Annotated in this window: 114 protein-coding genes (2 of these 114 running past the window's edge); 77 read left to right on the forward strand and 37 right to left on the reverse strand. The window is 34.0% G+C overall.

From position 1 onward, the window contains the following. The 5 genes from BLQ19_RS08290 to BLQ19_RS08310 form a co-directional block, all read left to right on the forward strand. Positions 1-370, forward strand: the end of a protein-coding gene (locus tag BLQ19_RS08290; RefSeq protein WP_074538022.1) for a DMT family transporter. Its footprint begins 539 nt before the window's first position; the window shows 370 of its 909 coding nt (coding positions 540-909); its start codon lies beyond the left edge, outside the window; the stop codon is at positions 368-370. Between the two features lie 181 nt (positions 371-551). Then, entirely contained in the window at positions 552-2,408 is a 1,857-nt protein-coding gene (locus BLQ19_RS08295) for a DNA topoisomerase IV subunit B (protein WP_024481263.1), read from the forward strand. Between the two features lie 31 nt (positions 2,409-2,439). Continuing rightward, complete coding sequence (locus BLQ19_RS08300; protein WP_074538023.1) at positions 2,440-5,106, forward strand: DNA gyrase/topoisomerase IV subunit A; 2,667 nt, start codon at positions 2,440-2,442, stop codon at positions 5,104-5,106. An 11-nt stretch (positions 5,107-5,117) separates the two neighbouring features. Further along, positions 5,118-5,543 carry a large conductance mechanosensitive channel protein MscL gene (mscL, locus tag BLQ19_RS08305; protein ID WP_024481261.1) on the forward strand — a complete coding sequence of 142 codons (426 nt, stop codon included), beginning with the start codon at positions 5,118-5,120 and terminating at the stop codon, positions 5,541-5,543. 76 nt (positions 5,544-5,619) lie between these two features. Then, on the forward strand, positions 5,620-6,579 hold the full coding sequence (locus tag BLQ19_RS08310) for a sterol desaturase family protein (RefSeq protein ID WP_074538024.1): 960 nt from the start codon (positions 5,620-5,622) through the stop codon (positions 6,577-6,579). Positions 6,580-7,439: 860 nt separating this feature from the next. Here BLQ19_RS08310 and BLQ19_RS08320 read toward each other — a convergent pair. Together BLQ19_RS08320 and BLQ19_RS08325 are read right to left on the reverse strand one after the other, a co-directional pair. Continuing rightward, the gene (locus BLQ19_RS08320) at positions 7,440-7,799 is read right to left on the reverse strand and encodes a hypothetical protein (protein ID WP_024481258.1); all 360 of its coding nucleotides are present in this window, start codon (positions 7,797-7,799) and stop codon (positions 7,440-7,442) included. A 61-nt stretch (positions 7,800-7,860) separates the two neighbouring features. Next, positions 7,861-8,319, reverse strand: a complete 459-nt coding sequence (locus tag BLQ19_RS08325) for a helix-turn-helix domain-containing protein (protein ID WP_024481257.1) — start codon at positions 8,317-8,319, stop codon at positions 7,861-7,863. Between the two features lie 295 nt (positions 8,320-8,614). On the opposite strand from BLQ19_RS08325, the gene BLQ19_RS08330 reads away from it, so the two are divergent. The 3 genes from BLQ19_RS08330 (at position 8,615) to BLQ19_RS08340 (ending at position 10,907) form a co-directional block, all read left to right on the forward strand. Next, the gene (locus BLQ19_RS08330) at positions 8,615-9,721 is read left to right on the forward strand and encodes a M14 family metallopeptidase (RefSeq protein ID WP_074538025.1); all 1,107 of its coding nucleotides are present in this window, start codon (positions 8,615-8,617) and stop codon (positions 9,719-9,721) included. Between the two features lie 118 nt (positions 9,722-9,839). Then, positions 9,840-10,319: an Lrp/AsnC family transcriptional regulator gene (locus BLQ19_RS08335; RefSeq protein WP_013552876.1), complete on the forward strand. Its 480-nt coding sequence runs from the start codon at positions 9,840-9,842 to the stop codon at positions 10,317-10,319. Positions 10,320-10,391: 72 nt separating this feature from the next. Continuing rightward, complete coding sequence (locus BLQ19_RS08340; protein ID WP_025615535.1) at positions 10,392-10,907, forward strand: DinB family protein; 516 nt, start codon at positions 10,392-10,394, stop codon at positions 10,905-10,907. On the opposite strand, the gene BLQ19_RS08345 is transcribed toward BLQ19_RS08340, so the two are convergent. Both BLQ19_RS08345 and aroB read right to left on the reverse strand, forming a co-directional pair. Next, positions 10,904-11,236, reverse strand: a complete 333-nt coding sequence (locus tag BLQ19_RS08345; RefSeq protein ID WP_074538026.1) for a hypothetical protein — start codon at positions 11,234-11,236, stop codon at positions 10,904-10,906. The two genes, BLQ19_RS08340 and BLQ19_RS08345, sit on opposite strands and share 4 nt — an antisense overlap. A gap of 97 nt (positions 11,237-11,333) precedes the next feature. Then, entirely contained in the window at positions 11,334-12,395 is a 1,062-nt protein-coding gene (aroB, locus tag BLQ19_RS08350) for a 3-dehydroquinate synthase (protein ID WP_074538027.1), read from the reverse strand. 164 nt (positions 12,396-12,559) lie between these two features. Between aroB and BLQ19_RS08355 the strand changes: the two genes are divergently transcribed. Then, a complete protein-coding gene (locus BLQ19_RS08355) occupies positions 12,560-13,726 on the forward strand; it encodes a proline dehydrogenase family protein (protein ID WP_074538028.1) in 1,167 nt (388 codons plus the stop codon). Positions 13,727-13,734: 8 nt separating this feature from the next. On the opposite strand, the gene BLQ19_RS08360 is transcribed toward BLQ19_RS08355, so the two are convergent. From BLQ19_RS08360 to tsaE, 5 genes are all read right to left on the reverse strand, one after another. Further along, the gene (locus BLQ19_RS08360) at positions 13,735-14,115 is read right to left on the reverse strand and encodes a hypothetical protein (RefSeq protein ID WP_074538029.1); all 381 of its coding nucleotides are present in this window, start codon (positions 14,113-14,115) and stop codon (positions 13,735-13,737) included. Positions 14,116-14,124: 9 nt separating this feature from the next. After that, entirely contained in the window at positions 14,125-15,324 is a 1,200-nt protein-coding gene (locus BLQ19_RS08365) for an alanine dehydrogenase (protein ID WP_025615531.1), read from the reverse strand. 72 nt (positions 15,325-15,396) lie between these two features. Beyond that, positions 15,397-15,930: a hypothetical protein gene (locus tag BLQ19_RS08370; RefSeq protein WP_029445179.1), complete on the reverse strand. Its 534-nt coding sequence runs from the start codon at positions 15,928-15,930 to the stop codon at positions 15,397-15,399. Positions 15,931-16,038: 108 nt separating this feature from the next. After that, positions 16,039-16,197 carry a peptidase m28 gene (locus tag BLQ19_RS08375; protein WP_074538030.1) on the reverse strand — a complete coding sequence of 53 codons (159 nt, stop codon included), beginning with the start codon at positions 16,195-16,197 and terminating at the stop codon, positions 16,039-16,041. 218 nt (positions 16,198-16,415) lie between these two features. Further along, on the reverse strand, positions 16,416-16,829 hold the full coding sequence (gene tsaE / locus BLQ19_RS08380) for a tRNA (adenosine(37)-N6)-threonylcarbamoyltransferase complex ATPase subunit type 1 TsaE (protein ID WP_074538031.1): 414 nt from the start codon (positions 16,827-16,829) through the stop codon (positions 16,416-16,418). 58 nt (positions 16,830-16,887) lie between these two features. Here tsaE and BLQ19_RS08385 point away from each other — a divergent pair, with 58 nt between their 5' ends. The 4 genes from BLQ19_RS08385 to BLQ19_RS08400 all read left to right on the forward strand — a co-directional run bounded on the left by BLQ19_RS08385 (position 16,888) and on the right by BLQ19_RS08400 (position 21,878). Beyond that, entirely contained in the window at positions 16,888-18,111 is a 1,224-nt protein-coding gene (locus BLQ19_RS08385; RefSeq protein ID WP_074538032.1) for a hypothetical protein, read from the forward strand. Positions 18,112-18,589: 478 nt separating this feature from the next. Then, positions 18,590-19,363 carry a hypothetical protein gene (locus BLQ19_RS08390; protein ID WP_139150222.1) on the forward strand — a complete coding sequence of 258 codons (774 nt, stop codon included), beginning with the start codon at positions 18,590-18,592 and terminating at the stop codon, positions 19,361-19,363. 26 nt (positions 19,364-19,389) lie between these two features. Further along, positions 19,390-20,607, forward strand: a complete 1,218-nt coding sequence (locus tag BLQ19_RS08395; RefSeq protein ID WP_139150223.1) for a hypothetical protein — start codon at positions 19,390-19,392, stop codon at positions 20,605-20,607. A gap of 455 nt (positions 20,608-21,062) precedes the next feature. Continuing rightward, entirely contained in the window at positions 21,063-21,878 is an 816-nt protein-coding gene (locus BLQ19_RS08400) for a hypothetical protein (RefSeq protein WP_139150224.1), read from the forward strand. Between the two features lie 7 nt (positions 21,879-21,885). Here the strand turns inward: BLQ19_RS08400 and BLQ19_RS08405 are convergent, their stop codons facing one another. Both BLQ19_RS08405 and porX read right to left on the reverse strand, forming a co-directional pair. Beyond that, positions 21,886-22,239: a hypothetical protein gene (locus BLQ19_RS08405; RefSeq protein ID WP_306413725.1), complete on the reverse strand. Its 354-nt coding sequence runs from the start codon at positions 22,237-22,239 to the stop codon at positions 21,886-21,888. A 213-nt stretch (positions 22,240-22,452) separates the two neighbouring features. Then, a complete protein-coding gene (porX, locus tag BLQ19_RS08410) occupies positions 22,453-23,997 on the reverse strand; it encodes a T9SS response regulator signal transducer PorX (RefSeq protein WP_074538036.1) in 1,545 nt (514 codons plus the stop codon). Between the two features lie 111 nt (positions 23,998-24,108). Here porX and BLQ19_RS08415 point away from each other — a divergent pair, with 111 nt between their 5' ends. The 21 genes from BLQ19_RS08415 (at position 24,109) to BLQ19_RS08515 (ending at position 44,721) form a co-directional block, all read left to right on the forward strand. Then, complete coding sequence (locus BLQ19_RS08415) at positions 24,109-25,338, forward strand: HD domain-containing protein (RefSeq protein ID WP_074538037.1); 1,230 nt, start codon at positions 24,109-24,111, stop codon at positions 25,336-25,338. A 23-nt stretch (positions 25,339-25,361) separates the two neighbouring features. Then, positions 25,362-26,390, forward strand: a complete 1,029-nt coding sequence (gene lpxD / locus BLQ19_RS08420; protein ID WP_074538038.1) for a UDP-3-O-(3-hydroxymyristoyl)glucosamine N-acyltransferase — start codon at positions 25,362-25,364, stop codon at positions 26,388-26,390. Continuing rightward, positions 26,380-27,771 carry a bifunctional UDP-3-O-[3-hydroxymyristoyl] N-acetylglucosamine deacetylase/3-hydroxyacyl-ACP dehydratase gene (locus BLQ19_RS08425; protein WP_025615520.1) on the forward strand — a complete coding sequence of 464 codons (1,392 nt, stop codon included), beginning with the start codon at positions 26,380-26,382 and terminating at the stop codon, positions 27,769-27,771. Before lpxD (BLQ19_RS08420) ends, BLQ19_RS08425 begins: the two co-directional genes overlap by 11 nt. Before the next feature lies 1 nt (position 27,772). Beyond that, entirely contained in the window at positions 27,773-28,558 is a 786-nt protein-coding gene (lpxA, locus tag BLQ19_RS08430) for an acyl-ACP--UDP-N-acetylglucosamine O-acyltransferase (protein ID WP_024481237.1), read from the forward strand. Positions 28,559-28,650: 92 nt separating this feature from the next. Next, on the forward strand, positions 28,651-29,217 hold the full coding sequence (gene efp, locus BLQ19_RS08435; protein WP_074538039.1) for an elongation factor P: 567 nt from the start codon (positions 28,651-28,653) through the stop codon (positions 29,215-29,217). 24 nt (positions 29,218-29,241) lie between these two features. Next, positions 29,242-30,165, forward strand: coding sequence for a UDP-3-O-(3-hydroxymyristoyl)glucosamine N-acyltransferase (locus tag BLQ19_RS08440; protein ID WP_024481235.1), 924 nt, complete (start codon positions 29,242-29,244; stop codon positions 30,163-30,165). An 84-nt stretch (positions 30,166-30,249) separates the two neighbouring features. After that, a complete protein-coding gene (sucD, locus tag BLQ19_RS08445; protein ID WP_024481234.1) occupies positions 30,250-31,122 on the forward strand; it encodes a succinate--CoA ligase subunit alpha in 873 nt (290 codons plus the stop codon). A gap of 143 nt (positions 31,123-31,265) precedes the next feature. Continuing rightward, positions 31,266-32,015, forward strand: coding sequence for a 3-oxoacyl-[acyl-carrier-protein] reductase (gene fabG, locus BLQ19_RS08450; protein WP_024481233.1), 750 nt, complete (start codon positions 31,266-31,268; stop codon positions 32,013-32,015). Positions 32,016-32,029: 14 nt separating this feature from the next. Then, positions 32,030-34,042 (forward strand): hypothetical protein, encoded by a 2,013-nt coding sequence (locus BLQ19_RS08455; RefSeq protein ID WP_074538040.1) that lies wholly within the window; start codon positions 32,030-32,032, stop codon positions 34,040-34,042. A 13-nt stretch (positions 34,043-34,055) separates the two neighbouring features. Next, the gene (locus BLQ19_RS08460) at positions 34,056-34,871 is read left to right on the forward strand and encodes a prohibitin family protein (protein ID WP_024481231.1); all 816 of its coding nucleotides are present in this window, start codon (positions 34,056-34,058) and stop codon (positions 34,869-34,871) included. A gap of 250 nt (positions 34,872-35,121) precedes the next feature. Continuing rightward, entirely contained in the window at positions 35,122-35,979 is an 858-nt protein-coding gene (hisG, locus tag BLQ19_RS08465; protein WP_074538041.1) for an ATP phosphoribosyltransferase, read from the forward strand. Between the two features lie 9 nt (positions 35,980-35,988). Continuing rightward, entirely contained in the window at positions 35,989-36,426 is a 438-nt protein-coding gene (locus BLQ19_RS08470) for a GNAT family N-acetyltransferase (RefSeq protein WP_074538042.1), read from the forward strand. 8 nt (positions 36,427-36,434) lie between these two features. Further along, positions 36,435-37,724, forward strand: a complete 1,290-nt coding sequence (hisD, locus tag BLQ19_RS08475) for a histidinol dehydrogenase (RefSeq protein ID WP_074538201.1) — start codon at positions 36,435-36,437, stop codon at positions 37,722-37,724. Continuing rightward, positions 37,717-38,763, forward strand: a complete 1,047-nt coding sequence (gene hisC / locus BLQ19_RS08480) for a histidinol-phosphate transaminase (protein ID WP_024481227.1) — start codon at positions 37,717-37,719, stop codon at positions 38,761-38,763. The genes hisD and hisC overlap by 8 nt, the downstream gene beginning before the upstream one ends. Positions 38,764-38,765: 2 nt before the next feature. Further along, positions 38,766-39,899 (forward strand): bifunctional histidinol-phosphatase/imidazoleglycerol-phosphate dehydratase HisB, encoded by a 1,134-nt coding sequence (gene hisB / locus BLQ19_RS08485; protein ID WP_074538043.1) that lies wholly within the window; start codon positions 38,766-38,768, stop codon positions 39,897-39,899. 10 nt (positions 39,900-39,909) lie between these two features. Further along, positions 39,910-40,494, forward strand: coding sequence for an imidazole glycerol phosphate synthase subunit HisH (gene hisH, locus BLQ19_RS08490; RefSeq protein WP_025615514.1), 585 nt, complete (start codon positions 39,910-39,912; stop codon positions 40,492-40,494). A gap of 62 nt (positions 40,495-40,556) precedes the next feature. Further along, a complete protein-coding gene (locus BLQ19_RS08495; RefSeq protein ID WP_254788293.1) occupies positions 40,557-40,868 on the forward strand; it encodes a four helix bundle protein in 312 nt (103 codons plus the stop codon). A gap of 26 nt (positions 40,869-40,894) precedes the next feature. Beyond that, positions 40,895-41,638: a 1-(5-phosphoribosyl)-5-[(5-phosphoribosylamino)methylideneamino]imidazole-4-carboxamide isomerase gene (gene hisA / locus BLQ19_RS08500; protein WP_029445195.1), complete on the forward strand. Its 744-nt coding sequence runs from the start codon at positions 40,895-40,897 to the stop codon at positions 41,636-41,638. 5 nt (positions 41,639-41,643) lie between these two features. Further along, entirely contained in the window at positions 41,644-42,399 is a 756-nt protein-coding gene (gene hisF, locus BLQ19_RS08505; RefSeq protein WP_074538044.1) for an imidazole glycerol phosphate synthase subunit HisF, read from the forward strand. A gap of 5 nt (positions 42,400-42,404) precedes the next feature. Continuing rightward, entirely contained in the window at positions 42,405-43,001 is a 597-nt protein-coding gene (gene hisIE, locus BLQ19_RS08510) for a bifunctional phosphoribosyl-AMP cyclohydrolase/phosphoribosyl-ATP diphosphatase HisIE (protein ID WP_024481222.1), read from the forward strand. Between the two features lie 313 nt (positions 43,002-43,314). Continuing rightward, on the forward strand, positions 43,315-44,721 hold the full coding sequence (locus BLQ19_RS08515) for a glycosyltransferase family 2 protein (RefSeq protein WP_025615511.1): 1,407 nt from the start codon (positions 43,315-43,317) through the stop codon (positions 44,719-44,721). A gap of 60 nt (positions 44,722-44,781) precedes the next feature. Here the strand turns inward: BLQ19_RS08515 and BLQ19_RS08520 are convergent, their stop codons facing one another. The 4 genes from BLQ19_RS08520 to BLQ19_RS08535 all read right to left on the reverse strand — a co-directional run bounded on the left by BLQ19_RS08520 (position 44,782) and on the right by BLQ19_RS08535 (position 47,977). Beyond that, positions 44,782-45,702, reverse strand: coding sequence for a YeiH family protein (locus BLQ19_RS08520; RefSeq protein ID WP_024481220.1), 921 nt, complete (start codon positions 45,700-45,702; stop codon positions 44,782-44,784). 73 nt (positions 45,703-45,775) lie between these two features. Beyond that, positions 45,776-46,660 (reverse strand): LysR substrate-binding domain-containing protein, encoded by an 885-nt coding sequence (locus BLQ19_RS08525; protein ID WP_024481219.1) that lies wholly within the window; start codon positions 46,658-46,660, stop codon positions 45,776-45,778. A gap of 74 nt (positions 46,661-46,734) precedes the next feature. Continuing rightward, positions 46,735-47,115: a hypothetical protein gene (locus BLQ19_RS08530; RefSeq protein ID WP_024481218.1), complete on the reverse strand. Its 381-nt coding sequence runs from the start codon at positions 47,113-47,115 to the stop codon at positions 46,735-46,737. A 58-nt stretch (positions 47,116-47,173) separates the two neighbouring features. Next, positions 47,174-47,977, reverse strand: coding sequence for a DUF1853 family protein (locus tag BLQ19_RS08535; RefSeq protein WP_074538045.1), 804 nt, complete (start codon positions 47,975-47,977; stop codon positions 47,174-47,176). Between the two features lie 77 nt (positions 47,978-48,054). On the opposite strand from BLQ19_RS08535, the gene BLQ19_RS08540 reads away from it, so the two are divergent. Both BLQ19_RS08540 and BLQ19_RS08545 read left to right on the forward strand, forming a co-directional pair. Then, complete coding sequence (locus BLQ19_RS08540; RefSeq protein WP_074538046.1) at positions 48,055-49,206, forward strand: vWA domain-containing protein; 1,152 nt, start codon at positions 48,055-48,057, stop codon at positions 49,204-49,206. Positions 49,207-49,254: 48 nt separating this feature from the next. Next, on the forward strand, positions 49,255-50,724 hold the full coding sequence (locus BLQ19_RS08545) for a MoxR family ATPase (RefSeq protein ID WP_074538047.1): 1,470 nt from the start codon (positions 49,255-49,257) through the stop codon (positions 50,722-50,724). 88 nt (positions 50,725-50,812) lie between these two features. Here the strand turns inward: BLQ19_RS08545 and BLQ19_RS08550 are convergent, their stop codons facing one another. From BLQ19_RS08550 to BLQ19_RS08560, 3 genes are all read right to left on the reverse strand, one after another. Continuing rightward, positions 50,813-52,309, reverse strand: a complete 1,497-nt coding sequence (locus BLQ19_RS08550) for a sensor histidine kinase (RefSeq protein WP_074538048.1) — start codon at positions 52,307-52,309, stop codon at positions 50,813-50,815. Next, the gene (locus BLQ19_RS08555) at positions 52,306-53,004 is read right to left on the reverse strand and encodes a response regulator (protein ID WP_074538049.1); all 699 of its coding nucleotides are present in this window, start codon (positions 53,002-53,004) and stop codon (positions 52,306-52,308) included. The genes BLQ19_RS08550 and BLQ19_RS08555 overlap by 4 nt, the downstream gene beginning before the upstream one ends. A 218-nt stretch (positions 53,005-53,222) precedes the next feature. Further along, positions 53,223-53,696, reverse strand: a complete 474-nt coding sequence (locus BLQ19_RS08560; RefSeq protein WP_074538050.1) for a hypothetical protein — start codon at positions 53,694-53,696, stop codon at positions 53,223-53,225. 233 nt (positions 53,697-53,929) lie between these two features. On the opposite strand from BLQ19_RS08560, the gene BLQ19_RS08565 reads away from it, so the two are divergent. The 4 genes from BLQ19_RS08565 to corA all read left to right on the forward strand — a co-directional run bounded on the left by BLQ19_RS08565 (position 53,930) and on the right by corA (position 58,787). Continuing rightward, a complete protein-coding gene (locus BLQ19_RS08565; protein ID WP_074538051.1) occupies positions 53,930-55,264 on the forward strand; it encodes a M16 family metallopeptidase in 1,335 nt (444 codons plus the stop codon). Positions 55,265-55,298: 34 nt separating this feature from the next. Beyond that, positions 55,299-56,690 (forward strand): M16 family metallopeptidase, encoded by a 1,392-nt coding sequence (locus BLQ19_RS08570; RefSeq protein ID WP_254788294.1) that lies wholly within the window; start codon positions 55,299-55,301, stop codon positions 56,688-56,690. A 184-nt stretch (positions 56,691-56,874) separates the two neighbouring features. Then, positions 56,875-57,669: a tRNA pseudouridine(38-40) synthase TruA gene (gene truA / locus BLQ19_RS08575; RefSeq protein ID WP_074538052.1), complete on the forward strand. Its 795-nt coding sequence runs from the start codon at positions 56,875-56,877 to the stop codon at positions 57,667-57,669. Positions 57,670-57,701: 32 nt separating this feature from the next. Beyond that, positions 57,702-58,787, forward strand: coding sequence for a magnesium/cobalt transporter CorA (gene corA / locus BLQ19_RS08580; RefSeq protein WP_074538053.1), 1,086 nt, complete (start codon positions 57,702-57,704; stop codon positions 58,785-58,787). A gap of 5 nt (positions 58,788-58,792) precedes the next feature. On the opposite strand, the gene cysM is transcribed toward corA, so the two are convergent. Then, positions 58,793-59,680: a cysteine synthase CysM gene (cysM, locus tag BLQ19_RS08585; RefSeq protein WP_074538054.1), complete on the reverse strand. Its 888-nt coding sequence runs from the start codon at positions 59,678-59,680 to the stop codon at positions 58,793-58,795. Further along, entirely contained in the window at positions 59,670-60,464 is a 795-nt protein-coding gene (gene epsC, locus BLQ19_RS08590) for a serine O-acetyltransferase EpsC (RefSeq protein ID WP_025615499.1), read from the reverse strand. The genes cysM and epsC overlap by 11 nt, the downstream gene beginning before the upstream one ends. 96 nt (positions 60,465-60,560) lie before the next feature. On the opposite strand from epsC, the gene BLQ19_RS08595 reads away from it, so the two are divergent. Then, the gene (locus tag BLQ19_RS08595) at positions 60,561-61,241 is read left to right on the forward strand and encodes a DUF2461 domain-containing protein (RefSeq protein ID WP_074538055.1); all 681 of its coding nucleotides are present in this window, start codon (positions 60,561-60,563) and stop codon (positions 61,239-61,241) included. Here the strand turns inward: BLQ19_RS08595 and BLQ19_RS08600 are convergent. Then, positions 61,233-61,640: a hypothetical protein gene (locus BLQ19_RS08600; protein WP_025615497.1), complete on the reverse strand. Its 408-nt coding sequence runs from the start codon at positions 61,638-61,640 to the stop codon at positions 61,233-61,235. The two genes, BLQ19_RS08595 and BLQ19_RS08600, sit on opposite strands and share 9 nt — an antisense overlap. Positions 61,641-61,891: 251 nt before the next feature. Here BLQ19_RS08600 and BLQ19_RS08605 point away from each other — a divergent pair, with 251 nt between their 5' ends. The 7 genes from BLQ19_RS08605 to BLQ19_RS08635 all read left to right on the forward strand — a co-directional run bounded on the left by BLQ19_RS08605 (position 61,892) and on the right by BLQ19_RS08635 (position 71,939). After that, positions 61,892-62,287, forward strand: coding sequence for an acyl-CoA thioesterase (locus BLQ19_RS08605; protein ID WP_024481203.1), 396 nt, complete (start codon positions 61,892-61,894; stop codon positions 62,285-62,287). A gap of 413 nt (positions 62,288-62,700) precedes the next feature. Beyond that, positions 62,701-64,476 (forward strand): ATP-binding protein, encoded by a 1,776-nt coding sequence (locus tag BLQ19_RS08610; RefSeq protein ID WP_074538056.1) that lies wholly within the window; start codon positions 62,701-62,703, stop codon positions 64,474-64,476. Position 64,477: 1 nt separating this feature from the next. Further along, a complete protein-coding gene (locus tag BLQ19_RS08615; RefSeq protein WP_074538057.1) occupies positions 64,478-64,849 on the forward strand; it encodes a response regulator in 372 nt (123 codons plus the stop codon). A 15-nt stretch (positions 64,850-64,864) separates the two neighbouring features. Continuing rightward, positions 64,865-66,892, forward strand: a complete 2,028-nt coding sequence (locus tag BLQ19_RS08620) for a HEAT repeat domain-containing protein (RefSeq protein ID WP_139150225.1) — start codon at positions 64,865-64,867, stop codon at positions 66,890-66,892. Continuing rightward, positions 66,885-68,315, forward strand: a complete 1,431-nt coding sequence (locus BLQ19_RS08625) for a glycosyltransferase family 2 protein (protein WP_074538059.1) — start codon at positions 66,885-66,887, stop codon at positions 68,313-68,315. The genes BLQ19_RS08620 and BLQ19_RS08625 overlap by 8 nt, the downstream gene beginning before the upstream one ends. A gap of 2 nt (positions 68,316-68,317) precedes the next feature. Beyond that, positions 68,318-70,708, forward strand: a complete 2,391-nt coding sequence (locus tag BLQ19_RS08630; protein ID WP_074538060.1) for a sulfatase-like hydrolase/transferase — start codon at positions 68,318-68,320, stop codon at positions 70,706-70,708. Positions 70,709-70,730: 22 nt separating this feature from the next. Beyond that, positions 70,731-71,939, forward strand: a complete 1,209-nt coding sequence (locus BLQ19_RS08635) for a YaiO family outer membrane beta-barrel protein (protein WP_254788296.1) — start codon at positions 70,731-70,733, stop codon at positions 71,937-71,939. Between the two features lie 416 nt (positions 71,940-72,355). On the opposite strand, the gene BLQ19_RS08640 is transcribed toward BLQ19_RS08635, so the two are convergent. Further along, positions 72,356-73,219 (reverse strand): sigma-70 family RNA polymerase sigma factor, encoded by an 864-nt coding sequence (locus BLQ19_RS08640; protein ID WP_024481196.1) that lies wholly within the window; start codon positions 73,217-73,219, stop codon positions 72,356-72,358. A gap of 145 nt (positions 73,220-73,364) precedes the next feature. Between BLQ19_RS08640 and BLQ19_RS08645 the strand changes: the two genes are divergently transcribed. The 5 genes from BLQ19_RS08645 to BLQ19_RS08665 all read left to right on the forward strand — a co-directional run bounded on the left by BLQ19_RS08645 (position 73,365) and on the right by BLQ19_RS08665 (position 78,589). Continuing rightward, positions 73,365-73,877, forward strand: a complete 513-nt coding sequence (locus BLQ19_RS08645) for a DUF6155 family protein (RefSeq protein WP_074538061.1) — start codon at positions 73,365-73,367, stop codon at positions 73,875-73,877. Between the two features lie 120 nt (positions 73,878-73,997). Beyond that, entirely contained in the window at positions 73,998-75,509 is a 1,512-nt protein-coding gene (locus BLQ19_RS08650; protein WP_025615489.1) for a DEAD/DEAH box helicase, read from the forward strand. Between the two features lie 9 nt (positions 75,510-75,518). After that, positions 75,519-76,748, forward strand: coding sequence for a glycosyltransferase (locus tag BLQ19_RS08655; protein WP_074538062.1), 1,230 nt, complete (start codon positions 75,519-75,521; stop codon positions 76,746-76,748). 125 nt (positions 76,749-76,873) lie between these two features. Next, a complete protein-coding gene (locus tag BLQ19_RS08660; protein ID WP_175444418.1) occupies positions 76,874-77,716 on the forward strand; it encodes a 1,4-dihydroxy-2-naphthoyl-CoA synthase in 843 nt (280 codons plus the stop codon). Positions 77,717-77,974: 258 nt separating this feature from the next. Beyond that, positions 77,975-78,589, forward strand: coding sequence for a DEAD/DEAH box helicase (locus tag BLQ19_RS08665; protein WP_074538063.1), 615 nt, complete (start codon positions 77,975-77,977; stop codon positions 78,587-78,589). Between the two features lie 214 nt (positions 78,590-78,803). On the opposite strand, the gene BLQ19_RS08670 is transcribed toward BLQ19_RS08665, so the two are convergent. After that, positions 78,804-80,132, reverse strand: coding sequence for a serine hydrolase domain-containing protein (locus tag BLQ19_RS08670; protein ID WP_074538064.1), 1,329 nt, complete (start codon positions 80,130-80,132; stop codon positions 78,804-78,806). A 237-nt stretch (positions 80,133-80,369) separates the two neighbouring features. Here BLQ19_RS08670 and BLQ19_RS08675 point away from each other — a divergent pair, with 237 nt between their 5' ends. From BLQ19_RS08675 to BLQ19_RS08685, 3 genes are read left to right on the forward strand one after another with little or no spacing between them, the layout of a single operon-like run. Next, positions 80,370-80,816, forward strand: coding sequence for a 3D domain-containing protein (locus tag BLQ19_RS08675; protein ID WP_310733901.1), 447 nt, complete (start codon positions 80,370-80,372; stop codon positions 80,814-80,816). 35 nt (positions 80,817-80,851) lie between these two features. Beyond that, positions 80,852-81,511 carry a peptidoglycan recognition protein family protein gene (locus BLQ19_RS08680; RefSeq protein ID WP_074538065.1) on the forward strand — a complete coding sequence of 220 codons (660 nt, stop codon included), beginning with the start codon at positions 80,852-80,854 and terminating at the stop codon, positions 81,509-81,511. A 4-nt stretch (positions 81,512-81,515) separates the two neighbouring features. Then, positions 81,516-83,024 carry a M14 family zinc carboxypeptidase gene (locus tag BLQ19_RS08685; RefSeq protein ID WP_074538066.1) on the forward strand — a complete coding sequence of 503 codons (1,509 nt, stop codon included), beginning with the start codon at positions 81,516-81,518 and terminating at the stop codon, positions 83,022-83,024. Between the two features lies 1 nt (position 83,025). On the opposite strand, the gene BLQ19_RS21235 is transcribed toward BLQ19_RS08685, so the two are convergent. The 3 genes from BLQ19_RS21235 to BLQ19_RS08695 form a co-directional block, all read right to left on the reverse strand. Further along, positions 83,026-83,202: a hypothetical protein gene (locus tag BLQ19_RS21235; RefSeq protein ID WP_175444419.1), complete on the reverse strand. Its 177-nt coding sequence runs from the start codon at positions 83,200-83,202 to the stop codon at positions 83,026-83,028. A 173-nt stretch (positions 83,203-83,375) separates the two neighbouring features. After that, the gene (locus BLQ19_RS08690; protein WP_074538067.1) at positions 83,376-84,203 is read right to left on the reverse strand and encodes an OmpA/MotB family protein; all 828 of its coding nucleotides are present in this window, start codon (positions 84,201-84,203) and stop codon (positions 83,376-83,378) included. Between the two features lie 143 nt (positions 84,204-84,346). Further along, a complete protein-coding gene (locus BLQ19_RS08695; protein WP_074538068.1) occupies positions 84,347-85,438 on the reverse strand; it encodes a vWA domain-containing protein in 1,092 nt (363 codons plus the stop codon). A 302-nt stretch (positions 85,439-85,740) separates the two neighbouring features. Between BLQ19_RS08695 and BLQ19_RS08700 the strand changes: the two genes are divergently transcribed. Both BLQ19_RS08700 and BLQ19_RS08705 read left to right on the forward strand, forming a co-directional pair. Beyond that, positions 85,741-86,751: an XdhC family protein gene (locus BLQ19_RS08700; RefSeq protein WP_074538069.1), complete on the forward strand. Its 1,011-nt coding sequence runs from the start codon at positions 85,741-85,743 to the stop codon at positions 86,749-86,751. Further along, a complete protein-coding gene (locus tag BLQ19_RS08705; protein ID WP_074538070.1) occupies positions 86,751-87,347 on the forward strand; it encodes a nucleotidyltransferase family protein in 597 nt (198 codons plus the stop codon). The genes BLQ19_RS08700 and BLQ19_RS08705 overlap by 1 nt, the downstream gene beginning before the upstream one ends. A 5-nt stretch (positions 87,348-87,352) precedes the next feature. On the opposite strand, the gene BLQ19_RS21240 is transcribed toward BLQ19_RS08705, so the two are convergent. Further along, positions 87,353-87,496 (reverse strand): hypothetical protein, encoded by a 144-nt coding sequence (locus BLQ19_RS21240; RefSeq protein ID WP_175444420.1) that lies wholly within the window; start codon positions 87,494-87,496, stop codon positions 87,353-87,355. A 416-nt stretch (positions 87,497-87,912) separates the two neighbouring features. On the opposite strand from BLQ19_RS21240, the gene BLQ19_RS08710 reads away from it, so the two are divergent. Then, on the forward strand, positions 87,913-88,356 hold the full coding sequence (locus tag BLQ19_RS08710; RefSeq protein ID WP_024481182.1) for a cold-shock protein: 444 nt from the start codon (positions 87,913-87,915) through the stop codon (positions 88,354-88,356). Between the two features lie 53 nt (positions 88,357-88,409). Here the strand turns inward: BLQ19_RS08710 and recQ are convergent, their stop codons facing one another. Both recQ and rlmF read right to left on the reverse strand, forming a co-directional pair. Further along, positions 88,410-90,518, reverse strand: coding sequence for a DNA helicase RecQ (gene recQ / locus BLQ19_RS08715; protein WP_024481181.1), 2,109 nt, complete (start codon positions 90,516-90,518; stop codon positions 88,410-88,412). A gap of 65 nt (positions 90,519-90,583) precedes the next feature. Continuing rightward, positions 90,584-91,435 carry a 23S rRNA (adenine(1618)-N(6))-methyltransferase RlmF gene (rlmF, locus tag BLQ19_RS08720; protein WP_074538071.1) on the reverse strand — a complete coding sequence of 284 codons (852 nt, stop codon included), beginning with the start codon at positions 91,433-91,435 and terminating at the stop codon, positions 90,584-90,586. Positions 91,436-91,529: 94 nt separating this feature from the next. Here rlmF and BLQ19_RS08725 point away from each other — a divergent pair, with 94 nt between their 5' ends. The 3 genes from BLQ19_RS08725 to BLQ19_RS08735 all read left to right on the forward strand — a co-directional run bounded on the left by BLQ19_RS08725 (position 91,530) and on the right by BLQ19_RS08735 (position 95,597). Next, the gene (locus BLQ19_RS08725; RefSeq protein WP_074538072.1) at positions 91,530-92,879 is read left to right on the forward strand and encodes a DEAD/DEAH box helicase; all 1,350 of its coding nucleotides are present in this window, start codon (positions 91,530-91,532) and stop codon (positions 92,877-92,879) included. Positions 92,880-92,924: 45 nt separating this feature from the next. After that, positions 92,925-93,920, forward strand: a complete 996-nt coding sequence (gene lpxD / locus BLQ19_RS08730; RefSeq protein ID WP_074538073.1) for a UDP-3-O-(3-hydroxymyristoyl)glucosamine N-acyltransferase — start codon at positions 92,925-92,927, stop codon at positions 93,918-93,920. A 123-nt stretch (positions 93,921-94,043) separates the two neighbouring features. After that, positions 94,044-95,597 (forward strand): DEAD/DEAH box helicase, encoded by a 1,554-nt coding sequence (locus tag BLQ19_RS08735; RefSeq protein WP_029445225.1) that lies wholly within the window; start codon positions 94,044-94,046, stop codon positions 95,595-95,597. A 76-nt stretch (positions 95,598-95,673) separates the two neighbouring features. Here BLQ19_RS08735 and BLQ19_RS08740 read toward each other — a convergent pair whose 3' ends face one another. Further along, entirely contained in the window at positions 95,674-96,357 is a 684-nt protein-coding gene (locus BLQ19_RS08740; protein WP_025615475.1) for a LytR/AlgR family response regulator transcription factor, read from the reverse strand. After that, positions 96,357-97,388, reverse strand: coding sequence for a sensor histidine kinase (locus BLQ19_RS08745; protein ID WP_074538074.1), 1,032 nt, complete (start codon positions 97,386-97,388; stop codon positions 96,357-96,359). The genes BLQ19_RS08740 and BLQ19_RS08745 overlap by 1 nt, the downstream gene beginning before the upstream one ends. Positions 97,389-97,579: 191 nt before the next feature. Here BLQ19_RS08745 and BLQ19_RS08750 point away from each other — a divergent pair, with 191 nt between their 5' ends. From BLQ19_RS08750 to BLQ19_RS21780, 10 genes are all read left to right on the forward strand, one after another. Continuing rightward, positions 97,580-97,855, forward strand: coding sequence for a CREC-EF hand family protein (locus BLQ19_RS08750; RefSeq protein ID WP_029445228.1), 276 nt, complete (start codon positions 97,580-97,582; stop codon positions 97,853-97,855). A gap of 31 nt (positions 97,856-97,886) precedes the next feature. Beyond that, positions 97,887-98,660: a YHYH protein gene (locus tag BLQ19_RS08755; RefSeq protein ID WP_074538075.1), complete on the forward strand. Its 774-nt coding sequence runs from the start codon at positions 97,887-97,889 to the stop codon at positions 98,658-98,660. 20 nt (positions 98,661-98,680) lie between these two features. Beyond that, positions 98,681-99,319 carry a toxin-antitoxin system YwqK family antitoxin gene (locus BLQ19_RS08760; protein ID WP_074538076.1) on the forward strand — a complete coding sequence of 213 codons (639 nt, stop codon included), beginning with the start codon at positions 98,681-98,683 and terminating at the stop codon, positions 99,317-99,319. A gap of 4 nt (positions 99,320-99,323) precedes the next feature. Further along, positions 99,324-99,995, forward strand: coding sequence for an SCO family protein (locus BLQ19_RS08765; RefSeq protein WP_074538077.1), 672 nt, complete (start codon positions 99,324-99,326; stop codon positions 99,993-99,995). A gap of 206 nt (positions 99,996-100,201) precedes the next feature. Continuing rightward, a complete protein-coding gene (locus tag BLQ19_RS08770) occupies positions 100,202-100,630 on the forward strand; it encodes an FKBP-type peptidyl-prolyl cis-trans isomerase (protein ID WP_024481170.1) in 429 nt (142 codons plus the stop codon). Positions 100,631-100,882: 252 nt separating this feature from the next. Then, complete coding sequence (locus BLQ19_RS08775) at positions 100,883-101,740, forward strand: DUF4382 domain-containing protein (protein WP_074538078.1); 858 nt, start codon at positions 100,883-100,885, stop codon at positions 101,738-101,740. A gap of 410 nt (positions 101,741-102,150) precedes the next feature. Next, positions 102,151-102,600, forward strand: coding sequence for a KTSC domain-containing protein (locus BLQ19_RS08780; RefSeq protein ID WP_024481168.1), 450 nt, complete (start codon positions 102,151-102,153; stop codon positions 102,598-102,600). 208 nt (positions 102,601-102,808) lie between these two features. Beyond that, the gene (locus BLQ19_RS08785; protein ID WP_074538079.1) at positions 102,809-103,756 is read left to right on the forward strand and encodes an EamA family transporter; all 948 of its coding nucleotides are present in this window, start codon (positions 102,809-102,811) and stop codon (positions 103,754-103,756) included. A gap of 22 nt (positions 103,757-103,778) precedes the next feature. Then, positions 103,779-104,015, forward strand: a complete 237-nt coding sequence (locus tag BLQ19_RS21775) for a 3-keto-alpha-glucoside-1,2-lyase-like domain-containing protein (RefSeq protein ID WP_367888692.1) — start codon at positions 103,779-103,781, stop codon at positions 104,013-104,015. A gap of 7 nt (positions 104,016-104,022) precedes the next feature. Further along, the gene (locus tag BLQ19_RS21780) at positions 104,023-104,469 is read left to right on the forward strand and encodes a 3-keto-disaccharide hydrolase (RefSeq protein ID WP_367888693.1); all 447 of its coding nucleotides are present in this window, start codon (positions 104,023-104,025) and stop codon (positions 104,467-104,469) included. A 3-nt stretch (positions 104,470-104,472) separates the two neighbouring features. Here BLQ19_RS21780 and BLQ19_RS08795 read toward each other — a convergent pair whose 3' ends face one another. Continuing rightward, complete coding sequence (locus tag BLQ19_RS08795; RefSeq protein WP_074538080.1) at positions 104,473-105,051, reverse strand: pseudouridine synthase; 579 nt, start codon at positions 105,049-105,051, stop codon at positions 104,473-104,475. A gap of 106 nt (positions 105,052-105,157) precedes the next feature. Here BLQ19_RS08795 and BLQ19_RS08800 point away from each other — a divergent pair, with 106 nt between their 5' ends. Further along, complete coding sequence (locus BLQ19_RS08800) at positions 105,158-106,267, forward strand: alkene reductase (protein ID WP_074538081.1); 1,110 nt, start codon at positions 105,158-105,160, stop codon at positions 106,265-106,267. 78 nt (positions 106,268-106,345) lie between these two features. Here BLQ19_RS08800 and BLQ19_RS08805 read toward each other — a convergent pair whose 3' ends face one another. The 5 genes from BLQ19_RS08805 to BLQ19_RS08825 are packed head-to-tail and all read right to left on the reverse strand — an operon-like array spanning position 106,346 to position 110,610. After that, positions 106,346-107,152, reverse strand: coding sequence for a type 1 glutamine amidotransferase domain-containing protein (locus BLQ19_RS08805; protein WP_175444421.1), 807 nt, complete (start codon positions 107,150-107,152; stop codon positions 106,346-106,348). Between the two features lie 9 nt (positions 107,153-107,161). Further along, entirely contained in the window at positions 107,162-108,322 is a 1,161-nt protein-coding gene (locus BLQ19_RS08810; RefSeq protein WP_074538082.1) for an iron-containing alcohol dehydrogenase, read from the reverse strand. 32 nt (positions 108,323-108,354) lie between these two features. Beyond that, positions 108,355-109,353, reverse strand: a complete 999-nt coding sequence (locus tag BLQ19_RS08815) for an NADP-dependent oxidoreductase (protein ID WP_074538083.1) — start codon at positions 109,351-109,353, stop codon at positions 108,355-108,357. 10 nt (positions 109,354-109,363) lie between these two features. Then, positions 109,364-109,996: an NAD(P)H-dependent oxidoreductase gene (locus tag BLQ19_RS08820; protein WP_074538084.1), complete on the reverse strand. Its 633-nt coding sequence runs from the start codon at positions 109,994-109,996 to the stop codon at positions 109,364-109,366. A 35-nt stretch (positions 109,997-110,031) separates the two neighbouring features. Then, entirely contained in the window at positions 110,032-110,610 is a 579-nt protein-coding gene (locus BLQ19_RS08825; RefSeq protein WP_024481159.1) for a TetR/AcrR family transcriptional regulator, read from the reverse strand. Between the two features lie 208 nt (positions 110,611-110,818). Here BLQ19_RS08825 and BLQ19_RS08830 point away from each other — a divergent pair, with 208 nt between their 5' ends. From BLQ19_RS08830 to egtB, 4 genes are all read left to right on the forward strand, one after another. Next, on the forward strand, positions 110,819-111,640 hold the full coding sequence (locus BLQ19_RS08830) for a helix-turn-helix domain-containing protein (protein WP_074538085.1): 822 nt from the start codon (positions 110,819-110,821) through the stop codon (positions 111,638-111,640). 83 nt (positions 111,641-111,723) lie between these two features. Further along, positions 111,724-113,457, forward strand: a complete 1,734-nt coding sequence (locus BLQ19_RS08835) for an outer membrane beta-barrel protein (RefSeq protein ID WP_254788298.1) — start codon at positions 111,724-111,726, stop codon at positions 113,455-113,457. Further along, on the forward strand, positions 113,454-114,236 hold the full coding sequence (locus BLQ19_RS21535) for an outer membrane beta-barrel protein (protein WP_254788301.1): 783 nt from the start codon (positions 113,454-113,456) through the stop codon (positions 114,234-114,236). The genes BLQ19_RS08835 and BLQ19_RS21535 overlap by 4 nt, the downstream gene beginning before the upstream one ends. A 195-nt stretch (positions 114,237-114,431) precedes the next feature. After that, positions 114,432-115,343, forward strand: the 5' portion of a protein-coding gene (egtB, locus tag BLQ19_RS08840; RefSeq protein ID WP_074538086.1) for an ergothioneine biosynthesis protein EgtB. The gene runs 246 nt beyond the window's last position; only the first 912 of its 1,158 coding nucleotides appear in the window; it begins with the start codon at positions 114,432-114,434; its stop codon lies beyond the right edge, outside the window.

Here is a 115,343-nt window from a genome sequence, read left to right on the forward strand (position 1 = left end):
GTTAATTCCAAAATTTGGAGCGCTTCAGTTTACCTCTTATGCCATGATTGTTTCAACTACAATTGTGGTGTTCCATTTTTTGATAGCAGGAAATTATACTCTTTTTGAGTATCCTAAAGAAGTGTATTATTTAGGGCTTTCAATGGCTATTTTTTGCACCTTGATACCTTCGTTTTTAGTTTCGGCCGCAATTGATAGGCTAGGGGCGTCAACGTTTTCTATGTTCGGTAGTTTGGGACCGGTAGCTACAATTTTGCTGGCATTTGCTTTTTTAGATGAACGAGTTACATTCTTGCAGGCAATAGGGATGTGTATCGTTCTTTTTGGTGTAACTTTGGTAGCAATCCAAAAACGTAAAAAAATAAAGTAGTCCAAAATTGTCTACTTTAGAAAACTATGAGGTAAAACCTTTAAAAAATAGTTGAATGATCATGAAATTTTAGCATTATCAGCAAAAAGTATTTTGCTATTGTTGATTACTTTCGTTTCAGGATGTTTCATCTTTCAATTACACTTGTTATATTAGCAACACTTTCGAAGAAATCCCAAACATGTCAGAAAATACACAATACACAGAAGATAATATCCGTTCACTCGATTGGAAAGAACATATTCGTATGCGTCCTGGTATGTATATTGGAAAGCTAGGAGATGGTTCTTCTGCAGATGATGGTATTTATATTTTACTTAAAGAAGTTGTAGATAATTGTATTGATGAATTTGTAATGGGCTCTGGTAGAACCATTGATATTACTATAAAAGATAATTTAGTATCTGTCCGGGATTACGGTCGTGGTATTCCATTGGGTAAAGTTGTAGATGTTGTGTCTAAAATGAATACCGGTGGTAAGTATGATTCTCGAGCATTTAAAAAATCGGTAGGATTAAATGGGGTAGGTACTAAAGCAGTAAATGCGCTTTCTACCTTTTTTAAAGTAGAGTCCTCAAGGGATAGTCAATTAAAGACGGCAGAATTTCATCAAGGAAATTTAGTTCAAGAAGAAGGTCCAAATGACACTTCAAAAAGAAAAGGAACCAAAGTATCTTTTATTCCTGATGAAATTATTTTCAAAAAATATAAGTACAGGAATGAGTATATAGAACGTATGCTTAAAAACTATGTGTATCTAAATCCTGGATTAACGATAGTTTTTAATGGTGAAAAGTTTCACTCCGAAAATGGATTGAAGGACCTTTTGGAGGATAATAACAATATGGAAGACATGTTGTATCCTATTATCCATTTAAAAGGTGATGACATAGAAGTGGCTATTACACATAGTAAAACACAATATAGTGAAGAGTATCATTCCTTTGTAAACGGGCAGCATACAACGCAGGGGGGTACCCATCAATCGGCATTTAGAGAAGCAATTGCGAAGACTATTCGTGACTTTTATGGCAAAAGTTATGATGCTTCAGATATCCGAAAGTCTATTGTTTCGGCGATTGCTATTAAAGTAATGGAGCCTGTCTTTGAAAGTCAGACTAAAACTAAGTTGGGTTCTACTGATATGGGGGGTGAATTTCCTACCGTAAGAACCTATATAAATGATTTTATAGGAACCAAATTAGATAACTATTTACATAAGAATCCTGATACGGCAGAAAAGCTACAGCGTAAAATTATGCAGGCAGAGAAAGAGCGTAAAGATCTTTCGGGGATTCGAAAATTAGCTAGAGATAGAGCTAAGAAGTCTAATTTGCACAATAAAAAGTTGCGTGATTGTCGTGTACACTTAGGTGATATTAAAAATACGCGTTATTTAGAAAGTACATTATTTATCACGGAGGGAGATTCTGCATCAGGATCAATAACAAAATCCAGAGACGTAAATACACAAGCAGTATTTAGTCTTAGAGGTAAGCCTTTGAACTCATACGGCATGAGTAAAAAAATTGTGTATGAGAATGAAGAGTTCAATTTATTGCAAGCGGCATTAAATATTGAAGATTCGATGGAGGATTTGAGATACAACAAAATTGTAATAGCAACAGATGCCGATGTTGATGGTATGCACATTCGTTTGCTGTTAATTACATTCTTCCTGCAGTTCTTCCCTGAATTGATAAAAGAGAATCACCTTTATATTTTACAAACCCCATTATTTAGAGTTAGAAATAAGAAGCAAACATTTTATTGCTACAGTCCAGAGGAGAAAAAAGCAGCAATGGAAGCATTGTCTGGCAAACCAGAAATTACCCGATTTAAGGGATTGGGTGAAATTTCTCCAGATGAATTCAAACACTTTATTGGTGAGGATATTCGTTTAGAACCTGTAATGTTAGATAAGACCATGTCTATAGAGTCCCTACTGGAGTTTTATATGGGTAAAAATACACCAGACCGCCAAAAATTTATTATAGAAAATCTTAAAGTAGAGTTAGACCTTATTGAGGATAACTAATTATAAACCAAAATAATACGATTCTTTCTGCATGGAAGAGAATGAAGAGCTTAACGAAGAACATTTAGAGCCTCAAGATCATCAAGAGAACAGTCAAGATTCCCTAACTAAAGTTACAGGAATGTATAAAGATTGGTTCTTAGATTATGCTTCTTATGTAATTTTAGAGCGTGCAGTGCCAGCAATTGAAGATGGTTTTAAGCCAGTTCAAAGGCGTATTATGCATGCCTTAAAAGAATTAGATGACGGCCGTTATAATAAAGTAGCAAATGTGGTAGGGCACACGATGCAGTATCACCCACATGGTGATGCTAGTATTGCAGATGCTATGGTGCAAATTGGACAAAAAGATTTGTTGATAGATACTCAAGGTAACTGGGGTAATATTTTAACAGGAGATAGTGCGGCGGCATCTCGTTATATTGAAGCACGATTATCAAAATTTGCCTTGGAAGTTGTTTTTAGCCCTAAGATTACTGAATGGCAATCTTCCTATGACGGTCGTAAAAAAGAGCCTACTAATTTACCCGTTAAGTTTCCCTTGCTATTAGCGCAAGGTGCAGAGGGTATTGCTGTTGGCTTGTCTACCAAAGTATTGCCGCATAACTTTATAGAATTGATAGATTCGTCTATTAAACATTTAAAAGGTCAGAAATTTACTATTTACCCAGACTTTCCAACATCGGGAATTATAGATGTTAGTAATTATAATGATGGTATAAGAGGTGGTAAGATACGGGTTAGAGCAAAAATTTCTCAATTAGACAAAAGTACGCTGGTTATTAATGAGATACCTTATGGTACTAATACCTCTTCTTTAATAGATTCTATCTTAAAAGCTAATGAAAAGGGCAAAATAAAGATTCGTAAAATTGAAGATAATACTGCTGCAGATGTAGAAATTCTAATTCATTTACCTTCTGGCTTGTCACCAGATAAAACCATAGATGCCTTATATGCTTTTACAGCATGTGAATCTTCAATATCTCCTTTAGGGTGTATTATTGAAGATAATAAGCCTTTGTTTATTGGGGTTACAGAAATGTTGCAGCGTTCTACGGATTATACGGTAGAATTGCTAAGAGCAGAGCTAGAGGTGCAACTAAGAGAACTTGAGGAGCAGTGGCACTTTGCTTCTTTAGAGCGAATTTTTATAGAAAACCGAATTTACCGCGATATAGAGGAGCAGGAAACTTGGGAAGGTGTTATTAAGGCTATTGATGATGGTTTAAAACCACATATAAAGCATTTAAAACGTGCTGTTACCGAAGAAGATATTGCGCGTTTAACGGAAATTAGAATAAAACGTATTTCTAAATTTGATATTGATAAAGCGCAGCAGCTTATAGATAGTTTAGAAGAAAGAATTGCTGAAGTAAAAAATAATTTGGAGCATATTATTGAATTTGCTATTGATTATTTCAAAAACTTAAAAACAAAATACGGTAAGGATAGAGAACGTAAGTCGGAAATTAGAATTTTTGACGATATAGAAGCTACTAAGGTGGTGATTAGAAATACGAAGCTGTACGTTAATCGAGAAGAAGGTTTTATAGGAACTTCTTTGAAGCGTGATGAGTATGTGGCGGAGTGTAGTGATATTGACGATATCATTGTTATGACTAAAGCAGGAGAGATGATGATCACAAAGGTTGATTCTAAGACCTTTGTAGGTAAAAATATCATTCATGCTGCTATATTTAAGAAAAAAGATAAGCGCACCATTTACAATATGGTGTATAAGGATGGTAAAGGTGGTCCTAGTTATATTAAAAGATTTTATGTGACGGGTGTTACGCGTGATAAAATGTATGACTTAACAAATGGCAGTGCCAACTCTGATGTGTTGTACTTTTCTGAAAATCCTAATGGAGAAGCAGAGGTGATTTCGGTATTATTACGCCAAGCGGGTAGTATTAAGAAATTAAAGTGGGATATAGATTTTGCTGATGTACTAATAAAAGGTAGGGCATCAAAAGGAAATATTGTTACAAAATACCCTGTAAAGCGTATTGAGTTGAAAGAGAAAGGTGTTTCTACATTGAAACCACGTAAAATTTGGTTTGATGATGTGGTAAGACGTTTAAATGTTGATGGCAGGGGTGAACTTTTAGGAGAGTTTAGGGGAGAAGATAGACTTCTTGTAGTAACTCAAAAAGGATATGTGAAAACCTTTTTGCCGGAAATGACGACGCACTTTGATGAGGACATGATTGTTTTAGAGAAGTGGATTCCCAATAAGCCTTTATCTTCTATTTATTATGAAGGTGAAAAAGACCGGTATTACATCAAGCGTTTCTTGGTCGAAAATGAAAATAAGGACGAATTGTTTATTTCTGAACATCCAAAATCTGTTTTAGAAATTGTTTCTACAGATTGGCGTCCGGTATTTGAAATTGAGTTTTCAAAACCTAGAGGCAAGGAACAAAAACCGAATCAAACTATTGATGTAGAAGATTTTATAGCGGTTAAGGGAATAAAAGCTTTAGGTAATCAGGTAACTGCAGAAAAGATAAAGAATGTAGATGCGTTAGAGCCTTTAGAGTATAGTAGTCCTGAGGCTCCTGAAGAAAAGGAATCTAAACTGATTGATGGAAATTCTGAAGAAGGACAAACGGATTCTGATGCACAGGTGTCAAAATCTAATGATGATACGGATAAAGAGGGTGATTCCAATTCTCAAGCAACCTTATTTTAAAACCGATTATTTTGAAGAAGTTTTTTCAAGAGTTTAAAAGTTTTGCTATTAAAGGTAATTTAATAGATATTGCTGTTGGGGTTATCATAGGAGCCGCTTTTAATAACGTGGTTAATGTGCTGGTGAAAAAGATTTTAATGCCACCGCTTTCATTGTTAACAGAAGGGGTTAACCTTCATGAGAAGAAGTATGTTTTAAGGCAGGCTACTGAGGTAAGTGCAGAAGTAGCAATTGGTTATGGGGAGTTGGTAGAAGTGTTAATTGACTTTGTAATTGTTGCATTTACCATTTTTGTTGTGGTAAAGGGGTTTAATAGATTTAAAACTAAAGCCCAGGATCCTAAAAATAAAAACGTAGAAACACCTCGGGAAATAGAACTTTTATCGAATCTGGAAAAGCTTATGCAGGAACAAAATGAGCTGCTAAAGAAAAAGTAATTCGGTAAATTAAAATGTTAAACAAAGTGTGCATTCACTAGGAATAGTGGTATTTTTGAAAAATTAAAATTTTTAAATGGAATTAACGAATCCTTTAGTGTACGGTGCGCCGTGCTTTATTATCTTTATTTTATTAGAACTTACGTATAGCAAAAACCATGATGAGCTTCATGATTTATATGATTGGAAAGACCTTTTTGCAAGTGGTTTTATGGGTGTTGGTTCCGCTATTCTGGCGGCACTTCTAAAAGTTGTTTCGGCGATTGTAATTTTTACCTATGTGTTTGAGTTGTTTAATCCAGAGGTAAATGGTAAAAACATAAATATTCTTGGATATGAGTCGTTCAAGTATGTTTGGTATGTATGGTTGCTTTGTCAATTAGCAGATGATTTTACGTATTATTGGTTTCATAGAGCTAATCATGAGATAAGAATACTGTGGGCAGCTCATATTGTTCACCATTCTTCAGATAACTTTAACTTGGGTACTGCGGTTCGTAATGGTTGGTTTACACTTTTATATAAGCCATTATTTTATATGTGGATGCCAGCAATTGGTTTTAGGCCAGAAATGGTAGTTTTTTGTTTAGGGATAGAAGCGTTATGGCAATTTCAGCTTCATACAGTTTTGCTTCCGAAACTTGGTATTTTTGAAAAATTTATGAATACGCATACAATGCATCAAGTGCATCATGCACAGAATGTGGAGTATTTAGATAAAAACCACGGTGGGTTTTTAAATATTTTTGATAGAATGTTTGGTACATGGTTGCCTTTAGATGATAGTATTGACGTTAAATACGGTGTTATTCATGCACCTAGTTCTAACAATCCAATTGTTATTCTTACACATGAGTTTAAGGATATTTGGACAGATATGAAGAAATCTCCAAAATTATCGCATAAGCTTATGTATATATTTGGCCCTCCAGGTTGGAGTCACGATGGAAGTACATTAACAGTTAAACAGCAACAGCGCTTGTTTAAGGACCATGAGCGTAAAAATCCAGAGGTTGCTTACAGTCGGCCTAATTAAGTAGTTTTAAGTATAAAATATAAAAAACTTACACGGTATCGTGTAAGTTTTTTTTTATTCAATGATGAATGATTTTTTTAAATAGCTTAATTAAATATGCTACCAATATGATTTTAAGACTTCTATTGGTGGAGTTTGTTATGAAAGATGCTTGGATAGCTTTGGAGGATATGAAAATTCCGTCTGAAAGTCTTGGCGTCTTTAGGTCCCTTTCTTATAATTCAATTTTAGGACTAGAAGTCCAAATGTCATTTTTAGTGTTGTAGCTAAAAATTTGAATGCCTCTGTCTTTATGAGTTTTGATTTTTCATAAATCACTATTAATAAAAGTTATATAACACAAATCACCTTCCGTATCTTACCATTGTCAATAAAAAAATAACGGTACGGGCTCTTGGTGGACTGAGGTTATGTTAGATTCTTCGTTCTCTAAACGAAAATCATAGGGTTTTATGAGTTTTTCAGAGCATAGGTAGTATATTGGTTAATGAAAGTCAAATCCAGCCTTATTTGAGCTAAAAAGCACCTCTAAGCTTCTTTTATTACGTATTGAAGGTAGGGCTCATAGTTTAATGGTATTGCATCCTTAATTGAAATGGCGGCAATAAAAGTGTGGATGGTAAAAGTGATTACCAAAACCTATCTTTTAATAATCGATAACGTATACATATTTGTTCACGGTTTTAGTGAAAGCCTTACTGAGTTAAATGCGACTGAGCATTTGATTACATTAACTTCATGTAGCTTTTGAATCGTAATTAAAAAGTGAAAAAATTAGCTACACGCTTCATGTGCAAGTGATTAATTAATTGAAGGCTTTACTTTTAGTGTTGGAGAACTAATACGTGAAAATATAATAATTAGTTCCTTACCGCAGTCCCTTTAGATTTCTGGCTTTTGCCCACAATACCATATTCGAATAAATAGGAGTTTTTAGTGGTAGAAAGTATTTTGTAATGAATGGGAGTTTTTTGATCACTTGGGTTTAAAATAAACTCACAATCATTCAACCATCTAACAGTGGCGGTGTCTACTTTGTTGTCATACCGTTCAATGCTGTAGGCATCAGTTCTTGTAAATGAGCTGACCTTTTTCTCTCCGTTTACAGTGTATTCAAAAGTGAAGTCGCCTGTTTTAAATGATTTGCAATCGCGTTCTGGCTGGTAGCAAGCGCTTAAAACGATACATAAGACTAGGCCTAATAAAATTCGTGTTCCCATAGGTGCAAATTAAAGAAATTTTGTTGGGATGTACTAGGGTAGCTATGACTTAAAACGTGTGTTAAAGCTGATAGGCTTCAAAACTTCCATCGTCATAAAATAAAATAACTTTTTCAATCACTTTTTTTCCATCTCGTTTTTTTTCAACTAGCTTTTCTTTGAATTCTAAAGGGAGTTGTGGTGGTGTAACTGGGGCTTGAGTTTTTTCAGGAGTGGTCTTTTTGACCTCAGGAATGGGAGCTGGAGGAGGTGTGATTTGGGGGGCTGAAGGTGGTGGAAGTTGCTTTTCGGGTTTATGAGGAAATGTGCCTTTTCCGTTTAATAGCCAGTAAAGGTTTACTTCAGGATAAGCATTTACAACTTTCATAACAAATTCCAGACTAGGCTTGTTTCGGCCCGAAAGCAAGTGAGATATACTAGAGCGTTGTACGGAAACTTTGTCAGCAAAAACCGCAGCGGATAAGCTATAGTATTCCAGTATTTTTTCTAGTCTTTTTATGAATTCCTCCGAGTTTACCATTGTAAACAAAATTTATGTGATGTTACAAATGTTACAAAGGTAAACAAATGCTATTTTCACGGGTTTATGAATCTATTTTTTGAATAAACACTTGATATAATACAATTTAATATGCTGAAATACGGATACATAACGTATAAACATTGTATTTCGCTATATGACACTCTTTTTTAAGTTACAATTGTATTATTTACAGTGCAAATATAGTAAAATACTGTATAGAAATGTAAATTACGTAGTATACAATTGTAAATTATTAAGGTGTTACTTTTGTATCAAACTAGTTGTGAATTTTATGATAGATTTAAGAACATTACATGCCACTTTTAAGGAGGAGTCTATTCAAGGAAGGTATGTTACAAATGATATGTTATTTCCTTTTCTAGATGGCTTAAGTGACTTATTTGAAGTTGCAGTAATCGGAGAATCTGTATTGGGCAAGCAGATAAAATCTGTAACTTTTGGAACGGGTAAATTTAAAATTTTGATGTGGTCTCAAATGCATGGGAATGAGTCTACCACCACAAAAGCTGTATTGGACTTTTTTAACCTTATAGACTCTAATTCAGAGATAGCAAAAAACCTTTTGGCATCTTGTACTTTCAAAATCATACCTATTCTTAATCCTGATGGTGCAACTGCTTACACGCGAATTAATGCTAATGAGGTAGATTTGAACAGAGATGCCCAAGATAGATCTCAGCCAGAAAGCAAAGTCCTTAGAAATGCTTATGAATCATTTCAGCCCGACTATTGTTTTAATCTTCATGATCAACGTACCATATTTAATGTTGGAGTAACCTCCAAACCTGCTACAGTTTCATTTTTAGCACCCTCTCATGATGAAGAACGGAGTATATCTGCCTCTAGAGGTGTAAGCATGCAATTGATAGTGGCAATGAATAAGGAGCTTCAGAAATACATACCTGGCCAAGTGGGTAGGTATGATGATGGTTTTAATGCTAACTGTGTAGGAGATACGTTTCAAATGCTTAATAGACCTACTATATTGTTTGAGTCGGGTCACTTTCCTAGCGATTATGAGAGGGAAGAAACGAGAAAATACATTTTCTGCGCTATTGTTAAAGGGTGTCAGGTTATTGCAAATCAGGATATTGCCTCTTATTCCCAAAAAGAATATTTCGAGATACCAGAAAATGGTAAATTATTTTATGATATTCTTATTAAAAATGCCGATTTTGTAAATAAAAGCTTACAAATAGGAACAGATATTGGTATTTTGTTTAAAGAGACTCTCAAATCTGGTGCATTGACATTTGTTCCATTTGTTGAAATAACGGGAAATTTGAGCAATTTTTACGGTCATAAAACCTATAATTGCTTGAATAATAAGGATATAGATGCTTTAAAGAGGCAAAAAGAAATTTTTAATCTAATTTAAAAAAAAATGAATTTTTTTTTTTAATACTACTAAAACATTACGTTTTTGTTAAAATTATATAAGATTTATTGAATTTAATTTCTTTATTCGTTACTTTTGCCTCAAATTATAGTATAGAATGGGAAAAGTTAAGTTAGACGAAATAGACCACCAGATTCTGGATATGTTAATTGACAATACCAGAACTCCTTTTACAGATATCGCAAAGAAACTTTTGATTTCAGCGGGTACGGTTCACGTACGTGTTAAGAAAATGGAAGAAGCAGGTATCATCAAAGGTTCATCATTGACATTAGATTATGTTAAACTTGGATATGCTTTTATAGCATATGTGGGTATCTTCTTAGAGAAAACGCATCAAACAAAATTTGTATTAGAGCGTTTGAATCAGATACCAAATGTAACGGTAGCACATATTACTACAGGTAAATTCAATATTTTCTGTAAAATTAGAGCTAAAGATACGAATCATGCAAAAAACATCATTTTTAAAATTGATGATATTGATGGTATTAGCCGTACAGAAACAATGATTTCTTTAGAAGAAAGCATTAATGATAAGAAAAGGTTGATGCATACCATTTTCAACGAAATGTAATCACATCAAAACAAATAATCAAGCAAAATCCCATTGGAATTATTTTCATTGGGATTTTTTTAATTTATAGCTATGAAAACATCAGAATTACAGATAGAAGACTACAATCCCTATTATCAAACGTATATAAATGCTTTAGGCGAAGTTTCTCTAAGGGAAGAATTGGCTAATGGATTATTAAAATTTGAAGAATTTGTGAGTTACATTCCTCATGAAAAGCTTAATTATGCATATGCTGAAGGAAAATGGACCTTAGCAGAGGCGCTTTTGCATATTATTGATACCGAACGTGTATTTCAATACAGGGCTTTATGTTTTTCTAGGAATGATAAAGCTTCTTTTCCTGGTTTTGATCAAGATGATTACGTGGTGGCAGCTAATGCAAGTAAAAGAACTAAAGAGAGCTTACTGGAAGAGTTTGTAGCTGTTCGCACATCGAGTATTGCTTTATTCAATTCTTTCTCGGAGGCCGACTTGCACAAGCGGGGGGTTGCAAGTGAATCGCCTATGAGTGTTGGTGCAGTTGGTTTTATTTTGTCTGGACATTTAAACCATCATAAAAGAATTATAGAGGAGCGGTACCTTTAATCAAGACCTTCTTCTGATTCATATTCATTTTCAAAAGCATGCTCTTGAATTTCAGTTTCAGAATCATCATTAGTTTCATTTTTAGGTACAACCGATAATTCCTTTTCAATGGTGTCATCAAAGTTGGCAATGAAATTGGAAAGACTTTTACTAATTTTTACTAAATAGATGATGTCTTGAGTTTTTACCTCTACAGCTTCTATTAATTCGCCCTGCATGTTTTTGAATCCTATAATGTCAGAATCACCGTATCCGTGAGGATAACTTTCAATTAGTAATGCGGCAACTTCATGGTTTAATTTCTTGTAATCTACAATTTTACGTAACATAGTTTGGTTGGTTTTTGATTATATACCTAAACTATACAATTTTATTTCTTGTAGTAACTAAGAGTTGTAGAATACTGTTTTTTAGTAGGTGTAATGCTTAATCTTTGTAGTAAGCAAAAGATTCTTCTAGTAATTCTTGTGCTACTTTTACATCTATTTCTGGTGTTCCAATGGCATTTAGGAGTACAAAATTGATATTCCCATGAGAATTCTTTTTGTCGAACTTTAATAATTTTAAAATAGCCTCAATATCTTCAGTATTAAAGCTTACTTTAGGATAATTACTTAAAAAAGTAGCTTTTATGTCCGCTAATTCCTCTTTGGGTAAACCCGTAAGCTTGTGTGATATGTAGCCTTCTAGAATCATTCCAATAGCAATAGCTTCACCATGTAAAAGTAAATCATATGTAGGGTGATCTAGATAGTAAGATTCTACTGCGTGCCCTAAGGTGTGTCCGTAGTTTAGTATTTTACGGATGTTTTGCTCCGTTGGATCCTGAAGAACAACTTCATTTTTAATGGTTACAGAATGGTATATCAGTTGGTCGATAGCTTCTAAAGAATCTAAAGCTTTTAACTCATTCCAATAGTTTTTATCTTTGATTAAACCGTGTTTAAGCATTTCTGCAAATCCGCTTTGCATTTGACGTTTTTCTAGGGTCCGTAGAAAACTAGAAACAACTAAAACCATTTCTGGTTGATTAATTACGCCCACTTGGTTTTTTAAGGAGCCTAAATCTACACCCGTTTTTCCGCCTACGGAAGCGTCAACCATAGCTAAAAGGGTCGTAGGAACATTAATAAAATCGATACCACGCTTAAATGTTGATGCAACAAATCCTCCAAGATCTGTAACAACACCACCTCCAACATTAATCATTAAACTTTTTCTATCAGCGTCCAATTCAGAGAGAACTTCCCAAACTTGTGTGCATGTAGCAATATTTTTATTTATTTCACCAGCTTCTATTTCTATTACTTCAAAATTATAATCGCCATGAATTTCAGACATGAAAGGAGCTAAGCAACAATTATGAGTGTTTTCATCCACCAAAATAAAAATCTTTGAGTAGTTAGCTTTGCTCAAATGTTCATTTAGTAGTGTGTATGCATTTTTATTAAAATGTACAGCGTAAGAAGATGAAGTTATAGAAGTCATTAGTGTGTTTTTTGTTTGGTAACCTAATATTAAATAGCTTTTAGTTCAAATCTACTACTTTAGAAAGGACTGTGAATTTAAAAGCACTACAAAATAAAGACTATTTTTAGTTCTAAGAATACATTTGGAGTAGTTATATTTGATTCGTTAATAAATTATTAGAAATGAAATCTATTTTTGAGAATACTGCAACAGCTTTTGCACTGAAAACGGACGCAGAGTTAGAAAGAGCTTATTTTTTGTTCAAGATGATAGCAAATGAACCTCTTGTTCGTATTGGTACGGCCATGACAAATTTCGCAATCAAAGCTAAATTGCCAGTAGAAGGTTTAATACGTGCTACCGTTTTTGACCATTTTTGTGGAGGCATAAGTGAAAAGGATTGTTTACCTGTTGTAGATAAATTATTTACAAAAGGCGTGAGTTCTGTTTTGGATTATTCGGTAGAAGGAAAAGATACGGAAGATCCTTTGGATGAAGCTTTAGAAATGATTTTGAAAGTTTTAGATTTCGTAAAAGAAAAAGAAGCAATTCCGTTTGCAGTTTTTAAACCAACAGGGTACGGTAGATTTTCATTGTTTCAAAAAAAGACAGAAGGAATACCATTTACGGCAGAAGAGCAAAGTGAATGGGATAGAGTAGTAGCGCGTTTTGAGAAAACCTGTCAAAAGGCTTATGACTTAGATGTTGCTTTGTTGATAGATGGGGAGGAAAGTTGGATGCAAGACGCAGCAGATGAACTTGCAGAAGAAATGATGCGCAAATACAATAAGGAAAAAGTTGTCGTGTATAATACTTTGCAACTATACCGTTGGGATCGTTTAGATTATTTAAAGGCATTGCAACAAAGGGCTGCACAAGACGGATTCAAAATAGGAATGAAGGTGGTTCGTGGCGCATACATGGAAAAGGAAAATGAAAGAGCCTTAGAAAAAGGTTACCCTTCTCCAATTTGTGGTTCTAAAGCAGCAACCGATACTAATTATGATACTGTTGTTGCGTATATGTTAGAAAATTTAGATACCATGTCTATCTATATGGGAACTCATAATGAGGAGAGTTGCTATAAAATGTTAGATTTAATGAACCATAAAAACTTAGCACCTAATAATCCTAGTATTTGGTTCGGTCAGTTGTATGGTATGAGTGATCATATTTCATTTAATCTTGCTGCGAGTGGTTTTAATGTTTCTAAATATTTGCCTTTCGGACCTGTAAGAGATGTTATGCCATACTTAATTAGAAGAGCAGAGGAAAATACCTCAGTGGCTGGGCAAACCAGTCGCGAATTAAATTTACTTAAAATAGAACGTAAACGTAGAAAAATATAAGCACTCGCTTATTTAATAGTTTCTATAACAATTTTAGTGGGGCAATTGGTAACCGTTAATGTTTTCATTGCGCCACTATTTTGTTCATGCTCTATGGTGTAGGTTTTGCAAGGAGTAGATTTTGTATCGCTGTGTTCAAAATCGACTTCACCATCGGTAAAGAAAGATTTTATTTGAATAGAATCTATCTCACCTGCTTGTACCATTCTAGTTACTTCATCTGAATATGAGTACGATTTTGACCGAAGATCTTTAAGAACTCGGCAGTTAGGAAAATAGCAAAATTCGGTACCTGTTTCTTTAGCTTTATTTTTAAGAAATATCGTTAAGAACACTAAACCAATAGATAGGCCAAATATAAAGAAGCCTAATCGTTTTAAAAATGACATACAGTAGAATTAAAAAATAAGAAAATTAATATCGTTGTAAGAAAGGTCAAACCATTCGCCAACAGTTTTATTGGTAAGTATTCCTCTGTAAAAATAGAGTCCGTTTCTCAGGCCTTTATCAAATCTAAGCGCATTTTCTACCCCGCCATCTTCTCCAATCTTTAATAAATAAGGCGTAAATATATTGCTAATAGATATAGATGCTGTTTTAGGATAACGAGAGGGGATATTTGGTACCGCATAATGCACTACGCCAAATTTTTCTAGAATAGGTTTGTCGTGACTGGTAACTTCACTTGTTTCAAAGCAACCACCCATATCTATGCTCACATCAATAATCACAGCCCCTTTTTTCATATTTTCAACCATAGTTTGTGAGACTACAACTGGGGCTCTATCTTTTCCGCGAGTAGCACCAATAGCAACATCACAACGTTTTAAAGCCTTGAGTAAGTTTTTTGGTTGAATGGTAGACGTGTAAACGGTTTGTTTTAAATGTGATTGTATATTTCTAAGTTTGGTAATAGAATTATCAAAGATTTTAACATTTGCGCCCAAGCCAATTGCAGACCGTGCAGCAAATTCTCCAACCGTGCCGGCGCCTATGATAACCACCTCTACGGGAGGAACACCGCTTATGTTACCAAACATAAGTCCGTTGCCATTATTGGTGTTAGACATTATTTCTGATGCGATGAGGACGGATGAAATCCCAGCAATTTCACTTAAAGAACGTACCGCAGGATATTTGCCGTCATCATCCATGATATACTCAAAAGCAATTGCTGTTAAGCGCTTTTTAGCAAGTGTTTCAAAATACTTTTTAGATTGTGTTTTTATTTGGAGCGCAGAAATTATAGTGGTTTGCGGGTTCATTAATTCCAACTCCGCAAGGGTAGGTGGCTCTACTTTTAATAAGATAGAGCAGCCAAATACTTTTTTGGTATCTCTCGTAATTTCGGCACCTGCATTGGTGTATTCTACGTCTGTAAAATTGGCTCCTTTGCCGGCACCTGCTTCTAGCAAAACACGGTGTCCGTTTGCAGTAATAGCATTTACGGCATCAGGAGTTAAACAAATACGTTTTTCTTGATATTGATTTTCTTTAGGAATTCCAATGAAGAGTTCTCCTTTTTGGCGTAATACTTCAAGGGTTTCTTCTTGTGGAAGTAACTGTTGTTTGCTAAAGGGCGACGTAGGTTTATCCATTTGCTGTAAATATAAAAATTAGTCAATGAAAATTGACAAATTGATACTACTAAAATAATAGTAAAAGCAAATTTACAACTTTTTACCCTTTAGGTCTTGTTCTTTTTGCAAGCGTTCTCGTTCCTTGTATTCTTTAAGTTCTGCATCAATAGCATCTAAATCTATACCATGCACATGTTTATCAAATAACTTAACGCGGATAAAATATACAATGGGTATGATTACCATACAGACGCCCAATAAATACAGAAGTTCGTTTTCGTCAACTTTGCTTGAAGAACTACCATAAAGACCTATAAAAAGTTGAAAGGCATACATGGCTATTGGTATTAGTATGGCGTGATACCACCAATTTTTACAGGTTATAAACCAAATAACTAATAAATATAAAGGAACAAACTTACCTAGATAATAATAGATAGCAATATAGATTTTATTGTAGCCATTTTTTGTGAAATTTATACCAAAAAAATTCCATGTTTCTAATTCAGAGCTATTGGGTATATATTTATAGGAGTAAAATATAAGCACAGAAAGAGAGATGAGTAGAGCAAGTGAACCTTCAATCAGTAACTTCTTTCTAATTCGCGCCTTATCGTTATTCATTTTAAAAAACTTTATATAACTAACTAAAAACGCAATATAATATTGTACTTAAAAAGCAACTTATTTTAGAATAAGTTGCTTTTTAATATAGAAATCTTTGTTTAAAATTTAATTCTTATTTTTTTCATCAGGAATTGGTATTTCAGTTCGATCGATAGAACTTCTCTCATATAATTTATCATCATCACTTGAATTTGTAGAAGTACAAGAAGATAATGCGAATAATGCGATTACTGCGATTGCTAGGAGGGATTTTTTTGTGTTCATCGTTAAATAATTTTAGTTGGTTTTTATTTGATTTTGATACAAACGTAAGAAAATATTTACATTAATTACTTTCTCACAATGTTAAATTAAGCATTTTAACATTAAAAACCTACATATTGTCGATAAATTTTTTTTTTAACAGAATAAACATAATAAAACCGCGGGTTAAGCGTTGCAATTATTTTTTAAAACTTTTCATAATAATATACTTAAAGGTATTAAGATGGGATTTTAAGGATTCTGGTAGTGGTATCCCGTATAGAAATGGATAGGTGAGTAGCATCCTCAGGAATTAGACTTCCAATTTTATCTGGCCATTCCATAAAAACCCAATGATTAGAGTACAAGTAATCTTCCACGCCAAAATCTAAGGCCTCAGATTCATCATTTAATCTATAAAAATCAAAATGATAGGCTAACGTATTGTTTTGAGCATCATTATATTCATTCACAATTCCAAAAGTAGGACTACTTGCTTCGCCTTGTCCGCCAAGTTCTTTTACAATAGCCTTTATTAAGGTAGTTTTACCAGCTCCCATTTCACCATGAAAGCATATCTTTTTAGAAGGCGAGTGGTTGATAATTAACTTGGCTATTTCTTTAATTTCTTTTTGCTTATATTCCTTTTCCATATCATATTTTTATAACATACAATTTTAAGGTATATATTTATGGCAAAAAAGTTCCCTATTGAAAATTATACCTAAGAAATTATTAAAGCTGAATTTACTTTTGGCTATTATAGTGTTTTGTTTGCCTTTTATAATGTATGCTTACTTGTTAATTCCAGAAATTAAGGTAGTTAACTTTTTGTTTTTTTCTTATGAATTACAAAATTTTGAAAATGCTCATTTATTCATTTTTTTTCTTTTCGGGAAATTTTACATTATTCTCTTTTTATCAATTTGGTTTCTTACTATAATAGATTGGTGGAGGTATTTTATATTTCCTGCAATCGTTTTAGTTTCTCTTCAGGCTTATGCTACTTTGGAAAGTGTTTTGGGGGTAGATAAAAATCATGTTTCTATTGGGGTGGGTATTGGAGTTCTCTACGTAATAATATTACAATTATTACATCGTACTTTAAAAATTTATAGAGCCAACACTATTCACCTGTTAACTTTTGATATTATCAAATTAATATCAAGCTATTCCAGTGAAAAAAAGTTAATTATTTTAAAACAAAAGCTTATTGATGATCAGAATTCTAAAAACGCAAGAGAGAATCAAAACAATAGGTTGAATCATAAAATAAAAACATTACAGTCATATTTGGCACATAACGGCAAGTTGGTTTATAAGTATTTTGCAAAGAGCTTAGATATTAAGATGGAATATTTAATTGTTTTTTTGTTACTTCTTGCGCCATTTATTTTAAAGAGTTACATTTTTATCCCAAAAATAGAGGATAGTGTATTAAGGATTGGTTCTTTTCAATATGATACACATTTTAATAGTTTATATATTTTTTTTTACTTTTTTAGCATTAAGTTCTTTCATATTTTCATGCTTAGTATATGGTTTTTTACAACTAAAACAATTTTGAAATATGGTATATTTTTTAATATTATAATAGCAATTTTTCAAATGTTTCAAGTTCTTAATAATAAAACATCTAAACTAGATGAAAATGAACTATGGACTGCGTTACCAATTATGATTCCAATTTTATTAACGTTTCTATTATTGCATAGATTGATAAAGTACAAGAATAGAAATGAGGTTTTAAATGAGGAGATAGAGCAAGAGATTCAGCAAGTAATTTCAGAACTTAATTCGTTAGACACTCTTGAAAATAAGCTTGTCCAGGAACTGCAACTTTTAAGAGAAAATAAACATGCATTGGTTAAAAAAGATTATTTGGAACAATTGAAAATTATAAAAGCTAAATTGCAAACTAGTAATTTTAATTAATTTTATTATACATAACTCATTTCTGAATTTGAAAATTATACCTAAGAAATTATTAAAGCTGAACTTACTTTTGGCTATTATAGTATTTTGCTTGCCTTTTTTACTATATCTATACTTACTGTTTCCAAGAACTACTGCCTTAGATTTTTGGTTTTTCACCTATGAAATCCAAAATTTTAAAAATGCAGAATACCTAACTTATTTTATTTTTGGGCATTTGTATGTAATTGTATTTGTTAGTATTTGGTTTCTAACAATATCAAATTGGTGGAGGTGTTTAATACTTCCAACAATCATTTATTTTGTATTTCAATTAAATCAAATTATTGTCCAAGAATTAGAGGTTGAACAGAACATTAATTTTGTGGGCTGTGGCTTAGGTGTTTGTTATAGTATTTTATTGCACCTTGTATATAGGAGATCTAAAATATTTAAAGTCACGTTTATTCAACTATTGTCCTATGATATATTAAAATTATTGAAAACTAATTTCAAACAGAAAAGAATATTTGATATTAAGAGCCGATTGTTCACTGATAAAGCAGCTAAAACAACTTCCATATACGAGAAAAATAGTCTTATTGAAGAAGTTAGGAAATTAGAAATGCATCTATTATACAATAATAAATTACCATTGTTTAAACATGGAAATAAATCAAACGGTAAAGCAGGTTATTTTATAGCTGTTCTATTGGTTTTAGCTCCTTGTATGCTATATATCTATAATTTTATTCCTGATGATCTTGATGGAATTTTGCGATTAGGAACATTTCATTACAACACAGGGTTTACGCATGTAAAACTCTTTGGGTATTATTTTTATACTAAACTCTTCTATATAGTACTTTTGGCTACCTGGTTTTACACCACTAACAATATTATGAAGTGGGGTATATTTATAAACCTAATTGTTGTGGTATTTCAAATGTTTACAATTTTAGATAATTCTAATACTAAATTAGATGAGCATGAGTTATTAACATCATTGCCCATAATGATTCCTGTAATACTGACTTTTATATTGTTAAACCAAATTATAAAATATAAGAGTAAGAACGATGTTTTAAATGAAGATATAGAAGAAGAGGTTCAAGAGGTACTAACACAACTTACTGTTTTGGGAAATAATGAGCATGGATTAATCAAAGAATTATTACTTCTCAGAAATGACAAGAATACTCTAGACAAAGAAGATTACTTTAGTCAGTTGAAAGCTTTAGAATCTAAACTTCAAAATAGCCTTGTTAATTAAATCAGTTTTTAAACTCTAATTTTATTTTGAAAGTTCCTCAAAGAAGACATCTTAAACTGAACCTAATATGGGCGATTCTAGTATTTTGTTTGCCGTTACTGTTGTATGTTTATTTATTATTTCCAGAAGTAAAAGTATTTAATGTTTGGAATTTTACATGGGAGACAATAGAATACATTAATATATCTAATTTAATGTATTATATTTTTGTACCAGTTTATGTATTATGCTATTTAAGTATTTGGTTTTTAGCTATAACAGATAATTGGTGTTATATGATCTTACCAAATATAATTTATTTTTGGTATCAAATTGTGGTAGCTGTTTCTAATGAGTTTGCAATAAGTTCTATTATATATGAATTAAGTATTTTACTAGGAATTTTTTACTGTCTATTCCTATATTTTTTTAAAGGTAGAATTAAATTGTCTTCATTACAGAACATAAGTCCGCAATCCTTTGATATAATAAAAATTCTTAATCACAGTATTAAGGAAAAGAGCGTTTTTAGTAATATGAGTGTTTTTAAAAAGCAGGAAAATATTGAAAGGAGTATAGGTATTAAAAATTTACATGAAAGGATAAAGCATTTAGAAACATTATTAAGCAATACTATTAAAGCCCCTTTTTTTCAAGGGGTAATTATAGTAAATAAAAAGAGCAATTTCATTATAGGGACAATATTGTTAGTTGCTCCTTTTCTACTCTTTTTGTATAAATGGATTCCTTCTAATTCTAAAACTATTGATTTGTACATATTTTCTTATGAAACAAACTTTCCTAATGCAAAAATTTTCATGTACTTTTTTATGAATAAATTATATAATTTAATTTTACTCTCAGTTTGGTTTTTCACAACTAAGGGTATTCTTAAATACGGTATTTTTTTCAATATTATTATGGTCGTATTTCAAATTACTAAAGGTTTAAATAATACGGAATCTAAAGTCGATGAGAGTGAGTTAATTACTGCGCTTCCTATCATGATACCAATTTTATTAACCTTTCTGCTGCTACATAGGATCATTAAATATAAAAGTAAGAATGATATTTTAAACGAAGAAATAGAGGAGGAGATTCGGAAGGTCTTAACTGCTATAAATACTATGGAGGAAGATGAAAATAGCTTAGTAGCAGAATTAATTTCATTACGAGAGAATCAATCAAATCTTTCTAAAGCAGCGTATCAGCAAGAACTTTTAAGAATTAAAGCTGCTATTGAACGAAAAATAGCTACAGATTAACTTTTAAACATACCAGTAGCCTTAATTCTACGTACATATAATAAAGTATAGAATCCTTACGTATGAATTTATATTTTAAAAAGAAGGTAGCTTTCCAAATTATTGTTACTTTTTTTATTTTATTGCTTTGCATTTTCATGTATGCTTATCTTTTTTTTAAAGATATGGCCGTATGGAAAACACCTTTTTTTGAAATTACGCCTGTTTTTTTTGATACTATAGTATACAGTATTTGGCATTATTTTTCCAAAATTCATCTAGCCCTATTAGCTTCTTTTATTTTTTTGACAACGATTGATAAGTGGAAATACGCCTTGATAGTATTTATTTTTATTGGTTATTATCAAGTTTATGGTGCGTTTAATGTAGTTGGTTACGGTGTAATTCTGTCGGAAATATTACCTTTTGTAGTATTTCCTCTACATTTGATATTGCTTTTCTATATTGATAAAAAAATGAAGAAGTACAGAATAGCAGCTGCAAACATTACACAGATTAATATCTTAAAAGAATTACTTAGTTTACAGGATTACAAAGCTAAAAATGAGACTATTGAAAGCAAGATTAACAAGGAAGATATAACCTTTAAAACTATTTTTTCTTTAGACCGACGGTTAAAAGAATTGCAGACTTTGTCTCATGACATTACAACTAGGTATACCATATATATGGCTACTGCAAATACGAAAAATGTATTTCTCTTTTTTTTAGTTTTATTGCTGCCGCTACTTACGTTCTCTTATAAATGGGTTCCTGTTACCTTAAATGAAGTTTCTTTAATTAATTTAAAATTAAAAATTCCAGAGGGTGATTTTCAGACCTATGTTTGGCTAATAAGTTTTAAGCTTACCATATTTGTATTGCTTTTTATATGGTTTATAACCTCCAAACAACTTTGGAGATATGCTGTATTAATTCATTTAAGTGTAGTGGCTATTCAGCTTTATCAAGTGATTATAGGTAGTGAAACCATATTTGACGAAGTCGAAATTTTTAAGGCGATACCGGTGATATTTCCTTTGCTTGTATTGATCTTCTTTTTGGTAAAGTGGATCAATTACAAAACTAGGGCAGAGTATCTTAATGAAGTGGTGAATGAAAAAATGAATGCAATTTTGGAGCTCATTGAAAAAAGTCAGTTGGGGGGAACTAAATTAATCCTCCAATTTCAGGATTTAAAATCCGAAAAGGAATCAATGAAAGAGGAGGATTATTTTGAACGATTAAATGAGCTTAAGAAAGCCATTGAAAGTCAAGGCGTAATTTTATAGATGACATTTAATTCTTGTCTTCCATAGCATTAATTTCGTCAGTTACATCTTTTAAAAGACTACGTAACTCTCTCTCTTGACGCTCTCTAATCTTGCGCTCAATAATTTGCTCAATTTCCGACTGTTTTTCCTTCGGTAATTGGTTAAAATTTAAAGAATTTGCATCAGATTTTAACATCTCTCCTTCGCCGGTTATTAACCAAACTAAGTTTAAATTAGGGTAAGTAGCGACTATATTCTCTATAACGTCACTTCCTATTGAGGCATTGTTCTTTAGCATTCTTAACGTGTAACCATTACTTGCACCTATGGAAAGGTCAAATTGTCGGGCACTCATACCTGCATGTTTGATGAACTGCATCAATCGATCTACTGTTTTGAACATAACTATTGTTTTTAGTTGAAACTATAGTAAATATAGGTATTATTCGTTAAACTGTGATGCATTATTCCCCATTTATTAGATGAAATGCACTCTTTTCGTGTGTTTTACACAAATCGGTAGGAAATAAGCTGTGAAATTATGTAGAATAGGTTCTATTCTAGTGTTTTAAATTCATTAAATCAACAAAATTTACCTCGGTTCTAGGACTATAAATGGGATGATCATCTCTTCTAATGAAACACCTCCATGTTGGTATGTATTTCTATAATAACTTACATAATGATTGTAGTTATTTGGATATGCAAAAAAGGAATCGTTTTTTGCGAAAATAAATGAGCTACTCATATTAATGGTAGGCAAAAATATATCACTAGGTTTTGTGGCTTCATACACTTCTTTTTTCTCGTAAGACAAACTACGCCCAGTTTTGTATCTTAAATTTAAACTCGTGTCTTTGTCGCCAACTACCTTTGAGGGCTGCTTCACATTTATTGTTCCGTGGTCTGTAGTGATAATCAGCTTTTGACCCATAGTTTGTGCTTGTTGAATGATTTCTAGTAGCGGAGAGTTTTTAAACCAGCTCTGCGTTAATGATCTGTAAGCCTTATCATTAGAGGCAAGTTCCTTAATAACTTCCATCTCTGTTTTAGAATGAGAAAGCATATCAACAAAATTATAAACGATGACTGTAAGGTCATTCTTCTTTTGTGATTTGTAGTTTTGAGACAATTGTTTCCCTTGTCTTAAACTACTTATTTTATGATACTCCCAAGTTAAGTCTAAGCCCAATCGCTTTAATTGAGCTCCTAAAAATTCGGCCTCAAACATATTTTTACCTCCATTATCAGTATCATTTTTCCACCAATCCGGATATTTCTTCTCCATATCTAAAGGTGTTAGACCAGAGAATATGGCATTTCTGGCATATTGTGTTGCCGTTGGTAGGATACTGAAATAGCTCGTTTCCTTTTTCTTTTTAAAAAAGGGTGTGACGGTGTCCTCAAAAGCTAACCACTGATCGTAACGCAAGTTATCTACAACAACTAATAATGTAGGTTGTTCTTTCAATTCTGGTTTTACTAATTCTCTAAACACTGTATGTGATAAAACGGGACCGTCTTCAACATTAAACCAGTCTTCGTAATTTTTGTCAATAAATTTTCCAAAATGGTTATTGGCTTCAGATTTCTGAGATTCTAGTATTTCAAACATGCTAGAATCTTCAATCTCTTCTAAGCGAAGCTCCCAAGTAATCAGTTTTTTATATAAATCGGTCCATTCACTATGGGAATTTACCATAGAGAGATCCATTGCAATTTTCCTGAATTCTTGCTGGTAATTTGCTGTAGTTTTTTCTGATACTAATCTGGAGTTGTCTAAGCTTTTCTTAAGTGATAGTAATATTTGATTAGGATTAACAGGTTTAATAAGGTAATCGGCTATTTTAGAACCAATAGCCTCATCCATAATATATTCCTCTTCACTCTTCGTAATCATTACAACGGGCAGGGTAGCGTCTATATCTTTAAGCTCTGTTAAGGTCTCTAGGCCAGAGATTCCTGGCATGTTTTCATCCAAGAAAACAATATCAAAACGAGTTTTGGCTACTTCTTCAAGAGCTTCTTGTCCGCTTTTACAGGTGATTACTATATAATTTTTACTTTCTAAGAATAGGATGTGAGATTTTAATAAATCTATTTCATCATCTACCCAAAGTATCGTTATTTTATTCATGTATTTTGTATAAATCTATTCAAAGCCTTTTAGACCGTCTAATATTCTGGCTTTTTAATGGTATACTTAAAGATCATTTGTATAACTTTGAAGCTAACAAATCATTTTAATTTGATAAAGTTAAAGAAACTTGAAATTTTTAATGATCCTATTTACGGATTTATTAACATTCCTACGCCTTTAGTTTTTAGTTTGATTGCTGAACCTAGCTTTCAACGCTTACGTAGAATATCTCAAATGGGCATGTCTTATTTGGTATATCCGGGGGCACACCATACGCGTTTTCATCATGCTTTAGGGTGTATGCATCTTATGCAACAAGCAGTACAGATTCTTCGAATAAAAGACATTGATATTTCTGAAAAAGAAGAGGATGGCTTGCTTTGTGCTATTTTATTGCATGATATTGGTCACGGTCCTTTTTCGCATGCTATGGAACATAGTATTGTTGAAGGGGTGAGTCATGAATATATTTCGCTACAATTCATGGAATCTTTGAATGAAAAATTTAAAGGTAAACTAGAGACAGCTATTGCTATTTTTAAAGGAGAGCATCCTAAGAAATTTTTAAATCAATTGGTTTCTAGTCAATTAGATATAGATCGTTTAGATTATTTAAAGCGAGATAGCTTTTACACGGGTGTTGCGGAAGGTAACATTAATTCAGAACGTTTAATTACCATGTTGAATGTAGTAGATAACGAGCTTGTAGTAGAACGAAAAGGGATTTATTCTGTGGAGAAGTTTCTCATGGCCCGGAGGTTTATGTATTGGCAGGTATATTTACATAAAACAGGTTTAGTGGCAGAACAGCTACTTATAAGTATTTTGAAAAGAGCAAAAGAGCTGTTGGCAAGAGGGGAGAAGTTAGCATGTAGCGATGCGCTTATGTTTTTTATGACGAATAAAATAGGTAAAGATGATTTCACCGCATCAAATTTAAATCGTTTTGCTTCGCTAGATGATGTAGATATTTTATCTGCAATTAAACAATGGCAGAATTCGTCAGATTTTACGCTCTCTAAACTTTCTGAAATGATTTTAAATAGGGAATTATTGCAGATTAAGATAAAAAATAAGCCCATCAGCCTTAAAAAACTGGCGAAACAACGTGCTATTTTTATGAAAGAATACCAGCTGAATGAGCAAGATGTAAATTATTTTGTATATTCTGGAATCGTTCAAAATCAGACCTATGATTCTAAAAAACAAAATATTAAAATATTAAATGATAATGGAAAAGTTACTGATGTTGTAAAGGCTTCTGATCAATTAAATTTGAAAACAGTTTCTAAAATTACCACCAAGTATTATATCTGTTATCCTAAACTTACTGTTTAACTATTTTTGTTACTTTTGCCTTTATGAAATTTACAGCTAGTCAAATTGCGGGTATTTTGGAAGGAGAACTGGAAGGTAATCCAGATATCGCGGTTGATAAATTGGCTAAAATAGAGGAAGGAGAGCAAGGATCTCTTACTTTTTTAGCAAATCCGAAATACACACAACATATATATACTACCAAATCTTCTATAACTATAGTGAATAAAGATTTTGTAGCGGAACATGATTTATCAACTACACTCATTAAAGTAGATGATGCCTATGAGTCATTTTCGAAATTATTAGAATATTACAATCAAGTAAAAAATAATAAAACGGGTATTGAGAGCCCGTCATTTATTGCTGCATCTACTACCTACGGAGAAGATTGCTATATAGGTGCTTTTGCTTATATTGGCGAAAATGTAGTACTAGGCGATAAGGTGAAAATATATCCCAATGTTTATGTTGGAGACAATGTGCGCTTAGGAGATAATGTTATTGTTTTCGCAGGGGCTAAAATTTACTCAGAATCTGTAATTGGTAATAATTGCGTGATTCATAGTGGAGCTATTGTGGGTTCAGACGGATTTGGGTTTACGCCAAATGCGGAGGGCGAATATAAAAAAGTGCCGCAAACAGGTAATGTTATTATTGAAGATAATGTTGATATAGGTGCCGGGACTACCATAGATAGAGCTACCTTAGGGTCTACCATAATTAGAAAAGGCGTAAAATTAGATAACCAAATACAAATTGCTCATAATGTAGAAATTGGAGAGCATACTGTAATTGCTGCACAAACTGGGGTTGCTGGTTCTACGAAGATAGGTAAACACTGTATGATTGGTGGTCAAGTAGGTATTGTAGGTCATATCACCATAGGAGATAATGTGCGTATACAAGCGCAATCTGGTATTGGAAGAAATATAAAAACTGGAGAAGTGATACAAGGTTCTCCTGCTTTAACATATGGCGATTATAACAAGTCTTATGTACATTTTAAAAATTTACCGAAGATTATTAATAGGATTAACGAAATAGAAAAAAAGATTGGCCGTGAGCAATAAACAACGAACAATTGGCAAAGAAGTTACTTTATCTGGTGTAGGATTGCATACAGGAGAGAACGTTACAATGAAATTGGTACCTGCGCCTGAAAATCATGGGTATGCCTTTAAACGAACAGATTTAGAAGGAGAACCTATTATTGAGGCAGATGCAGCTTATGTTGTAAATACTCAGAGAGGGACCAATTTAGAAAAAAGAGGCGTTAAAATTCAAACATCAGAACATGTTCTTGCAGCATTAGTAGGGTTAGAGATTGATAACGTTTTAATAGAGCTAAATGCTCCAGAACCACCGATAATGGATGGTTCTTCTAAATTTTTCGTAGAAGCTCTTGAAGAAGCAGGGATTGTTGAGCAAGAAGCTGAAAGAGAAATATACGTAGTTAAAGAAGTGATATCGTACAAAGATGAAGCAACCGGTAGTGAAATTACGGTAATACCTTCAGACGATTATCAGATTACGACTATGGTAGATTTTGGGACCAAAGTATTAGGAACGCAGAATGCTACTTTAGATAAGTTGTCAGATTTCAAAGTAGAAATTTCAGAAGCTAGAACGTTTAGTTTTCTACACGAATTGGAAATGCTTTTAGAGCACGGATTAATTAAAGGTGGAGATTTAAACAATGCTATAGTTTACGTAGATAAAGAGATCTCTGAAGAAACGATGAAAAAGCTTGAAAAGGCTTTTAATAAAAAGAAGCTGTCTATTAAACCAAACGGAATTTTAGATAACTTAACATTGCATCATCCTAATGAAGCAGCACGTCACAAATTGCTAGATGTTATTGGAGATGTAGCTTTGGCGGGTACGCGTATTCGTGGTAAAATCATAGCCAACAAGCCAGGTCATTTTGTAAATACACAATTTGCAAAAAAACTGTCGAAAATTATAAAATTAGAAAAGCGTAATAAAGTTCCTCAATATGATTTGAATCAGCCGCCATTGATGGATATTCATCAAATTATGGAAGTACTTCCTCATAGGCCTCCGTTCTTATTGATTGATAGAATTTTAGAGCTTTCTGATACGCATGTTGTGGGAATGAAAAATGTTACAATGAATGAGAATTTCTTTGTAGGTCATTTTCCAGGTGCACCAGTAATGCCAGGAGTTTTGCAAGTAGAAGCTATGGCACAAACTGGAGGTATTTTAGTGTTAAGTACGGTTCCAGATCCAGAAAATTACTTGACATTTTTCATGAAAATGGATAATGTGAAATTTAAACAAAAAGTACTTCCAGGGGATACATTGACTTTTCACTGTAGCCTTATTACGCCAATAAGAAGAGGTATTTGTCACATGCAAGCGTATGCTTATGCAAATAATAAGCTGGTGTGTGAAGCAGAATTAATGGCGCAAATAGCTAAAAAGAAATAGAATGAATCAACCACTGGCATATATTCATCCAGGAGCTAAAATCGCTAAGAACGTAGTTGTAGAACCTTTTACCACCATTCATAATAATGTTATTATTGGCGATGGTACGTGGATTGGTTCTAACGTAACGATAATGGAAGGCGCACGAATAGGTAAAAATTGTAATATTTTTCCTGGTGCAGTAATTTCAGCACCTCCTCAAGATTTAAAATATCAAGGAGAAGAAACTACGGTTATAATTGGTGACAATACCACAATTAGAGAATGTGCAACCATTCATAAAGGAACTTCAGACCGCATGAAAACGGTTATTGGAAAAAACTGTTTAATCATGGCTTATTGTCATGTTGCCCATGACTGTTTAGTAGGGGATAACTGTATTTTTTCTAATAATTCAACTTTAGCAGGGCATGTTACTATTGGAGATAATGTGATTCTTGCAGGACTAGTTGCAGTACATCAATTTGTATCTATAGGGCAGCATGCTTTTGTAACTGGTGGATCTTTAGTTCGTAAGGATGTTCCTCCGTATGTAAAAGCTGCGCGTGAGCCGCTTTCTTATGTAGGAATAAATTCGGTAGGGCTAAGAAGAAGAGGCTTTACCTCAGAAAAGATTAGAGAAGTGCAGAATATTTATAGAATTTTATACCAAAAAAATTATAATAATTCTCAAGCTGTTCAAATTATTGAGGCAGAAATGGAAGCTACTCCGGAGCGTGATGAAATTCTTCAATTTATTAGAGATTCTCAGCGTGGAATAATGAAAGGCTATTTTAGTAATAATTAGTCTAACTTTCAATTTATAAAATAACATTAAAGCTTACTGATAATTTTTAGTTGATTAATTAGAAATCATCAGTAACAAATAGCATTATAATTATGGCATCAACATCAGATATTAGAAAAGGACTTTGCATTCGTTACAACAACGATATTTTTAAAATTATTGAATTTTTACATGTAAAACCAGGGAAGGGACCTGCTTTTGTACGTACAAAATTAAAGAGTGTAACTTCGGGTAAAGTTTTAGATAATACCTTTTCTGGAGGTAGTAAGATAGAAGATGTACGTGTGGAAACACGCTCATATCAGTATTTGTATCCTGAAGGGCAGACGTATCACTTTATGAATACACAAGACTATAATCAAATAACCTTAGAAGAAAGTGCATTAGATGCGCCGGGCCTTTTAAAGGAAGGAGAAATAGTTACTATTCTTTTTAATACAGAAGATAGCATGCCTTTGTCTGTAGACATGCCTGCTAGTGTTGTTTTAGAGGTTACCTATACGGAGCCAGGTGTAAAAGGAAACACGGCAACCAACGCTACAAAACCTGCAAAAGTAGAAACAGGGGCAGAGGTTAATGTTCCTTTATTTATTAATGAAGGTGATAAAATTAAAGTAGATACTGCTTCGGGTTCTTATATGGAACGCGTAAAAGAATAATTTTTAGAAATCAAGCATAATTAAATGAAGTTTCCTATTTCTCATAGTTTGCAACAAATTGCGAGCATTATTCAGTCTGAATTTGTTGGCGATGCTGATTTTCAGGTTTTAGGAATGAACGAAATTCATGTGGTAGAGCCAGGTGATATTGTTTTTGTAGATCATCCTAAATATTATGATAAGGCTTTAAATTCTAAGGCGACTACTATTTTAATCAATAAAAAAGTGGATTGCCCAGAAGGAAAAGCATTGTTGATTTCTGATGATCCTTTTCGTGATTTTAATAAGCTAACAGCTTTTTTTAAGCCTTTTGAGAAATCATCTAAGAATATAGCGCCATCAGCAAAAATAGGTAAGGATACAGTTATTCAGCCTAATGCTTTTGTGGGTAATAATGTGGTAATCGGAGCTAATTGTACCATTCATTCCAATGTATCTATATATGACAATTGTGTAATTGGTAATAATGTTACGATCCATGCGGGAACTGTTTTAGGATCAGACGCATTTTATTATAAAAATAGGCCAGAAGGTTTTGATAAGTTGCTTTCAGGTGGCCGAGTGGTGATTGAGGATAATGTTGATATTGGTGCGCTTTGTACTTTAGATAGGGGGGTTACCGGAGATACTACAGTTAAAAAAGGAACTAAGATAGATAACCAAGTGCATGTTGGTCATGATACCATTATTGGGGAGAAATGCCTAATAGCTTCGCAAACGGGAATTGCAGGTTGCGTGATTATAGAAGACGAAGTAACCTTATGGGGGCAAGTTGGAGTGATTAGTGCAATCACTATTGGAAAAAAAGCAGTAGTTTTAGCGCAATCAGGAATTTCTAAATCTCTTGAAGGAAACGCCACATACTTTGGTAGTCCGGCAGAAGAAGCACGTGAAAAAATGAAGCAAATGGCTTGGATTAAGCAAATTCCGCAAATAATAAAAAAATAGAAGCACAAATAAGCTAGCGAAATACTTTATAAATTGTTTTCAATGGCATATTTTTGCAATGCAATAAATTAATATAGATATAAAATGAGTGTTTTAGTCAATAAAGATTCCAAAATAATTGTACAAGGTTTTACTGGAAGTGAAGGTACCTTTCACGCAGGACAAATGATTGATTACGGTACGAACATCGTTGGTGGTGTTACTCCGGGTAAAGGTGGGCAAGAACATTTAGGGAAGCCAGTTTTTAATACTGTTCATGAAGCTGTTGAAAAAGTTGGAGCAGACACGACTATTATATTTGTTCCGCCAGCATTTGCTGCAGATGCAATTATGGAAGCTGCGAATGCAGGTATTAAAGTTATTATTACCATTACAGAAGGTATTCCTGTTGCAGATATGGTAAAAGCGTCTAACTATATTAAAAATATGGACTGTCGTTTAATCGGCCCTAACTGTCCAGGAGTTATTACTCCAGGTGAAGCTAAGGTAGGTATTATGCCAGGTTTTGTATTCAAAAAAGGTAACGTAGGTATTGTTTCTAAATCGGGAACATTAACATATGAAGCTGCTGATCAAGTAGTACGTCAAGGTTTAGGTATTACAACTGCTATTGGTATTGGTGGTGATCCAATTATTGGAACAACAACAAAAGAAGCTGTTGAAATGTTAATCAACGATCCTGAAACAGAATGTGTAGTGATGATTGGTGAAATTGGAGGTCAATTAGAACCAGATGCTGCTAAGTGGTATAAAGCTAGTGGAAGTAAAAAACCAGTTGTAGGTTTTATTGCTGGTGAAACTGCACCTGCAGGTAGAACCATGGGTCATGCTGGTGCCATCGTAGGTGGTAGTGACGATACCGCTCAAGCTAAAAAGCGTATCATGCGTGAGTGTGGTATTCACGTGGTAGATTCTCCTGCTGAGATTGGATTGAAAGTAAAAGAAGTATTGGGATAATTGTTTTACAATTAAATCAAGAACTATATAAAGATTTAAAAATCCCGTTTATGCTGAAATATTTTCAGTTTAAACGGGATTTTAGCTATCTATATATCAAACAAAAGTTATATTTGAATATCAACCGAACAAATTGAACAAAAATGAAGTTATTAGAAGGTAAAAACGTAATTATTACAGGTGCAAGTAGGGGTATAGGTACTGGTATTGCGCAGGTTTTTGCAGACCATGGAGCAAATGTGGCTTTTACATATAGCTCTAGTGAGGCACCAGCGCTAGCATTAGAAAAAGAATTGACGGCTAAGGGAGTTAAAGCAAAAGCATATAAAAGTAATGCAGCAAGCTTTAGTGATTCAGAAGCTCTAGTAGCTCAGGTTTTAGAAGATTTTGATGGTACTATTGATGTGTTGATTAACAATGCTGGAATTACAAAAGATAACCTTCTAATGCGTATGTCTGAGGATGATTTTGATAAAGTAATTGAAATCAACTTAAAATCGGTATTTAACATGACAAAAGCGGTGCAACGTACTATGTTAAAGCAGCGTAAAGGTTCTATAATTAATATGAGTAGTGTGGTTGGTGTTAAAGGTAATGCGGGTCAGACAAATTACGCAGCTTCAAAAGCGGGTATGATTGGTTTTACTAAATCTATTGCTTTAGAATTAGGTTCTAGAAATATTCGCTGTAACGCAATTGCTCCAGGGTTTATCGAGACAGAGATGACCGATAAACTTGATGAAAAAGTGGTTCAAGGTTGGAGAGACGGTATTCCTTTGAAGAGAGGTGGTAGTCCAGAAGATATTGCCAATGCTTGTTTGTTTTTTGCTTCTGATTTGTCAGGGTATGTAACGGGGCAGGTGTTAAATGTTGATGGGGGAATGCTAACTTAGAAGTAGCGAAAATTATGCAAATTCAGACTATTCTATTAATAATTTTAGCAGCATTTGTTGCTGTAGGAGTAGTCATTTTTCAATATTATTACAAAGTTAAAAAGAGAGGAAAACATATTGTTTTGCTCTCTTTTTTGCGTTTTACGGCGCTATTTTCTCTTTTTATAGTGCTTATAAATCCAAAATTTAAAAAAGTAGACTATACTGTAGCGAAAGCTAATTTAGTAGTGGTTGCAGATATTTCTAGTTCTATGGCAAATAGTTCTGAGCAATTAAATGATTTTTTGGATAAAATAAAAAACAATAAAGATTTAGCAGAAAAATTTAATATAGATTATTATCAATTCGGTAGCTCATTGGAAAACTTGGGCACCCTTGATCTTTCTGAAAAAAAGACAGATATCGCAAAAGCTTTAAAAACGGTTGCTACGATTTACAACAATAAGAAAACTGTTGGGGTATTACTTTCAGATGGTAATCAAACTATAGGTCAGGATTATGAATTTTATGGCAATAAGAGTAAGATTTCATTTTATTCGGTAGTTTTTGGAGACACTACGGCCTATGAAGATGTTAAAGTAAGTCAGGTGAACACTAATAAATTTGCCTTTTTAAAAAATAAATTTCCAATAGAGTCCTATATCTCTTATGATGGAGAAAAGACGGTTAGTTTGCCTGTTTCTATTGCTGTAGATGGAAAAATTGTTTTCAAGGAACAAGTGGGGTTTTCTAAATCAATCAAATCAAAAAGAATACATACGCTTATAAATGCCGATGCTGTGGGGGTTAAAACGGTAGTTGTTGCCGTAGGTGCTTTGGATACTGAGAAAAATAAGATCAATAATAGAAAATCTGTGGCTGTTGAAGTTATTGATGAGAAAACCAAAGTTACTATTGTTTCTTCTATAGTGCATCCTGATTTGGGGGCTTTAAAAAAAGCGATTGAATCTAATGAGCAACGCCTGGTGACCATTGTGAAACCTAATGTTGATCAGAAAGTATTTGACGATACAGATCTTTTTATATGCTATCAACCCACTAGTAGTTTTAAAGAAGTTTATGCTTTTATTGCGAAAGAAAAACGAAATCATTTTACCATTGTCGGTACTAAGACCGATCTTAATTTTTTAAATCAATCTAACTTAGATTTTACCTTAGAAACGGGGTATCCTATTGAAGAAGTTATCGGTAAGCTAAATACTTCTTTTTCTAAATATGATATAGCCAACACAGATTTCATTAATTACCCGCCTTTGACGAGTAATTCTGGAGCAATTAGTTTTAAAAGTACTTATGAGCCCTTACTGCAGATGAATATAAGAGGAGTAGATCTTGCTAATCCGCTTTTTGCTATTTCGGAAAACGAAAAACAGAAGACAGCAGTTTTATTAGGTGAAAACATTTGGAAATGGCGAATGCAAAATTATGTGAACCAAGAGAATTTTGAAGATTTTGATACTTTCATAGGAAAGCTAACGTTGTTTTTATCTAGTGATGCAAAAAGAGAGCAACTGTCAATTGATTATAAGTCGGTGTATGAAAATTTAGGCTTAGCAAAAGTAACGGCTACCTATTTTGATGAGACGTACGTGTTTGATTCTAAGGCTAATCTTTATATTGAAATTAATGGAGGGGTGAAAGTACCTATGCTTTTGAAAAATAATTATTTTGAAGCAGATTTAAGCGATTTAAAATCGGGAACTTATTCCTTTAAAGTGGGCGTGGTAGGGAAGTCGGTTTCTAAATCTGGCAAATTTACCGTATTAGATTATGATGTAGAGCAGCAGTTTTTTTCGTCGAATCATACAAAAATGTCGAACTTCTCTGAGGCAACAACGGCTTCACTTTTCTATCCTGAACAAATACAGGAATTTATTACGCAGTTAGATTCGGATAAACGCTTTATGTCTACTCAAAAGAGCGTTGAAAATGTTGTATCTTTGATAGACTTTAAATTCCTTCTAGGGCTTATTATAATAGCACTTTCATTAGAATGGATCATCAGAAAATATAACGGATTAATTTAAATTAAATTCAAGTATGGATAAATTGCCAAAAATTGCATTACCTGCAGTCTTCGCATTAGTAGTTTTAATAATATTAATTTCAAAATCTACCGTCACGGTTGACTCAGGTCAGGCGGGTGTTTTGTACAAACAATTTCAAGGTGGTGTGGTTACAGATGAGCCACCATTAGGGGAGGGTTTTCACTTTGTAGCTCCATGGAATAAAGTATTTATCTATGAGGTAAGACAGCAGGAAGTGCTAGAAAAAATGAATGTTTTATCTAGTAATGGTTTGGATATTAAATTAGAAGCTTCGGCTTGGTTTGAGCCTGTTCGTAGTGAATTAGGGAAGTTGCACCAAGAAAAGGGAGAAGATTATATTCAAAGAGTTTTATTGCCTACAATACGTTCTGCTGCACGTTCTGTGGTAGGTCGTTATACGCCAGAACAATTATATTCTAGTAAGCGTGATGCTATCCAACAAGAGATTTTTGATGAGACCAAGAAGATTGTAGAAGGAGAGTATATTCAACTTAATGAAATTTTAGTGCGCGATGTAACTTTGCCGCCAACCATTAAGGAAGCTATTGAACGTAAATTACGTCAAGAGCAGGAGTCTTTAGAATATGAATTCCGTTTAGTTACTGCTAAGAAAGAAGCTGAAAAAGTAACCATAGAAGCGCAGGGTAAGGCAGATGCCAACCGTATATTGAGTGCATCGTTAAATGATCAAATTCTTAGAGATAAAGGTATAGATGCTACTTTAGAGCTTTCTAAATCACCAAACACTAAAGTTGTTGTTGTAGGTGGAGGAGAATCTGGATTACCTTTAATTTTGGGGAACAATTAATCTGTTAGTTTTTGAATAAAAACAAGAACAGTTGTTAAAAAAATAGATTTTTGTTTTTTAACACATAAAATAATTTTACTTTTACATCAGAATGAAAAATACAACTACACATCATCATCATTTTTATACTTGCTTTCAAGCGAGGTAGAAATGTATTGTAGTAGTGCAACATATTTTAAACCCGTTTGAGCAATCAAACGGGTTTTATTTTTAAACTTTTTTTGATTGCCAGACACAAACTAAAAAGAAAATGACAAAAATTAGAATTGCTATTCAAAAATCAGGTCGATTAAATGAGGAATCTATTGAGATTCTTAAAGATTGTGGTATCTCTATTGATAACGGTCGCGATCAATTAAAAGCGTCTTCTCGCAATTTTCCTATGGAAGTATTTTATTTGAGAAATGGAGATATTCCTCAATACTTAAGAGACGGGGTGGTAGATATCGCTATCATAGGTGAAAATGTGTTGATAGAAAAAGGAGAAGATATTTCTATTGCAGAAAAATTAGGTTTTTCAAAGTGTAAAGTGTCTTTAGCAGTGCCAAAGGCTGTAAAGTATACTTCTGTTCAAGATTTCCAAGGCAAACGAATTGCTACATCATACCCAAATACCGTTAAAAACTATTTAGCAGACAAAGGGGTTTCTGCAGATATTCACATTATTAACGGTTCTGTAGAGATTGCTCCAAATATTGGATTAGCAGATGCTATTTGTGACATTGTATCTAGTGGAAGTACCTTGTTTAAAAATAATTTGAAAGAAGTAGAGGTAATGTTAAAGAGTGAGGCTGTTTTGGCGGTTTCACCACAAATAACTTCTGAGAGGAGAGATATTCTTGAAAAATTACAATTCAGAATTCAGTCGGTATTACGAGCAAGACAATCTAAATATGTATTGTTGAATGCTCCGAATGATAAATTGCCTATGATTTTGGACTTATTACCAGGAATGCGTAGTCCTACAGTTTTGCCATTAGCAGAGGAAGGCTGGAGTTCTGTACACACGGTAATTAAGAAAGATTCTTTCTGGGAAGTAATAGATGAGTTAAAGCAGGCTGGCGCTGAAGGTATTCTAGTTTGCCCAATTGAGAAAATGGTGCTTTAAAAAAAGCTCATGAAGGCTGATTTTGAATTAAAATTGATTCCCTATGAAGAAATGGAGTCGATTATTCCGCTGGTAATTCAATTAAATTTGGGAAAATTACCGGAAGAAACATTGAAAAGCAGGTTAAAAGACATGCTTAAAATGGGAGGATATCAATGCATAGGTGTATATGATAACAACCAATTAATAGCCTGTTGCGGATTTTGGGTGTTAAACAAGTTATATGCAGGGAAACATCTAGAACCGGACAATGTTTTTGTAGAAACGAACTATAGAAGCGCAGGAGTTGGAGAATTAATGATGAATTGGTTGTTTGATTATGCTAAAAGCATTGATTGTGTTGGTGTAGAAGTGAATTGTTATCGGCACAATGAAAAAGGAAAAAAGTTCTGGGAGCGTCAAGGTTTTGAAGCTTTAGGATATCATATGATTAAGAAATTTGATTAGTATTGGCTATGAATAAAATATATAATCCTGAAAGAGAAGATTGGAAATCTATTCTTAAGCGTCCTACTAAGAGCGTTGCAGATATAGAAAGTACAGTAAATCAGGTTTTTGAAGAACTTCAAGAAAACGGTGATGCTACCATAAAAAAGTATACCGAAAAGTTCGATGGCGTAACTATAACAGAGTTATTGGTTACGGACGATGAAATTGTAGAGGCTAATAGTTTGGTAGCTGTAGCCCTTAAAGAAGCTATTCTCTTGGCTAAGGATAACATTGATAAATTTCACACCGCTCAGAAAACACAAAGTATAGAGGTAGAAACTAGTCCTGGTGTACATTGTTGGCAGGTAAAAAGGCCTATAGATAAAGTGGGCTTATATATTCCGGGAGGAACAGCACCTTTATTTTCTACTATTTTAATGTTAGCAGTCCCTGCTAATATCGCTGGATGCTCAGAAATTGTTCTATGTTCGCCACCTAATAAAGAAGGGAAAATTCACCCAGCTATTTTGTATGCGGCAAACCTTTGTGGTGTAACAAAAATATATAAGGTAGGAGGGATACAGGCTATAGCGGCAATGACCTTTGGAACAGAAACCATTCCGCAAGTGTATAAGATATTTGGACCAGGAAATCAATATGTTACTGTAGCGAAACAGATTGCTACAAAGCATGGCGTGGCTATTGATATGCCTGCGGGGCCAAGTGAGCTTTTGGTTGTGGCAGATGATACTGCAAACGCAGCGTTTGTTGCGTCAGATTTACTTAGTCAGGCAGAGCATGGTGTTGATAGTCAGGTACTATTGGTAACAACCTCTAAAGCAATGCTTGAAGATGTAGAGAAAGAAGTTGCCTTGCAAATTGAAGATTTACCACGTAAGGATATTGCTCAAAAAGCGATAGATAATAGTAAGTTAATTTACGTTGAGGATGATACAACGGCACAGGAATTAATTAATGAATATGGTCCAGAACATTATATAGTTTGTGTGGCAGATGAGGGATCTTATTTGAGTGCAATTACAAATGCAGGATCTGTTTTTATTGGCAATTACACCCCTGAAAGTGCCGGAGATTATGCTTCAGGAACTAATCATACTTTACCAACAAATGGGTATGCTAAACAGTATAGTGGTGTTAACTTAGATAGTTTTATGAAAAGCATGACTTTTCAGAAGATTTCAAAAGAAGGAATTCAAGAAATTGGTAGTGCAATTGAGCTAATGGCAGAAGCAGAAGGCTTACAAGCGCACAAAAATGCCGTTACGTTACGATTAAATAGTTTGGACGATGAGTAAGGTAAATATACAAAACCTAGTACGTGATAATGTAAAGGGACTGAGTCCGTATTCTTCAGCGCGTGATGAATACGTTTCAGATGGTTCAGATATGGTGTTTTTAGACGCTAATGAGAATCCGTTTGAAAATGGTGTGAATAGATATCCAGATCCTCAGCAAAGAAGCTTAAAAGAGGTATTAGCATCTCAAAAAGGGGTACTATCTGCTAATATTCTTTTTGGAAATGGGAGTGACGAAGTTTTAGATCTAATTTTCCGCGCTTTTTGTGAACCCAAAGAAGATAATATTATTACACTTCCGCCAACCTATGGAATGTATAAAGTGTTGTCAGGGATTAATGATATTGAGAATAGAGAAGTTTTGTTAACGGCAGATTTTGAACCTGATGTCAATCAGATTTTGGAAACAGCTGATGCTAAGTCTAAGTTATTATTCCTTTGCTCGCCAAACAATCCTACAGCAAATAGTTTTTCGCGAAACAAGATCACAGAACTATTAGAAAGGTTTAATGGAATAGTCATTATTGATGAAGCATATATAGATTTTTCAAAAGAAGAATCATGGTTGTCTGGACTACCGAATTATACAAATTTAATAGTTACTCAAACACTATCTAAGGCATACGGAATGGCCGGTATTCGATTAGGAGTCTGTTATGCATCTGAAGAGATTATTGCTATTCTAAATAAGATTAAGCCTCCATACAATGTAAATGAGCTTACTCAGAAAAGAGCGTTAGAGCGTGTTTTGAACGTTGATAAAATAAAATCGGAAATTACTGATATATTGAAGGAAAGAGCTTTGTTATCTAAAGCATTACTTCAATTAAATTTCGTAACTAAAGTATATGCTACTGATGCTAATTTTGTTTTAGCAAAACTAGATAATGCTACAGAACGATATAATCAGTTATTAGCGAGGGGTGTTGTGGTAAGGAACCGTACAACACAACCTCTATGTGAAAACACATTACGCTTCACAGTAGGTACTACAGCTGAGAATAAAAAATTAATGCAGGTTCTAAAAGAAATTCAATAAGAATGAAAAAAGTACTTTTTATAGATCGAGATGGTACGATTATTAAAGAAACCGTTGATGAGCAAATTGACGGTTATGAAAAAATGACCTTCTATCCAAAGGCGTTTACATTTTTGGGTAAAATAGCTAAGGAGTTGGATTATGAATTGGTGATGATCACCAACCAAGACGGACTAGGAACAGACGTTTTTCCAGAAGATACATTTTGGCCTGTGCATAATTTTATCATGAATTCTTTTGAAAATGAGGGGGTTGTATTTGATAAAGTATTTCTTGATAGAACTTTTCCACATGAAAATGCTAACACGCGTAAACCAGGTACTGGTTTGTTGACAGCATATTTCTCTGAAGAATATGATTTAGCAAATTCTTTTGTAATCGGAGATCGGTTAACGGATATGGAATTAGCTAAAAATCTTGGAGCTAAAGGTATTTTTATCAACGATGAAACCAATCTAGGTACTGGTGAAATTACGGTGAAACGAGATGAGTTAGATGCATATATTGCTACTGAAACCAACGATTGGGAAAAAATCTATGAGTTTTTAAAATTAAAAGATAGGGTTTCTAGTATTAGCCGTAAGACAAATGAAACTGATATTCAAATTAAAGTAAATCTAGATGGCACAGGAAAAAGTAGTATTGCTACAGGCCTCGCCTTTTTTGACCATATGCTAGATCAGCTAGCGCGTCACGGTCAAATGGATTTAGATATTAAAGTAGATGGTGATTTAGAGGTAGATGAACACCATACTATAGAAGATACCGCAATTGCTTTAGGGGAAGTTTTCCATAAAGCATTAGGTACCAAGCTGGGTATTGAGCGTTACGGATTCTGTTTACCTATGGATGACTGTTTAGCGCAAGTGGCAATCGACTTTGGTGGTAGAAACTGGCTGGTATGGGAGGCAGATTTTAAAAGAGAAAAAGTAGGAGATATGCCTACGGAAATGTTTCTGCACTTTTTTAAATCATTTAGTGACGGTGCTAAAGCCAATATAAATATAAAAGCAGAAGGTGTTAATGAGCATCACAAGATTGAGGCAATATTTAAAGCTTTTGCTAAGGCAATAAAAATGGCTGTAAAACGCGACGTAGAGAAGATGGTTTTACCATCTACTAAAGGAATGTTGTAAAAAAAACTTTATGAAAATAGTAATTATAAATTACGGAGCAGGAAACATACAAAGTATAAAGTTTGCAATTCAACGTCTTGGTTATGAGGCTGTTCTAACAAGTGATGTAAATGAAATTCTAGCAGCGGATAAAGTGATTTTTCCTGGTGTAGGCGAGGCCAGCAGTGCCATGCATAAATTAAAAGCAAGCGGACTAGATGCCTTGGTACCTACTTTAAAACAACCCGTTTTAGGAATTTGTTTAGGGATGCAATTAATGTGTAATGCTACAGAGGAAGGTGATACAAAAGGGCTAGGAATATTTGATGTAGATGTGGTTAAATTTTCTAAGAAGGTAAAGGTGCCGCAAATTGGTTGGAATCAGATAGCCAATTTAAAATCAGATTTATTTAGTGGTATTTCAGAGGGCGAATACATTTATTTAGTTCATAGTTTTTATGCACCAATTTGTAAAGAAACCATAGCAACTTCAGAATATGAGCTTGAATATAGTGCAGCGTTGCAGAAAAATAATTTTTACGGAACACAGTTTCATCCAGAAAAGAGTAGTAGCGTTGGGGAAAAAATTCTAATGAATTTTTTAAGAATAAAGTAACGAGTACAAAGTATCAAGTTCTAATGAATAAATATGAAAATTTGACCATTTAGAAAAAAGCGATGGATTTAACGGAGGAAATTTATAAGCTTATGAGTTTTATGCCTGATGATGAAAAATATGGCTTGACATCTCAAATTAAAAGATGTTCAGTTTCAATCGCTTCAAATATCGCAGAAGGGGCGGGTAGAAATTCAAAAAAAGAATTTAGAAATTTTCTTAGCATTGCAAATGGCTCAACAACGGAACTTGAAACTCAATTACTTTTAGTAATGCGATTAAACTTAATTACAGAGGAAAAACTAGTGCTTCCATTAAAGTTGACTGATGAAAAAAAAATGAATTATTCACTTCAACGAAGCTTAGAATCTTAATACTAATTACTCAGTACATTTAAATTATGAGAATAATTCCAGCAATAGATATTATAGACGGTAAATGTGTTCGTCTTTCAAAGGGCGACTATGATACTAAGAAAATATACAATGAGCATCCGCTTGAAGTGGCTAAAGAGTTTGAGGCACATGGTATAACGCACTTGCATTTGGTAGATCTAGATGGTGCAAAATCTAAACATATTGTAAACCACAAGGTTTTAGAGCAAATAGCGTCTCAAACCAATTTAAAGATAGATTTTGGGGGTGGTTTAAAGACCGATGAGGATTTAAAAATAGCGTTCAACAGCGGAGCTTCTCAAATTACAGGAGGCAGTATTGCGGTGAAAGATCAGGATACTTTTTTGGGTTGGATAGAAACATATGGCGCTGAAAAAATTATATTGGGGGCAGATGCTTTACACGAGAAAGTGGCAGTTTCAGGGTGGCAAGAAGATTCTAAAGAAGATTTAATTCCGTTTATACAAGCCTATCAACAGAAAGGAATTGTATTTGTAATTTGTACTGATATTAGTAAAGACGGTATGTTACAAGGTCCTTCCTTTGAATTGTATGAGCGTATTTTAAATGAAACTAGTAAAGGTGCTGATAGTCGCAGTATTAATTTGATTGCTTCAGGAGGTATATCTACCTTTGATGAATTGCCTAAATTAGCAGAACTAGGTTGTGAGGGAACTATTATTGGTAAGGCTATCTATGAAAATAGAATCAGTCTAAAACAATTAGAAGATTACATACTTTCTAAATAAATAAAATGCTTACAAAACGAATAATACCTTGTTTAGATATTAAAGACGGACGTACTGTAAAGGGGATCAATTTTGTTGATTTACGAGATGCAGGTGATCCGGTAGAATTGGCAGAGATTTATGCCAATTCAGGAGCAGATGAGTTGGTTTTTCTGGACATTTCAGCTACCGAAGAAAAACGTAAAACACTTGCTGATTTGGTTTATCGCGTAGCGGAAAAAGTAAATATTCCGTTTACCGTAGGTGGTGGTATAGCTTCTATTGAAGATGTAGATATGCTATTGCAAAATGGTGCTGACAAGGTATCTATAAACTCATCAGCTGTTAAAAATCCACAATTAATAAATGATTTATCGGCAAAATTTGGTTCGCAATGTATCGTTGTTGCTATAGATGCTAAATTAATTGAGGGGGAATGGATTGTGCATTTGGTAGGAGGAAAAGTGCCTACCGAAATTCGCTTGTTTGATTGGGCCAAGGAAGTAGAAGAGCGCGGTGCAGGTGAAATTTTGTTTACCTCTATGGATAATGATGGTACAAAAGATGGTTTTGCAAATGAGGCGCTGGCTAGATTATCTACGGAATTAAATATACCCATCATTGCCTCTGGTGGCGCGGGTAATATGCAACATTTTACAGATACTTTTATAGAGGGTAAAGCAGATGCAGCGCTTGCAGCAAGTGTATTTCATTTTAAAGAAATAGAAATAGTAGATTTAAAAAAAGAATTAAAAGATAACGGGATTCCTGTTAGAATATAAAGAGTATGAAAATAGATTTCGATAAAAATTCAGACGGATTAATACCAGCCATAATACAAGATGCTACAACAAAGAATGTGTTAATGCTCGGGTACATGAACCAAGAGGCTTTTGATAAAACTCAAGAAACAAAAAAAGTTACATTTTTTAGCCGCACTAAAAAACGCCTGTGGACTAAAGGTGAAGAGAGTGGTAATTTTTTAAACCTTGTGGCAATTAAAAATGATTGTGATAATGATACCTTACTTATTACTGTAAATCCCGTAGGGCCTACATGTCATAAAGGAACGGATACTTGTTGGGAGGAAGAAAACACGAGTTCCTTTGGTTTCTTAACCAAGCTGGAAGCAATCATAACAGACCGTAAGGACAATCCCGAGAATCAAGATAGCTATGTTGCGTCCCTTTTTAGAAAAGGAATTAATAAAGTAGCGCAAAAAGTAGGAGAGGAAGCAGTTGAAGTGGTTATTGAAGCAAAAGATAATGACGATAAATTATTTTTAGATGAGAGTGCAGATTTACTCTTTCATTACTTAATTCTATTACAGGCAAAAGGATTTACGTTGAAAGATATTGAAGAGGTCTTGAAAAAGAGAAATTAAATAGTTAACACCGTTCACTTTATAAAAATCCGAAATAACATGTTACCATGTTGTTTCGGATTTTTTTTGTAAAAAATAGTCACTTGCGAGAGCTAATAATGTAATTGCAACGTATATGTTAAAGCTAATGAAAAATGAGCGATTTTAATGGTTGTATAAAGCTGTGTAATTACGCACAAATTGTATAAAAATTATACATTTTTTATTCTGGAAACGCTCGGAAACACTAGCAAACTGGTTTTTATTTAAAATGGTACGCAAGTTGCCCTATGAATTTTAAATTGATACAAAAAATAAAGAGAGAACGCATATTATGAAAACAGGAACAATTACTTTAAAAGAATTATATTCCACAGTAAACAATAAATTTTTAAGTGGAGACAAACAATCTAGTCCTATTAATTTATGGGCCATTGTAGTGCTCGTAAGTTCGTTTGCTTTAATGATCGGAGCAGGTTACGTGGTTTACTTATTACAGGCAGATTTTGAACAATTTAATTTTGAAAGATTAAATACAAGTTGGGGCTTTGCATTTTTTATAGTTGCAGCTTCTTTGTTTTTCTTTAAGGTTACTTTCTTCTTATACAATCTATTTCTTTACTTTAAGTATAAGCCTATAGCTTCGGTAAGTGATGAAGAGTTACCAACGTGTACGGTAATCGTACCAGCTTACAATGAAGGAAAACAAGTTTGGGCTACTTTAAAAAGTTTAGCCAAGAGTGACTATCCAGAACATAAATTACAATTGTTAGCTATTGATGATGGTAGTAAAGATGATACCTGGAAATGGATGCAAGAAGCAAAGAGAGTTTTAGGAGACCGAGTAACGATCTTGCAACAACCAAAAAACATGGGGAAACGTCATGCGTTATACCGTGGGTTTAATTTAGGAACTGGTGAAATCTTTATTACCGTAGATAGTGATTCCGTGGTAAATACAGATACGTTGCGTAATTTGGTTAGTCCGTTTATTGTAGATGAAAAATGTGGTGCTGTAGCTGGTAATATTCAAGTATTGAATAACGAAAGAGCTATTCTACCTAAAATGTTAAATGTGAGTTTCGTTATGAGTTTTGAATTCAAACGTTCTGCAGAAAGTAGTTTAGATTCAGTTCTTTGTACGCCAGGTGCATTAGCCGCATACAGAGCAGAGGCAGTATTTAATTGTCTTCCTGAGTGGATTAACCAAACGTTCATGGGACAACCTTCAGATATTGGAGAGGATAGAGCCATGACTAATATGATTTTGAAACAAGGGTACCATGTTTTATTTCAAAGAAATGCATATGCGTATACCAATGTTCCAGAAAAGTACACTGGGTTATACAAAATGTTTATCAGATGGGGTAGAAGTAATGTTCGTGAGAATATCGCAATGTCTCAATATGTATTTACAAACTTTAGAGAAGGGTCTAAATTTGGATCTAGACTTTTATTTATTAGTCAAGCTTTAAAAATTATAATGACGTACCCATTTTTATTGTTTATGTTATTCTTTATTATAACGCATCCAATATTATTTGTAAGCTCTACGTTAGTAAGTATTTTAGTAGTATCTACTTTCCCAGTATTGTTTTATGCAAAACGATACAGTTTATCGCAAGCATTTTGGGCATACTCATACAGTATCTTATTTACTTTTGGTTTGTTCTGGATTACCCCTTATGCGATTGCAACAGCAAGTAGAAGAGGTTGGTTAACTAGAGAGATAGCTGCTTAAGCATCGGGCTCTTAAAATATAAAAATCCGCATCATACTATATGATGCGGATTTTTTTTTGTTAAAAAGTGATATAGCACAATGAGAATACGGCAATAAAAACCCATAAACAGAAGGCTAGAAGAACGGGTCTATATCCAGTTGCTTTTAAGTCGCTTATAGAGATGCTTGTCCCTACAAGAAAAAGAGTGAGGATTAAAAGTTTCTTAGATAAGGATACTATGGTATGTGTTGCAACTTCCGGTATAAGTTGGTAGCTATTGATAACAATGGCAAGGATAAACAAAAGAATAAAATAGGGTATTTTTATACGTTCTCCTTTTGTTTTAAAAATAAACATGGATAAAATAGATAGAGGAATAATCCATAATGTTCTTGAGAGTTTAACGGTTGTTGCTATGCGTAAAGCTTCGTCTCCATATCCAAGAGCGGCTCCTACAACAGCGCTAGTATCATGAATTGCGATAGCGCACCAAAGTCCAAACTGATGCTGATTTAGCCCTAATAAGTGTCCTAATTGTGGAAATACAAATAGGGCGATAGCATTTAAAGTGAAAACTACCCCCAAAGCGATACTGATTGTTTTTCCATTAGCGCGAATTACGGGAGAGATTGCGGCTATAGCACTTCCTCCGCAAATGGATGTTCCTGAGGTAATCAAATGCCCAAGCTTTACATCAATCTTAAGTAATTTAGTCAAAAGAAATCCTAAACTAATAGTTAACACTATTGAAAAAAAAGTAAGTCCTAAACCTTCTTTACTTGTTTCTATTGTGTCTGTTAGAAGCATGCCAAATCCAAGGCCAATAATAGCAAGTTTTAATAATAACTGAATGGCTGTTTGATTGTATTTTTTAAATGGGTTTTCAAAAATTAAAGAGAATAGAAAACCTAAAAATAAAGCAGTTGGACTATTGATAATTCCAAGCAATGCTGTTAAGAGTATGCTTATAAAAACTATAGGAGCTAGTATGGGTTTCATGTCACTAATTTTATGAGACAAAACTAGTGGTTAATCATAACTATTAAGCAAACTTAATTCCTATGTTAAATAACTAAAAGTTATAGCTGTTTTGCACAAAACGTTCAAAATAATCCATAAGGCTAGATTTGTAACCTGTTCTAGAGACAAAATAAAACCAACGTTCTATTGTAAAGCCTTTAATGTCTATTATTTTTAGTTTATTAGTTATGAGATCCTCTCGTATAGCGTGTATGGAGAGTAAGGCATAGGAATCTGAATAATAAAGGTAGTTTTTAATAGCCTCAGTACTATTTAGAGTAACGGCTATTTGTAAAGACTTTATTTGTTGCTGTAGCAAAGCCTCGTAAATTATTTCACGTGTACCAGATCCCGATTCTCGTTCTATAATAGGTAGTTCTTGTAGCTTTTTTAGAGAGATAATTCCCTTGGGGAATTGAGAATTCTTCTCATTGGTAACTAGAACAATCTCATCTTTAATGAATTTTTTAAAGTGCAACTTAGGGTTGGTGTTTTTTCCTTCGGTAATACCAAAGTCCAACTGTTGATTTAATATAAGCTCTTCAATGTGGTCAGAATTGTCGCTCTCTATCTCAAAGCTAGTTTTAGGATATTGGGTTCTAAATTGAGCAATAATTTTTGGGATGATGTAACTAGCAAGAGTGGTACTTGCACCAAATTTAATACGATCAGGGAGTTGATTGTCTTTATGTATAAACCGATTTTCAATTTCGGAATACACTTCTAAAATTCTATTTACATAGATTAAAAAAGATTTTCCATCTTGAGTAAGTTCAATGGAGTTACGCTTTCTGATAAAAAAAGTAGTATTGTATTCATCCTCTAGATTTCTAATTGCTTTAGAAATAGCGGGTTGAGAAATAAATAATTGTTCCGCAGCTTTTGTAAAACTAGAATGGTGTGCAACAGATTTAAATATCTTAAGTTTATGATCCATAACGTTTGAAAATAGCTTTTCAAAGATACTTTAAACTTTACAGATGGCAGACAGAGAAAGCTATCGTTACTATCTTAGTTTTCGGCTATTGCCATTGCTTTAAGGTCTAATTCTGTGATTAATTCCTGTGTATTTGCATGAACCCGTTTGCTGTAAAACCTACCGCGATCCCAATCTGGAGCATCAACAGCATGTTCTAAGTCACTTATGGTGTGTTCAATTTTTAATTTCAATTCATCATCATTACTAGTTTCTAAATGTTCGGAGATATCTAGATATGCTTCTAACGCCTTCTCTGAGTAATAGCGTTGATGGTCAAAATTATTAGAGCTTAATGCTTTTTTTGTATGGTTTAAAGCATAACTAGCTTTCGTATAGATAACGTCCCATTCTGTGTCATTTGACGTAGCTAAGAAGGAATAAAAGATACTGAAGATGATGAATAATTTGGTCATAGGTCAAGCATTTGTAGGAAATTATTTACAAATAACGTTTATTTTTTTCAAATAATACCTACCACCATACAATAAATATTTTCTGAAGCTTATTATTGGAATCTTTCATCCATAGCATTGGAGCTTGTTTTTGGTTATGTTTTTCTTGAATATCGATTAAAATTCGCTGTTGTGTTTTCCAAACAACATCTTCAGTAGGGGTAACTATCCATTCTTGTTTAGTTAATAGATAGTAGCTATTTTTTTCAAAATTAGATTTCAGAAAATCATGAAGGCGCAACCAGAAGCCCACAATACAGTTTTTATTCAGAGTTTTAAGTGCTATTTTTTTTTGATAGGGGTGAAACAGTTGCGCTTTAAAGCAAGCTTTTGATACTATATTAGTTGATTCTAAGCCTTTTAATTCAAAAAACGCTTGAGCTTCTTTGGTTTGTAAAAGTTTAAATTGCTTGTCTCTAATCTTTTGTATTTTTTCAAAGAAGGCATCCTTCCGGTTAGGACCAATTAATTGATGAATTTCTTCAGGTATTGTAGGGTCAATGATGTAAAATTTATAGGTAAGTTCTACATGTGTAATAGCTTTGTTTTCAGTGTTTTGTAGGATAAAGTCTAATTCTCCTAGCGTTCTATTTTCGTTGCGTATGGGCTGATTAAAGACTAGTGTTTTGTAGCGGGAAGAATGATGAATTAATTGTTCAAAAATATATTCTATTTGATGTCCCAATCGTATGTTTTCAGGAATTGGTTTCAATGAAAAACCTTCTAAATTAATAGCAGGAAACTTAAATTGCGGGATATTGTTGAAACTCTCATCCCATAATTCTTCTGTAGCTAGGAAACCTTTTATTTGTGATAAATTCATGAGAGCTAAAGTTACAACAAAGCGTTAAGATTTCTTAAATGGTAGCTTCCTTTTGTTAAAAGTGTTATTTTTATAGTATGGCTATGAATATAAGAAAAGGGTTTCGGTTTGCTACTTATGAAGCGCCGGAACAAACTCCTTTTGAAAAACTTTTTGATATTTTTCAAGAACTAATCACGCATACTTCTGGCGATGTTGATGAAGCGCTAGATTGGTTGCGGGAATTAGATAAGGAGTACGAACTTACCGATGAAAATTATACAATTGATGATTTCATTGAAGACCTGAAATCAAAAGGGTATTTACAAGAAGAGTTTAAAGACGGTGGTGGAGATGGTACCGAGGGTGACGAAACCAATAAAGGAGGTGATTTGTCTATTACCGCAAAAATGGAACGCATTATTAGACAACGCGCACTAGACCAAATTTTTGGGAAACTTAAAAGAAATGGCGCAGGTAACCATAAAACTGGAAAATCTGGTCAAGGAGATGAGCATACGGGAGAGCTTAGAGAATATAGATATGGCGATGGTTTAGACCGTATTTCTATGACAGAGAGTATTAAAAATGCACAAATAAGTAGTGGTATTGGAGCGTTTTCTCTGAATGAAGATGATCTGGTAGTAGAAGATACACACTATAAAGCTCAAATGAGTACGGTGTTAATGATAGATATAAGCCATAGTATGATTTTGTATGGTGAAGATCGGATTACTCCTGCAAAAAAAGTGGCTATGGCATTGGCAGAGCTAATTACGACTCTCTATCCGAAAGATACTCTAGATATTTTAGTTTTTGGGAATGACGCTTGGCCTATTCCTATTAAAGATTTACCATATCTAAAAGTTGGCCCTTATCATACCAATACAGTGGCAGGCTTGCAATTGGCAATGGATATGCTCAGGCGAAAACGAAATACAAATAAGCAAATCTTTATGATCACAGATGGTAAGCCTAGTTGTTTGCGTATGCCAGATGGTAGTTATTATAAAAACAGTGTGGGTCTGGATGATTTTATTGTAGAAAAATGCTATAATATGGCACGCCAAGCAAGAAAGCATCATATTCCCATTACCACTTTTATGATTGCTCAAGACCCTTATTTAATGCAATTTATAAGACATTTTACAGAAGCAAATAAAGGGAAGGCCTTTTTTACGGGATTAAAGGGCTTAGGTGAAATGATTTTTGAAGATTACGAAGCAAATAGAAAAAAGCGTTTAAAATAACATAACAGCATATTTTAAACAAAAAACAAAAAAAATTGAATACAACATATGAAACTGAATCATAACGAAATAAGTACTTTGGGTGAGCTTAAAAAAGCGGGGTACCAAAGCAAGAGTATAAAAGATGAACTTAGAGATAATCTAAGAACTAAAATTAAAAATGGAGAAGAAACTTTCACAGGAGTTTGGGGATATGAGAATTCTGTAATTCCTGAATTAGAACGTGCAATTTTATCTAGACATAATATTAACTTATTAGGATTAAGAGGGCAGGCAAAAACGAGATTAGCGCGTTTAATGGTGAACCTATTAGATGAAAACATTCCTGTAGTTGGGGGATCAGAAATCAATGATGACCCCATGCAACCAATGTCTCGGTATGCTATTGAATTAATCAAAGAAAAAGGCGATGCGACACCGATTACTTGGTTACACCGCAGTGAGCGTTTCTCTGAGAAACTAGCAACGCCAGATGTTACTGTGGCAGATTTAATTGGTGATGTAGATCCTATTAAAGCAGCTAATTTAAAATTATCCTATGCAGATGATCGTGTAATTCACTTTGGGATGATACCGCGTGCGAACAGGTGCATTTTTGTAATTAATGAATTGCCAGATTTACAAGCTAGAATTCAAGTATCCTTATTTAATATTCTTCAAGAAGGAGATATACAGATTCGTGGTTTTAAATTGCGTTTGCCTCTAGACATTCAGTTTGTATTCACGGCAAACCCGGAAGATTATACCAATAGGGGTAGTATCGTTACGCCGTTAAAGGATAGAATAGGTTCGCAGATTTTAACACATTATCCAGATGATATTGAAACAGCACGTAAAATTACGGAGCAAGAATCTAAATTAGATGCTAGGCAAGCAGATGCTGTTTATGTTCCAGATGTAGCAAAAGATTTGCTAGAGCAAATTAGTTTTGAAGCGCGTGAAAGCGAGTATGTAGACGCTAAAAGTGGTGTAAGTGCGCGTACGAGTATCACGGCATTTGAGAATTTGTTAAGTACGGCAGAGCGCAGAGCATTGCTAACGGGTGCAGATAGTACTATGGTGCGTTTAAGTGATTTTCTAGGTATTATCCCTTCTATAACAGGTAAAATAGAATTGGTATATGAAGGAGAGCAGGAGGGTGCAGATGGTGTTGCGGCTATTTTAATTGATGATGCTGTTAAAACGTTATTCCCAAAATTTTTCCCTGAAATAAATAAGTTAGAGAAAAAGGAAGCGGAAACTCCTTATGATGAATTATTGCATTGGTTTTTCCAAGGTGATGGTTTTGAACTTTTAGATGAGTATACAGATGAAGAATATAAAAGAGCTTTAGATGATATTCCTGCATTAAATCAATTGATAAAAGAATATCAACCAGAATATGATAAGAAAGATATATACTTCTTAAAAGAGTTGTTGCTTTGGGGTTTAGTTGCTTATAAAAAGTTGAATAAAAACCGTTTTGAAGAAGGCTATCAATTTAAAGACATGTACAGTAGTTTTTTTAATGATCTGTAAGTAGTATAACCATTCTTAAAATGAAAAAACCCTTCCCATACAGGAAGGGTTTTCAACTTTCAAAAAAACATAACAATCTGTCTCCCATTTAGCTTACCTGATATGCAGGTAGATTAAAAATAAAAGAACTTCCTTCTTTGGGTTTGCTCAATACCGTTATCGTGGTATCATGTAAATCCATTATTTTCTTCACAATGGCTAAGCCTAAACCATAGCCTTGTTTTTTGGTGCTTTTATCTACTTGTTTATAGCGGTCAAAAATATAGGGTAATTCACTTACGGGAATTCCAGTACCTGTATCGCTTATATTAATCTCTATATTCTTACCCTTCTTCAATAAAGACAGTGTAACCGTGCCATTATCTTCGGTATATTTTAAAGCATTTTCTATTAAATTTTGCAAGGCTCTTTCTACCAAACTTACATCTGCAAAAACCAAACAATTGTCTTCTGGATTATTTAATTGTAGGCTAATATTTTTCTTATCGGCTAGTACTCTAAACTTTGCAATTAAGTCATGAGAAAGTTCGGTTATAGAGAATGGCTCTTTGATAGGAGTAACTTGTTCTGCTTCTAGTTTTGAGTATTCAAAAAGTTGATTGATAAGTTTGGAGAGCTTGTCTATATTATCATGAGTAATCTGCAGGTATTCTTTCTTATCTTGTTCCGATAAGGTTTCATTTTTCATTTGTAAGGTTTCCACGAAGCCTTTTAAAATCGCCAAAGGTGTTCTTAGGTCATGAGATACGTTTGCAATGAGCTCTCTCCTAAGTAAATCAACAGATTTCATCTTATCCATATTATCTACAATAGTATCTGCCATCTCATTAAAAGAATTTGCGAAAATGGCTATATCAGACTCGTCCGGATTTTCAATACGGGCATCTAAATCTCCTTCTCGGAAACTCCGAACAGTTTTGGTAATGAGTAATAAGTTCTTGGTAAGGAACCAGATGCTTAATAAAGCGATCAATGCGGCAAAAAACATGGTTAATAAAGTGGCGCCAAATCCTAGCTTCATAAAATATTGACCAAACAGATTATCGCTCACTGCTTGGAAATCTTTTCCAGCCAAAATAATATAGATAAAGCCTTCTCTGCCTTGAATAGTAAAAGGAGCTACGGAAAAAATATTTTGTTCTTCTGTATTTCTAGGGTCATCTCCTAAAACGTATTTTTGACCTTTAGTTTTAATGAAGTAATCAATAGGAGCTGTGTCCACAGATTTTGAAGGCGTGTTTTTGCTGTGGTCTAGAACAACAGAGTATAGTATGGTACCGCTATTGTCTAGCAAATAAACCTCGATACTACGGTTAACAGCCATCATATCATGCATCAGGTCTCCAAACAATGCTTTATTGACGCTACCGTCTTCTAGAAAAGGAGATTCATTTTGAAATTTTTCATTGATTACATGCGTAGCTACATTGGCATTGATGCGTTGTGTAGTTTCTTCATTGTATTTATTCGCTAGGTATGCGGTAATTACAATATAGGATGCCCCCATTAGTACAATGATGAGCACAAAAGCTAACCATAGTTTTTTTATTAGTTTGGGAGTAAGTGTTTTTTCGTTTTTTCTCATGCAAGTATATCTTCATTGAATTTGTAGCCAACACCCCAAGTGGTTAAAATAAAGGTAGGGTTTGCCATATCTGATTCAATTTTAGCTCTTAATCTATTTATATGTGAATTTACAGTATGTTCATACCCTTCAAAATTGTATCCCCAAATCATATTTAATAAATCTGTGCGGGTATAGTTTCTGCCAGGATTAGAAGCCATCAGTACTAGAAGTTCAAACTCTTTAGGAGACAGCTCAATTTTTTTATCGTTCAGAATAACTTTTCGCTTATCAATATCAATGCTAAGACCATCAGCTTTAATAGTTGATGTATCCTTTTCGGCAATTGTATTGGTATCTGCACGGCGTAAAACCGCTTTAACTCTAGCTAAAAGCTCTCGTATGCTAAAAGGCTTAGTGATATAATCATCTGCTCCAATCTCTAATCCTAGAACTCGGTCTATTTCTTCAGATTTAGCGGTTAACATGATAATCGGAGTATTCTTTTGGCTTCTGATGTTTTTGCAAATCTCTACGCCATCCATGGTAGGGAGCGTTAAATCTAACAATATTAAATCATAAGAATTTTCCAAAGCCATTTCTAGGCCTAGCTTCCCGTCTATAGCTTTGGCGGTGGTATAAATCAAATCCGTTAGATGTATTTCTAACAATTTAATTATTTCAGGATCGTCTTCTATGATTAATATCTGCTTCATAATTATTTCTGTTGCTAAACAAGTTAAAATGTATCACACAAATATCACAACGGCATAAAACTTCATAAAAAGTCGTTTTAAGGACAAGCCACTACGTGTTTTAAAGGTATATTTTGGTGATTATTTACAGAATAGCCGATTTTTTTTAAAAATCCTTACAAAAAATAATAGATAGCTGTGAATCTTAGAGTTGGGTTAAGGAGCGTAAGAATTTAATATTAATGTTTATTTCCGTCTAATTCTTCAAATTTGAAAGATCCAATTATGACTTTTCTATATTGAAAAATTAACAAGGTTAGTGTTAATAAGGCGAAATTTAAGGTCATAATTAACAGCCCTATAGGTAAGAAATTCTCGTGTAATTTTATTTCCTCAAAATTATTAATAGTACTTAAACGATAGATAGATTCAAAGAATTTAAACACATAAATAGAATATATAAAGTATAATACGTACTCTACATTTCGCAATTGTGGATCTGCAGCTTTTTTGGTGATTAACTTAACTAAAATTAAATAGAGGTACGTAAAATGTACCACGGAAAGTATTGGAAAGATATAATTATCGAATTTTAGAAAATAGAACTTGTTGGTGTAAAGTCCGTAAAAGCTAAAAACATCAAGTATTAAAAGCAATAGTGTAGACAATAACACAAGTACCCTTGGGGGAAAAAGGCGTATTAAAAAATGCATAAGTAGGTTTATTTGGCCTTTGGGAGACCATTTAGGTTAAAACGACTCGTGATTTTATTTATTTGAAATTATTCGTTGAACGGCAGTGAATGTTGAGAACTCCTAAATAGTTGTTGTAAGAATATCCATGAAATACCAATATTCTCGTTTTACTTAATTGGATCAGGGTAATTTATTTTTTTAGAGAATCCGTTTTCCTATTATTATATTTGAAGAACTAATAAACGCTAACAATGAAAAAAATACTATTAACCTTAGTAGCATTGCAATTTGCAGTGGTGCTCCATTCACAAAGTAAAGTAGAAGATGTAAAGAATTTTACACTTTCTAACGGAATGAAAATTATGGTTTTAGAAGATCATAGTATTCCAAATGCTAATATGTACCTTTTTTGGAAGGTAGGATCTAGAAATGAATACCCGGGAATAACGGGGCTTTCTCATTTTTTTGAGCATATGATGTTCAATGGTTCTAAAAAATATGGTCCTAAAATGTTCGATAGAACAATGGAAGCTGCTGGCGGAAGTAATAATGCATATACAACAGAAAATATTACGGTGTATACAGATTGGTTTCCTTCGGAAGCTATGGAAGTTATATTTGATTTGGAGTCAGATCGTATCGAAAACTTAGTTTTAGATCCTAAAATGGTAGAGAGTGAGCGAGGAGTGGTATTGAGTGAGAGAAGCACAGGTCTAGAAAATTCTAACTTTCGGAATATATCTGATGCAGTAAAAGGCTCGGCCTTTATGGCACACCCTTATCGTTGGTCTGTAATTGGTTATGAATCTGATATTAAAAATTGGACCATTGATGATTTACAAACCTATTTTGATACCTATTATGCACCTAACAATGCAGTAGTTGTTATTTCTGGGGATGTAAGCTTGGAAAAGGTGAAAAAGATGGCAAAGCAATATTTGGAGCCTATTAAGGCACAGCCGGAGCCAAGAAAAGTACATACGGTAGAACCGGAACAACGTGGTGAAAAACGTGTGATGGTGCATAAGAATGTGAGTACGCCTAATGTTTTAATAGCCTACCATGTACCGGAAACAAAACACGAAGATTACTATGCTTTAGATCTTTTGAGCGCCGTATTGAGTAGTGGTACGAGCAGTAAATTGTATAGTAAATTGGTTAATGGCTCACAGTTAGCAACCAATATATTCACCTATATGCCCGAGAGTTTTGATCCAAATCTTTTCTATGTCTTTGGGATAGCAAATCAAGAGGTATCTGCTGATAGTCTTGAAAAAGGCATTTTTGAAGTTTTAGATGATGTCATTGTTAACGGAGTTACTGAGAAGGAGTTGCAAAAAGTAAAGAATCAAAAATTAATGGAATTTTATAAAACCTTAGAAACCATCAATGGCAAGAGTAATACTATTGGGACTTATGAATTATATTTTGGGGATTATAAAAAGATGTATTCCGCGCCTTCATTTTACGAAAAAGTAAGTGTTGCAGACTTGCAAAGGGTGGCGAAGAAATATTTAATAAAGCGCAATCGAACAGTTGGCGTGTTGCAAAATAACGAATTAGCAACTGATGAGGAATCAAAATAAGGCAACATCAATACTTCTAAAAGAATCTTATACTATGAAACATACTATAAAAACTATCATTTTCTCTGTATTGGCACTGCTTATGCTTGGTACTGCTGCAGCTCAAGAAAAATTTAAACTTCCCGAGTACACTAAGTTTCAATTAAAAAACGGATTAACCGTATATTTAATGGAGCAACACGAGGTGCCACTTATTTATTTATCAGGCGTTTTTCCAGCAGGAGCAATTTACGATGATATAAGTAAAAGTGGATTAGCGAATATAACGGCAGAATCTTTGGCCTTAGGAAGCAAGAACTTTACCAAGGTTGAGATCGAAGAGAAGGTAGATTTCTTAGGGGCGACATTAAATGCTGGAGTTGGTTTAGAGTTTGCATATTTGAATGCATCGTTTATGCAAAAAGACCAGAAGGAAATACTAACTATTGTAAAGGATATTTTATTAAGTCCTACTTTTCCTCAAGAAGAATTGGATAAAATTTTAAGTAGGAGGTTGGTAGAATTAGACCAAAGTAAAGAGAGTCCTAGATCGGTTATAGGGAATTATTATAACAGCTTTATTTTTGGAGAGCACCCATATAGCCATACAGAAAGTGGTATAAAATCGGCTTTAGAAACAGTAACTAAAGCAGATGTGGTTAATTTTTATAAAGAAACGTATAGTCCCAAAGCATCTGCTATTGCTATTGTGGGTGATTTTGAGGCAAAAAGAATGAAAAAGCAAATGGAATCTTTATTTGGCGCTTGGAAGGCTACAGAGATTCCTAGTTTGAAGATGCCAGAGATTATAAAGCATAACAAGTCTCGTGTTTTAGTTGTAGATAAAGAAGATGCAACAGAAACCACTTTTTATATAGGAGGACCGGGTATCGCTAGAAATAACTCGGATTATGTAGGGCTAGAGGTTATAAATACAATTCTTGGAGGTAGGTTTACTTCTTGGTTAAATGATGAGTTACGGGTAAATTCAGGGCTTACTTACGGTGCCAGTAGTTGGTTTTCTCCTTATAAGTTTGGCGGTACCTTTACTATGGCTACATTTACAGCCAATGAAACAACAGAGCAAACAATAGATTTAGCTTTGGCCACTTACAAAAAACTTCATGAAAAAGGCTTGGATCAAGAAGTGTTATTATCTGCTAAGAACTATGTAAAGGGGCAGTTTCCGCCCAACTATGAAACCAATAGCGACTTGGCAGGTTTATTGACGGATATGTTTACCTATGATTTTGATGAGGCGTATATTAATACATTTAGTGACCAAGTAGATGAATTAACGGTTGAGAAAGCTGGGGAATTAATTGAAACGTATTTTCCAAAAGATAATTTACAGTTTGTTTTAATAGGTAAAGCCTCTGAAATAGGGGAAATGGCTAAAAAATACGGAGAAGTAGAGCAAGTAGAAATTACGGCAGACGGATTTTAAAATCTGATTTAATTTTTATAAAACCCCATCATTAGGAACAATGATGGGGTTTTTATTGCGCTACATTCTCTATCAATATTGAAATTCTACGGCGAATGAAATTTGAAAACAGTTAGATGCGCGCAAAAAGAAGTAGGTCATATGTTTTATATAAATAGTACTTTTACTTTAGATTTATTATTACATGCAAAGAATCCGTTATTATTATCTTGTTAAACTTCAATTTTTAGGTTTTAGATACAGTGGTTGGCAGAAACAACCAGATCAAAAAACTATAGAAGCAATGTTGGTAAAAACGCTGAAGTATATTTTAGCAGATCAGAAGTTTAAAATATTAGGAGCGGGGAGAACAGATGCTAAAGTTTCTGCTTTAGATGCAGCGTTTGAACTTTATTTAGATGACACTCCAATAGCTGTACTTGATGATTTTTTAGAATTATTTAATAAAAATCTTCCTCCAGATATTCGAGTGATGAGTATTAGAGAGGTAGATCAAGCATTTAATATCATTCAAAATAGTAAAGAAAAAGAATATATTTATTTGTTTGCTTATGGTAAAAAAAGCCATCCATTTTGTGCTCCTTATCTCGTTACTTTTTTAGATGATTTGGATCTCAATAAAATGAATCGCGTGGCACGTTTTTTTGAAGGGACACATAATTTTAAGTCCTACACGGCTAGGGTACAGGAGAATACAAAGGTGATTAGAACCGTTACTTCATCTGAAATAAAAGAGAATACAATTTTGCAAGCTAATTTTTTTCCAAAGAAAACGTATGCATTTCATGTTAAAGGAGAAGGGTTTATGCGCTATCAGATTCGGATGATGATGGGAGTATTGGTACAAGTCGGAAAAGGTGAATTGTCTGAAGAAGAGGTCTTAGATTCTTTAAAAGAAGAAAGTAATATGAAGCTTCCGTTTGTGGCTCCCGGCTCTGGCTTAATTTTAAATCAAGTAGATTTTAATATCTTAGACTAGCGTTAAGCTTGTTAAGAAACGAATGTTTTATAATGAAGAAACCAAAGTTTAAATTGAGAACTAAAAAACCTTCAAAACTTCATAAAATTATGGGGAAGGCACCTGGTACGGTAACGTATATGGGGCAAAGAGAAGGGGCAAAATCTATTTTATCTGTAATTAATTATGACGAGAATACCTTAGATATTCATGAGGTAGTTGATTTAGGACAGATAGATTTTCATCAAAAATCAGAATTTACTTCATGGATAGATGTTGTAGGGCTTAGTGATGAGTTATTCATAGCGGAATTAGGGAAGTTGACTCAAATAAACCCTTTGGTATTAGAAGATATTGTTAACACGCAGCAACGGCCAAAAATAGATGAGTACGAAAATTACATCTTTGGTGTTTTTAAAATGTTGTACCTGAATGAAAACCAAGAAATTGTTAGTGAGCACCTCGCGATGGTATTAATGGAGTCTTCTGTAATTGTTTTTCAAGAACTGCAGGATGACGTTTTCGATGGTTTACGAGAGCGTATCAAATCAAAATCGGGAAGAATCCGAACACGTGGAGCGGACTATTTATTTTTCGCATTGCTAGATGCAGTGGTAGATAATTACTTTGTAATTCTAGAGCACATCAATCATAGAATTGAGATGCTAGAGGATGAAGTATATGATAATCCAACCAATGATGTGGCTCATAGAATTCAAGAACTAAAGAAAGAAGTGCTTAAATTAAGAAGACAAATAGCTCCTGTTAAGGAATTAGTAGGTAGATTATTAGATTCTGAAAGCTCTTTAATTACAAAAGATACAAAACTGTTTTTAAGAGATGTTCAGGATCATTGTATTGAAATAAATGAGAGCCTTCAGATTTATAGAGAAATGTCTATGAGTTTGATGGAAATGTATATGAGTAATATGAGTAATAAAATGAATGAAGTCATGAAGGTGCTAACCATCATGGCTTCCATATTTATTCCGCTTACTTTTATAGCTGGTGTTTATGGAATGAATTTTGACCATATGCCAGAATTGCATTCGGAGCATGGGTATCCCATTGTATGGGGGGTAATGATTGCGATGTTTATTGGCATGTTAATCTACTTCAAACGCAAAAAATGGCTTTAAAAGTGCTACTCATCAAATAAACCAGAAGATAAGTAACGATCACCCCTGTCACAGATTATGCTCACAATTACACCGCTCTCTAGTGTATTTGCTAATCGTATGGCAGCCGCTGTAGCGCCACCGCTACTCATGCCTGCAAAAATACCTTCCTCTTTGGCTAGTCTAAGTGTCATTGCTGTTGCTTCATCTTGACTCACTTCTAGAACAGTATCAACCTTAGAGGCATTAAATATTTTAGGTAGATATTCTTGCGGCCATTTTCTGATGCCCGGAATACTAGAATTATCAGTAGGTTGTACGCCTACTATTTGTACGGCGTTATTTTGTTCTTTCAAATAGGTAGAAGTACCCATTATGGTTCCTGTAGTGCCCATTGATGAAACAAAATGCGTTACTTTTTGGTTCGTATCTCTCCAGATTTCTGGACCTGTAGACTTGTAATGCGCTTTCCAGTTGTCATCATTTCCAAATTGATTTAACATCACAAAACCCTGATTTTTCACTTTGTCTTCCGCGTAATCTCTTGCGCCTTCAATTCCAATGCTAGAAGAGGTAAGGGTTACGGTTGCTCCGTATGCCCTCATGGTTTGTACGCGTTCTACGGTAGCATTCTCAGGCATTACCAATTCTATGCTTAATCCGTAGATATTAGCTATCATAGCTAAAGCAATTCCAGTATTGCCGCTAGTAGCTTCAATCAATTTTGTATCTGTAGAAATATCTCCACGATCTAGAGCACTTTTAATCATGTTTAAAGCGGCTCTGTCTTTAACGCTCCCACCTGGATTTTGCCCTTCAAGCTTAAAATAGAGCTTTACATTAGGGTTGGTGTTCAAAACACGAGATTCTACAAGAGGTGTATTTCCTATTAAATTTATAATGTTATGAGACATTTGGAGCTGTTTTAATTTTAATTTCTGAAGTGTGGTAAACGGTAGAGTTTGGCGGTACAGAAGAGGTTATGAAAGCATTTCCTCCAATAATACTATTAGCGCCGATTACAGTTTTACCACCAAGAATAGTAGCGTTTGCGTATATGGTAACGTTATTTTCAATGGTAGGGTGTCTTTTGGTCTTGCGTAAGTTTTTAGCAACATAAAGTCCGCCTAACGTTACTCCTTGATAAATTCTGACATCATCCATGATGATAGCGGCTTCTCCTATAACCACACCAGTTCCATGATCGATGAAAAACGATTTTCCTATCTGTGCTCCGGGATTGATATCTACGCCAGTTTGCCTATGGGCATACTCAGTCATTAATCTAGGTACTAAAGGAAACCCTTGTACGTATAATTCATGTGCTAGCCTGTAAATAGCAATCGCGTAAAAACCTGGATAAGCCATATAAACTTCTTCAATAGAAGAAGATGCCGGGTCGCAATTAACAAATGCCTGCGCATCTAGGTTAAGTTTTTCTAGAACTTCGGGCAATTTAACTACGTAACTCTCCCAAACCTTCTTACAAGGCTTATCAATTTCCCAACAACCTAGTTCTACCAATTCATCAAATAGACGCTCTAAGACGTCCAAATTTTCTTCTACAGGGGTGTCAATGTCAAAAAGCGTGTAGAACAATTTATCGGTAAACTGTTGAACCTTCTCTTTTAACTTAAACCTTAGGTTAGGTTGTGTTTTGTGTTGATTTATCTTGTTGATAATAGACTCTGAATCCATAATGCTGAAATGAATATCAAAATTAACCAATATTTTAAAAGACGCTTGCTTAATTTGGTTAAGTTTCTTGTTAAATTCGTTGTAAAAATAAGTCGCATGGCAAACGAAGTACTAACAAAAGAAGTCTTAAATTTTCTAAAACAATTAGAAAAGAATAATAATAGAACCTGGTTTGATGAGCATAAAACTATCTTTAAAACACATGAGAATAAGGTTAAAGACTTATATGGTAGTGTTTTAGAGGGTCTTAGGGCTACGGATGAAATAGAAAAATTAAAAGTGTTTAGGATTTACAGAGATGTGCGCTTTTCTAAAGATAAAACCCCTTATAAAATACATTTTGCAGGATCATTTTCTAGAACAGGAGCAAAATTACGAGGAGGCTATTACATAAGAATAAAACCGGGAGATAGTTTTATTGCGGCAGGATTCTGGGATCCAAACAAAGAAGATTTGTTTAGAATTAGAAAAGAGTTAGAGGTTGATTCAGAAGAGTTTAGAGGTGTAATAGGGGAGTCTTCCTTTAAGAAAGTTTGGGGAGATATTACGGGTGATGAATTAAAAACAGCACCAAAAGGATTTGATAAAGAGCACGAGAATATTGATTTGATACGTAAAAAGCAGTTTATTTTTGTTAAAAAAATGACAGATAAAGAAGTCTTGTCCCCAAATTTTGTGGAAGAGGTGACTAAATCATTTGTGGCAATTCGCCCATTTTTTGACTTAATGAGCGATATTTTGACTACCGATTTAAATGGCACTTCTCTTTTAGACTAAAGCTTCGTTTTCAAAAAATTGAATTTGATTTTTTAGTCGTTCTACCACCATATTCATCATTCTCTTGTTTAAGGCAGAGGAGTTTTGGATGTAATCTTGATACTCTTCAACGGTAAATTGTCCAATAATCATCCCTTTCAGGGAATTACGGAATTTTATATCTTTTTGAATAGCATTCTCGATATACAGAAATCGTTTCTCTATAGAAAGACTGTAGTAGCTGTTCTTGTGTTTTTTAATATAGTTTTTGAAAACATCGAGTAATAAAGGATTCTGTAGTTTTAGTACAGGGCGTAATGTTTTGTTTTGGAAGTACTCTTCGATACTCATGGTATCAGAAATTCTAGCCGTAGCAATGACAGGTCGAATCTTTTTGAGACTGTGTGATCTTTCGTTCATCAGTTCTTTTTTTTTAAAGATAAGATTAAGATTTCTTGAATTTGACCCTCCTTACATTTACTTTTTAACGGGTTTATGAACAATTGAATTCTTATGGAATAGGAATTTGAGTATTTTCTTCAATCAAAATTATTAAATTAGAGAATTCTATCTACTGATAATTCGGGATTCGGAAATTGGCAAAACTTTGCGAATTAAGATTATTTTACCCTAAAATACTTTATTAATTTTGCACTCAAAAAGATATAATTATGAGATTTCACACAAGAAAATGGGTTAAACCAGAAGACTTAAATGCCAATAATACATTGTTTGGAGGAAGGGTTTTGGCTTGGATAGATGAAGAGTGTGCCTTATATAGTATTATTCAATTAGAGAATAAGAAAGTGGTTACTAAATACATGTCGGAAATTAATTTCATGAGCACCGCTGAAAAAGGGGATATAATTGAAATTGGTATTGAGGTTGTAAAATTTGGAAAATCGTCTTTAACCTTAAATTGCGAGGTTCGTAATAAAATGAATCACGAAACTATAGTGACAGTAGACAATATTATCATGGTGAATTTAGGTGAAGATGGCAAGCCTTTGTCACATAATAAAACAAAAATAGAATATGTTAAAGATAGATTAGCTGCTCAGTCGTAATTGACTGATTTTAAGTTGTTTGTGTTAAATTATTGTATAGTTTAGTTAAAGAGTTAAACATTTTTATTTCAGCTTCTTTAAGATGTACATGTCATAGACTCTTCGTAGTCTGCTTAAGTTCTACTTATTTAAATATTTAAAAATCAGATTGTTATGAATAGCAATCTGATTTTTTTTTGTTTCAAATTTTAATTTATATAGATGATTGACGCGCTTTTTAGGGTGAACGGCATCTATATAAAGCCTTCTTACTTCATCTTTATCGAGTTACACAACAGTATTGGTTTGCTAGGTAACATTTAATTGTGTAACCATCAGTATTTCAGCAATTTTATAATGTGAATGTTAAGATCAACCTATCAAATAACATATTTCACAAAAAAAAATAGAGTAGTAACCCAAATTTATTTATTTTGAAATCTAACGAATTACTTTCGTACATATCTGACTTAGAGTCAAAACTGAATAGTTTTTCTTTTGAAGAACTTACTTCAGATGAGGCAGTTAGATTAAAAAATTCTTTCCAAGCTTTCAAAGAAAAAATAGAAGCTAAAACACAAAAAAAGGAAAGAGTCGATTCTGTAAGAAGGGTAAAATCTCTAAATGGGAATCTAAAAAAAAGAAAGAAGGCGGTTACTACCTCAAATGAAGAACAGCTTATTGCTAGGGTCAGCCATGAAATAAGAACACCACTCAATGGCATCGTTGGTTTTACGGAATTACTGTCAGAAAGCAGCTTGACCGAAGATCAGAGTTCCCATGTACAAGCTATAAAAGGTGCCTCTAATACACTATTAAATTTAATAAACGAGTTATTAGAATATTCTAAACTTACTTCTGGCACAGCCTATTTTGAATCTGTTGATTTTAATTTTCATAACATTGTTAATGATGTTTGCTACTTATGTGAGACACTCATTGTAAATCCTAAAATTGATTTTAATGTAACTTACTCGGAGGCTATACCTGAAAATTTAATTGGTGACCCTTCTAAATTATCGCAAGTGCTTTTAAACTTGATAGGTAATGCTATAAAATTCGTGGAAGTTGGTAGTATACATTTAACCATAGATGTAGTTAAGAAGATTAAAAGCAAGGTGATTTTAGATTTTTCAGTAACGGATACAGGAATCGGAATAGCGGAAGATAAGTTGACTACTATTTTTGACTATTACAAGCAAGCTTCTGATGATACCCAAAAAAATTATGGAGGTACAGGCTTAGGGCTTAGTATTGTAAAGCATATTATAGCATCTCTAAATGGTGAGATTTCTGTAGCGAGCGAATTAGGTGTAGGTACTACATTTAATTTCTCTTTACCTTATGAAATAGGGCAGCCTAAAGATTTTGTTTCCAATGTTCTTGTAGATGAAGAAATTCTGGAGCAAGAGCGCCAAGTAGGAAAACTTAATATTCTTGTTTTTGAGGATAATACCATGAATCAAAAATTAATACAGAACCGCCTCAATAATTGGGGGTGTTCTAATTTTATAACAGATGATTTAACAGAGGGTGTTGCCATCCTCGAACATTATAAAATAGATGTTATTTTAATGGATCTACGGATTCCGGTAACCAGTGGTTATATTGTGGCCAAGGTAATCAGAGAGCATCAAAATGATCGCATTAAAAACTTGCCCATTATCGCTTTAACGGCAGATTTTTCTATTAAAGATAAGAACCTTTGTGCAGCTACGGGTATTAATGATTATTTATTAAAACCCTTTGACTCCAAGGTATTGCTTCAAAAAATTACAAAAAATACAAATACATTTAACCAAATTGACCCCATGAAATCCCCCCAAGTAATTTCAAAAATCAATGCAGTAGAGTCCTGTAACGTCAACCTTTCTGATGTTATCGATGATTGTTTAGGCGAAGTAGAAATGCTAGAAGAATTAGTAATGCTTTTTAAACAAAACATAGTTGAGTTTATTGGTAAAACCAAAGTAGATTTAAAAAACGCTGATATTAAAGGAGTGCAATTTAATACGCATAAGATTAAAGCAGGTTTACGGATCATGAGAACAGACGGTTTGCTTCGTATCGCAGAGCAAATGCATAAAGTATGTTTAGATGACCAAGATTTTAAATACCTAAATTTTCTTTTTGATTGTTTTGTAAAAGAGTATCCGGTGATTGAAAGTGAAATAGCAACAGCTATAGCGGCATTTAAAAAAGATAAATAATATGGATGCGATAAAATTGCTGTTGGCAGATGATGACCAATTACTCGCATCTCTTTTAGACTTTCGTTTAAAAAAGGCGGGATATAATGTCAAAGTCTGTACGGATGGCAAAAGTGTAAAAAAATATTTAGAAACAGAAAGGCCAGATATTATCGTGTCAGATATAATGATGCCTTACTTTTCAGGCTTAGAAATAACAGATTACGTACGAAACGAATTAAAATTATCAGTTCCAATCATTATCCTATCATCCGCAGGGAATGAGGAGAATGTATTGAGCGCATTTAAATTGGGTGCTAATGACTTCCTGTCAAAACCAGTAAGCCCCGCCGAATTACTACTTAGACTCCAGAAAGAGCTCGCAAGAATCTAATTAAAATAAATACATTTGAAGTTCCCCCAACTCAAAATATTTCATTTGATAAGTGCCCCTAAGATCCATACGGATATTTTGTGGGATTTATCTGCCTTTTTTGTAATACTTGCGGTGTTATATTTTGTAGCTATTTTTTTCTTTAGAAGTAAATTCCTAAAGAAGTCTGCAGATACCAACCGGCGTAAAAATGTTTTAGCGCCATTAGTCAGTGAATTCTTGTTTTATCAAGAAGAAGAAGGGTCTAAGGAGGAAAAGAAAAGTTACATACAGAAAAAAGTAGAAATTAGAGAGCTTATAAAAGATCCTATAAATGAGATGGTCTTGACAGAAATTCTTCTTGACCTTAAAAAGGATGTTTCTGGAGATACTCGAAAACAATTATTTAAACTGTACAAAGATTTAAATTTAGAATTGCGCGCATTTGAAAAGCTTAAAAGCTGGAAATGGCAAAAAATTTCACAAGCAATGTTTGAGTTAACTCAAATGCAGGTCGCAGAATCTTATGATTTTATTAGTGGGTTTATTAATGATAAGAGATCTGTAATTCGTAAGCAAGCAGAAATTTCATCGGTTACTCTAGATAAGGATGGATTATCATACTTCTTAGATACTACTACCTATCAAATTTCAGAATGGCAGCAACTTAAAATTTTAGAAGTACTTTCTAATTATGATGATTTTGAGGCGCCACGATTTTATAGATGGTTAACCTCTAAGAATAAGCATGTCGTATTATTTGCCTTGAGGCTTATAAAACATTATGACCAGAATGATTCAAGAGGTTCTATAGTAACTTTAATCAGGCATAAAAATAATAGCATTAAATTGGAAGCTATAAACTGTATAAAACAATTTTATATTGTTGAAGCAAAACCAACACTAAAGGCTGCTTTTTGGCGTAATAAGGCAAATGTTAAGCTGGCAATTTTAGATACATTGGCTGAATTTGGTGATAAAGAAGAGATTTTATTTTTGCTAGATGTAGCGAATAAAGAAAGTAATTTCACCGTAAAAAGTAAAGCCTTAAGCGCTATAAATTCTATTCAACCAGAATATATTATACCTACAGAAGATATTGAGTTATTTGATGAGGACGCGGAAGAGCCACCATTAAATTTTAATACACCTACAGAATTAACAGCAGATAAGGAAAATCTACCTGAAGAAATACAAGAAGTTTCTGAGGATACATTGCCACAAGTAGATATTATAGACCGGATGTATGCGGCTATGGTCGAATTTGTACCAAAGGAAATTCCGATAAACGAGCAATTGGTAGATCAAGAGATTTCCGGGGTAGAGTTAGAGCAGCTTCTCCAAGAGAAAGCTACCCTTGGTTGTATTGCAGATCTTCCTTTTGAAGAAGAAATAGATGCTGCTATAAATGATACAGATGACGAAATTTCTGTTTTTTCTGAAGAGGAACAGTATGAAGTTTGTAATTCTACAAAGGAATTATCAGCAAGCTATCAAAGTATTTTCAAATCTTTGTTCGAGAAATCAGATGATGACTGTAAGCTATTGTTGTTAGATGAGATGCTTACATTGGCAGATGAAAAAGATCTACCTTTTTTAAACAGTCTAACAAATTATCCCAACCCTATTATAAAGGATAAAGTTGCTTTTATTAAAAAAGGATTGCATGAAAGATTGGAAAAGCCTGAGCCAGCTGAGGGTATTGAAGATTCGGTCTTAGAGGTGTTGAATGAGATTTCAGAAAATTCCTATATCGATGAAAGCCAAATGATAGATGATGTCATAAAGAAGGAATCCATATGCGCACTAAAACCTCGAGTAGCGAAAAGTTTAAAATCTATGGAGCTTTGCTTCTTAGAAGATGATATTGGAGCAAATTCTTTAGATCTTTTTGATATTAATTTCCAGATTGATGCTACAACCGATGAATTCAGATCCTCTGTACGATCCACAGAAACTGCACTTACTACAGAACATGAGCAAGCATTAACAAAGGAAGAGCATGGTTTTTTTCAAAAGTTTTTAGATTTTCCAACGACGCTAACAGATAAGCTAAATGGATAGTGGGTTTTTCAATATCATTTTAGAATATATAAACATTGTTTTCTTTGTGTTTACAGCGGTTTTGTTTACCCTTTTTACAATTATGGGGTATTTGTCTACAAAAGGCTCTTTACACTATAAAAATAAAAATAGTTTTGGCGATTTGTCTAAAGTTATGGCATCCCCATTAGCACCAAGTCTTACGATTGTTGCGCCCGCATTCAATGAGGGAATGACCATTGTAGAAAATATTAGATCACTACTGTCATTAAAATATGTGAACTACGAAGTAATGGTAGTGAATGATGGTAGTAAGGATGATACACTTCAAAAAATGATAGATGCCTATGATTTAGTGAAGATAGACCAACCTATAGATCCTAATTGGAAGTCTAAACCTATCCGAGGAATCTATAAGTCTACGCAACAGTCTTTTTCTAAGCTTACTGTAATAGATAAGGAGAATGGAGGAAAATCTGACGCCTTAAATACTGGAATGCAACTATCAGAAAATCAGTTTATTGGTTGTATAGATGTAGATTGTTTATTGCTTCCAGATGCCTTGTTGCATGTGGTAAAGTCTTTTTACCAACGTTCAGAAAAACGTGTAATAGCGGTTGGAGGGGTTATTCGTGTGGCAAATTCTTGTGTTATTAACGGAGGGGCCTTAGAGGAAATTCGCTTACCTAAAAACTGGTTGGCAAGATTTCAGCTTTTAGAATATACCAGGTCATTTTTATTAGGTAGAATGGCTTTTGGTCGGATGGATAGTCTTTTGATTATTTCAGGAGCCTTTGGTTTTTTTGATCGTGAAATTGCCTTGGCCTGCGGTGGTTATGATACCCATACCGTAGGGGAGGATATGGAAATAGTCTTCCGGATGCGCAGATATATGGTAGAACATAAATTACCGCATACGATAGAATACATTCCAGACGCCCTTTGTTGGACCGAGGTTCCAGAGAGTAGAAAAATACTGGTAAACCAACGAGATCGTTGGTCTAGAGGGAATTTTGAAACGCTTTACAAACATAGAGATATGTTTTTTAATCCTAAATATGGTCGTTTAGGGATGATTAGTTATCCTTATTGGTTTTTTTATGAATGGTTAGCTCCATTGTTAGAGTTTTTTGGTTTCTTTTCTATCATCTTATTTTACTTTTTGGGGATTTTAAATCTCCCATTCTTTCTAGCCATTACAACGATGATTTACATGTACTCCATCATGTTTAGTTTCTATGCTATTCTATGGGAGGTGTATTCCTATAATGAATATAAAAATGTGAAAGATATTCTAATCTTGATGGGGTGTGCCTTGATAGAGCCATTTGTGTTTCATCCAATTGTTGTCTTTGCAGCAGTTAGAGGTAACTATAAAAAGTTATTTAAAATTAAATCTGGTTGGGGAACAATAACACGTAAGGGGTTTGCAAAAACTACGTAATCATGGAAGTTAAGGTAGATGTACTTCGCAAAGCGACATTAAGAGGATATACGCGGTTAATGCTAGCTTATTTATTTTGCCTTGTATTGATTTCTGTTTACCAATATATAGCGCTCTATCTTAAAGGGGTTACAGACAGTATATTTGGAATGAGCTTTTTCTTAGCTGTAATTCACCATATAGGTTTTAGTGCACTGATAGCTTTATTGCTTGTAATTCCATACCGTTTATTAGAGCATTTAAAACCGCGACTAGGAATTAAATCTATTTTCGGAGTTGTTGTCCTTTTATTAGTAGTTGAAGCATTGCTGGTAGGGTATTATACGCGTACCTATATTCCTATGGGAGCAGACCTATTAAGTTATTCTTTACAAGACGTTTATACGGCTATTTTAAAGACGAGTAGGTATGGTGTGCTGCCTGTAATTACATTAGGGTTTATCATACTCGCTTTTTATAGTTTTTTCAAATTCACAGGTTCATTTTATCATTATATAAGTAAAATGTTTCCATTTACGATTGTGTTAATGAGTTTATTCTTGACCACGCTATTTACCGAACGTAAGCCTATAAATGATAATAAAATACAGCATTTAGTCTATCATTTAATAACAACATCTCTAGATAAAACAACATATATAGCAACAACAAAATTTCCATTACTGCAACCAAATAAACCTGAAGATGTATTAGGTGCTTATTTTAATCTTCAAGAGGAAGCGCCAAATTTAGTATTCATTATTGTTGAAGGTTTAGGTCAGGATTTTGTAGGTAATGAAGCTGAATTTGGAGGTTTTACGCCTTTTATTGATGAATTAACTCAAAAATCGCTTTATTTTGACCATTTTCTAAGTAATACGGGAAGAAGTTTTGGAGTAGTTCCTTCTTTGCTAGGATCGCTACCCTTTGGTAAAAGCGGATTTTTGGATGTTCAGGAAATGCCGAATAAACTGACCTTATTTGGAGTTTTGAAAGATAACGGATATCATACTAGCTTTTATACCGGAGCAAATAGTTCGTTTGATCACTTAGATCAGTTTCTAAGGAGTGAACGCGTTGATGTTATCATAGATAAGAGTAAGTACGAAAGAATTTATAATTTACAACCTGCGGATGCTGCAGGAGCATCTTGGGGGTATCCGGATAAAGAATTATTTGAAAAAGCATTATCGGTTCATAAGTCAGACCATACACCTAGATTGGATGTGTTTACTACCTTGACAACACATGAGCCATATCTGACTCCTAATCAAGAGTATTACGATACAAAGGTTGGGCGTATTTTGGATAACTCTGAGCGTTATGATTCGCGTACGCAAAAAATAATCTCAAAAAATAGAGCTATTTTCAGTTGCCTCCTTTATGGTGATGATGCGCTGCAGAATTTTATGACGGCCTACCAGGAGAAGCCCTCTTATAGCAACACAATTTTTATTATTACAGGAGATCATAGATTGGTACCTATTCCGCAACATAATACTTTAACTCGGTATCATGTGCCTTTATTATTTTTTAGTCCTATGCTGAAAGACCCTAAGAAAATTAGCGCAGTTTCTTCTCATGTAGATGTGGTGCCAAGTGTATTGGCAATGTTAGCTGCAAATTATGCAATTGATTTACCTCGTGAAACTGCTTGGTTAGGATCGGGATTGGATATGCATTCTACTTTTCGCATCGTCAAAAACATCCCATTGCTGCGTAATAAAAATGAGCTAAATGACTATGTAGCACAAGATAAATATTATACGAATGGAGATTTGTTTCGTATTAAGAAAAATATGGAATTAGAAGAGCTAGTCGCAGATAAAGGGCCCTATGAAAAACTGTTGCATGATTTTAAGGGCTTAAATAACTATGTGATTGCTGAAAATAAAATAGTACCCGCCGAACTTGTGTTACACAAAGTGCAGCCAGAAAATTTCACAAAAGAAGAGACTGTATGGATCAATAGTCAATTTAATGGAAGAGATTTTGATAATGCTTATGAAACGGCCAAACAACTTGCCTTTGATGGAGACTATGATAAAGCTTTATTATTGCTAAAGTTTATAGCGTCAAAAGTTCCAAGCCATATTGATGCTAAAATTTTAAAAGGCCGCATACATGCTTGGCGTAAAGATTTTAAAACAGCTTCTGTTGTATTAGAAGCGTGTTTGAAAACCAATCCTAATTATGACGATATCTACTTGGCCATGCTAGATGTTTATTTCTGGTCTAATGAGAATGAGAAAGTATTGCTTCTGTTTGAGAAAATTCAAGACAATAAAATAAAGAATATAGAAGTTACTAAAAAGGTAAAGAGATCATACCAAATACTTCAAGATAAAGGCAAAGAGTCTAATACCTTAATTGTAAATGCGGCTATTGAAGCATTTACGGCTTCAGAGATTTAAAATGTATATAAAAAGAACTTACTTGGTACTAATTTTATGTGTAACACTATTCTGTGTAAATGCACAAGAGGCTGTATATTCTGGTGATGCGGATGCTTCTTTTTTAAATGCGCAGGCAATTGCTTTTGCAGGAAGTAGGTCAGAAGCCAGAGATACCTTGCAGTTTATTCTTTCGAAGTATCCAAATTACACAGATGTGCGTACACTTCTTGCAAAAACATATAGTTGGGATGGTGCTTATGATGAAGCTAGGAAACAATTTAATATTATTACCTCATTAGAAAAACAAAATAAAGAAGTTTGGGTAGCTGCTATAAAGAATGAAATTTATGCTGAGAATTATACTACCGCAGTAGGTTTATCTAATAAAGGTTTGTTATATCTTGTTGATGATGCAACACTAAGTGCATTAAAAGAAGAAGCTATTGCCGCTATCACAGCTTTACAAATGCCCGTATCTCTTCAAGAATTAGATACACTGCAAGTAGCAGTAATTGAGCCAAAAAACAGCATTGATATTTCCGGGAGTATAGATGTTTTTGATAAGGTGTATGATCCTATGTATTTGACGAGTATAAGTTATACGAGACATACAAAATATGGGAGTATCATTCCTCGTATTAATTATGCCAATAGATTTAATACTAGTGGTGTTCAGTATGAAGTTGATGCGTACCCAAAATTTTCTGAAAAAGTATACATCTATACAAATTATGGTTTTTCTGATGCTAGTATTTTTCCAAAGCACAGAGGAGGGGCAGAGTTGTATGTAAATTTACCTAAGGCCATGGAGGTTTCTTTAGGGGCACGATATCTTAATTTTGTAACGAGTGATGTTTATATCTATACCGCATCTTTTGGTTTGTATAGCGGAAATTATTTTTTCTCTGTTAGGCCTTATGTCACGCCATCAGAAGGCAATACCTTTAGTGTTTCAGGTTCTTTGCTAGCGCGAAAGTACTTGAAAGATAAATACAATTATATTGGCGGTAATTTTAATTATGGATACACTTCAGACCTCAAACAATTTAGAAGCGGTACCACGCTGTTAGCAGAAACCTTGTTGTATTTAGAAACACAACAATTAAATCTAGAATACCAGTTTACCATTAAAAACAATCCTAACACCCTTAAAACAATGCTGGGAGTCACTAGACAAGAGTTGAGTTTTGATCCAGGCAAATTTTTTATTGCAGGAACTTTAGGTTTTATCTATCAAGTTAAGTTTTAAACATATTCACTATTTCTTCGAATTACGTTGACAACAAATTTCCCTAGTTTCACCACAATAAATTGTAACACTTCTACTATTCTTATACATTTATCATGTAATTAACCCAAATCTTTTAATTATGCTTTACGATACCTACGGCGATGAATATTTATCATTCTTACAAGATCTCAATGAGATTTTAAGTTTAAATGAATTAGTAGAATTAGATTTTTTCTAAAAAAAAAGAGAGGCAGTAACGTACAAAAAAAACAAACCTATGGCAAACAAGAATCAAGAAAACTCAGCTTATGTAAATTTCATCAACAATTTGAATGAAATTTTAGGAAATTATAATATCAACGAATTAAGTCGTTCTTAGAAAAAGAGAATTGTACATATAAAAAAGGCTCGCAATTTGCGAGCCTTTTTTTATTTTAACCTAAATAGGTTTTGAGTATTTTACTTCTAGAATTATGTTTCAGCTTACGAATAGCCTTTTCTCTAATTTGACGCACACGCTCACGTGTTAAATCAAAAGTCTGACCTATTTCTTCTAAAGTCATAGAGTGTTGGTCTCCAATTCCATAATAAAGCTTCACGACATCTGCCTCACGTTGAGAAAGAGTTTCTAAAGCTCTATTAATCTCAATATTTAAAGACTGTTGTAATAATTGCTTATCAGGGTTAGGAGATTCTCCAGAACCAATAACATTATACAAGTTAGAATCTTCACCTTCTTTTAAAGGGGCATCCATAGATACGTGTCTTCCTGTATTTTTAAGTGATTGCTGTACTTCACTTACTGTCATTTCTAGTTCCTTTGCAATTTCTTCTGCAGAAGGTGGTCTTTCATGAGCTTGCTCTAAATAAGAAAATGCTTTCTTAATTTTATTGATAGATCCAATTTTATTCAGCGGCAAACGTACAATACGCGATTGTTCTGCTAAGGCTTGTAAAATTGCTTGTCGAATCCACCAAACAGCATACGAGATAAATTTAAAACCTCTTGTTTCATCAAAACGTTTGGCAGCTTTCACTAAACCAACATTTCCTTCATTAATTAAATCTGGTAATGTAAGACCTTGATTTTGGTATTGCTTCGCAACAGATACCACAAAACGTAAATTCGCTGTAGTTAATTTTTCAAGGGCTACCTGATCTCCTTCTCTTATTCGTTGCGCTAAGTCAACCTCCTCATTTGCGGTTATTAAATCTATTTTACTGATATCTTGCAAGTATTTATCTAATGATTTAGACTCTCTATTGGTTACCTGCTTAATTATCTTTAGTTGCCTCATATATTTATCTATTGTTCGAACTGACATTATACACTTTTTTTTTGACTTTTCCAAATATTGGCGTAAATAAAAAAAAATAATTGAAATAAGTTTATGAGATATGAAAGCTTGTCTTCATTGTTTTTGCTCCCTATATTTGTGGGGTATGAGTAAAACAGCCCTAAAGAAATTTGTCTCAGAAGCACCTAAAAAAGAATTAGAAGCGCAGCTTGTAGATTTGTATGAAAGGTTCCCAGTCGTTAAAGAATATTATGATTTTACTTTCAATCCAAAAGAAGATAAACTTATTCAGGCTGCTAAAATTAAAATTTCAAATGAATATTTTCCTGTTCGCCGTAAGCGGGCACGTGCCAGAAGATCTATCGCTCAGAAATTTATAAAACACTATTTAAAGCTAGGTGTAGAAGCTCACCTCTTAGCAGATCTTATGCTTTATAATTTAGAAATTGCACAATCGTTCTCATCGGAAAAGAATGTGGCAGATACGTTTTATAAAAGTATGCTGAACTCTTTTGATCAAGCAGTAGTGTATATATCACAAGAAAATTTATTACAAGATTTTAATAAAAGAATAGCAACTATATATAATACTGTAGAAGAACAGCATTGGCCTAATCTAGAAGAATTTTCTAGAGTTTTAGATAAAATTGATACATAAATAATTTATTTAAGAACTAATATTTTATTTAAGCACAAAAATCTGCTAGTTTTGTAAAATTGGCATTTTCGTACATGAGTTACAGAAATATCAACTAAAAATTTAAAGATAGGGCAACATTTGAAGTTAGAAAAGCAGACCACGGAGAAGACACTTTACGATTATCAGTTAGAAGATTTGAATACTATTTTTACGTTTTTAAATGAATCTGATGATAATGTTAACCTCTTATATCAATTACCGACAGGTGGAGGAAAAACAGTGGTTTTTTCAGAAATAGCGCGCCGTTTTATTAACGAGCGGAAGAAAAAAGTAATTGTACTTACGCACCGTATAGAATTGGGGGCTCAAACCTCAAGAATGCTTAAAACATTTGGGGTAAAAAATAAAGTAATTAATAGTAGTGTCAAGGAACTTGTAGATCAAGATGAATACATGTGTTTTGTGGCGATGGTAGAGACCTTAAACAATAGGCTACAAGAAGAAAAAGTAGAACTTAATGATATTGGTCTTGTTATTATAGATGAGGCGCATTATAACTCGTTCCGTAAGCTTTTTAAATATTTCGAAAATTCTATTATTTTAGGGGTTACGGCAACACCTCTAAGTTCTAATATTAAGCTTCCGATGAAGGATAACTATAAGAAGCTTATCATTGGGGAGTCTATACAATCATTGATTGATAAGAACTTTCTAGCCAAAGCAGAGGTATATCATAAAGATGTAAGTTTAAAGACCTTGAAACTTGGTGTTGGTGGAGATTATACCGTGAAATCTTCCGACGAGCTCTATGGAAATTTCAGCATGGTGTCTAAGTTAATATCAACCTATGAAGAAATTGGGAAGGGTAAAAAAACATTAATTTTTAATAACGGAATTAATACGTCTCGATATGTTTATGAGTCTTTTAAAAAGGCAGGTTATAACATTCGCCATTTAGACAATAAGAATACTGCTTCTGAGCGGAAGGATATTTTAAAATGGTTTTCTGAGACTCCAGATGCTATTTTATCTTCGGTTAGTATTTTAACTACTGGTTTTGATGAGCCTACAGTAGAAACTATCATCTTAAATAGAGCTACAAAATCACTCACCCTATACTTTCAAATGATAGGTAGAGGTTCTCGTATCTTACCGAACAAAGATACGTTTACGGTGATCGATATGGGAAATAACGTGGCCCGATTTGGAATGTGGGATGCGCCTATAGATTGGAAAGAAATTTTTCATTTTCCAGATTTCTACTTAGAGAATATTAGAAATGATGAGGAAATAGAGCGCGACTTTGTATATGAAATGCCTGATGATTTACGGGCTCAATTTTCAAAATCGTCAAACTTAAGTTTTGATGTAAAAGCAGAATATAAAAAGGTTTTTGCTGAAGGGAAAAAATCTAAATTGGTTTTAGAGCGCAGTATAGATCAACATGCTAGAATTTGTATAGAGAATAGTGAAGATGTTTTTGATGCTCGTATTTTAGCCAAACAACTAAAAGATGATATTGAGTATAGAGTTCGTTTGTATTCCTACTGTATCATGAATAATACAAAAAACTATAAGGAATGGCTTGCAGAAGACTATGAGCGTAAATTGCGTTTAAAAATCTCACAAAAATTTTCCGAGAAGTTATAGTAAAATCAAATGCAAAAAGTATTATTTATAGGTGTAAATTGGCCAGAGCTTACGACTGCTGCTGGAACACGTATGATGCAATTACTTCAAGTTTTTCTGAAAAGAAATGACCAGGTAACTTTTGCAAGTACTGCTTCAGAATCCGACTTTAGTATTGATTTAAACGCACTGCAGATTACCAAAGCTCCAATTAAACTGAATAGTACCTCTTTTGATGTGTTTGTATCAGATTTACAACCAGATATTGTCATCTTCGATCGCTTTATAATAGAAGAGCAATTTGGTTGGAGAGTAGTTGCACATGCGCCTAATGCGCTCCGTGTTTTGGATACGGAAGATATTCATAGCTTGCGCAATATCCGTGAAGAATTATTTAAAAAACAAGTTTCGTTTTCTTCTAAATTATGGTTGCAAACCGATATGGCTAAACGGGAAATAGCCAGTATATATCGCTGTGATATCAGTTTAATTATTTCCACCTTTGAAATGGAGCTCTTGCAGAAAAGAGCTAAAATAGATTCGGCACTCTTACTACATGTACCGTTTATGGTAGAGGCACTTTCTGAGGAGCAAGCATCGTCCTACCCAGATTTTTCAGCACGGAAAGATTTCATTTGTATTGGTAACGGTAAACATGCTCCTAATGTAGATGCTGTTTTGTGGTTGAAAACTAAAATTTGGCCGCTAATTAAAAAACAACTACCAGAAGCCAATTTGCATATTTATGGTTCTTATTTAGCGCAACAGGTGGTACAAATGCATAAACCAAAAGAGGGTTTTTATGTTAACGGTTTTACTGAAAATTTGGAAGACACATTTGTGCATGCTAGATTAAATCTTGCTCCCTTGCGTTTCGGAGCAGGGATAAAAGGGAAGCTATTAGATAGCATGCGTTTTGGTACGCCAAGTATCACTACGCCAATAGGAGTAGAGGGTATGGCAGATGGGTTGCCATGGAATGGAGCAATCGCTATAGATGAGGTAGATTTTGCAGCAAAGGCTATCGCATTGTATACGAATGAGGCCAAATGGATAGAAGCCCAAGAGAATGGATTTAAAATTTTACAAACCAATTATGATGCTGTCCGTTTAGAACATCAATTTATAACAGCCTTAGAAAAAATCCAGAAAAACCTAATACGCCACCGGCAAGAAAACATTGTGGGCAATTTGTTGCTGCATCAAACAATGCAGAGTACCAAATATATGGCTAAGTGGATTGAAGCTAAAAATGCCTAAGTATTAGAATTAACTTTTTTTGCGGTCTTAAATTATACCTGCTATCTCTTTACATACCATTTGTATTTAAGCAAACTATCCATATATTTTCTCTTATCTTTGAAGTATTAAAGTGAAATTGAAAAATGGAAAAAATCAACTGGAAAACGGTAAAGGAATTTGAAGATATTACCTATAAAAAGTGTGATGGAGTTGCGCGTATAGCATTTAATAGGCCTAATGTGCGTAATGCTTTCAGACCTAAAACGACAAGTGAATTATACCAAGCATTTTACGATGCGCAAGAAGATACCTCAATAGGGGTTGTTTTGCTTACCGCAGAAGGGCCATCTACAAAAGACGGCGTGTATTCTTTCTGTAGTGGTGGGGATCAAAAAGCTAGGGGCCATCAGGGTTATGTAGGTGAAGATGGTATGCACCGTTTAAATATATTAGAAGTACAACGATTAATTCGTTTTATGCCAAAAGCAGTGATTGCTGTTGTTCCGGGTTGGGCCGTAGGTGGTGGTCATTCATTACATGTAGTGTGTGATTTAACCTTGGCAAGTAAAGAATATGCTATATTCAAGCAAACAGATGCAGATGTTACTAGTTTTGATGGTGGCTATGGTTCTGCTTACTTGGCAAAAATGGTAGGTCAGAAAAAAGCACGTGAAATTTTCTTTTTAGGAAGAAACTATTCGGCACAGGAGGCTTACGACATGGGAATGGTAAATGCTGTTATCCCTCATGATGAGCTAGAAGATACTGCGTACCAGTGGGCACAAGAGATTTTAGAAAAATCACCAACCTCTATTAAGATGCTTAAATTTGCTATGAATTTAACAGATGATGGTATGGTTGGGCAGCAAGTATTTGCAGGAGAAGCTACACGTTTAGCCTATATGACAGAAGAAGCTAAAGAAGGTAGAAATGCCTTTTTGGAAAAGCGTAAACCAGATTTTGGTAAAAACAAATGGATTCCTTAAGGAGAGGAAAACAATAGTTTAAAATTTCTTTTATTTTCAGAAATTAAAAAAGACCTATTCAGTGAAGAAAAGGCCTTTTACGAGAACACTATATGAAAATGAAAAATTTTATTCTGTTTTTGTAACACTGCTAAAGTATAGCAGTTCTACATCTTTTTAAAACTATTGTTGTGAACCTATCATTTTATGTGGTGTAGGTTTTAAAAGATGTTATTTAGCTTAAGAAGATTAAAAAATATATTTCGAATACAACAAACTATGTCGTTCAAAAAGTTACAGCCAGAATTAAAAGAGGTCTTAGAAAATCAAGGAATTACCCAGTATACCGATTTTCAAAAAGCGGTACTTTCTAAAATAAAAGGAGGAGCAAGTGTTTTTGGAATTGCTCCAGAAGGTGCGGGAAAAACAACAGCTATTGTTATTGCAGTACTTCAAAAATTAGAGTGCAAAGCTTTTGAAGATGCTCCTAGAGCCTTAATCTTTGTAAAAGATAAAAAATCGGCCTTAGAATTAGCGGCAGAGTTTGAAATATACACTAGAAGAATGGATATTCGGGTGTACTGTGCTTACGATGAACAAAGCATAGAGGACCAGCGTGCAGATATATATGACGGGGTAGATGTGGTAATAGCGACACCAAAACGTTTAAATAAAATATTTTACCTCAACGGTATTAATCTTGGGGCTCTAAAAATGTTCATGGTAGAAGATGCTGAATTTTTAATTAAAGCAAGTTCTTATTCAGATTTAATTAGAACACCAGAGAGTTTAGAAAAATGTCAATACATTGTTTTTGGAACTGAGTTTGATGAGCGAATGACTAGAATGCAAGATGCATTTATGGCAAATGCACATATTGTTCAAACGAAGTAAAATTTACTAGTAGTATATATTAAAAAAGAGCTTTAACCATTGGTTAAAGCTCTTTTTACGAGAACACTATATGAAAATGAAAAACTAATCTAATTTCTTTATTACATAGTAAATATACACTTCAAATTAGGGTTCTTGTAACTATTGTTGTCAACTTAGGGATAATTGTGGTATAGCGCTTGAAAATTGTTTTTAACCACATAGAACGCTGTTCTTATTCCTGTATAGCTTTAATAATTTCACTTAAAAATTCATTCACATCAAAAATTGGGTTTTCAGAAAGCCCCATGCGTACTACGACTAAATCTTTTGAAGGCACGATAAAGACATATTGTCCTTGAAAGCCATTGGCTGAATACATGTCTCTAGGTACATCCGGGAATTTTCCACCAGCATTTAGCCAAAAATGTGCTCCATAAACGCCCTCTGAATTTTTTGTAGGAGTTGCTACGTATTTTGACCAATTTTCATCAAACAATTGCGTTCCATTCCAGTTACCTTTATTGAGGTAAAGAATCCCAAATTTAGCCCAATCACGTGTAGTTGCCCATCCATAAGAAGAGCCTACATAATTACCGTCCATATCTGCTTCTAATAACATAGAGTGCATGTCAATTTTATCAATGAGTGTTTTATATGGAAAATCTAGGTATTCTTGTCGATTAGTAAACCGATCTCTTAAAATGCCCGATAGTAAATTTGTAGTTCCTGAGGAATAATTCCAGATTTCTGTTGGTTTAGCGACAGCTTCTTTTTCTACTTGCATTTTCGTCATATCATTAGCTAAAAATAACATTTTAGTGACATCAGATATTCGGGTATAGTTCTCTTCCCAATCTAATCCGCTTTGCATTCGTAACAGGTGGTTCAGGGTAATATTTTTTCGTTCATCCTTTTGCCATTCAGCAATAGGAGCAGGGGCATTTAAATCTATTTTTCCTTGATATTCAAGCATTCCATATAAAGTTGCTAGTACACTTTTAGTCATAGACCAGCCTAAGATTTTGGACTCTTTTGTAAAGCCTTTTGCATATTTCTCTCCAATAATCTGACCTTTGTGGTAGATTAGAACACTTCTTGTTTTTTTTATAGCTGGTTCAGAAAAAGCATGTTCTAGGGCTGCCTGTAGTTTTGTGAAATTTACATTTGTCAATAAACTATCAGTCCCTAGTTTAACTTCAAAAGGATATTCAGATGTACTGGTGTTAGTTCTATTGGGTTGCAGGTACGGCTGGTTTTCATCATAAGATTCATTTACTAAGACACATCCTAAGCCTTCTCTGTAAACTGTTTTCCTTGGCATTAGTCCAAATACAGTACCTATAGCACTTTTAGCGCTAAGTTCTACTTTAGCTAATTTAATAAGGGGAACGTTATTATCATTTTCGGCTACAGATCCTGGAGTTCTATCACTTATAAAAACATTTGAGGCCATGTTTTTTGAAGCAAAACCAGCGATTAAATTTAATTTAGGATAATTTAAGTAGCCAATGACAAGCAGTGCAAGGGCAAGTATTATGAGAATTCTTTTGAAAATTTTCATTGAAAACGAATTTGTAGATTTATTGTATCTTTAATTAACGTATAAATATAGCTAATAAATAAGGCTTTAGTGAGCTAGAATATAACAAGTGTATGTATATTGATTTTACAGTGTAACGCGCTTGCAAGAGGTATCAAAGAAGAAGTACTTTATTGCGGTAAAAAAGGGTTAATGCTATAATCATATGTATAGAATGCTGTTTATGAAAAGTGTAAACTCCCAAATTAAAAATTACTAATGATGGTTTTAAAAAAATGTTATTATGTAGTAGTAGTTTTATTTTTATTGGCAAGCTGTAAGCAGGAAGAAAAGCAAAAATTAGATTTGCATGATTGGCAGCCTTTGAAGGTAACGGTAACTGCGTATAATTCTTTGCCTTCACAGACTACAGCGGAAAATGCGAATATAGCCGCTTGGGGAGATACCTTAAAGCCTGGGATGAAAAGCATAGCGGTTTCTCGAGATTTAATGCGAAAAGGATTAAAATACAACACCATGGTTAGAATAGATACTTTTCCAGATACTTTTTTAGTAAAAGATAAAATGCATTTTAGACATCGAAATAAGATAGATGTGTATATGGGAACTAATAAGAAAAAAGCAAAGGAGTGGGGTAGAAAAAAACTTACTATTTTTTATTTAAAAGAAGAAGATAGTACTCTTTTGTCTGCGGCTATTCGTTAATTTTAGTTTTTTAATATTAAATAGGAGTTGAGCTAATGAAGAATTATTTTTTGTGTGGATTGTTGTTTCTTGCAATGACCTCATGTGTGGTAAAAAAAACGATAATAGAAAAACCTATTGTTTTTGATGCGGAGCGAGAACAATTAACACTAGAGTATATGAAAGATCGGTATGGTTTAGAAGCTACTACCTCAAAAATAACTCCAAAAATGATTGTTCTTCATTGGACGGTCATTCCAACTTTAAAGGGGTCATATGATGCTTTTTACAGTGCTAAATTACCCAATTGGAGACCTGATTTAGAAAATGTAAGCGGATTAAATGTTTCTTCTCAATTTTTAATTGATCAAGATGGGACTATTTATCAATTAATGCCGGAGAACCAAATGGCAAGGCATGTCATAGGATTAAACCATTGTGCAATTGGTGTAGAAAACGTGGGTGGTGGTACAGATTTACCATTATCAAGAAAACAATTGAAATCCAATATATGGCTAGTAAAATATTTAAAAGATAAATATGATATAGACTATGTTATTGGTCATTATGAATATACTAATTTTGAAGGTCATGAACTATGGCTCGAAACGGATGCGGGATACCGAACGGTAAAAACAGATCCAGGAGAGCGTTTCATGAAAAAAGTGCGTAAAGCAACTAAAAAATTAGAATTTAAACCTGTCCCTGAAAATTAAAAAGATGAAATTATACATTCTCTTAGTCTCATTCATAATGAGCTTATCGGCTTCTTGCCAATCAAAAATGGCGGAAACTACGCTAAAAGAAAATACAGAAAAGCAAGCTGATATAACTTCGGCCCTTTATGATACATATGATACTTATAAGGAATCTAGTTTAGCTAAAAGAAGAATCAAACACCACGAAATACAACCTCTAATAACGAATTTTAAAGCGAAAGAAGGATATACCGTAACTAAAGTAGGAGAATCTATAGAAGGTAGGCCTTTATCTTTAATAAGTGTAGGGAGCGGAGCAACTAATGTTTTTTTATGGTCTCAAATGCATGGCGATGAGCCAACGGCTACACAGGCCATTTTTGATATTCTCAATTTTTTAGACAGTAAGGACTTTCAAAAAGAAAAGGCCTCTATATTACGTAATCTAACCCTTCATTTTTTGCCTATGCTAAATCCTGATGGGGCAGAAGTATATACGCGTAGAAATACCTTAGGAATAGATATAAATAGAGATGCTCTTGCACTACAATCACCAGAGGGCAGAACACTTAAAAGAGTACGTGACAGCCTAGATGCAGATTTTGGTTTTAACCTACACGATCAAAGTACTTATTATAATGCTGAGCGAACAGAGAAACCTGCTACTATCTCCTATTTAGCACCAGCTTATAATTATGAAAAAGATATAAATGATGTGCGTGCGAATGCTATGAAAATTATTGTTTATATGAATAAGATTATTCAAAATTATGCGCCTGGTCAAGTAGGGAGGTATAATGATGATTTTGAGCCTAGAGCATTTGGTGATAATATTCAGAAATGGGGTACAAGTGCTATTTTAATAGAATCAGGAGGCTTTAACAAGGATACCGAAAAGCAAGAAATTAGAAAATTAAATTACGTTTCTATTTTGTCTGCAATTTATACAATATCTAATAAAAGTTATACGGAAATAGCTATAGCTGATTATGAGAAAATACCGGAAAATGACCGTAAGCTTTTCGATCTAAAAATTGAAAATCTTACTTATAAACTGTTAGGAAAGGAATACACATTAGATTTGGGCATTCAGAGATTTGAAAATGATAAACCAAATCATAATGATTTTTGGATTTCTAGTAGTATCGTAGAACAAGGAGATTTATCTACATATTATGGATATGAGACTTTTGATGCTAAGGGGTATACAGCAACCTTAGGTAAAATTTATCCCAACAAAATTTCTTCCATGACAGAATTTTTAAAATTAGATGCTTTTGAATTATTAAAGCAAGGGTACTTATATATTTCTGTAAACGGAATACCGGAAAAAATTATGGAGTCTGCTTTGCCTTTAAACATTACAAGAGGCAGCTACAAAGCTCCTGCTAATTTGAGATTAGCAATAGGTGTTAATCCATCATTTTTCTTAGAAAAAAATGGAAAAATCATGTATGCTGTGGTGAATGGGTATTTGATTGATTTACAATCAAAGGCAACAAGTTTTAAGAATGCTTTAATCCTAAAATAGCCTATTCGTACAAATAACCGAATGTTACACTTATACTGGTCATATTTAATAGAAGTAAAACAAGCATAGAAATAAGTAAGAGTGAAATAAAAGCAAATAAAGCTATAGCAAAAGCTTTAATCCAAACGGGCATTCCGTGTAATGAACTCTGTTCTATAATTTGGTACATAACATTCATAAGGTTTCTTTTTAAGTGTTACATAGCTAAAAATTTTAAGTAGGTAAGGTGTCGGGGGGCATCCTTTATATATAAAACAACTATATACTTAAATACCCTACCTAGAAACGTATAAATAAAAAAAGGGGATGCTATGAAGCATCCCCTTTTTTTGGTGATATATTTAGACTTTATTAAAGACCTTCAGAATCTAATAAAGCGAAGAATTTATCTAAGTTAGGAATAATAACTATTCTTGTTCTTCTGTTTTTAGATCTATTTTCTTTAGAATCATTTTCTACTAGAGGTAAGTAGCTACTTCTACCAGAAGCAATTAATTTCTCTGGAGCTACATTGTACTTACTTTGTAAAATACGAACTACAGAAGTGGCTCTTTTTACACTTAAATCCCAGTTATCTTGAAACATTGGAGTTTGAATAGTTCTAGAATCAGTATGACCTTCAACCATTACTTCCATACTTGGCTCAGAATTAATTACATCAGCAATTTTCTTAAGGATATTGTTTGCTTTGTTACTTACGGTGTAACTACCACTGTTAAAAAGTAATTTATCAGAGATGTTAATCATAACAACAGTCTTGTCGATATCAATATTTACATCATCCTCATCATCAGAAATAGATTTCTTTAAATTGTAAGAAATAGCTAAGTTGATAGAATCTTCCATTGTTTTAGCATTTGCTAAAAGAGCAGGATCTACTTTACTTAAAGTAGCTTTCATTTTTTCTTTAGTGTTGTTGCTCATTACAGCAATATCATCTACCGAACTATATTGAGAATCATTAACTTCTTTTAATGAATTTATTTTATCATTATACTCAGTAACTCTAGCTTCAATTTTAGTCATCTTAGCTTCAAGATCTTCTTTTTCTACTTGAGTTTTAGTTAAGATACTTTTCGTGTTATTTAAATCAGACTCTAAGGCTACATATTTTTTCTTAGATACACATGAGCTTAAAGCAACAATCGATACAATAGTGATTACAGATAATTTCTTCATTTTATAATTTTTAGTTATTTCTAATAAACAATTTCATTCTATGCTTATTATCTACGATGAAAATTCAAAAAAAGACGTCTTAATTTAAAAAAACAAAGGCCACCCAAACAGGGTAGCCTTGTAAAATATTGTTAATCTGATAGTTATTCGCAACCGCCAGTAAAACCTTTTGCATTAAATTTTGTTTGAACAGCACCTTGTAGGCCACCTGATGTTACTTGGATCGCTAAGTTATTCTCCCCACTACCATCACGTTTAGGGCTACAGTACTCAAATAAGTAGAAACTATTTGCTCGTTGTGATACCAAATAAGAGATATTATTAAAGGTTGTTTCTAGTTCTGCTTTGTTTCCAGCAAACACACTAGACGTTTTTCCTATGCTAGTTAAAACTTCAGTATCAATCTCACTACCTAAACCAATGGTGAAATAAGAAATGTTTAAGCTTGCATTTTTCACTTTATCTAGAGCTGCTTTCTCGGTATAGCGAGAGGCTTGATCTGTACCATCTGTAAAGATTACGATTGATGCAGCACCAATAATGTCATTGTTTTTAGTGTCATTGATTAATTTTTCTGCTTTCTCAGTAGATTTAATTACAGCGCCATATAAGTCTGTTGAAGGGTCATTGCTAATATCGTCAGTAATTCCGTCAATAGAAGCAATTAATTCTTCTTTAGAAGCTGTTAAATCATTTAATAGGTGTAATTGATCTTCGCCGTCAAACCAGTAAATTGCCATTTTATTAGATGCAGTTTCTACTTCAGGCATAACATTGTTGACAAAACTAACAGAAGCCGTTTTCAATTCTTGTAAACTACTGCTTAAAACACTATTACTTAAATCTAATACTAATAAGGTGCTATTGTTGAAAATCTGAGCGTTTGGAGAAATTCTCGCTTGTGCTTCAGATGTAGAAATTTTATTAAAACAATCGTCATTTCTACCTTGCTCGTAAATGGTAAATTGATTGGCGGTTAAACCAGGTACTGGACTTCCTTCGGTATCAGACACTTTAAAGAATATAGAAACTTTTCCTGGTAAGGTAGTAAACTGATCTTGAATAGATAAGGTAAGTTGACTAGTGCCTAAATCTAAACACGGATCTACTGTAGAACCTTGTCCTAAATCAGAACCGGTACTCGGATTAAAGAAAACATCGTTCTCTGCGTTTCCACAAGAAAACAAGGTAAATAATGCTATAAGATAAAATGACGACTTCAATATTTTATTCATTTTCAATTTTTTAAATGTTCAAGCGTTATAACGCTTATTGTGCTACAAAATTATATATATGTTTTTGATTAACTGTTAAACATTGTTAAGATTTATTCTGACATCTTCTGTGAGCTTCATATTAAATGTATGTTAAAACCTTATATATCGCGCAGTAAGAATGAAATCACTTCGTATTTTCAATATCTTGTACGTCGGTTATTCAAAGATTGACTCAAAGAGTATGCCATCATAGTCTTTGTAATTTGAGATAATGATAATTTAGTACCCTTACGTATTAAAAAGAAATTACAGGTATTTTTATGACGCATGAATTTAAAAAAATAGTAGCCGCTCATGTAGCAGCAAAGGCAAAAGATATAAAAAGTGTTTTAGCGACTGTAGTTGCCTTGGAGGGTTCATCCTATAGAAAACCAGGTGTGCGCATGCTTTTGTTGGCTAATGGAGAAATGGTAGGTGCGGTAAGTGGGGGTTGTGTAGAAAAGGAAATACAACTACAAGCACAATCTGTATTTGAAACAACTATTCCTAAAATGATGACCTACGATGGACGATACCGTCTGGGGTGTGAGGGAGTCTTATATATATTAATAGAACCTTTTAATCTCTCGAACTTATTTATAGAAACCTTCCATAACGCGCTTAAGGATCGGCTCAGTTTTAAAATCACTTCGTATTATAAAAAAGAAGTTATACAAGAAATTGGCTTAGGAACCAAGATGCAATTTCAAAATAGTACGTACCCGGTGAGTTTGAAACATCCTTTGAATACAGATTGCAAAGGTTTAGAAGAGCGGATGTCTCCTTGTTTTAAATTACTAATCATCGGAACGGAGCATGATGCTGTCGTATTATCTAGTATGGCTCATTTAATGGGTTGGGAGGTACATATAGTGGCACATCCTTTAGAAGCTAAAAAAATGTCGGATTTTCCTGGTAGTTCTGCTTTTGAGCAAATTACGCCTGAAAATTACGACGCAAGTGAACTAGATGCACAAACAGCTGTTGTGTTAATGAATCATAGTTATGCTAGAGACCTGTTGTTTCTACAAGCCCTACAATATAGTACTCTTGCCTATGTTGGGATTTTGGGGCCTATGCACCGCAGAGAAAAGCTGCTTGATGAAATTATAGATAAGAATCCAGAGGTTTCAGAAGATTTTATAGGCATTATCTATGGACCTGCGGGTTTAAATATAGGATCTGTGACGCCGGAAGAGATAGCCCTTTCTATTTTAGCAGAGATTATGTCGGTAGTGCGGAAGGAAAATCCCATGTTCCTAAAAGATAAAGTAAATCAATATTCTAATTGATGCAGAAAATAGCATTGTTACTATTAGCCGCAGGAGCATCTTCTAGAATGAAAGATCATATAAAGCAATTGTTACCTTATAAGGATTCCACCTTGTTAGAACACGCTGTTAAAAACGCAAAGTCGAGTAAGGTAGCTGAAGTTTTTGTGGTATTGGGAGCTAATTATGATACTATTCTAGCTGCTACAACGTTAAAAAAAGTTTCTATTGTAAGGAATGAGGAATGGCATTTAGGTTTGGGGAGTTCAATAGCTAAAGGAGTAGAATATATTGGTAGTTTATCACAAAACTATGAGGCTATATTAATTGGATTAGCAGATCAACCTTTAATGGATGCAACATTTTACAACCAACTCATCACTTCATATCAAGAAACAAAATCAGATTGCGTAGCTACTAATTATGGTTCAAAGAAGGGGGTACCTGCCTTATTTTCAAAGAAACATTTTAGTATTCTAGCGGGTTTGAATCAAGATTCTGGCGCACAAAAGCTTTTGATTGATAAAAATACACTCAGTATTGATAGTGCCGCTAAACATACGGACATAGATACATGGGAAGATTATCAATGGCTGCTAAATAAGATAGCGCAATAATCTTATTACTTCGAATTTAGCTCTAAAGTACTTGAAGTATTTTCTTTACCGTAATCTTGAAAAATTCCACAAGAATTTTCTTTCTTAATTAAAGAAGGTGCTTCTTTTCTTTTTGCTAATGCTTCAATTTCTGGAGATAAATACGTCATAACCCTGAAAGTTTATTAAATTATATTTTTCTAACGTACACAGTGTTACATTGTTGTGTATGATAGGGCAATATTAGTTAAAATATAACTTTGAATCGACGTATTGTTATTTATTTAAGAATCTCTTCACTTAAAATTAACAATACTAAAAATACATACACATTGTAAGGCGTTAAAGCACCATTATTATCAATTATTTTATATCCTTTTCATTTTCTGTTTTTTATATCAAAAAAAGCTACCTATCTTTGCATAAGCATTGAGAGTTATAAAACAGCTCATTATCTGCGCGTTGTTGCAACTTCTTTATAGATTATTAGGCAAATCATATTTACCAATCGTTCATTTTGAATTTCAATAACTCCACGACGGCTTATCACAAGCAAGTCTTATATTAATTTAAACTTATAATTTTAATGGCGAGAGCACAAGAAACCTTTGGTAAAAAAGAACGAGAGAAGAAGCGTTTAAAAAAACGTGAAGAAAAGGCTAAGAAGAAAGAGCAACGTAAAGCAAGCGGAGAGCAAGATAGCATGTTTGTTTACGTAGATGAGAACGGGCATTTGGTAGATACGCCACCGGATCCATCAAAGAAAGTTAAAGTAGACGCTGAGAGTATTGTTCTAGGTATACCTAAGAAGGAAGAAAGTGACGAAGAAATAGATCCAGTACGTAAAGGTCGTGTTGAATTTTTCAACGATTCTAAAGGATACGGATTTATTAAAGATTCAGAAACTCAAGAGAAATTCTTTGTACACGTTCAAGGGTGTCTTGAAGAGATCAAAGAGAACAACATGGTTCAATTTGAACTTGAGCGAGGCATGAAAGGAATGAATGCTGTAAGAGTCAAGAAAGTATAAACAGACTAAAAAAATCATATAAAAAAAGGGTGTTCATTTGAACACCCTTTTTTTTATTTCTCTTTGTCAAGTACTGCCAGAGCTAATCGTATTTTAAAATAATCTATTTGTTCTTCAAAATAATCAAAATAAGGCTTTAAAGCAGCAGGTTCTTCTAGTATTATTTTCGCCTTCTTTACAGCTTCAACTTCATTTTTACTTACAAAGTCAAAAATATTGATAGGTTTGCCCTCTCCGTATAGCTTCGCGATATGTGAATATATGGTAGGCGATTTTAAATTTCGTTTTTCAGAAATTTCATCAATTGTTAACCCCTGTTGGTATAGCTCATAAGTTACTTTATGGGTGTCCGATTTTTTAGCTTTCTTCTCCTTGTTAAAAGCGATGATTTCTTTGATAAAGAGGTCCCCATATACTTCTAATTTTCGCTGCCCAACACCACTTATTTCTAGAAATTCATCATCGGATAGTGGTCTAGCTTGTTCTATAGCTTGTAAGGTAGCGTCGCTAAACACCAAATAAGCGGGGATATCTTCTTCTAAAGCAATTTTATGTCTTAGGAGGCGCAAACGCTCAAATAAATCGCCCGTTTTTTTCTTTTTAACAGATTTCTCCTTTGGATTACCAATTTTCTCCAGCGCTTCAATTGGTTTTGTCAAAGAAACTTTAGCGGCTTTGAAAAGCACGTTTTTAGAAAAATCGGTGAGTTGTAAAGCATTGTGATTTTGAAAGGCAATTTCTGCATAACCTTGGTTAATAAGTTGAATGATATAATGCTGCCAATCTTTCCAGGAAGTATCATGTCCTATTCCATAAGTTTTAACTCCCTCTAGACCTTTTTCAATAATTGTAGCGTTCTTAGCGCCTCGGAGCACATCAATAATAACACCAGTAGCTTCAGATTCTTTTACCCTAGCAATGGTAGATAATATTTTTTGGGCAATTATAGTGCCATCAAATACTTGCGGCGGACTTTTGCAAACATCGCAATTGCCGCAGTTTTCGGCGAGTAGTTCCCCAAAATAACTCAGAAGAATTTTTCGTCGGCATGTGGTAGCTTCCGCAAATTGCTTCATGCGCTCTAATTTTGCAATTTGAACTTCTTGGTTAGAAGCCCCTTCTGTAAATCTCCTTAATTGTATTACATCAGCGTAACTATGAAAGAGCAGTGCGCTTGCCGCCATCCCATCACGGCCGCCACGGCCAATTTCTTGGTAATAACCTTCAATGTTTTTAGGCATGTTATAGTGAATAACCCAACGTACATTAGATTTATCTATTCCCATTCCAAAAGCAACAGTAGCACAGACAATTTTGGTTTTATCAAATATAAAATCTTCTTGAACTTTTGTACGTTCATCAAAAGTAAGTCCGGCATGGTAGGCATCAGCTTTTAAGCCTTTTGCCTTTAATTTACTCACCAATTGTTCTGTAGTTTTTCTACTCAGGCAATAAATGATTCCAGAAGAATTTGGTCTTTTTCCAATAAAACTAAGAATTTGCTCTACCCGACTATCGGCCGGTCTAACTGTTAGACTTATATTCTTACGATCAAAAGAAGTAATAAATTGTTCTGCATGCGGAATCGCTAATTGCGTCACAATATCTAAGCGTGTAGCTTTATCTGCAGTTGCGGTTAAGGCTACAATAGGGGTATTAGGCATTTTCTTTTTTAAAAAACCTAGCTGCTGATACGAAGGTCTAAAATCATGTCCCCAAGAAGAAATACAATGCGCCTCATCTATAGCAATACAACTAATATAGGTTTCGTTCAAAATATTATCTAAAGCAGGCATACTCTCAGGAGCTACATAAATTAGATTTAATTCTGACTTTACAATCTTATCTATAATTTCTTGTTGCTCTTCACTAGATTGACTACTGTTAAAATAAGCCGCTGCAATCCCATTGGCGTTACAACCATCTACTTGATCTTTCATTAAAGCGATTAGTGGAGAAACCACTAAAGTAGTTTTTGGGAATAGTAAAGAAGGCAGTTGAAAGCAAATAGATTTTCCGCCACCTGTAGGCATGATTACTAAAGCATCTTGTTTATTTAGTACTGCAGATATGATGGCTTCTTGCTGTGGCCTGAAACTATCGTAACCAAAGTATTTTTTTAAATTAGGAAGTAGTTGTGCTTTGTATTCAATAATTGACATAAAATAAAAATCTATTTGGTAAAATTACGTGATTTATAAGATTGATGAAATTTAAGAGGCGAATTTTAAGCGATAAATTGCCAGGCAATAAATCTGCTTTTTTTATTTCCTTGCTCCATTTCTAACGTTTTATAATGCGCATTTGCTTTACGTAATTGCTTATGTATTTTCGGTAAATTTTCACTCTTAGAAACTAAGCAAGTAAACCAACCTACTTGTTTTTTAAATAGCAGGCTTTGCTTGATCATTCTTTTAATAAATAATGCTTCACCACCATTACACCAAAGTTCGTTTGCTTGTCCACCAAAATTTAATTTAAAGTCCGCATGAGTATGTAGATTCTTGAGTTTTATTCGTGTTCCAGCATACGCTTCTTTTTCAGAAGCATGGAAAGGAGGATTACAGATGGTAAAATCAAAATAGTCTCCTTCCTTTATAATTCCGTTAAAAATATCGGCATTAGATTCTTGTGCTCTTATTTGAATATGGTCTTTAAATTCTGCTGCATTTTGTTGTGCAGCGCTAATGGCTGTAAGGTCTATATCACTCCCTATCATATGCCACCCATAAATTTGTGTGGCAAGAATTGGGTAAATACAATTTGCTCCAGTACCGATATCTAAACCTTTCACTTTTTTTATAGTAGGATCAGAAGAAAGTAAATCAGCTATATGATGTATATAATCTGCCCGCCCTGGTATTGGCGGGCATAGGTAACCTTTAGGAAGGCTCCAAGAATGTACCCTGTAATGATGTTTTAGTAAGGCTTTATTGAGGGCCAATACAGCATCCGGATTTGAAAAATCGATACTTTCTACATTAAATTTATTTAGAATAATAAATTCAGCTAGAGGTTCAAAGCTGTTTTTTAAGGTCTGAAAATCGTATGGAGCGTGGTGTAAATTTTTTGGATGCAAATTATATTTTTATCTTGCAAAGATAGGTATGTTAAGTTGCTTGGCAATAGCAAAGCAGAATACCATACCTTTGCAAAAATAAACAAGTTTTCCCATGAGTTCTTTTGAAGATTTCAATTTAAAAAAACAATTAAATTACGCAATTGAAGATTTAAAATTTTCAACACCAACACCTATACAAGAAGCGGCTTTTTCTGTGGTTATGTCAGGGAAAGATATAGTTGGAATTGCACAAACAGGTACTGGGAAAACAATGGCTTACATGCTGCCAATATTACAAGAATTAGGTTTTTCTAAGCAAGTACATCCTAGAGTTTTAGTATTAGTTCCAACAAGGGAATTAGTATTACAAGTGGTGGAGAATATTGAAAGCTTTGCTAAATATATCAATGTCCGTGTTTTAGGTGTGTATGGTGGTGTTAATATTAATACGCAAAAACAACAATGCGTTCAAGGAACAGATATTTTGGTGGCAACACCAGGAAGATTGTATGATCTGGCCCTTTCTAAAGCTGTAAAATTAAAAGAAGTAAAAAAATTAGTAATTGATGAAGTAGATGTGATGTTGGATTTAGGATTCCGATTCCAACTGATAAATATCTTTGATTTACTACCAGCAAGAAGACAAAATATAATGTTTTCTGCGACGATGACGAGTGATGTAGATGCACTTATTGATGATTTTTTCGTTGCGCCAGAAAAAGTTTCTATTGCAGTGAGTGGTACTCCGTTAGAGAATATCGCACAGGTATGCTATGCGGTTCCTAATTTTTATACCAAAGTAAATTTATTGATTCGCTTATTAAAAGATAAGGATACCTTCAAAAAAGTATTAGTTTTTGTTGGTAATAAGCGTTTTGCAGACAAGGTTTTTGAAGAAATGGAGGAGGCTTTTGGAAGCGAATCTTGTGTAATTCACTCCAATAAGTCTCAAAACTATAGAATGCGCTCCATTAGTCAGTTTGATGAAGGTCAGAATCGTATTCTGGTAACTACCGATGTTATGGCACGTGGTTTAGATTTAGATAAAATTACGCACGTAATCAACTTTGATACGCCAAATTACCCTGAAAACTACATGCATAGAATTGGTAGAACGGGTAGAGCAGAGCACCAAGGTAATTCTGTTTTATTTTATACAGAAAAAGAAGAGCCTTCTAAAGATGAGATTGAAACTTTAATGGATTATAAAATTCCGTTGCTGGCAATTCCTGAAAATGTAGAAATCTCAGAAGAGCTCATAGCGGAGGAGCGTCCTAGAATTATTGAGACAGATAATCCCAACCAAACGACACTAGCTTCTCAGGGTAGCTTTCATGAAAAGAAAGAGAAGAATAAAAAAACAAATCAAGGAGGTTCTTACCAGCGCATTATCGCTAAAAAATATAAGAAGCCTAAAACTAAGGGAGATAAGAACTATAATAAGAGAAATAAGAAGAAGTAAGAATATAATCCCTATATTTAGCTCCAACCAATCTTATTATACTTAATGAAATCATTCACAATAGCAGATATTAATGCTGTTATCAACGGAGTTATTTTAGGGAATACTTCAAATGAAATTACTGCTCCCGAGCAATTAGAAAAAGCAACAAAACATAACATCAGTTTTATCGGAAATCGAAAATACGCTAAGCTTTGGCCTTTGTCAAAGGCTTCTGTTGCGGTTATCGATGAAAAAATAGAAATTCAGCCTGGAGACAATAGAGCACTTATAAAAGTAAAGTGTGCTGATCTGGCCATGGCTCAAATTCTGGAATTTTTCAATCCAGGAAACCCAATACTCGAAGATGAAATTCACCCTAGTGCCGTGGTACATGCTACAGCTATCCTTGGAAAAAATGTGCAAATAGGGGCTAATGTTTATATCGGAAAAAATGTAAGTATTGGTGATGGTACCATTATTTACCCGAATGTAACGGTCATGGATGATAGTGTTATAGGAATGGCATGCGTTATTTGGTCTGGTACGGTAATTAGAGAGCGTACGCAAATAGGCCACCAATGTATTTTCCATACGAATGTAAGCATTGGAGCAGACGGTTTTGGTTTTAGACCTAGTCCGGATGGGAGAGGACTGGTTAAAATTCCTCAGATAGGAAATGTGGTAATTGGTAATGGCGTAGAAATAGGTGCTAACTCTTGTGTAGACCGTGGAAAATTCAGTTCTACCATCATTGGTGATGGTACTAAAATTGATAATCTCGTACAAATAGGACACAACTCTGTCTTAGGGCGTTCTTGTATTATGGCGGGTCATAGTGGTTTAGCCGGTTCTGTTACTTTAGGTGATGGTGTCATTATTGGAGGTAGTGCTTCTATAAAAGACCATACTACTTTGCATTCTGGTGTAACGGTAGGTGCTGGGTCTGGAGTTATGGGTGATGTTCAAGCCGGAAAAACGGTACTAGGATATCCTGCTTGTGATTCACGTGATATGCTCAAACAATGGGTAGCATTACGTAAATTAGGGAAAGGCGCTTAATTTTGTAAAACTTTCATCTAGTTAAGCTTACTTTTAATCAAAAAACTCAATTGTTTTTCAGCAATAATTTGTAAAGCCCTCTTAAAGGCTTTAATTTTGTGCTCCCCCTAGAAAAGGATATTTATGACGGAGACAGCAACAGGATTGCAAGAAAAAAAATCAGATAAAGAACTGTATAGCTACCAGCAGGGAGCGATCAACAAAATCTTTGAAAAATTTGATACCGCGGCAGATAATTATCACTTGCTGTATCAATTGCCTACAGGTGGAGGGAAAACCGTTATTTTCTCCGAAATGGTTCGGCAGTATTTGAAAAACCATAAGAAGAAAGTATTAGTGATGACCCACCGTGTGGAGCTGTGTAATCAAACATCTACTATGCTTACTAATTTTGGTGTACCTAATAAAGTGGTAAATAGTAAGGCTAACTTAGACGATCAAGATCAATATATTTGCTTTGTAGCAATGGTAGAGACCTTAAACAATCGTTTAAATGATGGTAAATTAGATATTTCGGATATTGGTTTAGTTATTATTGATGAAGCGCATTACAATTCATTCACCAAGTTATTTAAATTTTTCGAAAATTCTTTTGTCCTAGGAGTAACGGCAACCCCGTTAAGTTCTAGTAAAGAACTTCCGATGAAAGATAATTATGATGAGTTGATCACAGGGGAGTCAATTCAATCTTTAATTGAGAATGAATTTTTAGCACGTGCTGAAGTATATCAGTATGATATGGGGTTAACCTCTCTTGAGGTGGGTTCAAATGGAGATTATACGGTTAAATCATCGGAAGATCTCTATACCAGTCCTGCAATGTTGGATAAAACTTTGCAAGCGTATTTAAAACATTCTAAAGGGAAAAAAGCACTAATCTTTAATAATGGTATTAATACGTCTATTCAGATTTATTATACCTTTAAAGCAGCGGGTTTACCTGTAATGCATTTAGATAATACGGCGACAAAAAAACAGCGTAAGCAAATTTTAAAATGGTTTAAAGAAACTCCAGATGCTATTCTTTCTTCTGTAAGTATTTTAACCACGGGTTTTGATGAACCTACGATAGATACTATTATTCTAAATAGAGCAACAAAATCTCTTACGTTGTACTACCAGATGATTGGTCGTGGATCACGTATCCTTAATAACAAATCTTCTTTTAAAGTAATAGATTTAGGGAATAACTACCATAGATTTGGTCCTTGGGGAGCAGATTTAGATTGGCAAATGATTTTCAAGTCTCCTAATTTCTATATGGAGCGTCTTCAGAATGATGAAGATATAGAAAGTAACTTTAGGCATGAGATGGCCGAAGAAATTCGGGCACAATTCGCAAAGTCAGAAGAAGTATATTTTGATATTAAAGAAGTATATACGGATGCTACCTATAAAGGAGAATCTTCTAAAGTGGTACTCGAGCGCTCTATAGAACAGCATGGTAGAATTTGCATAGAAAATAGCGAAGATGTCTATGATGCCTTAGGTTTAGCTAAATTGCTAGATGAGGATATTGATTATAGAATTCAGAGTTATGCAAAATGTATAAGTCGTAGTACCTTTAATTTCCTGAAATGGTTGAAGGATGATTATAAGCTTAAACTAAATTCGTACTTACGTCAAAATTTTGATGAAGTTTTTGAGGAGATCAACGGATTTCCACCAGAAGAATAGAAAAAATATAAACATAAAAAAAGCACTAGTTATATCTTATAACTAGTGCTTTTTTGCGTTAACAGGTATTCGTATTCTATTGAAATAATTCTAATTTTACTTGATCGTAATAACTATCACTAATAGGAATTAAGGTCTCATTTATAAAAAGATCTCTTCCCTTTAAAGAAGTTACCTTGGTTTTATTGATGATATATGAACGGTGAACACGCATAAATTGTGACGTCGGAATTTGTTTTTGCAAGGCTTTTAAAGATTGCAAACTCATTATTTTTTTACTTTCCGTGTAAAAGGTAACATATTCACTATCACTTTTTATATACAATATATCTGCATACTTCAATTTATAGAGATCGTAGCCAGATTTTACGGTAATACTGTCTTCAGTGTTCTCAACTGGTGGAGTTTTACTTTTTACTTTATTAACGGCGGTTAAAAAACGATTAAAAGTGATAGGTTTTAAAAGATAATCTACCACATTTAGTTCGTACCCCTCTAAAGCATACTCCGTATAAGCCGTGGTGAAAATAATATTGGTATCAGCGCCTATAATTTTAGCAAAATCGGTTCCGTTTATAGCGGGCATTTGAATGTCCAAAAAAATTAGATCTATAGAAGCATTCTTTATTAATGGCAAGGCTTCCAGAGCATTTTCATATTCACCCATTAGTTCTAAATTTGGGGTATCTGAAATGTACTTTATGATTAAAGCTCTTGCTAATTCTTCATCATCTATGACGAGACATTTAATTTTACTCATTATAAATTTAATTTTAAACTTACTTTAAAACACTCTGGTAGATTTTCAATGGTAAGTTCGTGTTTATTAGGATACAAAATAGCTAATCTTTTTTTAACATTCTCTAAGCCTATACCGCCAACTTTATCTTTGTTTTCTACAAGTTCAGATTTACTATTTTCAACTTCAAAATAAATTTCATCGACTTTACTGATTACTTTTATATTTAAAAAAGTACCCGTAACTTTTTCTATATTACTGTGTTTAAACGCATTTTCTACAAAAGGAATTACAAGCATGGGAGCAATCAAAATTCCTTTAGAACCTATTTCATAGGTAGTGGTAATCGGGTATTTTTTACTGCTTTTTGTTGTAAATAATTTAATATAGTTTTCTATATATGATATTTCTTTCGTTAAAGGTACAAAAGCCTGTTCGCAATCATAAAGTACATAGCGTAACATATTAGCTAAATAGCTAATAGATTCTTGTGTTTTTGTAGCACTTATCGCGGATAACGCATAAATATTATTCAAAGTATTGAATAAAAAATGAGGATTAATCTGAGACTTCAATAGTTTAAGCTCTGTAGCTAATCGTTCATTATTGTTTTTTATAGTTTCTTCTTCTTTCTTTTGGGCATAAAAGAGGGTCTCTAAAAAGGTACCTAATACAGCAGAAACGGCCAAGAGTAAAAAGTGAATTAAAAATTTTGAAGGAGCGCCACCTCTGGGTGCTCGATTAACTAAATTTTCTGCTCCTGGCATTCGTGGTGGCATGCGCGGTGGCGGCAATGAAAAAAGCGATGAACTTATATAGCTCCCTAAAACTATGGCAGCAAGCCCAAAGAGCATGAATAACAAATACTTCTTTTTGAACAATAATTTTGGGGCAGCAAAAAAGATTAAACCTGCTAACAAGAGTATTTGAAAGATTACAGAAAGTAGATTTTCTCTAAAAAATCCATAATCAAAACTTTGGGTAATCCACAGTACTAACCATATAATTAGCCATAACAGAGACTGGAATATAAATCTTTTTGTTGCTTTCATACCGCAAATAAAAGTAAAATAAATTTAGAGGATTACGGTTTTTGAGGTCGATTACTTTCTATAAATATTCATTTACTGATTAGGAATGCCATTTAACAGATTATTACGCTTTGTTAGTTGATTCATGAAATTTCACATGCTTCTTTTTCTGAAATTTGAAATAGATATTAATGCAATAAAAATTTAAAAACATGAAAAATAAAGTAATTCAATTAGGTGTAATGGGGGTATTCTTATTAATGTTTTCTTGTGGTAATGCACAAGAGAAAGAGAAAGGAAAAAAGCCACCTACTTTTTCAGAACTTCTTGAAAAAATGGATAAGAATGAGGATGGTAAGCTTTCTAAAGATGAAATAAAAGGACCTCTTAAAGATAATTTTGATGCGGTAGATACAGATGAAGATGGTTTCATTACGGAGGAAGAAATGAAAAATGCTCCAAGACCAGAACGTCCTAAGCGAAACTAAACCCAACTAGTACTAATTTTAAAACAATACCATGAAAAAAAGGAATTTAATATTTACCTATGTACCTGCAGTTACAGGAGTTCTAAGCTTATTATTTGCGTTTACGGCTTGTAGTAGCGATAGTTCAAGTGATGATGATGCGTCTGAAGAAATAGAGGAAGAAACGGTAACAGAATTACACGCTGCTTATGCAGCCTTTAATAGTGATGCAACGACTATTTATTTAGACGGCTCTAATGTAGTTATAGAAACTACAGGATTACCAGATCATGAAACCGTATATTGGGGAGAGGGTAACGATCTCTATTTAGATGAACCAGATGTTCAGGTTACGCCAAGTATTATGTCTAGTAATAATAATGCAACTACGATCACTGTTGATGCTACTCCAGATTTATCAGGAAGTACTGTAGATACAGCATTAAATACCATTGGTATTGCAGTGAGCGGTGCTTCTATATTTAACGATCAAGAAGGAGCAGGAGCTCTAGATCAAGCAGCAGGTAGTTTAGATTGGACTGGAGCACACATCGGCCCTGGAGTATATCACTATCACTTAGAGCCTAAAGCATTTACAAATGATGATGCTAATTTAGTCGGCGTACTTTTAGATGGTGTTTTTCTTTATGGAAGACAGTGTGATGCTACAGGAACTTACCCTACAGATTTGGATGCCTCTGGTGGGCACACGTCTACAACGCAATATACAGATGGGGCAGAAGAATATCACTATCATATTATCAACGAATTATATTCTAACACCGGATCTTATATAGCTTTTGCAGGTCCTTACCAAGGATATTAATAGCGTTTAAACCATCTATTATGAAATTATTTTTTTCACTTTTCCTTCTCCTTTTTCTAGTGCAATGTAAAGAAAGTCCTTCGGAAGATAAAGCACGTGCTGTGGTAAACAGTACTAATGAAATGGAAGCCCCGAAGGTGGTAGATAGTTTAACAGTGTTAAATAAAAACTTGATTCTAGATCAATTAAAAGGAGTTTGGTTTTACAATCAGAATCCGTTTAATGGTTATGCCGTTAAATATTACTCTGATGGAACCTTAAAGGAAAAAATCGGATTTATTAACGGTAAAAGAGAAGGAGTAGCGAAAAGATGGTCTGAAAATGGAGTCCTGCGGTGGCAAGTAAATTATGAAAAAAATAAATTGGTAGGCACCTATAAAACCTGGTGGGAGAATGGTGCACTAGCCGAAAAATCTACTTATAAAAATGGTGTTTTAGAAGGAGAGCAGCAGCATTGGTATGATAACGGTCAATTAGCAAAATTGCGCAAATTAGTACAAGGCAAAGAAAATGGTATGCAACAGGCATGGTTAAAAAACGGCACCTTATACGTGAATTATGAGGCAAAAAACGGACGTGTTTTTGGCTTAAAGCGTGCTAACTTATGTTATCAATTAGAAGATGAAGTGGTGGTTAGAAATGATGTTGTAAAAAGATAAATCTATGATAAAATATATCGCTGTTTTATTTCTTGTACTAAGTGTAAGTTGTAAAGAGAATCCCAAGAAAGAGGATGTTGTTGTCGTGGAGAACAGTAGGGTAGAAAGCTTGCCTTTTTATAAGGAAGCGTCTTTTACACCTCATTGGATTACACCAAATACACCGGAAGAAAAAGCATTTCATAAAATTCCAGATTTTAGGCTTGTCAACCAATTAGGAGATACGCTTACCCAACAAAATTTTAATAATAAAATTTATATTACGGACTTTTTCTTTACGAGTTGTCCGGGTATTTGTCCGCAAATGACCAATAGTATGTTAGCACTTCAAGAAAAATTTAAGAATGATCCTAACATTTTGTTTTTATCACACTCTGTAACGCCTACCATAGATACGGTAGAGGAGTTGGCGAAGTATGCCAAAAGGTTTGGAGTTATATCTAACAAATGGCATTTAGTAACAGGAGACAAAACGGAGATTTACAATTTGGGAAGAAATGAGTATTTTGTAGAAAATGATTTAGGAATTCCAAAAGATATTAATGATTTTTTACACTCTGAGAATTTTTTATTGATTGATAAAAATAAACATATCAGAGGTATTTACAACGGACTCAACCGGGCGTCTATGGCACAATTAGTTGTAGATGTACAAGCATTAGAAAAAGAAGGATAAGCGTTCGCAGTACCCGCTTAAAATTCGAAAATTAGAGATTTATTTAGTAAATGGATGAGAAATTTATTTTTTTCATCCATTTTATTGCTTTAAAAGGGCTTAAAACGTTAAGTTTTTATAAAAAATGCTAATATTTTCTTTGAACCATTTTACAAGCCATAAGTTTGCACTTAATTAAAGTTGAAATTTACAAATATCACAAAACTATGAGTAAAGTTAAGGAGAATGATACGGTTCAAGTACATTATACTGGAAAACTAAACAACGGAGAAATATTTGATAGCTCTTTAGAAAGAGAACCAATAAAAGTAACACTAGGTCAGCAAAGTTTGATTCCTGGTTTTGAAAATGGTTTAATTGATATGGCAGTTAATGAAAAGAAAACTATCGTTATTCCTTCATCGGAAGCATATGGCGAGGTAAATAAAGAATTATTTCAAAGTGTTCCTAGAGCAGATTTACCAGAAGATATCAAACCAGAGATTGGTATGGGGCTTATGGCTAAGAATGCAGACGGTACAGAGCGTCAATTGCGTGTTGTAGATGTAAAAGAAGATGCAATTATCATTGATGCAAACCACCCTTTAGCAGGACAAGAGCTTACTTTTGAGCTAGAAGTCGTTGCTATTGGATAATTTTTTTTGAAACAAAAAATCCATTGAAGAACTTTGGTCGTATATGAATATACAAAACAGAAAGTTCTTGCGGAAATGTTTTTATTATAGAAACCGACACTATTAAGGTGTCGGTTTTTTTATTGAGAATTTCTAAATAAAGTTGATGATAAAATAAAAACATAAGAAAATGATTAAAAAATCAGGATATTCTACCCCTCAGTTGTTATAGTAGTATATAACCACAAAAGTTTAATTAAAAAATCTAATACAATGAAGTTAAAACTAGTCTTTACATCAATATTATCAATGGTTTTTTTGTTATTTGGTTGCTCAGATAATAATGATACCGCTAATGGTGGTACGGGTACACTTTCCATACAGCTTACAGATGCTCCGTTCCTTTATGATATGGTTGCTGAGGCAAATGTGACTATTTTTAAAATAGACGCTCGTTACAAAGGTGCTGTTGAAACAGATTCGGTATCAGCAGATGGTAATTCATTCATAACACTATCTGAGGAAGAAGTGCCAATAAACCTTCTGGAGCTTACAAATGGAATTACAGAGAATTTAGTTAATTTAGAGGTACCTGCAGGTACTTATGATTTGGTTAGAGTATATGTAAAAGGAGTTAATGCAATTTTAAATGATGGTACAGTCTATGATTTAAACGTGCCTAGTGGAGAACAAACAGGGATTAAAGTTTTTATACAACCGGGACTTGTAGTTCAAGGCGGACTTTCTTCTGATTTACTTTTAGATTTTGACGTGAGTAAATCTTTTGTAGCTAAAGGAGGTAGAAATAATTTGTCAGGTTTTAATTTTAAACCAGTAATTAAAGCGTCTAATTTAGCTACAGCGGGTACCTTAAAAGGTTTAGTAACAACCACCGAAGATAATATTTCTGTAGGTTTAGAGGGAGCCCAAGTTTCTGTAATTGTAGCAGATACTATTAATACAACTACATTTTCAGACATTGATGGTCGTTTCGTTATTATGGGCTTACAAGAAGGTTCTTATGATTTGTTGGTAGCGTTAGAGGGCTATACATCAGAACGTAAGGAAGGTATCGCTATAGTAGCCTCAAATAATACGACTCAAGACGTAGTTTTATCCCTAGAAGAATAGTTTTATAAGAAAAATAATAATTCAAAAAGACCAGTCATGTGACTGGTCTTTTTTTGGTTTAGTTTGGAATTCTTTGAGTATAGAATTACAATTTTTAAATATTAAATATAATTGCGGGATAATAGTAGTTAAGCGGCTATTGAAATGACTACTAATAGCACTAAGAATAAGAGTATAGATTTTCTCATAGGGTTGTGTTTATGGGTTTATACTGCTAATATTGGCATTTATTTAAGAAACCAGAATTTAATTAGTTCCACCGTCAAATTTTTCGATAAACCGTTGGTTACAAGAGAATCAAACTATTTTAAGCCTATGAAAATTAATTATGAAAATTATCAGCATAATAAATAGGCATAAAACCAATTAATTAATGTAGTTTCGCGCCTGATTTTGAAAAAGTTAAGAGAATGAAACGCATCAACGAGTATAAGAAATTGTTTTCTATTGAAAATGAGATTGATTTAAAAGGATTAAAGAATACATACCGTGGTTTAGTAAAGCAATGGCACCCAGATAAATTTCTTGAAGGCGATGTGCAAAAAGAAGAAGCTGAACTAAAAAGTAGACAAATTATTGATGGATACCATTTTTTAGTAAGTATAGCTCCAGAAACTAAAGCTGCTAATTTAGAGGAGTATACTAAATTAACAAACGAGTCTGGGATCTTAGATTTTCAACACAAAGGTTTATTGTTAGAAATTACGTTTTTAGACGGTTCTACTTACGAGTATTTTGGAGTACCTAAGAATATCTACGTGAAGTTAATTAACTCTCCAAAGCAATATCGTTTTGCTAAAAGAAGCATATTTAATAGCTATTTATACAGAAAATCTAAAAAGAATTTGCAAGAAGCATAAATCATTTTAGAACCCAATAGAAAAACCTTGTAATTTAATTGCAAGGTTTTTTTTTGTCCAAATTTTAAAATTCTATCCAAACATTCAAATCTACTTCATGTAAGAGCTGTTTAAAAGCATCAGTCGAGCAGAACTAAATGAACTAATCGCTATATTTTTAGAAACTTATTCTTAATCTTGTATAGAATTTAAAAGTGACGATAACAGTATGGCAAAGTCTTCAAATACCGTATTAATTATTTTAGCATTTTTTGCTATTTATGTCATCTGGGGCTCCACATATTTGCTGAATAAAATTGCCGTGACAGAACTACCCGCTTATATGCTTGCCGGAATTCGTTTTACCACTGCTGGATTATTAATTTTTGGTATCTGCAAGGTATCGGGTATCTCTATAAGCATTACTAAAAGACAATTTAGAAATAGTACTATTGCGGGGTTTCTATTTTTAACCTTTGGGAATGGTGTTTTTGTATGGGGGTTGAAGTATGTAGATAGTAGTTTTGCTGCTTTGGAAGTAGCTTCTATGCCACTTATCGTACTACTATTAATGCGTATTGTAGATGGTAAAAAAATACAACCTATGTCTATTGTAGGTGTTGTTTTAGGAGTTATCGGGATCTATCTACTGGTAAGTCAGAAACAAATAGTGCAGCAAGATGATTCTTTACTGGGAATGATAATTATATTCTTTTGTGTATTAGGGTGGTCTACAGGAAGTTTATTTGTGTCTAAGGCAAACTTACCTCAAAGTTACTTGGTAAATACGGCGTACCAAATGGTTACCGCAGGGACAACTTTAGGAATAGCGAGTTTAATTTTAGGAGAAAACTGGACTTGGCCTAGCAGTTGGAGCGGACCCGTTCAATGGTCTATGGGCTTACTCATTATTTTTGGGAGTATCGTCGCTTTTTCTGCTTTCAATTACTTATTAAAAACGGTATCTCCAGAAAAAGTAGCGACCTCTAGTTATGTAAATCCTGTAATAGCCTTACTTTTGGGGTGGTACATATTGGATGAAAATATCACGAAGCAATCTATTGTTGCAGCTGCAGTTTTGCTCACTGGAGTATACTTCATAAATACGAAGAAAAAATTGGTGATGTTTTCTAGATTTAAAGGAAAATTAAAGAATAAATCAGAAGCAATCAAATAGAGAAATCCTAAACAGAATACGTATGTTAGCCATCAAAAATCTTCTTAGTGTTCTGTGGTTTATTTTGGTTTTTAATGCGTGCTCAACACCGGTAACGCCCTTATTTAATGGTAAAGATTTGTCTGGTTGGCACACAGATGTTCCTGCAAAAGATTCAATTCTTAATGCGCCAAATTCTTTTGTAGTAAGAGATGGAATTTTAGTGAGTCTAGGAGCGCCTAGAGGGCATCTTATTACGGATAAGACGTATAAGAATTAGGTTAACCGTGGAATATCGATTTACAAAGGAAGCTGGGAATTGCGGAATTCTAGTTCATGCATCAACACCCAGAGCTTTATATGCTATGTTTCCTAAATCTATGGAAGTACAGATGGAACATGAAAATGCGGGCGATTTTTGGTGTATTCAAATGGATATCACTACGGACAATATGATAAGCCGCAGAGGACCAAAAGAAGAGTGGGGCGTCGTAGAAGGAAAAGCGCGAAGAATTAAGAATTTGACGGAAGGTTCAGAACACGCTTTAGGAGAATGGAACACAATGGTTATTGAGTGTTTCCAAGATAAAATTAAAGTTTGGGTGAATGGCGATTTTGTAAACTATGGCTATAATGCCGGTGAAACTAGCGGTCAGATTGCCATTCAGGCGGAAGGGGCAGAAGTAGCGTTTAAGACGCTAAATTTAACTCCTATTTTTAGGCTTAGCGAATAATACTTACAAAAGGGCATCTATTTGCACAACAGTACCAGGTTCTAGCTCTTCTAAAATTTGTGTGCCAATTCTAACTCGAATCAATCGTAAGGTTGGAAAGCCAACAGCTGCCGTCATTTTACGTACTTGCCTAAATTTACCCTCAGTAAGGGTAATACTAATCCATGAATTGGGGCGATGCGTGCCAATACGTAATTTTGTATCGGGATCGGCAAGGAGTGGAGCATCAAGAAGCGTTTTTACACGACAGGGTTTGGTAATGTATTTTTTTCCTGAAAGCCCGATAAGGACTCCTCGTTCTAGTTGCAGAATATCTTCATGGGGTATTTCACCATCCAATTGCGCATAATATTCCTTTTCAATGCCAGATTGATTTATGGTATCGCTTAATTTTCCGTCGGTAGTCAGTAATAACAATCCTTCAGATTTTTCGTCTAAACGTCCAACAGGCATAATTCCTTCAGGAAAATCATATAATTCTCCTAAGAAGTGCTTTTTACGTGCTTCCTTTTCATCATTTGAGATAAACTGACTCAGCATGCCAAAAGGCTTGTAAATTTTATAGTGAAGGTGTTTTTTCATTTGAAGCAAGAAAGATACAATTAAAGAGGTTTAGCGTCACAAGAATATGCTAAATGCGTTACTAATTTTTCTCATATTTCGTAATTTTAGCTAAAAATAAAATACTATGAAAGATAAAATATTTGAAGCCTATCAATTAAAAGATATCATACTAAAAAATAAAATTGTTATGGCTCCTATGACCCGTTCTAGAGCTGCAAATGAGGGTAATGTGGCCACAGAAGAATTACAAGGAGCATATTATGCACAACGGGCATCTGCAGGATTAATAATCACAGAAGGTTCTCAGGTTTCCCAAGATGCCGTAGGGTATGTAAATACTCCCGGTATTTATACGGATGCACAGGTAGAAGGTTGGAAAAAGGTAGTTAAGAAAGTACATGATGAAGACGGTAAAATCTATATCCAATTATGGCATGTAGGGCGAATTTCGCATCCTGATTTTCATGATGGAGCATTGCCGTTAGCGCCTTCTGCTATTAATCCGAATGCCCAGTCTTATACACCAACGGGTTTTAAAGATACGGTTACGCCAAAGGCGATGACCAAAGAAGATATACAAACTACCATTGCAGATTTTAAAAATGCCGCTAAGAATGCAATTGATGCTGGTTTTGATGGCGTAGAAATTCATTCTTCAAATGGATACCTGTTCCACCAGTTTTTTAATGGAACATCTAATGTAAGAACCGATGAGTATGGAGGATCTATTGAGAATAGAGCACGTTTTTTCTTTGAAGTATTAGACGCTATAAAGTCGGTAATTCCTCAAGAAAAAGTTGGCGCAAGATTTAACCCTTCCTTACACGGAATGTTTGGCATTACAATGGATGAAGAAACCATTCCTACTTTTGAATATATTATTAAGAAGTTGAATGACGAGTATGATATAGCCTACATCCATTTATCAGAACCTTTTACAGATGTTTCAGAAATTCCGTTTGCCGTTACTGAAATAGCAAGACATTTTAGACCACTATATGATGGTACTTTAATGATTAATTCAGGTTTTACGTATGAAACAGGTAATGCTGTTCTTGAAGCAGGAAATGCAGATTTAGTAGCTTATGGAAAACCATTTATTTCTAATCCAGATTTAGTAGATCGCTTTATTTATAGCGTAGGATTAACAGATTGGGATAGTGATACGTTTTATACTCCAGGGAAGGAAGGATATTTAGATTACCCAGTAAAAACAACACAGGTTAAAGTGTAATTTAATAAAGAGATGAAAGCATAAAAAAACCTGCAGATTTAAAATCTGCAGGTTTTTTTTATGAACGTAAAGCTTCTTTTATTTCAAAGCTTCCAATAATTTTTCAGCTACTTTTTCTGAAGAAGCAGGGTTCTGGCCAGTAATTAAATTACCATCCTGAATAGCATAAGCTCCCCAATCTTCTATTTTAGAATAGATTCCGCCATTTTCACTCAACATATCTTCTACTAAGAAAGGTACAACATCGGTTAAACCTACAGCAGCTTCTTCGCTATTAGTAAATCCAGTTACATTTTTACCTTTTACCAATGGTGTTTTACCATCTACATCCTTAACACTTTTTAAAGCGGCTGGTGCATGACATACAAAAGCAATTGGTTTCTTTTGCTTATTGAAGGTTTCAATAAGCGCAATAGAAGCTTCGTCATTAGCTAAATCCCATAGCGGTCCATGACCACCTGGATAGAAAACAGCATCAAAATCATCTGGATTCATATCTGATAATTTTTTAGTATTTGCTATTCTTTCTTTAGCTTCAGCATCATCGTTAAAACGATCTGTATCTGCGGTAGCCGCATCTGGGCTATCACTGCTAGGATCTATAGGTGCTGCACCTCCATTTGGTGTAGCTATTGTAATTTCTGCACCTTTATCTAATAAGGTATAATATGGATTGGCAAATTCTTCTACCCAAAATCCTGTTTTTTTCCCTGTATCTCCTAATTTATCGTGAGATGTTAATACAAATAATATTTTCATTTTTTCTTCTTTTTTAGTTGTTATTGTTACTTCTGAATTTTCTTCAGCAGTTTGTTTTGTTTCATTCTTACAGGCAGCACCTGTAATAATACTCAGTAAGAGTACTGCAGATTTTACGTAATTCATTAAAAGCGATTAATAAGCCATTTTCACAATTTTCTCCGCGTCCTGAGGGGTTAACGCTTGGCGCTCTCCTAATCCTAACCAACCACGATCTGTAAAACGTTTAGAAATTTCTTCGGCAGTACCTTCAAATTTATCAGTGTATTCAGATAATTTTGTTTTAATTCCCAATTGGTGGAAAAAGGCTTCTGTTTTCTCGATTCCGGCATAAGCTTTATCGTCAATACTTCCTTCCGTAACATTCCAAACACGTTCTGCATACTGCGCTAATTTTTCTTTTTTAGCTTCAAAATTGTATTTGTAATGACTTGGTGCAACTACGGCTAAGGTTCTTGCATGATCAATACCAAATAAAGCAGTTAATTCGTGCCCCATCATATGTACTGCCCAATCTCCAGGAACTCCTTGTTGAATTAAACCATTTAAAGCCATGGTACAACTCCACATAAAGTTAGCGCCAGCTTCGTAATCCGTAGGATCTTTAATTACTTTTGGACCTACTTCAATTAAGGTTTGTAAAATACTTTCTGCAAATCTATCTTGTAATAAACCGCCAGCAGGGTAAGTCATATATTGTTCTAGAACATGTGTAAAAGCATCCGTAACCCCGTTTACCAATTGGCGTTCAGGAATAGATGTAATTACTAATGGATCTAAGATAGAGAAGGTAGGGAATAGTGCTGGTCCGCCCATAGCTAATTTCTCTTTAGTTTCCTCTCTTGTAATCACAAGTCCAGAATTCATCTCAGAACCTGTAGCAGGTAAGGTTAGAACAGTTCCAAAAGGCATTCCTTTGGTTGGGCGCTCTTTGTTCTTTAGCATTTCCCATGGTTCTGCTCCTTCATATTCTGCAGCTGCCGATAAAAATTTAGTGCCGTCAATTACAGAGCCACCACCTACGGCTAATAAGTAGGTAATTTTTTCCTCTTTTATCACTTTCAAAGCATCCATTAACAATGCATACTCTGGATTTGCAGGAATACCCCCAAACTCAATAAGGTCAGTTTTAGCCAAGGCAGTTTTTACTTGCTCATAAACACCATTCTTTTTAATACTTCCGCCACCAAAAAGCATAAGCACTTTGGCATCAGCAGGAATTTCGTTTGTTAATTTTCCGATGGTATCCTTTCCAAAAATTATTTTGGTAGGATTTTTATATTCAAAATTATTCATAGCTTATTCTTTAATTTTCTTTTTCTCTTTACTTAGATCTTCACAATCATTTTCCCTTTATTTTTCCCATCAAACAAGTCAAGAAAGGCACTAGGAATGTTATCAAAACCTTCTACTACAGTTTCTGTATATGTTAATTTCCCTTCCGATAACCATATTGATAATTGTTTCATAGCTTCTGGGAATTTGTCCGCATAATTAGAAACAATGAAACCTTGCATTAAAGCACTGTTCTTAACTAAAAAAGGTTGAACACTTACTCCTGTAGGTATCTCAGTACTGTTATATACAGAGATGGCTCCACAAATAATCATTCGGGCAAATCTGTTAATATTGAATAGTACCGCGTCTGAAATAGGACCGCCAACATTATCGAAATAGATATCTACTCCGTTTGGAGCTGCTGCTTTAATAGCCGCATTCATATCTTTAGTTTCGTTGTAATTGATTCCGGCATCAAAACCAAAATCTGAAGTAAGCATTTCAATTTTCTCATCAGAACCTGCAATACCAATTACATGTAAGCCTAAAATCTTAGCAATTTGACCAACTACGCTCCCTACAGCACCTGCAGCTCCAGAAATTACAATAGTTTCTCCTGCTTTTGGTTTTCCTATTTCCTGTAATCCCAAAAACGCTGTTAAGCCCGTCATTCCTAAAATACCTAAATAGGCACTTAAAGGAGCTAGATCTTTATTTACTTTAGTTAAGCCTTCTCCATTAGACACTTGTTGCGTCTTCCATTCTAGCATTCCTGAAAGGTAATCTCCTACTTGAAAAGTGGAGTGCTTAGATGCAATTACTTTTGCTACAATCCCTGAACTTATAGGTTTACCTACTTCAAAAGGAGGTACATACGATTTAGCATCACTCATGCGCCCTCTTAAATAAGGATCTACGGAAACATAACTTGTTTCTAAAAGTAGCTCTCCGTCGTTGATGACCAATTCTTCATCACTCTGTGTAAATTCAAATTCAGAGGCTGTTGGTTTGCCAACAGGTCTTTGTTTTAATAATATCGTCTTATTCATCTTATTTTTTTTATTCGATTACCGTTACTAAATCTTCGGTACTCTTACGTACTTTAACTAGATTTACTAACCAATCATTAGATTCATCTCTATATCCTATCGGTAATAATACAACACTACGTAATCCTTTTTCTCTTAATCCTAAAATTTCATCTACTGCAGCAGGATCAAATCCTTCAATAGGTGTAGCATCTACGCCTTCAAAAGCAGCAGCAGTGATAGCTTGAGAAAAAGCAATGTAAGCCTGCTTGGCCGCATGGTTAAAGTTTTCTTCCGCATCTTTCTGAGGGTAAGAGCTTAACAACATTTGACGGTAGTTTTCCCAACCTTCGTTCTCAAAACCCCTTATTTTGTTGGTTAAATCAAACATATAATTGATACGTTCTGCAGTGTAGGTATCCCATGCAGCAAATACTAATAAATCAGAACAGTCTGTGATTACAGATTGGTTCCAAGCCACCGGTCTAATTTTTTCTTTTACTTCCTGATTTTTAATTACATAAATTTCAAAAGGTTGTAAGCCGCTAGAGGTAGGAGCAAGGCGCGCCGCTTCTATAATTCTATCTAATTTTTCTTGCGGTACTTTCTTACCATTCATTGCTTTTGCTGCGTATCTCCACTTCAATTTATCAAGTAATTCCATCTGTTTATTTAATTTAGGTTTTAGTATTTAATTTTTTATAATTTGATGCTGTCCCAAGCCGCTTGGTACGCTTCCGTAATTGTTTGTTCATTTATAGAGCATTCCCCACGGTGTTGTGCTAACATTAAAAAAGATAGCGGATTGATGCTGTAAGCATACAACAGGTAATCAGAAATAGGTTTTATAACACCTTCTTCTTTTCCTCGGTGCCAAAGGTCTAAGAGTGGCTGCAAATGCTTAATCCCTTCTTGTCTACTTGGTTCGTCTATCATTGGGGTATTATCGCATTGCGCTAAAAACATGGCCTCATCAGGATCTTTTAATTTAAAGTCGGCTATGCGGTTCCATATTAACTCAAATCCTGCTTCTACTTCCATGTTCGTTGTAAAAGTTTCAAAAGCATATGCAGAAAAAGCGGTTTTGACCTCTAGGTACACCTTATTCACTAAATCTTGTTTGCTTTCAAAAAACAAGTAAATGGTTGCGGGAGATACGTTTGCCATTTTGGCAATTTTAGACATAGGAGCAGCGTGGAAACCATCGTTGTTTACCAAGCAGATAGTTGCTTTTACTAGCGCTTCTCTTTTGTCTTTACTTTTTTGAAGTTTTGCCATAATCGTATTATTCTGGTACAAAGGTATGATTAAAAAATGAACGTTCATTCTTTTTTAAGAATCTTTAACAATTAATTAAGTGTAAAAAATACATTTATAAAGAATATCCATGGTATATTTAGTGCTAGAAAATAGAGTGCGAGCTTGTGCTAAAGTAGGATGCAAGTTGCAGGTTGTAAGTTGTTTATAGTGAGATATCGATAGAAAAATGAACGAAAAAGAAATTAGAAAATACAATAAGATCTCTAGCACAGAAAGTATAAAAATTGTTCCTTTTGATATTCAGAAGCGCTATACCAGCCCGCATAAACATGATAAGTATTTAGAGATTGTCTACTTTATAAAAGGTTCTGGAGCTCATTATTTAGATTTTGAGCAATTTGAAATTATGCCACATTCTATTTTTTTCATTAAAAAAGAAGAAGTCCACCACTGGGAAATCACCACAGAACCCGTTGGTTATGTTATATTGATAAAAGAATCGTTTTTAGCACATAGCTTAGATGATACCATAGCTAAGCAATTACTACAATTAACAAGCTCACAATGTATACAGGCAGACGAAAATGATTTCTCCTTATTTGCATTATTTTCTGCTTTAACCTGGGAAATGAATCAAAAAAATGTGCTGCAACAGGTTATTGAAGGCGGCTTAAAAGCTATACTTGCTAAGATGGTAAGTTACGCCGATGCTTCACATGTTGAAACAACAGATAAATCGGTCTTATTTTTAAATTTATTGTCAGAAAAATTGGTAAATAGCGTGTCGTATTATGCGGGTTTACTAAATACCAGTGCTCAAAATCTTAATGTGGTATCACAGAAAGCATTTGGTAAGACGGCCTCAGATGTTATTGCTGTTCATATGATTAAAGAAATAAAAAGGCAATTAATATATACGAACAAATCTATTAATGCCATTGCTTATGACTTGTCGTTTAAAGATACCTCTCATTTTACAAAATATTTTAAAAGGTATGTATCCTTTACACCGCTACAATACCGCAAAAAAGCGGTTTTAGAAGTATAAACCATTTCTTATTCAAATACACCACAAAATAGGCAAACATGCCTCTAGATTTGTAGCGTTCTATAAATAACCAAAACCACTTCATGAAGCTACTAATTAAAGCATGGTGCGTATATTTCATTCTGCTAGCGCAAAGTATAACAGCACAAATTACAGGCACCATAGTAGATGCAAATACCAATGAACCATTGGAATACGCCACAGCTGCGCTATTTACTCAAAAAGATAGTATTTTAATAACGGGTGTGATCACCTCACAAGAAGGGTTTTTTGAAATTAAAGAGGTAAAACCGGGTCCTTATTATGTAGCGCTTTCATTTATGGGCTATGCTACTCGAAAAGTGGAACATATTACCCTTACTAAAAATAGCTTATCTCATGAAATAGGGACTATAGGCTTAATCCTAGGAAATCAGTTAAACGAAGTAGTTATCCAAGGAGAAAGAGCCACCGTTATTCATAAAATAGATCGTCAGGTGTTTGACCCTAAGAAATTTCAAAATAGTCAAGGGGGGAATGCTATTACTATGATTAAAAATATTCCTTCGGTTGCTGTAGATGGTCTTGGCGAAATTAGTATTCGCGGTAGCAAAGGTTTTGCCGTTCTTATCAATGGTAAGCCTACCCAAGGTGATGCCACGGCTATCTTGGCACAACTGCCAGCTAACGCGTTAGAATCGGTAGAATTAATTACTGCGCCTTCCGCAAAGTACGATCCAGAAGGTAAGGGTGGAATTATAAATATTATTACAAAAAAGGGTGCTATGAACGGCGTGTTTACCCAAATGAATCTTCGGGGAGGTTTTCCTTCTATTCAAGATTATGATTCGCAAGAAGCAGCACAGCGTTACGGAATTGATGCTACTTTGAATAAGCGTACCGATCATTGGAATATTTCTGCAGGTGCTAGTTACCAGCGCAATGATAAAACAGGTAGGAGAGAAGGTGCTGTTTTTATCATCAACCAAGTAGAAAACAAACAAACGTTTTTACCTTCAGACGGGGAACGTAGTTTTGGTGATATTAGTTATAATGGGCGCTTCAACGTAGATTTTACGCCTAACACGTCAGACAGTTATAGTGTAGGATTTTACGCAGGGAAACATACGGTAGACCGTTTAGCCGATATCGAGTATTATGATAATAATGCAGTAACGCCCATAGGTAGTGAGGATAGAATATATACGTTTCAATATTTCAATCATAATTTGAGAACACGTCAGGGCGATTTTGCCCTTGGTAGTTTTGATTATTCGCATGTATTCTCCAATAAATCTAAATTTTCTGCTTCCTTATTATATGAATATACATTCCTTGGTGGCCCTACGGTTAATGAAAATTTAGGAAGTATAGACCGCAGTGTGTTGTATCAGCAAGAATACAATACTAATGATAATCCATTAAAGGGGTACCGAGCAACCATTGATTATCAGTGGAAACCCTTTTCTTTAGGGGTTTTAGAAACAGGGTATCAATACAGATATTTAGACCATACGGGAGAATTTGTTTACGAACGTGACGGTGTATTGGTACCCGAATTTTCTAGTGCTATTAGTTTGCAAAGAACGCTCCACTCCGGATATGCGCAGCTTACAGGAACAAAAGGTAAATGGGATTATGCTGGGGGTACTCGTTTAGAGGCTATGAATAGGAAGTATTCAGAAGATTTGAAGACAGCAGCCCCAAAAGAAACCTATACCTTAGATTTCGTAAAATTATTTCCTTCTGCATCTATACAGTATGCTTTGTCTGAGGATTCTAATGTAAAAACAGCGTATAGTAAGCGTGTAGAACGAACCACGACTTTAAAAAAATGAATAGCTTTGCAGAGCGCGAACATTCTGAAGTTTTTGAACAGGGAGATAATCAGTTGAAACCAGAATTTATAGACTTGTTAGAATTGGGGTATGTCAAGAAATTTGATGGCAATACTACCCTTAATGCAACCGCATATTATAGACATGTGAATAATGTAATTAATAGGGTGAACACTTTAGCTTACCAATCTAATGGAGCTGTTTTAGATAGTGTTTTAAATAGGGTGTATTCTAATGTAGGTAAGAGTAACGCCTTTGGTTTAGAAATAGGAGCGCAGCTGCAACCTACAAAAAAATGGTCTACTTTTTTAGGAGCAAATGTTTATAGCTATGCCATTGATGGTCTGTTTACTTTTGAGCATCGAGATGGTATTACGAGAGATTATGTGGTGGCTACGGAGGCTACTATATTTTCAATGAACTTAAACGCTACCTATTCTTTTTGGGAAAACGCTTCTTTGCAATTTACCTTCAATTACCTGTCACAAACCAATACGGCTCAAGGAGAAGATTCCGAATTTTACACCCCTAATTTAGCCTTAAAAAAATCTTTTCTACAAGGCAAACTCAACGCTGTAGTGCAATGGCAAAATATGGATATGGGCTTATTAAAATCAAACGAACAGCGGATTACCACATTCAAGCCAGGAGAGTTTTACACCACCACTAATTATAGGTATGAGGTAGATATGGTGTCGTTAAATCTATCATATACTTTTAATGGAGCTAAAAACAAATCTAAGTTTATAAAAAGTGAATTCGGAGAAAAGGAGTTTTAGCGAAGATTTCATTTTAAATAATAAAATTAATTATTAGTTAGCATAGCTGTAGTGTTTAGGTTTAAAAAATAGTTTTAACTTTAGGAAATTACCTTTTTCGTTAAGGAATTGAATTCTTCTCGACTAAAAATAAAATCAATAGAGCAAATTGTAGTTTTTACAAGCAATTACATTTGATTTACAGGACCTATTTTAATGACCAACTACGAGTTAATACATCAATTTGAAAAAACACGAGCGCATTCCGTAGCCTTATGTGCGCCACTTGCGCCAGAAGATTATAATGCACAGCCCGTTGCTTTTGCAAGTCCACCAAAATGGCATTTAGCACATATTACATGGTTTTTTGAGGAAATGATTCTTAGAAAATACGATGAAAACTATGTTATTTTCAACAAAGATTTTTCATACCTTTTTAATAGCTATTATCAAACCGTAGGCGAAAGGGCTGCGCGTTCTCTCAGAGGAGCCATGACCAGACCGCTTATTGAGGAAATTTATAGTTATAGAACCTATGTAGATCAGCATATTGTTGCCCTTTTAAAATCTAAATTATCCTTAGAGATAGAAACGCTGGTAACTTTAGGCATTCAGCATGAGCAGCAACATCAAGAATTGTTACTCACAGACCTAAAACATACATTTTCTTTCAATCCGCTTCATCCTGTTTACCATGAAAAATTTAATCTAGTACAGGATACTAATAACGAAGAAGGTTGGTTAGCCATGCCGGAAGGTATTTATGAAATCGGCCATCAAGGTGATGGATTTTGTTTTGATAATGAGCTAGGAAGGCATAAGGTTTTTTTACATGACTACCAATTGTCTAAAGGTTTAGTAACCAATGGAGATTTCATAGCTTTTATAGCTGCTGGCGGGTATCAAGAATTTAAGTATTGGTTGGATGAAGGATGGTCTTGGGTACAAGAAGAAAAGATCACGGCACCGCTTTATTGGATACAGAAAGATGGAACTTGGTTTTCCTACACTCTGGCAGGTTTAAAACCTGTAGATGTAGATGCTATACTCTCTCATGTTTCCTTCTATGAAGCTCAGGCTTTTGCAACGTTTAAGAATATGAGACTCCCAACAGAATTTGAATGGGAA

Source organism: Cellulophaga baltica (assembly GCF_900102165.1).
GTDB lineage: Bacteria > Bacteroidota > Bacteroidia > Flavobacteriales > Flavobacteriaceae > Cellulophaga > Cellulophaga baltica.

Bases quoted from the DNA above. Each gene is read 5' to 3' on its own strand.
- BLQ19_RS08560 (WP_074538050.1), bottom strand. From the start codon at position 53,696: ATGCATTTTTTAATACGCCTTTTTCCCCCAAGGGTACTTGTGTTATTG.
- BLQ19_RS08810 (WP_074538082.1), bottom strand. From the start codon at position 108,322: ATGAATAATTTTGAATATAAAAATCCTACCAAAATAATTTTTGGAAAG.
- hisIE (WP_024481222.1), top strand. From the start codon at position 42,405: ATGAAAATAGATTTCGATAAAAATTCAGACGGATTAATACCAGCCATA.
- BLQ19_RS08805 (WP_175444421.1), bottom strand. From the start codon at position 107,152: ATGAATTACGTAAAATCTGCAGTACTCTTACTGAGTATTATTACAGGT.
- BLQ19_RS08655 (WP_074538062.1), top strand. From the start codon at position 75,519: ATGCAAAAAGTATTATTTATAGGTGTAAATTGGCCAGAGCTTACGACT.
- corA (WP_074538053.1), top strand. From the start codon at position 57,702: ATGAAGAAACCAAAGTTTAAATTGAGAACTAAAAAACCTTCAAAACTT.
- BLQ19_RS08595 (WP_074538055.1), top strand. From the start codon at position 60,561: ATGGCAAACGAAGTACTAACAAAAGAAGTCTTAAATTTTCTAAAACAA.
- BLQ19_RS08785 (WP_074538079.1), top strand. From the start codon at position 102,809: ATGGCAAAGTCTTCAAATACCGTATTAATTATTTTAGCATTTTTTGCT.
- BLQ19_RS08540 (WP_074538046.1), top strand. From the start codon at position 48,055: ATGGCTATGAATATAAGAAAAGGGTTTCGGTTTGCTACTTATGAAGCG.
- cysM (WP_074538054.1), bottom strand. From the start codon at position 59,680: ATGTCTCATAACATTATAAATTTAATAGGAAATACACCTCTTGTAGAA.
- BLQ19_RS08645 (WP_074538061.1), top strand. From the start codon at position 73,365: ATGAGTAAAACAGCCCTAAAGAAATTTGTCTCAGAAGCACCTAAAAAA.
- BLQ19_RS08750 (WP_029445228.1), top strand. From the start codon at position 97,580: ATGAAAAATAAAGTAATTCAATTAGGTGTAATGGGGGTATTCTTATTA.
- BLQ19_RS08555 (WP_074538049.1), bottom strand. From the start codon at position 53,004: ATGAAGCAGATATTAATCATAGAAGACGATCCTGAAATAATTAAATTG.
- BLQ19_RS08695 (WP_074538068.1), bottom strand. From the start codon at position 85,438: ATGAATAAAATATTGAAGTCGTCATTTTATCTTATAGCATTATTTACC.
- BLQ19_RS08355 (WP_074538028.1), top strand. From the start codon at position 12,560: ATGAAATCTATTTTTGAGAATACTGCAACAGCTTTTGCACTGAAAACG.
- BLQ19_RS08755 (WP_074538075.1), top strand. From the start codon at position 97,887: ATGAAAAAAAGGAATTTAATATTTACCTATGTACCTGCAGTTACAGGA.
- BLQ19_RS08360 (WP_074538029.1), bottom strand. From the start codon at position 14,115: ATGTCATTTTTAAAACGATTAGGCTTCTTTATATTTGGCCTATCTATT.
- BLQ19_RS08340 (WP_025615535.1), top strand. From the start codon at position 10,392: ATGAAAACATCAGAATTACAGATAGAAGACTACAATCCCTATTATCAA.
- BLQ19_RS08825 (WP_024481159.1), bottom strand. From the start codon at position 110,610: ATGGCAAAACTTCAAAAAAGTAAAGACAAAAGAGAAGCGCTAGTAAAA.
- BLQ19_RS08515 (WP_025615511.1), top strand. From the start codon at position 43,315: ATGAAAACAGGAACAATTACTTTAAAAGAATTATATTCCACAGTAAAC.
- BLQ19_RS08815 (WP_074538083.1), bottom strand. From the start codon at position 109,353: ATGAATAAGACGATATTATTAAAACAAAGACCTGTTGGCAAACCAACA.
- BLQ19_RS21535 (WP_254788301.1), top strand. From the start codon at position 113,454: ATGAATAGCTTTGCAGAGCGCGAACATTCTGAAGTTTTTGAACAGGGA.
- BLQ19_RS08535 (WP_074538045.1), bottom strand. From the start codon at position 47,977: ATGAATTTATCACAAATAAAAGGTTTCCTAGCTACAGAAGAATTATGG.
- BLQ19_RS08665 (WP_074538063.1), top strand. From the start codon at position 77,975: ATGTCGTTCAAAAAGTTACAGCCAGAATTAAAAGAGGTCTTAGAAAAT.
- BLQ19_RS21235 (WP_175444419.1), bottom strand. From the start codon at position 83,202: ATGAATGTTATGTACCAAATTATAGAACAGAGTTCATTACACGGAATG.
- BLQ19_RS08330 (WP_074538025.1), top strand. From the start codon at position 8,615: ATGATAGATTTAAGAACATTACATGCCACTTTTAAGGAGGAGTCTATT.
- sucD (WP_024481234.1), top strand. From the start codon at position 30,250: ATGAGTGTTTTAGTCAATAAAGATTCCAAAATAATTGTACAAGGTTTT.
- BLQ19_RS08675 (WP_310733901.1), top strand. From the start codon at position 80,370: ATGATGGTTTTAAAAAAATGTTATTATGTAGTAGTAGTTTTATTTTTA.
- BLQ19_RS08345 (WP_074538026.1), bottom strand. From the start codon at position 11,236: ATGTTACGTAAAATTGTAGATTACAAGAAATTAAACCATGAAGTTGCC.
- hisD (WP_074538201.1), top strand. From the start codon at position 36,435: ATGAATAAAATATATAATCCTGAAAGAGAAGATTGGAAATCTATTCTT.
- BLQ19_RS08295 (WP_024481263.1), top strand. From the start codon at position 552: ATGTCAGAAAATACACAATACACAGAAGATAATATCCGTTCACTCGAT.
- BLQ19_RS08440 (WP_024481235.1), top strand. From the start codon at position 29,242: ATGAAGTTTCCTATTTCTCATAGTTTGCAACAAATTGCGAGCATTATT.
- hisC (WP_024481227.1), top strand. From the start codon at position 37,717: ATGAGTAAGGTAAATATACAAAACCTAGTACGTGATAATGTAAAGGGA.
- hisA (WP_029445195.1), top strand. From the start codon at position 40,895: ATGAGAATAATTCCAGCAATAGATATTATAGACGGTAAATGTGTTCGT.
- BLQ19_RS08820 (WP_074538084.1), bottom strand. From the start codon at position 109,996: ATGGAATTACTTGATAAATTGAAGTGGAGATACGCAGCAAAAGCAATG.
- recQ (WP_024481181.1), bottom strand. From the start codon at position 90,518: ATGTCAATTATTGAATACAAAGCACAACTACTTCCTAATTTAAAAAAA.
- BLQ19_RS08310 (WP_074538024.1), top strand. From the start codon at position 5,620: ATGGAATTAACGAATCCTTTAGTGTACGGTGCGCCGTGCTTTATTATC.
- BLQ19_RS08765 (WP_074538077.1), top strand. From the start codon at position 99,324: ATGATAAAATATATCGCTGTTTTATTTCTTGTACTAAGTGTAAGTTGT.
- BLQ19_RS08550 (WP_074538048.1), bottom strand. From the start codon at position 52,309: ATGAGAAAAAACGAAAAAACACTTACTCCCAAACTAATAAAAAAACTA.
- BLQ19_RS08690 (WP_074538067.1), bottom strand. From the start codon at position 84,203: ATGAAGAAATTATCTGTAATCACTATTGTATCGATTGTTGCTTTAAGC.
- BLQ19_RS08320 (WP_024481258.1), bottom strand. From the start codon at position 7,799: ATGGGAACACGAATTTTATTAGGCCTAGTCTTATGTATCGTTTTAAGC.
- BLQ19_RS08625 (WP_074538059.1), top strand. From the start codon at position 66,885: ATGGATAGTGGGTTTTTCAATATCATTTTAGAATATATAAACATTGTT.
- BLQ19_RS08405 (WP_306413725.1), bottom strand. From the start codon at position 22,239: ATGCAGTTCATCAAACATGCAGGTATGAGTGCCCGACAATTTGACCTT.
- BLQ19_RS21775 (WP_367888692.1), top strand. From the start codon at position 103,779: ATGTTAGCCATCAAAAATCTTCTTAGTGTTCTGTGGTTTATTTTGGTT.
- BLQ19_RS08570 (WP_254788294.1), top strand. From the start codon at position 55,299: ATGAAACATACTATAAAAACTATCATTTTCTCTGTATTGGCACTGCTT.
- BLQ19_RS08470 (WP_074538042.1), top strand. From the start codon at position 35,989: ATGAAGGCTGATTTTGAATTAAAATTGATTCCCTATGAAGAAATGGAG.
- fabG (WP_024481233.1), top strand. From the start codon at position 31,266: ATGAAGTTATTAGAAGGTAAAAACGTAATTATTACAGGTGCAAGTAGG.
- hisG (WP_074538041.1), top strand. From the start codon at position 35,122: ATGACAAAAATTAGAATTGCTATTCAAAAATCAGGTCGATTAAATGAG.
- BLQ19_RS08780 (WP_024481168.1), top strand. From the start codon at position 102,151: ATGAAACGCATCAACGAGTATAAGAAATTGTTTTCTATTGAAAATGAG.
- BLQ19_RS08520 (WP_024481220.1), bottom strand. From the start codon at position 45,702: ATGAAACCCATACTAGCTCCTATAGTTTTTATAAGCATACTCTTAACA.
- BLQ19_RS08460 (WP_024481231.1), top strand. From the start codon at position 34,056: ATGGATAAATTGCCAAAAATTGCATTACCTGCAGTCTTCGCATTAGTA.
- BLQ19_RS08760 (WP_074538076.1), top strand. From the start codon at position 98,681: ATGAAATTATTTTTTTCACTTTTCCTTCTCCTTTTTCTAGTGCAATGT.
- BLQ19_RS08680 (WP_074538065.1), top strand. From the start codon at position 80,852: ATGAAGAATTATTTTTTGTGTGGATTGTTGTTTCTTGCAATGACCTCA.
- BLQ19_RS08660 (WP_175444418.1), top strand. From the start codon at position 76,874: ATGGAAAAAATCAACTGGAAAACGGTAAAGGAATTTGAAGATATTACC.
- BLQ19_RS08530 (WP_024481218.1), bottom strand. From the start codon at position 47,115: ATGACCAAATTATTCATCATCTTCAGTATCTTTTATTCCTTCTTAGCT.
- BLQ19_RS08365 (WP_025615531.1), bottom strand. From the start codon at position 15,324: ATGGATAAACCTACGTCGCCCTTTAGCAAACAACAGTTACTTCCACAA.
- BLQ19_RS08630 (WP_074538060.1), top strand. From the start codon at position 68,318: ATGGAAGTTAAGGTAGATGTACTTCGCAAAGCGACATTAAGAGGATAT.
- BLQ19_RS08495 (WP_254788293.1), top strand. From the start codon at position 40,557: ATGGATTTAACGGAGGAAATTTATAAGCTTATGAGTTTTATGCCTGAT.
- BLQ19_RS08770 (WP_024481170.1), top strand. From the start codon at position 100,202: ATGAGTAAAGTTAAGGAGAATGATACGGTTCAAGTACATTATACTGGA.
- BLQ19_RS08370 (WP_029445179.1), bottom strand. From the start codon at position 15,930: ATGAATAACGATAAGGCGCGAATTAGAAAGAAGTTACTGATTGAAGGT.
- BLQ19_RS08710 (WP_024481182.1), top strand. From the start codon at position 87,913: ATGGCGAGAGCACAAGAAACCTTTGGTAAAAAAGAACGAGAGAAGAAG.
- lpxD (WP_074538073.1), top strand. From the start codon at position 92,925: ATGAAATCATTCACAATAGCAGATATTAATGCTGTTATCAACGGAGTT.
- BLQ19_RS08455 (WP_074538040.1), top strand. From the start codon at position 32,030: ATGCAAATTCAGACTATTCTATTAATAATTTTAGCAGCATTTGTTGCT.
- hisB (WP_074538043.1), top strand. From the start codon at position 38,766: ATGAAAAAAGTACTTTTTATAGATCGAGATGGTACGATTATTAAAGAA.
- BLQ19_RS08375 (WP_074538030.1), bottom strand. From the start codon at position 16,197: ATGAACACAAAAAAATCCCTCCTAGCAATCGCAGTAATCGCATTATTC.
- BLQ19_RS08600 (WP_025615497.1), bottom strand. From the start codon at position 61,640: ATGAACGAAAGATCACACAGTCTCAAAAAGATTCGACCTGTCATTGCT.
- BLQ19_RS08705 (WP_074538070.1), top strand. From the start codon at position 86,751: ATGCAGAAAATAGCATTGTTACTATTAGCCGCAGGAGCATCTTCTAGA.
- BLQ19_RS08615 (WP_074538057.1), top strand. From the start codon at position 64,478: ATGGATGCGATAAAATTGCTGTTGGCAGATGATGACCAATTACTCGCA.
- BLQ19_RS08640 (WP_024481196.1), bottom strand. From the start codon at position 73,219: ATGAGGCAACTAAAGATAATTAAGCAGGTAACCAATAGAGAGTCTAAA.
- BLQ19_RS08800 (WP_074538081.1), top strand. From the start codon at position 105,158: ATGAAAGATAAAATATTTGAAGCCTATCAATTAAAAGATATCATACTA.
- lpxA (WP_024481237.1), top strand. From the start codon at position 27,773: ATGAATCAACCACTGGCATATATTCATCCAGGAGCTAAAATCGCTAAG.
- BLQ19_RS21240 (WP_175444420.1), bottom strand. From the start codon at position 87,496: ATGACGTATTTATCTCCAGAAATTGAAGCATTAGCAAAAAGAAAAGAA.
- BLQ19_RS08740 (WP_025615475.1), bottom strand. From the start codon at position 96,357: ATGAGTAAAATTAAATGTCTCGTCATAGATGATGAAGAATTAGCAAGA.
- BLQ19_RS08835 (WP_254788298.1), top strand. From the start codon at position 111,724: ATGAAGCTACTAATTAAAGCATGGTGCGTATATTTCATTCTGCTAGCG.
- BLQ19_RS08670 (WP_074538064.1), bottom strand. From the start codon at position 80,132: ATGAAAATTTTCAAAAGAATTCTCATAATACTTGCCCTTGCACTGCTT.
- epsC (WP_025615499.1), bottom strand. From the start codon at position 60,464: ATGGATTCAGAGTCTATTATCAACAAGATAAATCAACACAAAACACAA.
- porX (WP_074538036.1), bottom strand. From the start codon at position 23,997: ATGAATAAAATAACGATACTTTGGGTAGATGATGAAATAGATTTATTA.
- BLQ19_RS08545 (WP_074538047.1), top strand. From the start codon at position 49,255: ATGAAACTGAATCATAACGAAATAAGTACTTTGGGTGAGCTTAAAAAA.
- BLQ19_RS08400 (WP_139150224.1), top strand. From the start codon at position 21,063: ATGAAGAAGTACAGAATAGCAGCTGCAAACATTACACAGATTAATATC.
- BLQ19_RS08745 (WP_074538074.1), bottom strand. From the start codon at position 97,388: ATGAAAGCAACAAAAAGATTTATATTCCAGTCTCTGTTATGGCTAATT.
- hisF (WP_074538044.1), top strand. From the start codon at position 41,644: ATGCTTACAAAACGAATAATACCTTGTTTAGATATTAAAGACGGACGT.
- BLQ19_RS08725 (WP_074538072.1), top strand. From the start codon at position 91,530: ATGAGTTCTTTTGAAGATTTCAATTTAAAAAAACAATTAAATTACGCA.
- BLQ19_RS08565 (WP_074538051.1), top strand. From the start codon at position 53,930: ATGAAAAAAATACTATTAACCTTAGTAGCATTGCAATTTGCAGTGGTG.
- hisH (WP_025615514.1), top strand. From the start codon at position 39,910: ATGAAAATAGTAATTATAAATTACGGAGCAGGAAACATACAAAGTATA.
- BLQ19_RS08795 (WP_074538080.1), bottom strand. From the start codon at position 105,051: ATGAAAAAACACCTTCACTATAAAATTTACAAGCCTTTTGGCATGCTG.
- BLQ19_RS08605 (WP_024481203.1), top strand. From the start codon at position 61,892: ATGAGATTTCACACAAGAAAATGGGTTAAACCAGAAGACTTAAATGCC.
- BLQ19_RS08685 (WP_074538066.1), top strand. From the start codon at position 81,516: ATGAAATTATACATTCTCTTAGTCTCATTCATAATGAGCTTATCGGCT.
- BLQ19_RS08300 (WP_074538023.1), top strand. From the start codon at position 2,440: ATGGAAGAGAATGAAGAGCTTAACGAAGAACATTTAGAGCCTCAAGAT.
- BLQ19_RS08735 (WP_029445225.1), top strand. From the start codon at position 94,044: ATGACGGAGACAGCAACAGGATTGCAAGAAAAAAAATCAGATAAAGAA.
- tsaE (WP_074538031.1), bottom strand. From the start codon at position 16,829: ATGGAAAAGGAATATAAGCAAAAAGAAATTAAAGAAATAGCCAAGTTA.
- aroB (WP_074538027.1), bottom strand. From the start codon at position 12,395: ATGACTTCTATAACTTCATCTTCTTACGCTGTACATTTTAATAAAAAT.
- BLQ19_RS08335 (WP_013552876.1), top strand. From the start codon at position 9,840: ATGGGAAAAGTTAAGTTAGACGAAATAGACCACCAGATTCTGGATATG.
- truA (WP_074538052.1), top strand. From the start codon at position 56,875: ATGCAAAGAATCCGTTATTATTATCTTGTTAAACTTCAATTTTTAGGT.
- BLQ19_RS08325 (WP_024481257.1), bottom strand. From the start codon at position 8,319: ATGGTAAACTCGGAGGAATTCATAAAAAGACTAGAAAAAATACTGGAA.
- BLQ19_RS08700 (WP_074538069.1), top strand. From the start codon at position 85,741: ATGACGCATGAATTTAAAAAAATAGTAGCCGCTCATGTAGCAGCAAAG.
- BLQ19_RS08775 (WP_074538078.1), top strand. From the start codon at position 100,883: ATGAAGTTAAAACTAGTCTTTACATCAATATTATCAATGGTTTTTTTG.
- efp (WP_074538039.1), top strand. From the start codon at position 28,651: ATGGCATCAACATCAGATATTAGAAAAGGACTTTGCATTCGTTACAAC.
- lpxD (WP_074538038.1), top strand. From the start codon at position 25,362: ATGAAATTTACAGCTAGTCAAATTGCGGGTATTTTGGAAGGAGAACTG.
- BLQ19_RS08830 (WP_074538085.1), top strand. From the start codon at position 110,819: ATGAACGAAAAAGAAATTAGAAAATACAATAAGATCTCTAGCACAGAA.
- BLQ19_RS08525 (WP_024481219.1), bottom strand. From the start codon at position 46,660: ATGGATCATAAACTTAAGATATTTAAATCTGTTGCACACCATTCTAGT.